The sequence below is a fragment of the Reichenbachiella carrageenanivorans genome (assembly GCF_025639805.1).
Taxonomy (GTDB): Bacteria; Bacteroidota; Bacteroidia; order Cytophagales; family Cyclobacteriaceae; genus Reichenbachiella; species Reichenbachiella carrageenanivorans.
Genome location: NZ_CP106735.1, coordinates 634387 through 749729 on the forward strand (window position 1 = coordinate 634387; position 115343 = coordinate 749729).

General features: G+C 41.3%; 101 protein-coding genes and 1 CRISPR repeat array (2 of these 102 only partly in view). Of the genes, 58 read left to right on the forward strand and 43 right to left on the reverse strand.

Annotated elements, in window-relative coordinates:
- The 5 genes from N7E81_RS02310 to N7E81_RS02330 all read left to right on the forward strand — a co-directional run.
- Positions 1–898, forward strand: the 3' portion of a protein-coding gene (locus N7E81_RS02310; protein WP_263051669.1) for a 7TM diverse intracellular signaling domain-containing protein. Its footprint begins 620 nt before the window's first position; the window shows 898 of its 1518 coding nt (coding positions 621–1518); the start codon falls outside the window, past its left edge; its stop codon occupies positions 896–898.
- Between the two features lie 222 nt (positions 899–1120).
- The gene (locus N7E81_RS02315; RefSeq protein ID WP_263051670.1) at positions 1121–3364 is read left to right on the forward strand and encodes an Ig-like domain-containing protein; all 2244 of its coding nucleotides are present in this window, start codon (positions 1121–1123) and stop codon (positions 3362–3364) included.
- A gap of 353 nt (positions 3365–3717) precedes the next feature.
- Positions 3718–5976, forward strand: a complete 2259-nt coding sequence (locus tag N7E81_RS02320) for a tetratricopeptide repeat protein (RefSeq protein ID WP_263051671.1) — start codon at positions 3718–3720, stop codon at positions 5974–5976.
- Complete coding sequence (locus tag N7E81_RS02325) at positions 5973–6710, forward strand: LytR/AlgR family response regulator transcription factor (RefSeq protein WP_263051672.1); 738 nt, start codon at positions 5973–5975, stop codon at positions 6708–6710. Before N7E81_RS02320 ends, N7E81_RS02325 begins: the two co-directional genes overlap by 4 nt.
- Before the next feature lie 236 nt (positions 6711–6946).
- Positions 6947–8980 (forward strand): T9SS type A sorting domain-containing protein, encoded by a 2034-nt coding sequence (locus N7E81_RS02330; protein WP_263051673.1) that lies wholly within the window; start codon positions 6947–6949, stop codon positions 8978–8980.
- A gap of 236 nt (positions 8981–9216) precedes the next feature.
- Here N7E81_RS02330 and N7E81_RS02335 read toward each other — a convergent pair whose 3' ends face one another.
- The gene (locus N7E81_RS02335; protein WP_263051674.1) at positions 9217–9888 is read right to left on the reverse strand and encodes a hypothetical protein; all 672 of its coding nucleotides are present in this window, start codon (positions 9886–9888) and stop codon (positions 9217–9219) included.
- Positions 9889–9998: 110 nt separating this feature from the next.
- On the opposite strand from N7E81_RS02335, the gene lysA reads away from it, so the two are divergent.
- Positions 9999–11177 (forward strand): diaminopimelate decarboxylase, encoded by a 1179-nt coding sequence (gene lysA, locus N7E81_RS02340; protein WP_263051675.1) that lies wholly within the window; start codon positions 9999–10001, stop codon positions 11175–11177.
- 278 nt (positions 11178–11455) lie between these two features.
- On the forward strand, positions 11456–12961 hold the full coding sequence (locus N7E81_RS02345; protein ID WP_263051676.1) for a sensor histidine kinase: 1506 nt from the start codon (positions 11456–11458) through the stop codon (positions 12959–12961).
- Here N7E81_RS02345 and N7E81_RS02350 read toward each other — a convergent pair whose 3' ends face one another.
- The 3 genes from N7E81_RS02350 to N7E81_RS02360 all read right to left on the reverse strand — a co-directional run bounded on the left by N7E81_RS02350 (position 12962) and on the right by N7E81_RS02360 (position 17083).
- The gene (locus N7E81_RS02350; RefSeq protein ID WP_263051677.1) at positions 12962–13723 is read right to left on the reverse strand and encodes a LytR/AlgR family response regulator transcription factor; all 762 of its coding nucleotides are present in this window, start codon (positions 13721–13723) and stop codon (positions 12962–12964) included.
- 110 nt (positions 13724–13833) lie between these two features.
- Positions 13834–14976, reverse strand: coding sequence for a LamG domain-containing protein (locus N7E81_RS02355; protein WP_263051678.1), 1143 nt, complete (start codon positions 14974–14976; stop codon positions 13834–13836).
- A 112-nt stretch (positions 14977–15088) separates the two neighbouring features.
- Positions 15089–17083: a histidine kinase gene (locus tag N7E81_RS02360; RefSeq protein ID WP_263051679.1), complete on the reverse strand. Its 1995-nt coding sequence runs from the start codon at positions 17081–17083 to the stop codon at positions 15089–15091.
- Between the two features lie 103 nt (positions 17084–17186).
- Between N7E81_RS02360 and N7E81_RS02365 the strand changes: the two genes are divergently transcribed.
- Together N7E81_RS02365 and N7E81_RS02370 are read left to right on the forward strand one after the other, a co-directional pair.
- Positions 17187–18116 (forward strand): ABC transporter ATP-binding protein, encoded by a 930-nt coding sequence (locus tag N7E81_RS02365; protein WP_263051680.1) that lies wholly within the window; start codon positions 17187–17189, stop codon positions 18114–18116.
- Positions 18117–18358: 242 nt separating this feature from the next.
- On the forward strand, positions 18359–18781 hold the full coding sequence (locus N7E81_RS02370) for an immunity 63 family protein (RefSeq protein ID WP_263051681.1): 423 nt from the start codon (positions 18359–18361) through the stop codon (positions 18779–18781).
- Positions 18782–19061: 280 nt separating this feature from the next.
- Here N7E81_RS02370 and N7E81_RS02375 read toward each other — a convergent pair whose 3' ends face one another.
- On the reverse strand, positions 19062–20081 hold the full coding sequence (locus N7E81_RS02375; protein ID WP_263049646.1) for an IS110 family RNA-guided transposase: 1020 nt from the start codon (positions 20079–20081) through the stop codon (positions 19062–19064).
- A gap of 269 nt (positions 20082–20350) precedes the next feature.
- Between N7E81_RS02375 and N7E81_RS02380 the strand changes: the two genes are divergently transcribed.
- From N7E81_RS02380 to N7E81_RS02400, 5 genes are all read left to right on the forward strand, one after another.
- Positions 20351–20599, forward strand: a complete 249-nt coding sequence (locus N7E81_RS02380; protein ID WP_263051682.1) for a type II toxin-antitoxin system ParD family antitoxin — start codon at positions 20351–20353, stop codon at positions 20597–20599.
- Entirely contained in the window at positions 20592–20888 is a 297-nt protein-coding gene (locus tag N7E81_RS02385) for a type II toxin-antitoxin system RelE/ParE family toxin (protein ID WP_263051683.1), read from the forward strand. Before N7E81_RS02380 ends, N7E81_RS02385 begins: the two co-directional genes overlap by 8 nt.
- Positions 20889–21138: 250 nt before the next feature.
- Positions 21139–22593, forward strand: a complete 1455-nt coding sequence (locus N7E81_RS02390) for a hypothetical protein (protein WP_263051684.1) — start codon at positions 21139–21141, stop codon at positions 22591–22593.
- A gap of 210 nt (positions 22594–22803) precedes the next feature.
- A complete protein-coding gene (locus N7E81_RS19455) occupies positions 22804–23073 on the forward strand; it encodes a type II toxin-antitoxin system RelE/ParE family toxin (RefSeq protein ID WP_263053117.1) in 270 nt (89 codons plus the stop codon).
- Between the two features lie 2 nt (positions 23074–23075).
- Positions 23076–23363, forward strand: a complete 288-nt coding sequence (locus tag N7E81_RS02400) for an addiction module antidote protein (RefSeq protein WP_263051685.1) — start codon at positions 23076–23078, stop codon at positions 23361–23363.
- Between the two features lie 493 nt (positions 23364–23856).
- Here the strand turns inward: N7E81_RS02400 and N7E81_RS02405 are convergent, their stop codons facing one another.
- Complete coding sequence (locus N7E81_RS02405) at positions 23857–24237, reverse strand: hypothetical protein (RefSeq protein ID WP_263051686.1); 381 nt, start codon at positions 24235–24237, stop codon at positions 23857–23859.
- Positions 24234–24761, reverse strand: a complete 528-nt coding sequence (locus N7E81_RS02410; protein ID WP_263051687.1) for a hypothetical protein — start codon at positions 24759–24761, stop codon at positions 24234–24236. The genes N7E81_RS02405 and N7E81_RS02410 overlap by 4 nt, the downstream gene beginning before the upstream one ends.
- 350 nt (positions 24762–25111) lie before the next feature.
- Here N7E81_RS02410 and N7E81_RS02415 point away from each other — a divergent pair, with 350 nt between their 5' ends.
- The 8 genes from N7E81_RS02415 to N7E81_RS02450 all read left to right on the forward strand — a co-directional run bounded on the left by N7E81_RS02415 (position 25112) and on the right by N7E81_RS02450 (position 40348).
- On the forward strand, positions 25112–25987 hold the full coding sequence (locus N7E81_RS02415; protein WP_263051688.1) for an META domain-containing protein: 876 nt from the start codon (positions 25112–25114) through the stop codon (positions 25985–25987).
- A gap of 567 nt (positions 25988–26554) precedes the next feature.
- Positions 26555–27205, forward strand: coding sequence for a peroxiredoxin-like family protein (locus N7E81_RS02420; RefSeq protein WP_263051689.1), 651 nt, complete (start codon positions 26555–26557; stop codon positions 27203–27205).
- A gap of 446 nt (positions 27206–27651) precedes the next feature.
- Positions 27652–29637: an FG-GAP-like repeat-containing protein gene (locus tag N7E81_RS02425; RefSeq protein ID WP_263051690.1), complete on the forward strand. Its 1986-nt coding sequence runs from the start codon at positions 27652–27654 to the stop codon at positions 29635–29637.
- Positions 29552–36391 carry a BspA family leucine-rich repeat surface protein gene (locus N7E81_RS02430; RefSeq protein WP_263051691.1) on the forward strand — a complete coding sequence of 2280 codons (6840 nt, stop codon included), beginning with the start codon at positions 29552–29554 and terminating at the stop codon, positions 36389–36391. Before N7E81_RS02425 ends, N7E81_RS02430 begins: the two co-directional genes overlap by 86 nt.
- 6 nt (positions 36392–36397) lie before the next feature.
- On the forward strand, positions 36398–37294 hold the full coding sequence (locus N7E81_RS02435) for a PorP/SprF family type IX secretion system membrane protein (RefSeq protein WP_263051692.1): 897 nt from the start codon (positions 36398–36400) through the stop codon (positions 37292–37294).
- 583 nt (positions 37295–37877) lie between these two features.
- Positions 37878–38675 (forward strand): hypothetical protein, encoded by a 798-nt coding sequence (locus N7E81_RS02440; RefSeq protein ID WP_263051693.1) that lies wholly within the window; start codon positions 37878–37880, stop codon positions 38673–38675.
- A gap of 30 nt (positions 38676–38705) precedes the next feature.
- Positions 38706–39509, forward strand: coding sequence for a hypothetical protein (locus N7E81_RS02445; protein ID WP_263051694.1), 804 nt, complete (start codon positions 38706–38708; stop codon positions 39507–39509).
- A 41-nt stretch (positions 39510–39550) separates the two neighbouring features.
- On the forward strand, positions 39551–40348 hold the full coding sequence (locus tag N7E81_RS02450) for a hypothetical protein (RefSeq protein WP_263051695.1): 798 nt from the start codon (positions 39551–39553) through the stop codon (positions 40346–40348).
- 193 nt (positions 40349–40541) lie between these two features.
- On the opposite strand, the gene N7E81_RS02455 is transcribed toward N7E81_RS02450, so the two are convergent.
- From N7E81_RS02455 to N7E81_RS02485, 7 genes are all read right to left on the reverse strand, one after another.
- A complete protein-coding gene (locus N7E81_RS02455; protein ID WP_263051696.1) occupies positions 40542–42230 on the reverse strand; it encodes a hypothetical protein in 1689 nt (562 codons plus the stop codon).
- A 13-nt stretch (positions 42231–42243) separates the two neighbouring features.
- Entirely contained in the window at positions 42244–43845 is a 1602-nt protein-coding gene (locus N7E81_RS02460) for a Kelch repeat-containing protein (protein WP_263051697.1), read from the reverse strand.
- A 56-nt stretch (positions 43846–43901) separates the two neighbouring features.
- Entirely contained in the window at positions 43902–44888 is a 987-nt protein-coding gene (locus tag N7E81_RS02465) for a hypothetical protein (protein ID WP_263051698.1), read from the reverse strand.
- A gap of 244 nt (positions 44889–45132) precedes the next feature.
- A complete protein-coding gene (locus N7E81_RS02470) occupies positions 45133–45876 on the reverse strand; it encodes a LytR/AlgR family response regulator transcription factor (protein WP_263051699.1) in 744 nt (247 codons plus the stop codon).
- A 296-nt stretch (positions 45877–46172) separates the two neighbouring features.
- Positions 46173–48107 carry a tetratricopeptide repeat-containing sensor histidine kinase gene (locus tag N7E81_RS02475; protein WP_263051700.1) on the reverse strand — a complete coding sequence of 645 codons (1935 nt, stop codon included), beginning with the start codon at positions 48105–48107 and terminating at the stop codon, positions 46173–46175.
- 190 nt (positions 48108–48297) lie between these two features.
- A complete protein-coding gene (locus tag N7E81_RS02480) occupies positions 48298–48477 on the reverse strand; it encodes a hypothetical protein (RefSeq protein ID WP_263051701.1) in 180 nt (59 codons plus the stop codon).
- 95 nt (positions 48478–48572) lie between these two features.
- The gene (locus N7E81_RS02485) at positions 48573–51788 is read right to left on the reverse strand and encodes a caspase family protein (RefSeq protein WP_263051702.1); all 3216 of its coding nucleotides are present in this window, start codon (positions 51786–51788) and stop codon (positions 48573–48575) included.
- Positions 51789–52103: 315 nt separating this feature from the next.
- On the opposite strand from N7E81_RS02485, the gene cas9 reads away from it, so the two are divergent.
- The 9 genes from cas9 (at position 52104) to N7E81_RS02530 (ending at position 65794) form a co-directional block, all read left to right on the forward strand.
- Entirely contained in the window at positions 52104–56225 is a 4122-nt protein-coding gene (gene cas9 / locus N7E81_RS02490; RefSeq protein WP_263051703.1) for a type II CRISPR RNA-guided endonuclease Cas9, read from the forward strand.
- A gap of 81 nt (positions 56226–56306) precedes the next feature.
- Entirely contained in the window at positions 56307–56663 is a 357-nt protein-coding gene (locus N7E81_RS02495; RefSeq protein ID WP_263051704.1) for a hypothetical protein, read from the forward strand.
- A 7-nt stretch (positions 56664–56670) separates the two neighbouring features.
- Complete coding sequence (locus N7E81_RS02500; RefSeq protein WP_263051705.1) at positions 56671–57282, forward strand: transposase; 612 nt, start codon at positions 56671–56673, stop codon at positions 57280–57282.
- Between the two features lie 11 nt (positions 57283–57293).
- The gene (gene cas1, locus N7E81_RS02505) at positions 57294–58211 is read left to right on the forward strand and encodes a type II CRISPR-associated endonuclease Cas1 (protein ID WP_263051706.1); all 918 of its coding nucleotides are present in this window, start codon (positions 57294–57296) and stop codon (positions 58209–58211) included.
- Complete coding sequence (cas2, locus tag N7E81_RS02510; RefSeq protein WP_263051707.1) at positions 58193–58531, forward strand: CRISPR-associated endonuclease Cas2; 339 nt, start codon at positions 58193–58195, stop codon at positions 58529–58531. The genes cas1 and cas2 overlap by 19 nt, the downstream gene beginning before the upstream one ends.
- 50 nt (positions 58532–58581) lie before the next feature.
- A CRISPR array of direct repeats spans positions 58582–60521; the repeat unit is 36 nt; unit sequence GCTGTTAAAAATACCAATTCGTTAGCCAATCACAAC.
- Between the two features lie 367 nt (positions 60522–60888).
- A complete protein-coding gene (locus tag N7E81_RS02515) occupies positions 60889–62010 on the forward strand; it encodes a GNAT family N-acetyltransferase (protein ID WP_263051708.1) in 1122 nt (373 codons plus the stop codon).
- 137 nt (positions 62011–62147) lie between these two features.
- Complete coding sequence (spt, locus tag N7E81_RS02520; protein ID WP_263051709.1) at positions 62148–63380, forward strand: serine palmitoyltransferase; 1233 nt, start codon at positions 62148–62150, stop codon at positions 63378–63380.
- A gap of 77 nt (positions 63381–63457) precedes the next feature.
- Positions 63458–64456, forward strand: a complete 999-nt coding sequence (locus N7E81_RS02525; protein WP_263051710.1) for an NAD-dependent epimerase/dehydratase family protein — start codon at positions 63458–63460, stop codon at positions 64454–64456.
- Positions 64457–64474: 18 nt separating this feature from the next.
- Entirely contained in the window at positions 64475–65794 is a 1320-nt protein-coding gene (locus tag N7E81_RS02530; protein ID WP_263051711.1) for an inositol-3-phosphate synthase, read from the forward strand.
- 58 nt (positions 65795–65852) lie between these two features.
- On the opposite strand, the gene N7E81_RS02535 is transcribed toward N7E81_RS02530, so the two are convergent.
- The 7 genes from N7E81_RS02535 to rsfS are packed head-to-tail and all read right to left on the reverse strand — an operon-like array spanning position 65853 to position 72188.
- The gene (locus N7E81_RS02535; protein ID WP_263051712.1) at positions 65853–66875 is read right to left on the reverse strand and encodes a potassium channel family protein; all 1023 of its coding nucleotides are present in this window, start codon (positions 66873–66875) and stop codon (positions 65853–65855) included.
- A gap of 7 nt (positions 66876–66882) precedes the next feature.
- Positions 66883–67596: a DUF6048 family protein gene (locus N7E81_RS02540; RefSeq protein ID WP_263051713.1), complete on the reverse strand. Its 714-nt coding sequence runs from the start codon at positions 67594–67596 to the stop codon at positions 66883–66885.
- Positions 67571–68026, reverse strand: coding sequence for a DUF6452 family protein (locus tag N7E81_RS02545; protein WP_263051714.1), 456 nt, complete (start codon positions 68024–68026; stop codon positions 67571–67573). The genes N7E81_RS02540 and N7E81_RS02545 overlap by 26 nt, the downstream gene beginning before the upstream one ends.
- A gap of 25 nt (positions 68027–68051) precedes the next feature.
- The gene (locus tag N7E81_RS02550) at positions 68052–68858 is read right to left on the reverse strand and encodes a hypothetical protein (RefSeq protein WP_263051715.1); all 807 of its coding nucleotides are present in this window, start codon (positions 68856–68858) and stop codon (positions 68052–68054) included.
- Positions 68855–69625, reverse strand: coding sequence for a UDP-2,3-diacylglucosamine diphosphatase (locus tag N7E81_RS02555; protein WP_263051716.1), 771 nt, complete (start codon positions 69623–69625; stop codon positions 68855–68857). The genes N7E81_RS02550 and N7E81_RS02555 overlap by 4 nt, the downstream gene beginning before the upstream one ends.
- 45 nt (positions 69626–69670) lie before the next feature.
- Positions 69671–71767: an ATP-dependent zinc metalloprotease FtsH gene (gene ftsH / locus N7E81_RS02560; RefSeq protein WP_263051717.1), complete on the reverse strand. Its 2097-nt coding sequence runs from the start codon at positions 71765–71767 to the stop codon at positions 69671–69673.
- A 43-nt stretch (positions 71768–71810) separates the two neighbouring features.
- The gene (gene rsfS, locus N7E81_RS02565; RefSeq protein ID WP_263051718.1) at positions 71811–72188 is read right to left on the reverse strand and encodes a ribosome silencing factor; all 378 of its coding nucleotides are present in this window, start codon (positions 72186–72188) and stop codon (positions 71811–71813) included.
- A gap of 40 nt (positions 72189–72228) precedes the next feature.
- On the opposite strand from rsfS, the gene N7E81_RS02570 reads away from it, so the two are divergent.
- The 6 genes from N7E81_RS02570 (at position 72229) to nadD (ending at position 76575) form a co-directional block, all read left to right on the forward strand.
- Positions 72229–72984 carry a biotin--[acetyl-CoA-carboxylase] ligase gene (locus tag N7E81_RS02570; protein WP_263051719.1) on the forward strand — a complete coding sequence of 252 codons (756 nt, stop codon included), beginning with the start codon at positions 72229–72231 and terminating at the stop codon, positions 72982–72984.
- A 71-nt stretch (positions 72985–73055) separates the two neighbouring features.
- Entirely contained in the window at positions 73056–74357 is a 1302-nt protein-coding gene (gene ahcY / locus N7E81_RS02575) for an adenosylhomocysteinase (protein ID WP_263051720.1), read from the forward strand.
- A 181-nt stretch (positions 74358–74538) separates the two neighbouring features.
- Complete coding sequence (locus N7E81_RS02580; RefSeq protein WP_263051721.1) at positions 74539–75117, forward strand: sigma-70 family RNA polymerase sigma factor; 579 nt, start codon at positions 74539–74541, stop codon at positions 75115–75117.
- A 20-nt stretch (positions 75118–75137) separates the two neighbouring features.
- The gene (locus N7E81_RS02585) at positions 75138–75413 is read left to right on the forward strand and encodes a hypothetical protein (protein ID WP_263051722.1); all 276 of its coding nucleotides are present in this window, start codon (positions 75138–75140) and stop codon (positions 75411–75413) included.
- A 3-nt stretch (positions 75414–75416) separates the two neighbouring features.
- Positions 75417–75986, forward strand: coding sequence for a guanylate kinase (gmk, locus tag N7E81_RS02590; protein WP_263051723.1), 570 nt, complete (start codon positions 75417–75419; stop codon positions 75984–75986).
- Positions 75987–76002: 16 nt separating this feature from the next.
- Positions 76003–76575: a nicotinate (nicotinamide) nucleotide adenylyltransferase gene (gene nadD / locus N7E81_RS02595; protein ID WP_263051724.1), complete on the forward strand. Its 573-nt coding sequence runs from the start codon at positions 76003–76005 to the stop codon at positions 76573–76575.
- 49 nt (positions 76576–76624) lie between these two features.
- On the opposite strand, the gene frr is transcribed toward nadD, so the two are convergent.
- The 4 genes from frr to N7E81_RS02615 all read right to left on the reverse strand — a co-directional run bounded on the left by frr (position 76625) and on the right by N7E81_RS02615 (position 79039).
- Complete coding sequence (gene frr / locus N7E81_RS02600; protein ID WP_263051725.1) at positions 76625–77185, reverse strand: ribosome recycling factor; 561 nt, start codon at positions 77183–77185, stop codon at positions 76625–76627.
- A gap of 59 nt (positions 77186–77244) precedes the next feature.
- A complete protein-coding gene (gene pyrH / locus N7E81_RS02605) occupies positions 77245–77949 on the reverse strand; it encodes a UMP kinase (RefSeq protein ID WP_263051726.1) in 705 nt (234 codons plus the stop codon).
- A gap of 68 nt (positions 77950–78017) precedes the next feature.
- Entirely contained in the window at positions 78018–78512 is a 495-nt protein-coding gene (locus tag N7E81_RS02610) for an acetyl-CoA carboxylase biotin carboxyl carrier protein subunit (RefSeq protein WP_263051727.1), read from the reverse strand.
- Between the two features lie 62 nt (positions 78513–78574).
- Positions 78575–79039: an Lrp/AsnC ligand binding domain-containing protein gene (locus N7E81_RS02615; RefSeq protein ID WP_263051728.1), complete on the reverse strand. Its 465-nt coding sequence runs from the start codon at positions 79037–79039 to the stop codon at positions 78575–78577.
- A gap of 879 nt (positions 79040–79918) precedes the next feature.
- Here N7E81_RS02615 and N7E81_RS02620 point away from each other — a divergent pair.
- Complete coding sequence (locus tag N7E81_RS02620; RefSeq protein WP_263051729.1) at positions 79919–81604, forward strand: AMP-binding protein; 1686 nt, start codon at positions 79919–79921, stop codon at positions 81602–81604.
- A 79-nt stretch (positions 81605–81683) separates the two neighbouring features.
- Positions 81684–82595, forward strand: coding sequence for a DUF3078 domain-containing protein (locus N7E81_RS02625; protein WP_263051730.1), 912 nt, complete (start codon positions 81684–81686; stop codon positions 82593–82595).
- A gap of 73 nt (positions 82596–82668) precedes the next feature.
- Here N7E81_RS02625 and N7E81_RS02630 read toward each other — a convergent pair whose 3' ends face one another.
- Positions 82669–83466: a DUF1338 domain-containing protein gene (locus N7E81_RS02630; RefSeq protein WP_263051731.1), complete on the reverse strand. Its 798-nt coding sequence runs from the start codon at positions 83464–83466 to the stop codon at positions 82669–82671.
- Between the two features lie 153 nt (positions 83467–83619).
- Here N7E81_RS02630 and N7E81_RS02635 point away from each other — a divergent pair, with 153 nt between their 5' ends.
- Entirely contained in the window at positions 83620–84078 is a 459-nt protein-coding gene (locus N7E81_RS02635) for an Lrp/AsnC family transcriptional regulator (protein ID WP_263051732.1), read from the forward strand.
- 3 nt (positions 84079–84081) lie between these two features.
- Here N7E81_RS02635 and N7E81_RS02640 read toward each other — a convergent pair whose 3' ends face one another.
- Positions 84082–86697: a DUF5686 and carboxypeptidase regulatory-like domain-containing protein gene (locus N7E81_RS02640; protein ID WP_263051733.1), complete on the reverse strand. Its 2616-nt coding sequence runs from the start codon at positions 86695–86697 to the stop codon at positions 84082–84084.
- 236 nt (positions 86698–86933) lie between these two features.
- Here N7E81_RS02640 and N7E81_RS02645 point away from each other — a divergent pair, with 236 nt between their 5' ends.
- Complete coding sequence (locus N7E81_RS02645) at positions 86934–87548, forward strand: DinB family protein (protein ID WP_263051734.1); 615 nt, start codon at positions 86934–86936, stop codon at positions 87546–87548.
- 342 nt (positions 87549–87890) lie between these two features.
- Here N7E81_RS02645 and N7E81_RS02650 read toward each other — a convergent pair whose 3' ends face one another.
- The 4 genes from N7E81_RS02650 to N7E81_RS02665 all read right to left on the reverse strand — a co-directional run bounded on the left by N7E81_RS02650 (position 87891) and on the right by N7E81_RS02665 (position 90219).
- Positions 87891–88322 (reverse strand): DUF1987 domain-containing protein, encoded by a 432-nt coding sequence (locus N7E81_RS02650; protein ID WP_263051735.1) that lies wholly within the window; start codon positions 88320–88322, stop codon positions 87891–87893.
- Between the two features lie 431 nt (positions 88323–88753).
- Positions 88754–89179: a DoxX family protein gene (locus tag N7E81_RS02655; protein WP_263051736.1), complete on the reverse strand. Its 426-nt coding sequence runs from the start codon at positions 89177–89179 to the stop codon at positions 88754–88756.
- Positions 89180–89209: 30 nt separating this feature from the next.
- Positions 89210–89746 (reverse strand): NADPH-dependent FMN reductase, encoded by a 537-nt coding sequence (locus tag N7E81_RS02660; RefSeq protein WP_263051737.1) that lies wholly within the window; start codon positions 89744–89746, stop codon positions 89210–89212.
- Between the two features lie 23 nt (positions 89747–89769).
- Entirely contained in the window at positions 89770–90219 is a 450-nt protein-coding gene (locus N7E81_RS02665) for a MarR family winged helix-turn-helix transcriptional regulator (protein WP_263051738.1), read from the reverse strand.
- A 137-nt stretch (positions 90220–90356) separates the two neighbouring features.
- Between N7E81_RS02665 and N7E81_RS02670 the strand changes: the two genes are divergently transcribed.
- The 3 genes from N7E81_RS02670 to N7E81_RS02680 all read left to right on the forward strand — a co-directional run bounded on the left by N7E81_RS02670 (position 90357) and on the right by N7E81_RS02680 (position 94363).
- On the forward strand, positions 90357–91097 hold the full coding sequence (locus tag N7E81_RS02670; RefSeq protein ID WP_263051739.1) for a TerC family protein: 741 nt from the start codon (positions 90357–90359) through the stop codon (positions 91095–91097).
- 147 nt (positions 91098–91244) lie between these two features.
- Positions 91245–93716 carry an ABC transporter permease gene (locus N7E81_RS02675; protein WP_263051740.1) on the forward strand — a complete coding sequence of 824 codons (2472 nt, stop codon included), beginning with the start codon at positions 91245–91247 and terminating at the stop codon, positions 93714–93716.
- A 77-nt stretch (positions 93717–93793) separates the two neighbouring features.
- Positions 93794–94363 (forward strand): hypothetical protein, encoded by a 570-nt coding sequence (locus N7E81_RS02680; RefSeq protein ID WP_263051741.1) that lies wholly within the window; start codon positions 93794–93796, stop codon positions 94361–94363.
- A 223-nt stretch (positions 94364–94586) separates the two neighbouring features.
- Here the strand turns inward: N7E81_RS02680 and N7E81_RS02685 are convergent, their stop codons facing one another.
- Positions 94587–95147, reverse strand: coding sequence for a DUF3109 family protein (locus N7E81_RS02685; protein ID WP_263051742.1), 561 nt, complete (start codon positions 95145–95147; stop codon positions 94587–94589).
- A 105-nt stretch (positions 95148–95252) separates the two neighbouring features.
- Here N7E81_RS02685 and N7E81_RS02690 point away from each other — a divergent pair, with 105 nt between their 5' ends.
- Both N7E81_RS02690 and hutF read left to right on the forward strand, forming a co-directional pair.
- Positions 95253–96056, forward strand: coding sequence for an N-formylglutamate amidohydrolase (locus tag N7E81_RS02690; RefSeq protein WP_263051743.1), 804 nt, complete (start codon positions 95253–95255; stop codon positions 96054–96056).
- Positions 96053–97435 carry a formimidoylglutamate deiminase gene (hutF, locus tag N7E81_RS02695; RefSeq protein ID WP_263051744.1) on the forward strand — a complete coding sequence of 461 codons (1383 nt, stop codon included), beginning with the start codon at positions 96053–96055 and terminating at the stop codon, positions 97433–97435. The genes N7E81_RS02690 and hutF overlap by 4 nt, the downstream gene beginning before the upstream one ends.
- Here the strand turns inward: hutF and N7E81_RS02700 are convergent, their stop codons facing one another.
- Positions 97436–97840 carry a response regulator gene (locus N7E81_RS02700; RefSeq protein ID WP_263051745.1) on the reverse strand — a complete coding sequence of 135 codons (405 nt, stop codon included), beginning with the start codon at positions 97838–97840 and terminating at the stop codon, positions 97436–97438.
- Positions 97841–97991: 151 nt separating this feature from the next.
- On the opposite strand from N7E81_RS02700, the gene N7E81_RS02705 reads away from it, so the two are divergent.
- Together N7E81_RS02705 and N7E81_RS02710 are read left to right on the forward strand one after the other, a co-directional pair.
- Complete coding sequence (locus N7E81_RS02705) at positions 97992–98507, forward strand: DUF2911 domain-containing protein (protein ID WP_263051746.1); 516 nt, start codon at positions 97992–97994, stop codon at positions 98505–98507.
- A 162-nt stretch (positions 98508–98669) separates the two neighbouring features.
- Positions 98670–99110 (forward strand): DUF6428 family protein, encoded by a 441-nt coding sequence (locus N7E81_RS02710; RefSeq protein WP_263051747.1) that lies wholly within the window; start codon positions 98670–98672, stop codon positions 99108–99110.
- A 72-nt stretch (positions 99111–99182) separates the two neighbouring features.
- Here N7E81_RS02710 and N7E81_RS02715 read toward each other — a convergent pair whose 3' ends face one another.
- The 3 genes from N7E81_RS02715 to N7E81_RS02725 all read right to left on the reverse strand — a co-directional run bounded on the left by N7E81_RS02715 (position 99183) and on the right by N7E81_RS02725 (position 101975).
- A complete protein-coding gene (locus N7E81_RS02715) occupies positions 99183–100439 on the reverse strand; it encodes a replication-associated recombination protein A (RefSeq protein ID WP_263051748.1) in 1257 nt (418 codons plus the stop codon).
- 57 nt (positions 100440–100496) lie between these two features.
- On the reverse strand, positions 100497–101216 hold the full coding sequence (locus N7E81_RS02720; RefSeq protein ID WP_263051749.1) for a hypothetical protein: 720 nt from the start codon (positions 101214–101216) through the stop codon (positions 100497–100499).
- Between the two features lie 156 nt (positions 101217–101372).
- The gene (locus tag N7E81_RS02725) at positions 101373–101975 is read right to left on the reverse strand and encodes an SGNH/GDSL hydrolase family protein (RefSeq protein ID WP_263051750.1); all 603 of its coding nucleotides are present in this window, start codon (positions 101973–101975) and stop codon (positions 101373–101375) included.
- 333 nt (positions 101976–102308) lie between these two features.
- On the opposite strand from N7E81_RS02725, the gene N7E81_RS02730 reads away from it, so the two are divergent.
- Both N7E81_RS02730 and N7E81_RS02735 read left to right on the forward strand, forming a co-directional pair.
- The gene (locus N7E81_RS02730) at positions 102309–102797 is read left to right on the forward strand and encodes an Lrp/AsnC family transcriptional regulator (RefSeq protein WP_323131649.1); all 489 of its coding nucleotides are present in this window, start codon (positions 102309–102311) and stop codon (positions 102795–102797) included.
- Positions 102798–102803: 6 nt separating this feature from the next.
- Positions 102804–103313: a phosphoribosyltransferase family protein gene (locus N7E81_RS02735; protein ID WP_263051751.1), complete on the forward strand. Its 510-nt coding sequence runs from the start codon at positions 102804–102806 to the stop codon at positions 103311–103313.
- 69 nt (positions 103314–103382) lie between these two features.
- Here N7E81_RS02735 and N7E81_RS02740 read toward each other — a convergent pair whose 3' ends face one another.
- Both N7E81_RS02740 and N7E81_RS02745 read right to left on the reverse strand, forming a co-directional pair.
- Positions 103383–106187 (reverse strand): M16 family metallopeptidase, encoded by a 2805-nt coding sequence (locus N7E81_RS02740; RefSeq protein ID WP_263051752.1) that lies wholly within the window; start codon positions 106185–106187, stop codon positions 103383–103385.
- A 115-nt stretch (positions 106188–106302) separates the two neighbouring features.
- Positions 106303–106845, reverse strand: a complete 543-nt coding sequence (locus N7E81_RS02745; RefSeq protein WP_263051753.1) for a DUF6134 family protein — start codon at positions 106843–106845, stop codon at positions 106303–106305.
- 162 nt (positions 106846–107007) lie between these two features.
- Here N7E81_RS02745 and N7E81_RS02750 point away from each other — a divergent pair, with 162 nt between their 5' ends.
- Positions 107008–107445, forward strand: coding sequence for a (4Fe-4S)-binding protein (locus N7E81_RS02750; protein ID WP_263051754.1), 438 nt, complete (start codon positions 107008–107010; stop codon positions 107443–107445).
- A 22-nt stretch (positions 107446–107467) separates the two neighbouring features.
- The gene (gene rlmN / locus N7E81_RS02755; RefSeq protein WP_263051755.1) at positions 107468–108514 is read left to right on the forward strand and encodes a 23S rRNA (adenine(2503)-C(2))-methyltransferase RlmN; all 1047 of its coding nucleotides are present in this window, start codon (positions 107468–107470) and stop codon (positions 108512–108514) included.
- On the opposite strand, the gene N7E81_RS02760 is transcribed toward rlmN, so the two are convergent.
- Positions 108511–109110 carry an IMPACT family protein gene (locus N7E81_RS02760; RefSeq protein WP_263051756.1) on the reverse strand — a complete coding sequence of 200 codons (600 nt, stop codon included), beginning with the start codon at positions 109108–109110 and terminating at the stop codon, positions 108511–108513. The genes rlmN and N7E81_RS02760 overlap by 4 nt on opposite strands.
- A gap of 2 nt (positions 109111–109112) precedes the next feature.
- A complete protein-coding gene (locus N7E81_RS02765; RefSeq protein ID WP_263053057.1) occupies positions 109113–110147 on the reverse strand; it encodes a tetratricopeptide repeat protein in 1035 nt (344 codons plus the stop codon).
- A gap of 192 nt (positions 110148–110339) precedes the next feature.
- Here N7E81_RS02765 and N7E81_RS02770 point away from each other — a divergent pair, with 192 nt between their 5' ends.
- The 3 genes from N7E81_RS02770 to N7E81_RS02780 all read left to right on the forward strand — a co-directional run bounded on the left by N7E81_RS02770 (position 110340) and on the right by N7E81_RS02780 (position 112055).
- Entirely contained in the window at positions 110340–110735 is a 396-nt protein-coding gene (locus N7E81_RS02770; protein ID WP_263051757.1) for a sugar 3,4-ketoisomerase, read from the forward strand.
- Between the two features lie 3 nt (positions 110736–110738).
- Positions 110739–111659 (forward strand): GNAT family N-acetyltransferase, encoded by a 921-nt coding sequence (locus N7E81_RS02775; protein WP_263051758.1) that lies wholly within the window; start codon positions 110739–110741, stop codon positions 111657–111659.
- Positions 111660–111782: 123 nt separating this feature from the next.
- Entirely contained in the window at positions 111783–112055 is a 273-nt protein-coding gene (locus tag N7E81_RS02780; protein ID WP_263051759.1) for a hypothetical protein, read from the forward strand.
- A gap of 1 nt (position 112056) precedes the next feature.
- On the opposite strand, the gene porT is transcribed toward N7E81_RS02780, so the two are convergent.
- Together porT and ubiE are read right to left on the reverse strand one after the other, a co-directional pair.
- Positions 112057–112833, reverse strand: a complete 777-nt coding sequence (gene porT / locus N7E81_RS02785; protein WP_263051760.1) for a type IX secretion/gliding motility protein PorT/SprT — start codon at positions 112831–112833, stop codon at positions 112057–112059.
- A complete protein-coding gene (gene ubiE, locus N7E81_RS02790; protein ID WP_263051761.1) occupies positions 112782–113504 on the reverse strand; it encodes a bifunctional demethylmenaquinone methyltransferase/2-methoxy-6-polyprenyl-1,4-benzoquinol methylase UbiE in 723 nt (240 codons plus the stop codon). The genes porT and ubiE overlap by 52 nt, the downstream gene beginning before the upstream one ends.
- A gap of 193 nt (positions 113505–113697) precedes the next feature.
- Between ubiE and yihA the strand changes: the two genes are divergently transcribed.
- The 3 genes from yihA to N7E81_RS02805 are packed head-to-tail and all read left to right on the forward strand — an operon-like array spanning position 113698 to position 115088.
- Positions 113698–114294, forward strand: a complete 597-nt coding sequence (gene yihA / locus N7E81_RS02795) for a ribosome biogenesis GTP-binding protein YihA/YsxC (protein ID WP_263051762.1) — start codon at positions 113698–113700, stop codon at positions 114292–114294.
- Between the two features lie 37 nt (positions 114295–114331).
- Entirely contained in the window at positions 114332–114769 is a 438-nt protein-coding gene (locus N7E81_RS02800; protein WP_263051763.1) for a DUF5606 family protein, read from the forward strand.
- A 7-nt stretch (positions 114770–114776) separates the two neighbouring features.
- On the forward strand, positions 114777–115088 hold the full coding sequence (locus N7E81_RS02805) for a hypothetical protein (protein WP_263051764.1): 312 nt from the start codon (positions 114777–114779) through the stop codon (positions 115086–115088).
- On the opposite strand, the gene fbp is transcribed toward N7E81_RS02805, so the two are convergent.
- On the reverse strand, positions 115085–115343 hold the end of the coding sequence (gene fbp / locus N7E81_RS02810) for a class 1 fructose-bisphosphatase (protein WP_263051765.1). Its footprint extends 755 nt past the window's final position; 259 of the gene's 1014 nt are visible here — the last part of the coding sequence; its start codon lies off the right edge, out of view — the gene reads right to left on this strand; the stop codon is at positions 115085–115087. The genes N7E81_RS02805 and fbp overlap by 4 nt on opposite strands.

Sequence of the window (115343 nt, forward strand, 5' to 3'; positions counted from 1 at the left end):
TTTTTATATAGTATCTACCTTGTTTGTGTACCTGGGTATTGAAGGCTATTTGTATGGTCTTCGGCTGGATCAAATGGTGCTGGACCATTTCATATTTGTATCTGTCAAATTATGGGCTCTATCACTCATCATGTACACGTCCAAGTTTTTGGAAACCCAAATAGTAGCTCCCAACTATTATAAGTTCATTAAGGTCATTTTGGTGGTTGTTTTGGGCGGAATACTATTGTATCAGTTTGTTTTTTATCATTCTTCCATTCAGTATTTACATTATTTTGAAAACATCCTATCGGTTCTTTGGCTGTTGTTGATCATTGGTATTCTACTATTTTCTGCAAAAAGTCGTTGGCTGGAATTAAAGTATTACCTCATACCTCTCGCTTGCTTTATAGTTTTTACGGTATTTGGAGTTGTTAATGTTCACCTTCAAATTTTTGCTGGCAACTCTTTTACTTACGTTAAAATAGGAGCCATCATCGAGCTGATTGGTTTTACCTATTTCATGAGGGCTTTAATTAAAAGAAAGCTCAATCAATCTGAGATTCTAGAAAAAACATTAAAACAAAAAGAAGAGCTTTTAGCATCTAAAGCCAGCCTTGTCAGTGTATTCAAATTAATTGAGAATACGTTTTCTAATGAGGCTGATTGGAAGAGCTTTAAAGAAAAGTTTGAGCGACTTAATCCTAACTTCATTTCATCTCTCACAACAAAATATGCTGATTTATCTAAATCGGAAATAAGGCTACTGACCTTAATCCGAATAGGATATTCTCAAAAGGAAATCGCGGACATATTGAATATCGCTCCAGAAAGTGTAAAGAAGTCCCGAAGTAGAGCCCGAAGAAAATTGAACCTCCCAGATTCAGTTACTCTTAAAGAGTATCTCCTCAAGCTATAATGTAGCTGATGAAGATTTAAAACTACTGACATATAGATAGTTACGATCTTGTCCCCCATTTTGTCCCCCTTGTAAATTAGGTGAAATATACCTCGTCGGATAGCTTCGCATTGTTCACTTTTTAGAAGTGAATAACATCATAAAAATGAATGTTTAAAAGACAATACACTTGACAGGCTATGGCCTGTTGGGCACTTAATTCAACAATAAAAAAGGGAAAACATGAAAAAAATACTACTTATTACAGCTGCGCTAACTATGATAAGTTTGGGGGCTATGGCTCAAAATGTAAACATTCCAGATGCTAACTTCAAAGCCTACTTGGTGGGAAACACAAACATCAACACCAATGGAGATACGGAAATACAGGTAAGTGAAGCCACTGCTTTTACTGGCGCAATTAATATCAATAACGATGGCATAAGTGACTTAACGGGAATAGAACACTTTACCAATCTTACGTATTTAATTGCCCCTTTTAACCAATTAACATCCATAGATGTAAGTCAGAATACGGCCTTATTGTCATTGAATGTTCAGGATAACATGTTGACTTCTTTAGATATAAGTCAAAATACAGCATTAACAGGGTTGAATTGTGGGCGAAACAATCTAAGCAGTTTAGATGTGAGTCAAAATGTTTTGTTGGATTTTCTGCTTTGTCATGAGAATAACCTGAGTGCACTGGATGTTTACCCACTTACAAAGCTCATAACTTTTAACTGCTCGCAAAACAGTATCACTTATTTGGACTTCAGTCAAAATACTGGTATTAATCAAAATACGAGCTTAGAAGTACCCTTTATTCATTGCCAAGAAAATAATCTAACGGTTTTGAAAATGAATGGCATTAGTCCAGGGGCTCTTCAAAATCAATATTTCAATGCTACGAATAATCCAAATCTTACCTGTATAGAGGTGAATGATGTCACTGCAGCTGAAACCAACTGGACGAATATTGATGCTACAGCAAACTTTAGCCTTCAATGTACTGTTGACATTCCAGATGCGGCTTTTAAAGCCTGTTTGGTGGGAAACACAAGCATCAACACCAATGGAGATACTGAAATTCAGGTAAGTGAAGCAACCGCCTTTACCCAAGGCATCTATTGTCCCGATCTTGGTATCTCTGATTTAACAGGAATTGAAGCGTTTGTCAATATAAATGCGATATACGGTGAGTTAAATAATCTGACGAGCATAGACATATCCAATAATACTCAAATAACCTATTTGGGTATCAATAACAACAACCTAAGCAGCATAGATGTATCTAGTAATACGCAATTAACAAATTTGACCATCAATAACAATAACCTAACCAGCTTAGATATTTCTTCCAACACCAACTTGCAGCAATTGATCGCTGCTAATAATAGCATTTCCAGTTTGGATGTCTCATCTAATACAGCTTTGGTAAATATGAATGTTACTAATAACAATCTTACCAGTTTAGATATATCGGCCAATATCGATTTACAGTATTTTTACTGTTCGTTAAACAACTTAACTGCTTTGAATGCAGCCAATGGAAATAATACAGCCATCACTGGATTTGTTGCAACCAGCAACCCAAACCTTACTTGTATAGAGGTGGATGATGTGGCTTGGAGTACCACCAACTGGACAAACATTGATGCTACGGCAGGGTTTAGTACAGATTGCAACTACCTAGTTAGTAGTATATCTGTTCAGGGTCAGAACAATACTTCAACCATTTCAACTTTTGAAGGAAGCTTACAAATAGAGGCCACTGTATTGCCTACCTATGCTGAAGACATCACTTATACATGGAGTGTATCAAACGGCACAGGCTCGGCTACCATTGATGCTAATGGATTGTTATCAGCCGTTTCTGATGGTACAGTGACCGTGACAGCCACGGCCAACGATGGCTCAGGCGTAAGTGGAGATATGGTAGTCACTATTTCAAATCAAATAGTTTTGGTCAGTGCGATTTCAGTACAAGGGCAAGCTGGCGCAACTGCCATTACTACCGATGGAGGCACGCTACAAATGGAAGCTACAGTATCTCCTGTCAATGCTACTGACGCCTCCTATGTATGGAGTGTGACCAACGGCACAGGAGCAGCTACTATTGATGCTAATGGATTACTGATGGCCGTTTCGAACGGTACAGTCACCGTGACTGCTACGGCCAACGATGGCTCTGAAATAACTGGTGATGTGACCATCACTATTTCAAATCAAGTGGTTTTAAGTATCAATGATCAGCAGAAGAATCGTGAATGGGTTATCTACCCTAACCCCGTAACCTCTGTACTAAACCTTGACTTTAATACGACAATTGAAGCCATTAGTATTGTTGACTTTACAGGAAAACCAATAAAAACTATTCCTTCACCAAAAAGGGTTTTTGACGTTTCTGATTTAGCCATAGGTATTTATTTTTTCCAGATAAAAACGGATCAAGGTCTAATGAGCAAAAAATTTGTTAAACAATAAGCACCAACAAGAAAGCTGGAGATTTTGTAAATGAATAGTTCTCAGGTAATCCAGAGAACTATTCTTTCTAATACCACAACAACAATATAACAGTACTCAATATCTCCAGCAACACCAACCTAACCTGTTTAGTTATTCTATGTATTGAACACACTGGACGTAATAGTGAATCAATCCAAGGATGAAAATTATACCGCCTCTCGATACAGGTCGATGTCTACCTTTTCCAAGAACACAAAATCCATATCACATGATTAATTGATATTTAATAATAGCGCAATAAACCGTTTCCCTCGCAACCCAAAATCAATTTTATCTCCTAATTTAGGGAAACGGTTTATAGGTCAGGTTCTATGACAAGCTTAGTTTCAATCTTCCTTAATCAATCAAAACAGATCAAAAAGTCACCAGCGAAATCAATCCACCTTATTCTTGATTTCAAACTCCTTCTGCTTTGCTTTTTCCTTTCAGCAGGAAGCCTGTATGCTCAAAGCAAGAAGGCAGATAGCTTGGCGCATGTATTGTCGGCTCATACCCAAGAAGATACCACCCGAGTCAATCTGCTGTATGATCTGGCTTATGCCAACTTTCAAACGGACATGGAATCGACCAATGCCCACTTGGAAGAAGCCTGGCACCTGAGCGAAGAACTCGATTATACTAGGGGCAAAGCAAGGGTATTGTACCTAAAGGGCATATTGGAAAACATCAAATCAAACTACACCAAGAGCCTAGAATTTTTTAAGCGCTCTCTGGAGCATTATCGCTCTATAGGAGATCAAGATGGGATTGCGGCAAACTACACGGCCTTTGGCATTACCTATTATGACCAATCTAAGTACGAGGAAGCCATACAAGTTTACGCAAAAGCGTCTGAAATTTATGAAAACCTGGGCAACAAAAGGGAGCTGATCACGATCCTGATCAATAGTGGGAATGTCTATTCGGAAACTGGAAGATTCGATGAAGCTATTTTGAATTACCAACGAGCTTTGGAAGAGAGTGAAGCAATCAACGATGAAGACGGTATCTCATTTGTGCATTCCAATTTGGGGGTGGTGTACAAAGTGCAGGGAAACTATCCTCTAGCCATAGACCACTTCAACAAAAGTCTGGTCTATGATATAAAGACCAAAGACACCCTGGGTTTGGCCTACAAGTACAATGACCTGGGAGAAGTATATCGTTCTCTGGAAAAGTACGATGCGGCCCTGGAGCACTATGAGCAATCGTTGAGATTTTCGTCAAAAAAAGGAAATAATCGACTGGTAGCTGTCATCAATGGTAATATTGGCAACCTGTACTTGCTAAAAAAGGCTTATTCAGAGGCACTCACCTACTACTATACGTCCCTAGAGACGAGTCAGAAAATCAACAACCTAAAACAGACAGCCATATGCTTTAATAGTATTGGAGAAATTAAGCTATTGCTGAATGAACCCTTAATTGCACGTGAGAATTTTCTGAACGCAGAAGAGATTAGCCGACAGACCAATAACAAGCACGTCTTGCCCATTAGTCTATTAGGTATTGCTGAAACTTATGTAAATGAAAACGACTATCAAAAGGCACTTTTTTTTACCCTGGAGGCTCAGAAGATTGCCGAAGAGCTGGCACTTCTGGAAATACAAAAAAAGACATTTGAAATTCTTTCTATCATCTACGAAAAAACTGGACGTTACAGAGAAGCACTAAACAACTACCAGCTATTCAAAAGCCTGAACGATAGCTTGTTCAACCGAGAGAATATCGAAAAAATAGCGCAGCTGAAGTATAAGTATCAATACAAACAAGCGCTGGATTCGGCAAGCATCCGGGAATTGGAGCTGACGAAAACAGTCATGACAACATCCCAAGATCTAGCACAGTCCAGGCAAAATTTCCTTTGGGCTATCATTGGCATTCTTATGGTATCCATCCTATTGGGAGCTATTGTTTTTTATCAGAAATACCATCACATCAAAGCCAAAACCGAAAACATCATAACCGAACAGAAGCTGCTGCGTTCACAGATGACCCCTCACTTTATCTTTAACTCCCTGTCCGTTTTGCAGGGCATGATCCTAAACAAGGAAGATAAAAAATCCGTCAACTACTTGTCCAAATTTTCGCGATTACTCCGTATCACGCTGGAAAACTCCAGGGAACAAATGGTTTTACTTTCGCAAGAACTAACTGCTATTGAAAACTATCTGGCACTTCAAAGTTTTGAAGATGATTCGTATGATTACACGATTACCATTAACCACAACATCGACGGATCTCTGTTCAAAATTCCTCCCATGTTGATTCAGCCATTCATTGAAAATGCCATCGAGCATGCTTTTGGCGACCAGAAAGAGAATCGAAAAATAGAGATGCACCTAGAATACTCAAAAAACGAATTGATTTGCGTGATAAAGGATAATGGTATGGGTATCACTGATGCCCATGAAAATAGGAGAGGCGGAAAAAAATCTCTGGCAACCAAGATTACCTCGGAGCGGTTGAATATATTATCTACCAATTACAAAATGAAGGGATCCGTTACCATAGAAAACAGGATGAAGTACCATGAAAAAGGTACGATAGTTACCCTGGTAATTCCTTACGAAAAACTTGAAGTCGTATGAAAGCAGTATTGGTAGAAGACAAAGCGTACATTAGAAAAGCACTGCTACATTTATTGGAATCTTTGAAGGCTGACGTAGAGGTGATTGGAGAATGCGGCTCGGTAAAAGAAGCCGTGGTGGTGACCAATGCCTGCAAACCAGATCTAATTTTTCTGGACATCAACCTGGTGGATGGTTCGGGTTTCGATTTTTTGGATAAGACCAGCCATCTGGATTTCAAAGTTATCTTTATCACTGCGTATGAAGAGTTCGCACTACGCGCACTGAAAGCAGGAGCTGTCGATTACCTCTTGAAGCCCGTGGATGCCGAAGAGCTGCGAGCAGCACTGGAAAAAGTCCGTAAGCTATCCACTGACGTACAGAGGAAGCAGATCACTACTGCAAAACAAATTTGGCACAAAAACGACTCCACCTTAGTACTTTCTTTAAGCAATAGCTTTCAGGTAATAGATGTAGGCGAGCTACTCTTCTGCGAATCTGATAAAGGATACACCTCCTTCTACCTGTCCAATGGCAAAAAATACATGGCTTCCAGGCCCATCAAAGAATATGAGGAGCAACTAGAAAAAGTCAATTTCACCAGACCACACCAATCTTTCATGGTGAATTTGAAATTCATCGACAAGTACGATAAGTCTGGCACTATCTATTTGAAAAATGGGAAGGAAATCCCCGTTTCCTCCAGAAAGAAAGAGGCATTTCTGGCTACTTTCCTCCGCTACAATAGCCTTTGACTTCAGGATAGCAACCCACTTCGCCCTAAAGCGAATATGTGCTTGAACCCCACTGATATTTACTGACCCTTCGCAGATATATATTGGCTATTTCCAGTGTATTCCATTTGCTGCACTTTTAACCTTCGGACGCCATATCAGGGCAGAAATCGGAGAACTCACTTCGTTTTTAATACTTGATTAATGGAGTACTATACACAGGATTAAAAGTGAATTCAACTATCAAACACAAGACCATGAATACTACTTTAAAAGGACAAAAAATAAAAAGAACACTATTTATCGCAGTTACGCTAACTATTGTAAGCCTAGGGGCATGGGCCCAAAATGTAAACATCCCAGATGCAAATTTTAAAGCTTACTTGGTAGGAAACTCAGCAATCAACACCAATTCAGATACAGAAATTCAAGTGAGTGAAGCAGCTGTTTTTACAGGAACAATTAATTGTTCAGGTCTAAGCATAGCCGATATGACAGGAGTTGGAGCATTTTCTTCTTTAACAGAGTTGAGGTGTTCGGCAAACGATTTTACAAGCTTAGACCTAAGTGGGAATGTAAGCTTGATCACATTATTTTGCAATCAATCCCCTTCATTACTATCTATAAACCTAAGCCAGAATGTTAATTTAGAAAGTTTGTACCTGACCGATAATACCAGTATGGGCGACATAGATGTGAGCCAGAATACAGCTTTGGTAAACTTAGATATACAAGGTAATAATGCAAACAATTTAAATGTTAGCTCAAACATTCATTTAGAAGTCCTTAATTGTCCATTCAACTTTTTAAGCACATTAGATGTAAGTCAGAACACAGCATTAACGTACCTTGGGTGTGCACAAAACCCTTCTTTAACGGCCTTAGATGTTAGTAACAATTTGAATTTGACCCACCTTTATGCCCAAGCCAATACCAACTTAAGCTCCTTAAATATGAAAAACCTGAGCACCAGCATATTGACTAATTTTAGTGCTGTATCCAACCCTAACCTTACTTGCATTGAAGTTGATGATGTGGCTGCTGCTGAAGCAAACTGGACTAACATTGATGCTACGGCAAGCTTTAGCCTTAAGTGTACTGTTGACATACCAGACGCTGCTTTTAAAGCCTACCTGGCAGGTAACTCATCCATCAACACCAATGGAGATGCTGAAATTCAAACAAGTGAAGCTACCGCTTTTACAGGGCAAATCAATTGTCAAAATCTAAACATTGCTGATTTAGCAGGTATTGAAGCCTTTACTGCCTTGACCGGGTTGCTATGTGGCAATAACCAATTGACGGCGATAGACTTGTCTCAAAACACAGCGCTAACAACCTTTCAGTGTCAAAACAACAACCTAACTTCTCTGGATCTAACACAAAATACGGCTTTGACAAACTTTGTTAGCGTCAATAATAATTTAACCTCATTAGACCTTAGTCAAAATGTGGATTTAGGCCTTTTATCCATTTCTGACAATAATATTGCTTCTATTGATTTAAGTCAAAACACAAATTTGACTATCCTGATGTGTTCAAACAATGCCTTAAGCTCATTGGACGTTAGTGCCAACACACAATTACAGAATTTTAACTGCTCAAATAATAGCTTAACAGCCTTAAATATGAGAAACATTAGTACCAGTACACTTGGGGGCTTTGATGCCACATCCAACCCGAACCTTACGTGTATTGAAGTGGATGATATTCAGGCGGCCACAGCTACCTGGACTAATATTGATGCCACAGCAAGCTTTTGTGGAGGTTTGGTTAGCACTATCGACGTACAAGGACAAGGCGGAGCTACTGCCATTACCACGAACGAAGGCACGCTACAAATGGAAGCTACAGTATCTCCTGCCAATGCTGATGACGCCACCTATGTATGGAGTGTGACCAACGGCACAGGAGCAGCTACTATTGATGCTAATGGATTACTGATGGCCGTTTCGAACGGTACAGTCACCGTGACTGCTACGGCCAACGATGGCTCTGAAATAACTGGTGATGTGACCATCACTATTTCAAATCAAGTGGTTTTAAGTATCAATGATCAGCAGAAGAATCGTGAATGGGTTATCTACCCTAACCCCGTAACCTCTGTACTAAACCTTGACTTTAATACGACAATTGAAGCCATTAGTATTGTTGACTTTACAGGAAAACCAATAAAAACTATTCCTTCACCAAAAAGGGTTTTTGACGTTTCTGATTTAGCCATAGGTATTTATTTTTTCCAGATAAAAACGGATCAAGGTCTAATGAGCAAAAAATTTGTTAAACAATAGAGATCGTGTTCTCCTACACATCTAACCTATAGATCTGCTTGGAGGAATCAATAACAACTACTCACTAAATCAATAAAGACCAACCCTAATCAACTCCACAACAACAAACCGCAGGAGGTCATCTACTAATATTAGAACGCCCCTCCTGCGGTCTTTACTTTAAACTGTGTCATGGTGCTTCTACAGCCTCTCTCCAGCACTACGGATGGGGCGTATGAATCCTTACTAGCAAACAACTATATCCCTCCCTCATCCATCTTGATTTTCATCAAAACAGAGAAAGCATCATTGATATTGCTCTGCTCTACCACGATAGAAAATTCATTGGAAGTTGAGATCACTTCTATGACGGTGATGCCATACCAGGCGATCATTTTGAAAATGTAATAATATAGACCGTAGGCTCTCACATTCGATGCCTTGAGCATGACGGTCGCTGAGCTCAGTTGGCTATTGCCTGTTACATAGGTCTCCTTTTCAAAGATTCTTTTGACACGGTCTACGATATTTTCACTTACAATCAAGGTACGCTCATACATCCCTTGGGTAAACGAACAATAGGTATCAGGTAGACTTTGCACCTCATGTAGCAAGCGCGTTTGATTCTCTGTCAATGTAGGTGAATTGGCATAAGTAAAAGTGGACAACCCAGATCGAACGAAAATATCACCAATATGCTCGCGGAAATTTTTAGGGTTCAGATTCAAGGCATTCACACCCATGGTCGATCGCCGCTTCAGTGCCATGAGTATAGAGGCCTCCGTCGCATCCTTCATCAACTCTTTAGACACATATGGCTGCAAGAGCCGAGCTAGCGAAGAGTAGTTGATCAAATTGGCGGTCATGGCCTCTTCGATAAATGGCATTTTTCGTATTCCTTCTTCTACGATATCTGATATCTTCTTCATGTCGTTAAATATTTAACAAAGTGCAAATATTATGAATAATTCTAACACTTATTTCACATACCTGCATTTAAAAAATACTTTTGGAGTTATCATTTAAAATTGAACCCAAGATGTCGGTTAAAACACCCTTTTATTACTACGATTTGACACTGCTGGAAAACACCCTAGAGGCGATGTCCAGTGCGATCAACAATCCCAATTTTAAAGTACACTACGCGATCAAAGCCAATGCAGAAGATCGCATTCTGCAAACCATAAAGAACCATGGGCTAGGTGCAGACTGTGTAAGCGGTAATGAAATAAAGAAAGCTATAGCGCTGGGTTTTAACCCTGAAAATATTGTTTTTGCTGGAATCGGAAAATCTGACGAAGAATTAGACATTGCGATCTCGAACGGCATACACAGTATCAACTGCGAATCTATCGAAGAGCTCGTAGTCATCAATGAAATAGCAGAAAAGCATGATGCCATCGCAAATATTGCTTTCAGGATCAACCCTAATGTGGATGCGCAAACACATCACAAAATCACAACGGGACTAAATGAAAATAAATTTGGAATTCCGATCACAGAACTAGATGCGGCTGTCGACGAAATATTGAAGCACAAGCACCTTGCTTTGAAAGGCGTTCATTTTCATATTGGTTCTCAGATTTTGAATCTCAATCCATTCGCCAATCTATGCCAGCAGGCTAATAACGTCATAGCAAACCTGAAAGCTAGAGGCATTGCATTGGAGCATATCAACGTAGGTGGTGGACTAGGGATCAATTACAACAATCCTGATTCTCAATTGATTCCGAACTTCGAAGAGTACTTCAAGGTATTTGAAAAATTCCTAAATCTAGACGAAGGACAGACCGTGCACTTCGAGCTGGGCCGTTCTATTGTAGGCCAATGTGGATCGCTGATTTCGAAAGTACTCTATGTGAAAAAAGGTGCTAATTCTAAATTTGCGATCATCGATGCTGGCATGACGGATTTGATTCGCCCTGCATTGTACAACGCATATCACAAAGTAGAAAACCTATCACAAACTGGTGACGAACTAGAACCCTATCACGTAGTGGGGCCGATATGCGAAAGCTCAGATACCTTTGGCAAAACGGAATTGCCTACCACTACACGTGGCGATTATATGATGATTCGATCGGCAGGTGCGTACGGGCAGGTATTGAGCTCAAACTACAACTTGCGTGAAAGAGCGGCGACTATCTATTCGGATGAGCAATCGCTTGCCTCATGTATCGGAAGCGAAAAAAAAGCACAAACGCTAGAAGTGGTATAAACTTACGTTTGACGTAAATACAGAAAACATTCAAGAGGCTACTTTTAAGGTGACTTCTTTAATACAAAGGTTTAAAAAAGCAAGCGCATGCGTTTGCTTTTTTTGTTTCTAATCCTCCTCTTCCCATTTTCTCTCCAGTCTCCAGTCTTCCACAATTCATCGATAGCGTCTGCTCAGAGTCATTAAAAAAACGTACATTTAAGACCCACATCAAATATATAGGGACTGTCCGACTTCCATGGTCGTATAAGGATTTTAAACGAAAAGTTAATTGACACGTGAAAAAAGACTTTACAAAGCGCATATCGGGAGCTAGTTTATTCCTCATTATACTACTCGTTGTCATTGGTATCTTCAGCATGATGCGTGTGTACAATAGCCACAACTCCATCGATGAAGTAGCCCGAATAGATGTTCCGCTCATCGAAATTTTGACCAACATTGAAACGCACCAACTCCAACAATCCATCAACTTCGAAAGAGCCATTCGCCATGCAGAAGAAATCGGCAAATACGATCAGGCTCAAGCACAATATACATTGGCAGACAGCCTATTCAGAACACAAGCAACTCTAGTCGATAACGAATTGATATTGGCCGAAGAGCATGTGAAAAAAGGTATCTCAGAAGCCATATCTGACAACCAGCGTATTATCATGAAAGACCTGCTGAATGCACTCAAAAAAATGGAGCGTGAGCATCTAAGCTACGAACGTGATGCGATTGCCGTATTAGAATTGTTCACAGATGGGCAAACGGCCGAGGCCATGGATCGCGTGGTGGATGTAGAAGCCAAAGAAGAAAAGCTAAACGGCGAAATAGAACATTTGCTAATCGAATTAGAAAAATATACGGAGGAGTCCGTAAACGCTATAGAAGTAGACGAACGCACCACCTTAAGACTCGTCGTTCTATTTACCTGTTTTTTCGTGATGATATCCATCGTCATCTCCTTTGTCGCAAGCAATTCCTCCACCATCCCCATCGACCAACTAACAGAAGGTGTCAAACGATTGAGCAAAGGGGAAAAAGCCATCAAAATAAGTACACCTCCTTCTGGCCTCACCTCAGAGCTCACGACCACCTTCAACGAGATGGTAATCAAACTCCAAGATGCACAAGAGGAAATAGAACGGCACATGCATTTTTCGTACAGCACAGCTCATGACCTCAAAGCACCTATTACCAATTTGATAGAACTACTGGATCTGCTCTACAAAGATGCAGATGACCATGACAAAATCTTACAGCAAGCGAAGACCTCTGCCAAACAAGTCCAATCCATTGTGCTGGCACTAAACGAGGTGCATGTACTCAGAGAGGCCCTAGATACAAAACCAGAGGTATTGTATTTCGACCAAATAGTATCCGAAGTAGAAAAAGGAATAAGTAGTAAAATAGAAACATCTAAGGTCATCGTGACCAAGTGGTTTGCCAAATGTCCCACTATAAAATATCCCTCTGCTCAGCTAAAAAGCATCTTTCAAAATCTAATCATCAATGCCATCAAATACAGCAGCCCCAACAGGCTCCTCGAGATAGAAATAGAATCTTATCGAGACAATGACCATACGGTATTAGAAATCCGTGACAACGGCATCGGATTCGACTCTAATGTGAGCGGCATGGAGATCATGGAGCCTTTCAAACAACTGGATCCTAAAAAAGAAGGAAGTGGGCTGGGATTGTATTTGATCAAGACCATCATAGATCACCACCATGGTCACATCGAAGTGAAAAGTAAACCTGGGAAAGGCTCGATTTTCACTATTTACTTAAACTAATCACGACTGACTACTCGTCATTCGGTTTTCTAATTCTACTTTGTGACTTCTTGCCACTTGGAGTGTTATATCATTTTCCAATTCCACCATACTTTCATGTCGATTGTACTTTTTCACAAAACGTAAATTGAGCAAATGTGAGCGGTGTATCCGCACAAAATCACTAGAACCAACCAGCATATCATCAAAATATTTGAGCTTTTTACTTACTAACTGCTTAGATCCATCTGCCATATAAATATACGAATAGGCTCCGTCTGCATCAATATAGACGACCTCCTCGACTGGCAAAAAAATCAAGCCATCAGATACTGGTACGGCAATTTTACTCACCCGATTGGCCTCCATGTTTCCTTTCAGCACTTCGAGCTTTGCTTGCATCGGCTGAGTTTCCGCGTTTTTCAATTTTCCCACAGCCTTTTCCAACTGGCCAATTTGTACGGGTTTCAATAGATAATCCACCGCAGATACCTCAAATGCACGAACAGCATATTGACTATATGCCGTCACAAAGATGATTTGAAAATCTACTTCTCGAAAAAAATCCAACAATTCGAAGCCCGAATAGTCTGGCATCTCAATGTCTAAAAACACCACATCAGGCCGATATTTGTTAATTTGCAAAACACCATCGGGAACTTGCCCACTCTCCGCCACAATCTCCACTTCGGGACAATACTCCGCTATCATGACGCTAAGCAGACGTCTCGCTCTGGCTTCGTCGTCTATTATGACTCCTTTGATTTTTTTAATCTCTGTCACCCCCTTTGTTTGATTTTGATAATCGAAATATAAATAAACAGGTGGCCTCAAAAAAACTACACCAGTATTTTGAGACCACCCTCACCTTATTCTCATGAACTTTATATTTTTCACATCTCGCTCAGTGCTTTGACTTCTACTGCGCTTAGCGCCTGATCAAAATAGGCTACATCATCGATACTACCTCCAAATGGACTCCAAAAATCAGGACGGCTAGACACACGAGAAGCACCTTTTACAATTTCTACACCTCCTTCTCCCTCATCTTCTTGGGGTACTCCTTGAGCCCCTATTGAAATGAGGCCATTCTCTGGTGTAAGTTCCACTTTAGAATGGGTGCCAACCGATACCCCATTTTCATATACGGTGAGTAGACCCATACCTGCTGTTTCATTGGCAGTATGGTCGTAGGTAATGGCTACATGCACCCATTTGTCCGATGGGATTGGCTGAGTGGTGCTGCCTTTCCCATTGGAGCTGTTGTTATTCATGAAAGCATACAAAGCGCCATTCTCATGCCCAGCGTCTCCGACTCTATTGAGACGTAGCGCATAGTTGATTTCCTGATTTGCGTTGGTTTTCGCTATTAGGTAGCGATAGGTATCAGTCGCCTCTCCATTGTCTTTGAACCAAAGCGACACAGAAAAGGACGCACTATTTGCCAATGTAGGCAACGTAATGGCATTTTCATCCAACTGGTTAAATACCGCTGCTCCATCCGTGTTGTTCTTTCTGTCTTTGCCAAAGGCAGCTCCGTAATTCGTGCCGTGGTTGCCATTGCCCGAGGCATCTTTCACATCGCCATCCAATGGCAGATAAGCGACCAAACCATTGTCATCCTCCAGAACCTCATCGATCAAATTGACGGTGACTTCGGCCATATCAGTAACCTCCCCACTCGATACAGCTACCTGCACCGTAATGATCGGATTTTTCTCATAATCAAAAAGAGTAGGGTCTAACACATGGATTTTGCCATCGCTAGCCAAAGACACTGCACCAGCTACTGTCTCATTGTCTATGGCATAACTCACCGTACTGCCATTGTCCGTCGTAGTAGTCACCGTACCGAGTAGCAAAGCGGCCTCAGGATTCTCTTCAATATCTACAGTAAACCCAGTGGTAGATACCTCTACAGAAGGCTCCTCATTAGAGTCATCATTAGGGTCAAATGCCTCGTCTCCTTCGTCACAGCTCATCAGAACTATGGCCGCACACAAAATGTAAATTGATTTAAAAGTCATTGTTTTCATGGTATAAGTTTTAAAAAAAAATTCCATGACAATGATCCTCCATCACGAGACCGATAGCTATAGCAAATTCATAAACGGTCGCATTGAGTTCATAAACGACCAAACAATCGTATCAGCCCAAAGTATCAGCCTCCGACTTCGAGAAAGTGAACACTACCCGTGTGCCTATAGCTTCGGCACCATCCATGAGATCCTCTACCTCGAGCGTAGTTTTGATAGGCGAAGTTTCGTTGATCAACTGTATCCGTCGGTCATTCTGCTCTGTAGCAAAAGAAAGGTGCTTTTTGGCTCGACGCTGCTTGATTTCGTGCGCTTTTTTTCGTCCCACACCATTGTCTTCTATGACACAATGCAGGACGGCTCCGTTTTCATGAAATCGCACCTGCAAATGCTTGTCGCCCTTTTTATGAAGCAAACCATGCTTGATCGCATTCTCCACGTATGGCTGGATAAGGAGCGGTGGGACCAGCCAGTCCTCGCTGCTGTTTTTGTCTAGTGCATTGACCAACACAAACGAGAAGTCTTGTCCGAATCTGAGTTTTTCTAGTTCCAAATAATGCGTCATCAATACCAATTCATCCTCCACTGCGATAGACTCCTTCCCCGAGGCCTCCAAGGTTTTACGCATCAAATCGGCAAATTTGCCCAAATACTCATTGGAAGAACGGATGTCTTTGAGCATGATCAAGTCCTGAATAGAATTGAGCGCATTAAACACAAAATGTGGATTCATCTGTGCCTTGATGGCCTTCACCTCCGATTGCTTGTATTGGCGCTCCAGTTCGAGCTGCTTTTTGGTCTGAACTAGCTCACGATCCATCGTCTCTTTCGCTTGCTTCAGCCGCTGCTGCTTCAGGTAAAAATACAAAGTAACAGCGATCACCACGATCAGCAACAAAACGACTGCAAGCTGAACCCGCTGCTGGCTTATTTTGAGCACCTGCAACTCTGACTGCTGAGATAATGCGTGTATTTCAGCCTCTTTTTTATCCGTTTCATATTTAGTTTCCATTTCGGTCAGCTGCCGTGATTTTTCTTCGTCAAACAGGTCTTCTGCCAATTCCGTATACGCCCTATAGTCATCTAAGGCCAACAGATAGTCTTGCTGCACGGAATCTATCTTATATTTCATTTTATAATAATGAATCTTGAATTTTTTGGTTTCTATACCTGCCAGCATTTGCTCGGCTTTGTTTAGATAATCGGCAGCAGCCTGTTTATCGTTGAGTATGGCCATGCAGTAGGCCATATTGACGTAGGTTTTGAGATATTCCTCAGAGTTTTTTCCGAGGCTCTTTTTGTGATCCAAGCTACGCGCATAAGCCCCTGCGGCCTCTTCATATTTTTTGAGGGTCAAAAAAACATTACCCATATGGTTTTCTATCACCGAAAGGGGAAAGAAATCCTTTTCCTCCCTGGCTATTTTTTCAGCTTTTCGCAAATAAAACAAGCTACTGTCCAGCTTGCCTTCGTGCTCGATTACAGAGGCCAGCCTCTGGTATCCATTCACCAATCGGCGGGTCAGTCCGTGCGTTTCATAGTAATGGTTGGTCTCTAGAATCAGTGGTTTGGCTTTCTCATAAGCATCGATCGAAAAATAGGCCACCGACAAATTGGCTTTGACTCCCGCAATGGCCTTGTCATAACCATGAGCCTCAAAAAAGACCAACGCTTCGTGATAATGCCGAAGTGCCTCTGGTATATCTCCCTTACTTTCCAATACATTGCCCAAGCCAAAATGCGCCTGAGCTACCGCAGAGTCTAGCACCTCTTGCTGCCCGATGGCGATGGCTCTTTCGAAAGACACGACCGCCGAATCAATCTCACCATTTACCGTATTAGACATTCCCAAAAAACACAGAAATCTAACCGTAAGCACGGGATAATGATGTATCTGAGCTTGTGAAATGGCTCGGTTTAAATACAACAATGAGCTGTCGTAATTTCGTGTGGCCAAGTAGTAGCCAGCATTTCCTGATAACACACAAGCCAGACTGTCGTTGGTTTCTACTTTTAGCCTTTGGAGGAGACTGTCTACCCGAGGGGGTTGGCCTTGCGCTATCGACATACACATGAGCAGGAGAAACCCGCTTACTATCTGTTTCATACCAAAAAGGAATGGTTGTTAAAAACACCAATTTACATCCTTTCGGGAAGCTATGTTGCGATTGCCACTATTTCGTTTGTTCTTTGCGCCTTGTCCATCGCATATGATCCAAGTTTCCAACGTCAGCAAGTCTTATACTCCCGAATCTGTAGCACTACAGCCCATTACTTTCAATATCGAAGCGGGCGAAGTCGTCTATATCATTGGCGAAAGCGGTTCTGGTAAAAGCACCTTGCTCAAAATCATAGCCGGACTAGAAGATGCCGATAGTGGGAATGTACGACTAGACGACCTGGAAATCACTGGCCCCGCCCACAATCTGGTACCTGGATACGACGAACTGGCCTATGTACCTCAAGATTTCAAACTTCAGCAGTTTTGGACTGTAGCCACCAATATCGCAAAGAAGATCTCTCACTACCCCTATGCAGATAAGATGGATCGCGTAGAAGAATTGCTCAAGCTCTGCAAACTAGAAGCCTACGCAGACCGATACCCCAGAGAATTATCAGGAGGGCAGCAGCAGCGCATTGCGATGGCGGCAGCGGTATCCGACGAGCCCGAGGTGGTGCTCCTCGATGAGCCTTTCAGTAATTTGGACCTGCCCATGAAAGCAGCTGTGAGAAAAGACATCATCGGCATGCTACGAAAACTAGGCATTACGGTGGTGCTCGTGAGCCACGACCCCGCCGAGGCCTTGGCCGTGGCCGACAAAATCATCATCCTACAAGAGGGCAAACTAGAACAAATAGGACGCCCTGTAGATTTGTACCAAAACCCAACCTCACACTATGCGGCCAAATTTTTAGGCCCAATCAACGAACTGACTCTCGAAAAAGAAGTGAAACTCATCAGACCAGAAGCCATAGCACTAGACCCCAAAGGCAAGTACGCAGGAAAGGTGATGGACTGCATTTTTATGGGGATGCATTACCACGTGATACTCCAGTCCGACTGGTCTCGCGACGAACTACTGATCTACTCTGACCAGCCATACGCTAGCGGCCAACTATTGAAGTTTTGTATTAGATAAAACCGCCTACCACTACGAGACCTGTGCTGATCCTCTCACATCTGAAGTGACACATCAGAATACGACCTACCTCCAAGGGTACTAATTAAGACTTGCGATCCTCTGCACATTGGGTTATACTTGTCTAAGACCAAGCCTAACCGCAGCCTTTCTATGAAAAAAAGAACATTTAAAAACTAAAACATAATGGATATATCAACCACTAGTGGTTGATATCCGGATGTTACAGGTAATCACTCTTCATGGCGCAGATAACGAAATCGCAAATAGAATCAGAACTTCAACGACTGGCTGAAATTATCGTAGCTCAATCGAACCAACTTCCAACTGTAGATGACAACCAAGACTTTGCTAGGCCGAATATTTCCTTTTCATCGGATGGAACTCTGTACTACGAAGCATATGAACGGGGCGAACAACTTTTCAGCATACCTGCTTTTGATCTAGAGCATTTGATGTTTATGACGTTTAAGGACACAACTTTCTCGATGGCAGTAGAACACGAACGTATGAATCGGAACACGAATGAGGATTTCAGACGTCAACTCTTTGCCAAGCAGGTCGAACTCATGCGAACACTGAACTCAGACTGGGCTGAACGAACTCAGAAGGAAATCGACGCAACACTTCGAACTGCTCCTTTTAACGACGAACTAACTGCTTAACAACAAACTAAAAAATACCTGTAACATGGCGTCATAGTGCATGTGCGAACTGAGGTTTTAGCCAGTCTCGTCGGAACGAACCCGTGCATCTGCCGCGGAAATTACTTCTCTACTTATAGTAAGGTAGTTCGCCGCATCGGAAGATCGGCGGAACGCAGCTCTCACCGATTCGCTAGTAGATTCGGCAGATTTTCACTACTTTGGCTGTATTATCAAACGACACGCACACGCACCATACGCAGGTGATATCTATGGTAAAAACAAGCGTATTGGTCTTTTTTTAATCCAATTTCTCTTGATAAGGAGTTCCTCTTTTTACTACGGCGACTACTCTATGGAGTAGTTTGTTTCTCACTGCATTGAGTGCACTCATTTTACTTTTCCCTTCTTCGGTTTTCCGAAGGTAATATCCTCGAAGTTCTTTGTGACATTTGATGGCATTCATCGCACACATGTGTAGATGAAATTTGAGTTGTTTGTTGGCAAAACTTGATGTGCCTGGACTGGCAAATATGCTGGTTCCACTACTGTATTCGAAAGGAGCTACACCGCAATAACAAGCCAGCTTTCGGTTGTCCAACATGCGAGTAAATCCTTCTGTATAAACGATCAGATCCACGGCCAAAACCTTGCCTACACTTTTCACCGAAGTGACCCATTCGTAGAGGGCCTTTAAGTGTTTATCTATCTGAATCAATTCGTCCATTTTGGCTTCAACTTTATCTAAAGATTTTTTTAACCCACTGATAGCTGACCTACTGATTCTTTCGATTTCACGTCCTGCTTTTGGGTCTACTTTGGTCAACTCATCTACAGCAATTTGCTGACTGTGTAAACTTTTTTGAAGCCTCATTCTGGTTTTCATTAGATCTTTGAGGCGGTTTAAGGTAGGATGTGAGAGTTTGACCAGTTTGGCATCACGTTGATGATCAAAAGCAAAATTGGCAATTCTTTCAGCGTCGATTTTGTCTGACTTACCCCTGATTAGTCCCATGCTTCTTTTGATGTGCAGGGAGGATTCCAGCCAAACTTTGCATCCTCTTTTGAGCAAATACTTGACAATGTTTCTGGTATAGATACCGGTATGTTCCATGCAGAAAAGGATGTCCTCACCACAGTCATTGCCATGTTGTTTAAGCCATCTTTTCATTTTCTGGAAGCCTTCGCTATCATTACTAAACAAGGCATTGTTGCACTTCATCGATGAGCTGTTAATCAAAGCCACATCAATACTCATTTTGCTGATGTCTATACCCACGATATGTGGGTAGAAGATTTGTTTAGGGGTGGTATTTTCCATAATTTCAATATTAAGTTCAAAACCTTGATGTTAGGGCATCTCGACGGATCGGGATCCCTGAATATCTATCTGAACATTTAACAATGGAAAGCAAGCCCTGAATCGCCCGATAAGTCTGGGTAACTTGGTTAGCGCGTAGTTCTGGCTTGCTTTCTTTTACTATTAAAAGTAAAACCTTTATTTCTTTGATTAATTATAGACAGGAAAGCTAAAGGTTATGTGGAATTGCCACAGTTTGAATTATTACCAATTATTGGTATCTTTGATGTATGAGCAAGAACACATCAATTTCACTCGGAAACTACTTTGACAGCTTTGTCAAACATAGTATCTCAGAAGGTCGCTTTAAGAACGCAAGCGAAGTTGTACGCGCTGGATTAAGACTTCTCGAAGAAGAGGAGAACAAAGTCATTTCACTCAAGAGAGCCATACAAGAAGGGATTGACAGTGGAATTGCCGAAGATTTTAACCCATCAACACATTTGAAGCAGTTGAAAGCAGCAAGATCGAATGGGTAAGTATAAACTAACCAATCTTGCTGTTCGGGATTTATCTAACATTTGGAACTACACCTTTGACAACTGGTCTGAAGAGCAGGCAGACACCTATCATGAACAACTTATTAGCGCCTTTGAATCAATTGCAGTGAACCAACAACTAGGACGAAATTACGAAGGGATACGGAGTGATTTATTTGGATTTAAGGTGAGCCGACATATCATATTCTATCGCTTAATTTCGGACGAACAAGTTGAAATTACCAGAATACTACATGATCGAATGGACTTGAAGAATCGACTAAAATAAATCCACATAACATGGCGTCATAGTGCATGTGCGAACTGAGGTTTTAGCCAGTCTCGTCGGAACGAACCCGTGCATCTGCCGCGGAAATTACTTCTCTACTTATAGTAAGGTAGTTCGCCGCATCGGAAGATCGGCGGAACGCAGCTCTCACCGATTCGCTAGTAGATTCGGCAGATTTTCACTACTTTGGCTGTATTATCAAACGACACGCACACGCACCATACGCAGGTGTTGTGTGTAATGATGCCGTATGAGTAGAGATTCTATTGATTTTAAATATATACGGAACAGAGTTCGAGAATACCCGAAGGACGAAATGCTGGGTTTTTGCCTTAATCTACTCGAACAGAAGAAAAATGATATTTTCCCGGTTTGGTTTGTTTTTGCCTTAATGAAGTGGACCATCATATATGGTGGTGAAAAGTACCCAAACAAGAAACTTACTCCCGAGAAATTTTCACGGCTTTTTAACAAAGTGCAAGACTTTAATACAGAGCATATATCTGGTTTTCTGAAAAGTAAACAAGTACATAAAGCATTTCAAATACTCTACAATCAGCAATTTTACCTACAGAAAACTGTCCACAAGGAAATCTTTGCGACTCAATTGAAGCTTTTTATCAGCATCAAAGGGAAGTATGACATTGACAATTCATTTAAGCAAAAGACAGGGCTTTCTATTTACGACTTTCTCTTCATTGAACAGATAATATTCTTTTATATCAATATCGAAGAACTAGGAGATAAGCAATTATACTTTGATGGAAAATTCGAGGATCACTTTTTGCAATTAGTTGCTGAAATTACTACTGTAGATAAGGTCAAGAGTTTTCTCAACTTATTAACCTTAAACCCATTAAACGCTGAAAAAAGTGTTTCAGGTTTTAAGCACAAAATACGAAATGAAGATTTGCAAACTATGGAGATGTCATTTTTTACGATGTTTCCATTCATGTTGTATCAAGGAGAGATTCGACTTGTAGATAAATCTGTATTCTACCATACAATCAATTACTACATTTATGACTTTTTAAAAGCTAATGACGAAAAGTTCACAACGGAATTTGGTGATCGACTCGAAAGATATGTTGAGCTTGGATTAAGAGAAATGCAGGTCTCATTTAAAACAGAATCCGAAATCAAGAAAATTCTCCAACCCAAATCTAAACTTGTTGACTTTTATGTCGAAGAAGAGAATGTTTTAATCGAATGTAAGGCAACAGAGCTTCAAGCCTATCCATTTGTCAACCCTACGGATGAACTCTTGTATAACTCTTTAAAATCATCAGTCCTAAAGGCCTATTTTAAACAGATTTTATCTGTAGCTAATCAATTACTTGACTCGAAAGAAAAATGGGGAATAATTATAACATACAAAGAGCTATTTTGGAGTCACTTTAAGGAACTGCATAAATTAAGCAAAGAGAACTACAGTGAAAAAGGAGAAGACTCATCTGTTCCCCCTGAGAATGTATTTATTATCGATTTACATACATGGGACAGAATAGTCGAAATTGTCAAGAATGGAATGGCGACTCTTTCTGATATTCTTGAATCCGCAAAAGAAGACAACTCGGATCCTAATTCATCAAAAATGCTATTTAAAATGCATTTGGATCAATACAAACTTGAAAAACTTAACTTGAGTTTTTTGAGGAAAGAGGTTGATGCATTTGATATCAAGAACACTACACACAACAAGTGATATAGCACATGCCTCTTCTGAGCTACTTGAAACTAAGATGTAAAGGCGTACTTTAGTAGATATTAAATGAGTCCGAAGGCACATGCCATATCTGGCCGTAGCATCGGTTTTTATTTCGGATAATTTCTAAAATTCAATTGCTAAACTGTATCCAAGTGAATACATTTACGTATGTATTCTATAGAAAAGACGGATGAATTCGATAAGTAGCTGAGGAAGCTCAAAGACAAACGAGCAAAAGCCAAAATACTTTTCAGAATTCAACGCATCGAAGAACATGGAAACTTCGGCGACTGTGAACCTGTCGGTCAAGGCATTAGCGAATTACGAATTCACTATGCGAAGGGCTATCGAGTATATCTAAAAGATGTGAACGGTAGAATTGTGTTTCTTTTGAACAGAGGAGATAAATCATCCCAACATAAGGACATTGATAAAGCGAAACAACTCTGGTTGGATTACAAAAACGAAATTGAATAATCATGGCGACTAAAAGAACAACAAAATTCGATATTGCAGAATACTTGGAAAATGACGAGATGATGGCTGAATACCTTAATTCTGTTTTAGAAGATGGAGATTCAGCAGATATATTAACCGCCATTGGACACATAGCGAAGGCCCAAGGTATGACTAAAATAGCAGCCGAAACGGGATTAAGCAGACCAAGTCTCTATAAAGCGCTATCAAAAGGTGCTAAACCACAATTTGATACAGTTTTAAAAGTTTTAAGGGCTGTTGGTAGTAACCTTCATGTAGAAACTGCTTAAAAAACGACTCACAACCTCACACTATGCGGCCAAATTTTTAGGCCCAATCAACGAACTGACTCTCGAAAAAGAAGTGAAACTCATCAGGCCAGAAGCCATAGCACTAGACCCCAAAGCAAGTACGAAGGAAAGGTGATGGACTGCATTTTTATGGGGATGCATTACCACGTGATACTCCAGTCCGACTGGTCTCGCGACGAACTACTGATCTACTCTGACCAGCCATACGCTAGCGGCCAACTATTGAAGTTTTGTATTAGATAAAACCGCCTACCACTACGAGACCTGTGCTGATCCTCTCACATCTGAGGTGACACATCAGAATACGACCTACCTCCAAGGGTACTAATTAAGACTTGCGATCCTCTGCACATTGGGTTATACTTGTCTAAGACCAAGCCTAACCGCAGCCTTTCTATGAAAAAAAAACATTTAAAAACTAAAACATAAGGAATATATCAACCACTAGTGTGTGATATCCAGATGTTATCTCTCATTTCTCACATTCAGCACATATCTCATCAAGATATTGAAGAGCTTTTTCTGCATGTACCGGTGGTACTTTATATGTCACGTAACGAGAATTTCTAGACATATCATCAAGCCACTTATATTTAACAGCTATTGGAAGACTAAGATTATCTGATACTAGTTTTTCTCTTGCTTGATGTCTCCCTGCCATTCGATAGGCCTGTTTAACGTCATTGATGGTTTTACAATGAATATTGCCAATCTTCTTAGGAAGAATTTTATCCTCAACGAAATGGATAGCAGAATAAAAAGCAGTTGTTACGACCCAATCATAGTACTTTTTACCTTCTAATAAAGACTTAGATAACTCCTTATTTCTTTCCCCGTGAGCCTTTTTCTTCATTTGGCCTTCAAAACTTCTTCATATCCAAAACCATCTTCTTTGAGTAGCTTTGGGTCAAGGTGTTCAGTTGAAACCAAACTAATATCCAACGAGGATGGCGCAAATAGTTTAGTAAAGATTCCCTTATTTTCTAGAATCTTCTCATATGCTGTTTCAACAAACTTATCGTCTAAAAGAAACTCATCACTTATTGATAAAACAACTTTTGGACAATTCGGGTACATATTGATGTACAGTGAATCTGCCTTATAACCTTGTTTTACTAAATGGGTAATTAAATTTTGAGATAGAATATATACTTGATTGGCTTTCTGAATAAACTTTTCAACTTTGCCTTTAACTATTGCTTCGACAAAATCTTTTTTACCGGAATTTTTTCCATCTGAAAAGCCTTGATTATAGGCATCGGCCACAACATTAACGTGATAGTATTCTTCCGAACTCTCTGTTTTAACCTGATCTTTGTACTTGTTAATGTATTTGCTGAATAGTTCAGTTCCTGACTTAACAGTTGTAGTACTCATAGTATTTTTGTAAAAGTGGTTGAATATTTCGAAAACGAACGCAAAGGTAATATGTTTAGCGAAAAGAACATCACTGGCAATATAATAAAAGAAATGGATTAGAACGAGAGATAACAAGCGATATGGACGAATGGCCAAACTGCCTACTTGATACTTTACTGCAAATCGCCCGTGAATCTGCCCATTCTGCCAACTTTTGTGCTTCTAGTTGCTTTTTCTGTTCTGGAGTTAAACTTGCAGAACGCAGTGCATTGTGGATGCTGTTGCGGGTGTTGGGCAGTTTTACTACTTTAGAGGTGTTTACAAAGGATGTGGCCACTCGCCATATCTGATCGTTATCTCTCATGCGCATGAAATTCACTAAATTTCTTTTCATAGTTTCGTTTGTCATCGGTTGTGACTCAACTGATGAACCTACCCCCTCTAAAGAACCCTTTTCAGTTCTCATCAACGGTGAACTATTTACCCCAGATCGAAGTGGTTCCGCTTCATACTACAATGGAAGGTTAGGATTTGGAGCAATAGATACAATCGACAGAGTTGGTAATGACGAAAAATTCCAGATTTTCTTCACCATACTTAACCCTGAACTTGGAATCAACTCAATTGATAATTTTAACAACACAAGCAGTATTCAATTGTACAGATGGATTGGAAGGCAGGGAGTTGGCCCAATTGCTACTAGTGGAGAATTTCAATTAACAGAGTTTGATACAATTAATGGTTTTTTTTCGGGATCATTCAATTGCATCTTTGACTATCCTGATCATGATATTTACTACGAGTTAACTGACGGACAATTCAATGATTTTACCTTGTCAGAATTATTCTGCGAACCAGAACTTTCCTTTGAAGAGCCTGACTCAATATCACTATTTAATAACTGGGGTCTAATCGGTTTCAAAAACTCAGACGGCTCGTATTCGTATCCGCCATGTGGAACGGAATCACGCATTAAAATAACTCAGGATTTAACAGAGAATTCCATTGCTTATTTTCAAGGAAAAGGACCAATCAATTCATTTAGTTTTAAACACCAAATCCTTGAAAACAATACATTTATTACAGACGGCATTGCAACTACGAGAGTAGGTGGGTCCGAATGGCAATTAGACTATGAAGGTGACTTTATAAGTTTTCTATCAAATGACATAATAAAGATCAACCTTGATGGCGATCGACTAATATTAACAAATAAAGCATCGGACTCTCAACTTGTATTGTAGAACAATTCAGGAGTGAAAAAACGAGAGATAACAAGCTGTGATGAAATCATGCGTGGACATTGCACGAGGAATATTCTCTGCTTTCTGGAAGCCCCGCCATATCTCAGGTTAGCACTATGAGATCAAAAATGGATAGGCTACGCGCCCCGCTGAATCCCAGATTCAGCTATATTGCATCTGAAACTTAACAAACGCACGACTGATGTACAGTAAAGTAGCATAAATTTAACTTTTAACCTGTAGCCATATTTCAGGACGTGACACGTGTATTAAATCCCTAAGTTTTGTAAGGTGGGATCTAATTCTCAACTATTAAACTAGCTAGTTCATGCAATTGAACATTGTGAATAGAACTCTTCCTCTAGTCTTTGGGTTTAAAAGGTGATAACAAGCTGTATAGGTTATGCCCATCCTGCAAAGACAATATTCTTTTCGCAAGTCAAGAGGAAATACTCATCGAGGATATTCAAATTGCTCGATCAACAAAAATTCCATTCCATAGAAATTATGGTAGTACGCAGAAGTACAGATATTTTGGATATCAATAAAATAATGAAAAGGAAAATAATGAAAAAATTAAAAGAGCAAACTGACGCTAAAATTGCAACGGGACGACAAGCAAATCCTGATTTTATGAAAGGCGTTGATGATATCATTAATCAAGCAAAAGCTTTCGAACAAGGCAGTGACGCTATTAAAATCGGCCATAAAGCTCCTCTTTTTGAGCTGCCTGACCCTGAAGGAAAAATGGTGTCGTTAGGTGCTTTACTAAACAAAGGCCCACTTGTTGTTACTTTTTATCGTGGCAGTTGGTGTCCGTACTGCAACTTACAGCTTAATGCCTTGCAAGCTCGACTAGGTGATATTCATGCCCTAGGGGCTACATTGGTTGCCATCAGTCCACAAGTACCTGACGGATCGATGACAAAAAATGAAATTAGCGAAATGGATTTCATTGTATTGTCTGACCAAAACGCCAAAGTGGCTACACAATATGGCGTAGCGTGGGAAGTACCTGATTTTTTGGTACAACACATGCGTGTAGATCGCAAGCTTGATTTAGAAAAGATCAATAATGGCAACGGCCGTGTATTACCAATTCCAGCCACGTTTGTATTAGATCGTGACGGGGTAGTTGCATGGAGCTACGTCAACGTTGATTATAGAACACGTTCGGAGCCTGATGATATTATTGAGGCCTTACAAAACCTACCATAGGCCTCTGTCGATTAATGAAAATGGGATTCGACCTCCTCCTTCTACTACAACGTCACTTTACTCCTGATTTTGGGAGGAATGTTGAATACCGCGCCTAGCTGAAATTGCTCCTGCGATTCGATCGTACTTCGCTGATCATAGAATAACCCTGAATGATCGGTAACGAATAGCTGGCCATCAGGATGAAGCGAGACGCCAAAGTCTGTAACTTACAAGTATCTAAAAGCGCATTTCCTCCCATATCGACTTGTTTGAATCCCTATATCTTAAAAACTACCTAGCGATAAGCCTATCATGAACAATCAAATACTGAAATTCAATTATTTTAGCACCAAATTCACTTAGTGAAAACTGAGTAAACCCTGAAGCAAAAAGGTAATAAAAACTCGTCGAGTGATTATATTGCCGTGCGCTTCTACTTTACCTACTTGAAAACTTGCTAATCAATGACTACCAGCAACAGAAGCCTACTTCTATTCACCTTACTTTTCATACCCTTTTCCTTCTGCTTTGGACAAGCCCCAACGATCACCAGCTTTAGTCCAACCTCAGGGCCTGTCGGCACGGCGGTCACAATCACAGGTACCAACTTTAGTACTACAGCTTCTGACAACATTGTCTATTTTGGAGCCGTACGAGCAGTCGCTTCTGCGGTCTCCTCTACCACGCTCACCGTACATGTACCTGACTACGCCTGCTCGGTCAACCCAGTGAGGGTAACTAACCTAGCCACCAATTTAAGCGCAGATTCGTGGACATCATCTACGCCCAGATTTCGAGTGACATACAGTGGTGGTACCATCAGTGCTTCATCCTTTGATCTGACCGAATTTACTAGCATTTCAGCCTATGCCTTTGATGTTGCCGATTTCAACAATGACGGAGCCTTGGATATCGTAGTGGGCAGCAACTCTGGTAATGAGTTCTTAATCTATTACAATGATTTGGCAGGTGGATTTCAAACACCCACTACATTCACCGGGCCTAATGGCATCTTCGACATCGTAGCAGTGGATGTAAACAACGACGGCCATATAGATTTGGGCATATCGTATTCCTCTAGCCTGTCCATCCAGATCAACGACGGGGTTGGTGGATTCAATGACGGCAGCACCTTTACACTCTCTGCTGGTGGCGCCATCCGCTGTTTCACTTTTGGCGACATTAACGAAGATGGCAATTGGGATATCATCAGCGGCATGACCAGCCGAGATGCAGTATGGGCAGCAGGAGACGGATCGGGCGGATTTACATACAATCAAGTAAGTACCCGAACGACCGAGAGCGTAATGGGTATAGACATAGCGGACATGGATAAAGATGGCCATGCCGACATCATCGGAGCAAATTTTACGAGTAGTGCGGCTGAATCCAACCTAAACAACGGAGCGGGCAACTTCACTAGAACCGCCCTAGATGTTGGGTTTCAACCCTCCGCTGTAGCCATTGGCGACTTCAACAATGATGGTAATTTTGACATAGCAGCCTCTCCGCCAAATACGACAAACAACATCGGTATTATTTTAGGAAATGGAGATGGTACCTATCAAACCTATAGCACACGAGCGGTAGGTTTCGAACCAAATGGGATCATAGCTGGCGATTTGAATGGGGATGGCAACGATGACCTGATCGCCATCCAAAGAACTGCCAACCCACAAATACTCATGGGATCTGGCAGCAATACTTTTACTCAAATAAACATTGCAGGAGGCGAAGGCGTTGGACAGTCTTCGAAACCAAAAATTGCAGACTTCAATGGAGATGGTAAGCCTGATTTTGTCACTTCTATTTACTTAGCAACGAAGCTCCAAATCTTCATTCAAAAGGCCATAAAGCCTATAGTGCAAGCTTCAGCCCTTACTTTTTCCAATATTGGCTCTAGCCAAATGGATGTGAACTGGGCCAACGGCAATGGCACCAAAAGAATAGTAGTAGCCAGTACCTCTGCGATCTCCTGGACGCCTACCGACGGCACCAGCTATCCTGCCAATAGTACTTTTGGTACAGGAGCCAACCTAGGCAGCAATACCTTTGTCGTCTACAACGGTGCCGCTAATGGCTTTACAGTAGATGGACTTACACAAGCTACAAACTACCATTTTCGGGTATTTGAATATGAGGGAGGGATCAGCTCCGAACTCTACTACACACCCACAGCCACAGGCAACCCAAGAAGCCAAAAGAGCTATTCCCCATTCATCACCACATGGTCTACCACAGACGGCAGCATAACCATCCCAACGATCAACACCGAAACGTATAACTACGATATCTACTGGGAAAACGAAGGTGATCCGAGCGACTTTGGATCACTCTCCAACCAAACAGGAAATGCAGTAATAAGTGGGCTCGTCAGCGGCGATACCTACCAGGCTCGAAATCTCAGGAGATTTTCCAAGAATCCATTTCGACAACGCAACGGGCAGTGACGAAATTCTCACCGTACAGCAATGGGGAGATATTGCTTGGACTTCTTTTTCTCATGCATTTTACGGATGCTCAGAACTCACAGTTCCCGCTACTGATGCACCAGATCTCACTGGAGTGACTTCGCTCTACCGCATGTTTTACAACGCAAGCAAGTTGGATAATCCTATGAATCACTGGGTGGTAAATACCATTGAAAACTTTGGGGGTATGTTCTCTGGAGCCACGCTATTCGACCAACCGCTAGACAACTGGGTAGTGACTGCAGCTGAAGACATGAGCTATATGTTTTACAATGCCGATGCCTTCGACCAAAACCTAAACACTTGGACTCCCTCCAACGTGACAGACATGAGTTACATGTTTTACAGTGCCAATGATTTCAACGGGTCAGTCGACAGTTGGGCGGTGACCAAAGTTGAGGATATGAGCCGTATGTTTTCCTTGGCAACTAGTTTTAATCAGTCACTTGCAGGGTGGGGCAGCAGTACTGGAGCAGTTACCAATATGTCTGGCATGTTTGGTAGCGCATTCGCATTCAACCAAGACTTAGGAGATTGGGATGTAAGTCAGGTCACCAATATGTCCAATATGTTCGACGCTGCCACCAGTTTCAACAATGACGGACAGCCCCTAGACTGGGATACCCAAACTGGTAATTTGCAAAACATGAATTTGATGTTTCGAGGCGCCGCTATATTCAATCAAGATTTGAGTGCTTGGGACGTATCTAAAGTCCTTTACATGGGAAACACCTTTCAAAACGCCACGGCTTTCAATCAGAGTTTAGCCAATTGGGACATCAGACTGGTCACTTCTATGAACGACATGTTCAGGCTATCTGGTCTTTCGCAGGCCAACTATGACGCTACACTCATCGGCTGGCTAGATGACAATGGGGGCCTGGAGACCATCCCTTCGGATGTTTCGTTGGGAGCCATTGGCCTTACCTATTGTGAAGCCGCCGCCGCTCATGCGGAATTGCAAAACGCCAGTACTCACAACTGGAGCATTACTGATTCTGGGCAAGATTGCCCTTTTGTCACCACATGGAAACCTACCGATACCAGCATCACTATTCCCACGACTGGATCTGGCTACAACTACGATGTCTATTGGGAAAACACAGCCAATACCACAGAAAATGGCACACAGACTGCTCGAACTACAAATACCACGATAAGTGGCTTGACTGCAGGACAAACCTACCGAGTAAAAATCAATGGAACTTTCCCTCAAATTTACTTTAATAATCAAACCGGCAGCGATGAATTACTCACCATTGAGCAATGGGGAGACATCTCCTGGGCATCCATGCACAATGCTTTCAATGGCTGTACCAATCTATCGGGTACTACCTCAGACAGTCCAGACCTGAGCAGCGTCACCAGCTTGTTGGCTATGTTTAGAGGAGCCTCACTTTTCAATCAGGACATCAGTGGATGGGATGTCAGTCAAGTCGAAGCCATGAACTCCATGTTCTACGAAGCTACCACCTTCAACAATGGCGGGCAGCCACTCGACTGGGCCAATACCGACAATTTGAAATCCATTGGTTACATGTTTTATGGTGCCACTGCATTTGACCAAGACATCAGCAGCTGGGATGTATCGAATGTCACGAGCATGGGCGGTATGTTTCAGAACGCTAGCAACTACAACAATGGAGGGCAACCGTTGGACTGGGATGCACAAACGGCAGCTATCATCGGCACAGGCTATGTCAATATGTTTAATGGGGCTAGTAAGTTCAACCAAGACGTGAGCGGATGGAACGTGAGTGGAGCCACTAATCTCTCCACCATGTTTTATAATGCTACAGCCTTCAACAATGGAGGTCAACCGCTAGACTGGGATACACAAACGGCCAGTATCACCAACATGAGTTGGACTTTTAGTGGAGCCTCTTCATTCAACCAAGACATCAGCGGATGGGATGTCAGTGCAGTCACCACCATGAACCAAATGTTCACAGCCGCCACCGCTTTTGATCAAAACCTAGGGAATTGGAACATCGAATTAGTGTCTAACATGAATCATATGCTTAGCAACTCTGGCCTATCTACAGCCAACTATGATGCGACATTGATCGGCTGGCTAGACGATAATGGCGGCACCGAAACAATCCCGACTTTCATCACTCTAGGGGCAACAGGACTAACCTACTGTGAGGCCGCTACCACGAAAACAATCCTACAAAACACCCCATATAACTGGACAATAAACGATGGCGGGCCTAACTGTGCCGAGCCCTCTACACAAGCCAGCAGCCTAAGTTTAAGCAATATTACGCTCAACACCATGACGCTAAACTGGATCAATGGCGATGGTACCCTCAGGCTAGTAGTGGTAAAAGAAGGCAGCCTGCCAACTAGCCCGTCTGATGGAACCGCCTATACGGCCAATACCACTTTTGGATCGGGAGACGACATCAATTCAGAAAGCTATGTAGTCTACAACGGCACAGGCAATAGCGTCACTGTAACTGGCCTCACTCCTGGCAGCACCTATTACTACCAAGTTTTTGAATACAATGGCTCAGGCAATGCCTCTATTTACAATGCCAATACCGACACCGAAAACCCCATCAGCCATTCTACCAACATCAATAATGGCAATGCTCCTGGTACAGCAGGTATACATTTTGATGGCGTAGATGATTATATCAATGTCGGGAACGTACCTCAACTGAAATTTGCAGGCACAAACAATTACACTATTTCCACTTGGGTGAAAATAGAGGCGCATACCGATCCACTCATCATTGGTTCTTCTTTCCAGTCTGGTAGCAATTCATCTTGGGAGTTGATAATAAATGCCTCCAACAAGTTGATTGCTTACAGGCATCACACGCCCTATTCGATGATTTCCAATGCCTCAATAAATGTAGGAGAATGGACGCACGTGGCCATGACCTACGATGGTACTAACCTATCCATTTTCATCAATGGCGTACTCGACAAATCCGCAGTCTTTGCCAATAGTCAAGTAACTGGCCCAGATGTGCTCTTTGGCGCTAGGTATGACAACACGGGACAGCCCGAACTCTTTTTCAAAGGCCAAATGGACGAAATGCAAATCTGGAATGTTGCCCGATCAGCAGCAGAGATACAAGCCGACAGGTACACCACATTTCCTAAACACCCCAACTTGATCGGTTATTGGAATTTTGATGACGATCGGACTGCAAGCAACCCTACAGTCGCAACAGACCTATCCAATGGATACGATGGAACATTGATAAACTCGCCCAAATGGACGCAGCGAGTCATCAACACCAATGATGATGGTACTGGAAGTCTTCGAGAAGCCATCACCCTCGCCAATGCAGACACAGACCAAGACTTCATAGACTTCAGTATCCCTGGCACTGCACCACACACCATACAGCCAGTCACTGATTTGCCTACGATCACCAACCCTATCGTGCTAGATGCTTCTACCCAGCCTGGCTCAGACAATTTCAATATCATCCTAGATGGGCAGGGCACACTCACCAATGGGTTTAGAATCAATGGAAATACTTCAGAGGTTTACGGATTTTATATTTCAGATTTCACCACTGGTATCTTTATGGGTAATCCAGGTGGGTCATTCATCATTGGTGCTCCAGCTAAGGGTAACACCATCGTAAACAACAGTGACAAAGGCATATTCGGGCTTGCCGCTGCAACATGTACGATTCAGTCCAACTACATCGGTACTGACGAAAGTGGAAGCGTTGGAATTGGTAATGGGGTTGGACTTGATTTTAGTACTGGAGCCAATGGACAAACTATAGGAGGAGATAACCCTTCCGAAAGAAATATCATTTCTGGCAACAATACAGCCATAGCAACAAATGCTAGTAGCAATTACCAAATCAAAGGCAATTACATAGGCACCAACCCTGCAGGCTCGACGGCCATCCCCAACGTCACAGGTATAGCCTTAGGATTAGGCTCCGGACATCTCATCCAAAACAATGTAATCTCTGGTAATTCTGGAACCGCCATTTCACTCAACCAAACTAGTAGTAATACCATACAGGGTAATTATATTGGTGTAGCAGCAGATGGCACCACGGCACTTGGCAATCAAACGGGAATTGGTTCTGTAACAACAGGAAACGTAGACAACAACATCATAGGCGGTACAGATTCAGGAGAGCCAAACATTATTGCTTATAACACCAATATGGCAGCCTTCTTTCATGGAGCTAATATGCAGGGCAACCAACTCATAGGCAACTCTACCTATTGCAATGGCAGTGGTTTATCTCTCATTGGAATAGGCAACAACAACATCCTCCCTCCTACCATCAGCACTGTAACAAGCAGTCTAGTCACAGGTACAGGTAGAGATGGCGACGAGATCCACCTCTACAGAGACAATGACTGTACTCCAGCACAAGGCAAAGAATACCTCGGCACTACTACAGTAGCCGCAGGTACTTGGAGCCTCGTACCTGCTTCTACCCTAGACCCTACTACAGATAAAATCACAGCCACAGCCACTACTGCTGCAGACGGCACGTCGGAGTTTGCCACATACCTCATCGACCAGTACACCGTCAGCAATACGCTTGACGCAGGTGCAGGCTCCTTACGATGGGCCATAAATAATGCTAACGCCAGCACGAACGAAACTATTACTTTCAATCTCGCTGGTAGTGGCCCATGGGTGATTTCTCTTGCCACAGAACTCCCCACACTCAGTACCACTACCATCATCGATGCCTCTACCCAGCCTGGCTGGTCATCTTCTAATCTGGTGCAGATAGATGGCGCCTCCATCAAGGACGAAACTGGTATGAATATAAACGCAAACGATTGCGAAATCTATGGGTTTGAAATTACAGGATTCAGCGAAAGTGGAGGAGAAGCTATCGCGACAACCAATATAGTAGTAGGCGGCCAGATCGGTGATGGCACTCGCGGCAATGTAATCGGCGACAACCATACCGGAATTGACTTGAGAGGAAGTAATGTGATGGTACAAGGCAACAAAATAGGTACAAACAACGACGGCAATACAGCCAATCCCAATCAAATAGGTATACTGATGAGTGATGGAGGAAGTGGAAATACCATAGGCGGTAGCAATACAGGCGAAGGCAACCTCATCTCTGCCAACACATCATCAGGCATCACCCTTCGAAACACCACCAACCACGAAATAAAAGGTAATCGAATTGGTGTTGGTTTGGACGACGGCCCGCTGAGCAACCTTGTAGGCATATCGCTGTCCACCTTTGGTGGTGTGACCGAAGATGTCATCATCGGAGGAGTAGCCCCAGGCGAGGCCAACATCATCGCCCACAACCAGAGAGTCAATAGCATCGCCGTAGCTGGTGGCATCTACATCGAGTCTCCCACGATAGCCTCAGGGCAACCTATAGTGACTGGCACCACCATACGTGGCAATGTGATGTATTGCAACGCCCCCGATGGAATCGTGTTTACCAACGACGCCAACAACGGCATCGAGGCTCCTATTCTTACGGGATTTACTACTACCGAGATCACGGGAACCTGTAGCACCTGTAGCACAGGCGACCTAATCGATATTTATCGAGACAATAGCACTTGCGAACCTGCACAAGGCAGCGAGTACTTGGGAACGGTAGTCTACGCTTCCGACCCTTGGACCTTTGCGACGAGTGGCCTGTCCTTGTCAGACAAAATCACAGCTACAGCTACGGACGCAGCGGGCAACACTTCTCGGTTTTTTGAAGGAGAACCTGCTTTAGAAGTCTATGAAGGCATCGACAACACAGGCACTTTGCTGGCTGCTCCATACACGATCGCCCTAGACCCTACACCAGTGGGTACTGCTCAGACCGTGTCACTGACGATCTACAACAATAGCCAGTTTAATGTTTTACACATCAGTTCCGTCAATCTGAGTAGCAGTCTTCATTTCTCCCTTATAGACGTGATACCTGGTCAAATAGAGCGTTTGTCTCAAGCGACCTTCAAAGTGCAGTTTGAAGGTACCGCTGGCGAGCATACCGGACTATTAACCATAGTCACAGACGACCCTGTGAACAATAGCATCCTTGTCACCATCGAAGCAGAAGGCGAAGAAGAGGAAATAGAAGAAGAGGAGGAAGAAGAAACTCCAGTCAACCCGCCGCCAGCAGCGGTAACCGAACTGGTCATCATCAATGGAGAGGACAATAACGGCACAACGCTACAAATCGACGACATAATCAACCTAGGGCAAACCGTACAAAATGAGGATCTGGAAAAGGTTTTCGTGATTGACAACATTGGAAGCACTGACCTTGTGATAAACACGATCACAGTAGACAATGCCATTTTCGAAGTACTAGATTTTACGAAGACCGTACCTGTAGGTAGCTATATTACATTCACCGTTCGGCTACTTGCCCAGACCGTGGGGAATCATTCCACCCAAGTGGACATATCTACTGAGCAAAATAATTTCACCTTCACGCTCACCGGTGAGGTCACCGCTCGAAACCAAGACATTCATGTCTACAACGTAGTCACGCCCAATGGCGACGGTATTCATGATTTTCTAAAAATAGACCGCATTACCGAATACCCCGACAATCAAGTATCGATCGTCGACCGATGGGGGCGAACAGTCTTTAGCGAAAACCATTATGATAACGACAAAGTCGTATTCGACGGGCACCGCAATGGCAATGGCAATGGCGAGCTGCTACCTGCAGGCACCTACTATTATGTGATTCTCACTGGATCTGACAAAAAAACAGGTTTCATCCAACTTTCGACCGACAACTAAGCCATCATGAAAAAATCAATAATAGCTCTTCTTTTATTTGTTGGCTTTGGAGCCAATGCCCAACTCGACCCGATTTATAACCAATATTTGATGAATCAATCCGCCATTAATCCGGCCTACATTGGTATGTATCATATGGGTATGGCCTCTGCACTCAGTCGAGGGCAATGGATCGGTATAGATGGCGCACCTTTCACTAATCTGGTGAACGCCTCCAGCACCATCACCGAGCATAGTGCCGTCGGCTTTTCGTTTGTCAACGAAACCTTCGGAATCAATAGCACCAACGATCTCAAGCTGTCCTATGCTTACCGGATCGATATGTATGGCAAAATACTTTCATTTGGACTTACGGGTGGTTGGTCGTTTTACAAGCAAGATTTCAACAAACTGGACACTGAAACCACCGACCCGTCGGTGGGCACTGGGACCTACACCTATGGCGCACCCAGCTTTGGGTTTGGAGTCATGTACCGTGCCGAAAATTACTACTTAGGTATTGCTGCTCCACGACTGCAAGACACCGAAATCAGCCAAGCAGGCTCCGAAGTGACCAGTTACAAACAGTCTTTTAATCTATCGGCTGGTTTTTTAATTACGCCCGTGTCCTTCTTCAAGATCAAACCTTCTACACTCATTCGCTATCAAAATGACGAATGGGCGATCGATCTCAATGGACAGGTATTGGTTCACGAAAAAATATGGCTCGGCCTCATGACCCGCAACTTCTCTTCGGCTGGGGTCAACTTTATTTATCAAGAAAGCGGGATTTATCACTTTGGCTATGCCTTTGAATTTCCTTTTGGTGACATCGGCAGAGGACACTACGGCACTCATGAGTTGTTTCTCTCCATCGATCTCAAGATCAAAAAGGATCACAAACTAGATGAACGCTTTTTTTAGCCAAAAAAAACGTGAAAGTACTGAAGACATGACTATAGCAACAACCCAAACTCGAAACTAAGAAAACACTAGCTCGCTATTTAGGTTAAACGCACTCCATTATGCCGCTAGACATTCTCTTTGGTTTCGCCTCTAATCTTGAAAATGAAGAAGGGCCGTTTTTAAGTGCTCTACATGAGTTAGACATATTTTTAAAAAAACCTATTTTTTTAGTTTTCATTTGATGATGCCCCCTTCGCAATCCATCCGGAAAATTTTATTACCTAATCGGCTCTTTCTTAAAGAAAGTGCAGCAAAGACAAATTTAAATATGAAAATAATCATATTATTTTATGGTTCATTATACAAGAACTAAAACAAACTCATACAGTGGCTAAGCTTTAGTTTAAAATAGCAAAAAAACATTGAGTGATTATGTTTCTGCCTCAGAAACTCAAACAGCTAAAAACCGCCTAAATAAATCAAAAAGCCCGATTTTATATAAAAAAATGAAGTGACTACTGGAAAAACTACGTAATTTTATCGCTACAACAATTATCAGCCCCAAAAGGGCTAATCAATATCTTAAACTTTATAAAGAATTATGAAAAGCAAATTATTATTAACCCTTGTCCTAGTCACTAGTGTACTGGCTTGGTCATGTGAAGACACTGTCCTCACATCAGACCTAGACAATCTAACACAGAGATTAGATTCGCTAGAGCTTTCGAATACCGAAGTTTTGGACTCTCTCAACAACGTCAACGAAGCACTTCTAGACTCTTTGGCGAACATTATTAACAATTCAGACTCTCTGGGAGAAGTTTCTCAGCATTTATTGGACTCCCTCAAAGCGCTAGACGGCTATGCGGGTCCACTCTTTTTGACTCTATCTGGGAGTGAAAACATTGATGAAGGTGAAGACTTGGCCTATGATGAAAGTGTTGCGTTTTCATTACAATCATATGGCGGTGCTCTAAGTACTTCCATCAGTAGACATGAGGAATCAGAGTCTCCAGAATCTCCAATAGAAACTTTTTATGAGATTGTTATATCTCTAAGAAGAGGTAACATAAATGGTAATGAAAATGGATGGTTATATGTGCTCATCGATGAAGATAGCAATATCGTTGAATTAGAAACTGGTGGTAGAATACAAGTAAGTTCGGAAACGCTTGGCTCCTCTTTTGAGGTTGACTTCTACTCAGACTCCTACCTAGATGAAACTACTGGAGAATTGGATGGAAATATCACCATCAACAGTTTCAGTATAGACCTCGAAACACTAGAACTAGACATTGACTTTAGTTTTACCTCTGATCCTGATAGTGAAAGTTTAGACACATTTACAGGAAGATATTTTTTCCATGACACCCTCGAATGGGGAAACCAAGACTCTTAATTATCAATTCAATAATATTATCAAAAAATTATGAAAAACAAAATATTAGTAACCCTTGTCCTAGTCACTAGTGCATTGGTTTGGTCATGTGAAGACACCGCACTCACCTCAGACCTAGACAAGCTAGCCCAAAGATTAGATTCTTTAGAACTTTCGAGTACTGAAGCTTTGGACTCCCTCAGCAACGTGAATGGAAAACTCCTAGACTCACTAGCAGGCATTGCTCACGGTGTAGACTCTCTAGGAGAAGTTTCTCAGCATATACTAGACTCTATCAAAGCCCTAGATGGCTATGCGGGTCCACTCTTTTTGACTCTATCTGGGAGTGAAAACATCGATGAAGATGAAGACGTGACCTATGATGTAAGTAGAGCGTTTTCATTACAAACAGATGCTGGTGCCCTAAGTACTTCCATCATTAGATATGAGGACTCAGAGTCTCCAGAATCACCAATAGAGACTTTTTATGAGGTTAATGTATATCTAAAAAGAGGTAGCGCAAATAATTACTTTGAATCTGGAGGGTTCTTTCTATATCTTGATGAAGATGGTAATATACTTGAATTAGATGCTGGTGGTGAAATACAAGTAAGTTCGGAAACACTAGGTTCCTCTTTTTATGTTCGTTTCGAAGCAGACACCTACCTAGATGAGACTACAGGAGAATTGGATGGAAATATTACCATCAACACCTTCAGTATAGACTTAGAAACATTAGAGCTTAATATTGACTTTAGTTTTGCTTCTAATTCTGACAGTGAAAGTTTAGACACCTTTGCAGGAAGGTATTCTTTTCATGACACCCTTGTCTGGGGAACCTCAGGTGAAAGATAATTATCAATTCAATAATATTTTTTAAAAAATTCTCAAGAATTATGAAAAGCAAATTATTAATAACCCTTGTCCTAGTCACTAGTGCATTGGTTTGGTCATGTGAAGACACTGCGCTCACCTCAGACCTAGACGTACTAACGCAAAAATTAGATTCATTAGAACTTTCAAATACTGAAACGTTAGATTCACTCAACAGTGCAAACGGAGCGCTTCTAGACTCATTGGCGAGTGTATCTCATAGTTTAGACTCTCTAGGAGAAGTTTCTCAGCACTTATTAGACTCTATCAAAGCCCTAGATGGCTATGCAGGCCCACTCTTTTTGACTCTATCTGGGAGTAAAAACATCGATGAAGATGAAGACGTGACCTATGATGTAAGTAGAGCATTTTCATTACAGTCATATGCTGGTACTCTAAGTACTCTAATCACCAGATATGAGAATTCGGAGTCACCAGAAGCAGCAGTAGAAATTAGCTATGAAATTTATGTAGAGCTATATAGAGGTAGCGCAGAAAGTAATGAAAGTGGGGGGTTCTATCTAGAACTAGATGAAGATGGCAATATACTTGGATTAGGTACTGGTGGTAATATCCAAGTAAGTTCGGAAACACTTGGTTCCTCTTTTAATGTTTATTTTGAAGCAGACACCTCCCTAGATGAAGCTACTGGAGAATTGGATGGAAATGTCACTATCAACACCTTCAGTATAGACTTAGAAACACTAGAGCTTAATATTGACTTTAGTTTTACTTCTGATTCTGACGGTGAAAGTTCAGACACCTTTGCAGGAAGGTATTCTTTTCATGACACCCTCGTATGGGGAGAGATCCCATTCTAATTACTTTTTTTAGATCTCACAACATTAGATATATCAAAAAGGCTCCAATTGGAGCCTTTTTTGTTTTCATCGATACCCCCAATTGTGAAATTAGGAGAAACACAAAGCCTATTTAAAACAAGCAAAAAAGTCCAGCCGTTACCGACTGGACCATATCAACCAAACTATCAAATTGGTTTCTCACAACTACCCTTTACTTATCATCATATCTCATCACCGTGGTTTTATTTATATTTTCGGCATCATCGCGGTAGACCACATAGGGGATGTCGTTGTCCACCACCAGATCGAGGTGATTCACATTGCCATTAGAAAACCCTGCCGTACCTACTGCGGACCAGACACTGCCACTATACTGCATCAGTGTGGCTTTGCCTCCCTTATTGCTATCTCTCATGGCTACCACTATTTTGTCGTCTAGGATACCCAAAGTCTGATACTGTCCGTCGGCTTGAGTGAAGCCTGCCGTGCCCACCACCGACCAAGCGCTGTTGTCGTATTTCATCACCGTGGTTTTGCCCGCTTCGTCATTGTCCGAATAGGCGATGTACGGCACCGTTCCGTCGAACAGCAGATGTACATAAGTAGTCGATCCCGAGCTGATCCCAGCCGTGCCTACGATCTCCCAAGCACCATTTACGAATTTCATCACGGTGGCTTTGGAGGCATTGGCACCATCCTCGAAGGCGATGTATGGCACGCCACTGGCAAACTTGAGCGTGACATAGTCGGTAGCCCCAGCCGTAAAACCTGCCGTACCCACTTGTACCCAATTCGTACCGTCAAACTTCATCACAGAAGCTTTTTCACTACGGCTCCAATCTTTGAAAGCGATATATGGCACACCATTGTCGAACACCAAGCTCTGACTTTCGGAGGTGAAGGAGACTGCAGTGGCACGGGCGCTTATCGTTCGGGCAAAACCCTTGGTACCCACCACCTGCCAGCTACCCGATTCGTATTTCATCACCGTGGTTTTTCTGTTGTTTACATCATCGCGATAGGCCACATAAGGCACATCTCCATTGAATGCCAAGCTTTGAAAGGTGGCATAGCCCTGCGAAAAACCAGCTGTACCTACTACCTGCCATTGGTCATCCTCGTATTTCATCACCGTGGTTTTGTTGCCATTGGCTTCGTCGCGATAGGCTACATAGGGAATACCGTTGTGTACGGCTATGCTCTGATCGTGCGCTTTGCCAGCAGAGAACCCTGCTGCGCCAATGACTTGCCAGCTTGGTGCCACATCCCTGAGCGTGATCGTGATTTCGCTTTCGCTAAACACCTCTCCCACCGAAACTTTGACCGTAGCGGTCACTTCGGTACGCGCCTCGTAGTCAAACAGCGACTTGTCTTTGACAGAAACCTCACCTGCGGCATTGATCGCCAATGCACCAGCTGGCTCTTGCGCCGAAAACGTAAATGATGCTGTACTGCCATTGGCCTTGCTCACCAGCTGACCGAGCACAAAATCATTGGCTGGGTTTTCGTCTACTATGACAACCAGATCCTCTGAGGTCACTCCCGACACCGTGATGGTGAGGTTGACCTCTTCGCTGACCTCGCCATTGATGACAGTGACCACCCCAGTGATCGATGGATTGATTTCGAAATCGAAAACCGAAGGATCACCTACGGAGAGCACACCCGAGGTTTCGTCCAGTGCAATCGCTCCAGAGATACTTTCTGATTTGATGTCAAATGTCAGCTCTCCTAAGGTCGTCGATGCCTGTATGGTACCGATCACATCCCCAGCCTTTGCGCCGCTATACACTGTGGCGGCAAAATCTTCTACAGTCACTTCGCCCATTTCCTTGAGGGCGTCTTCGCTGCACGATGCCATTCCCAGCACCATGAGCATGAGTATTATTTTAGTTTTCATCTTTTGTTCTTATTCAATCTTTTGTCCAAATGTCATTTTTATAATCACTCGCTGACATGCTGTAGCCAGCGATCACCCAGATGTTGTCGTTGAACACAACAGCTTCGTGTCTATACCTCGTTGAGAAATGAGCTCCAGTGATATTGCCCTCTTTCACCCAAGTGGTACCGTCCGTACTGTGCCAAACATCATTCTGATCGGTGCTCCCTTCTCGTCCGCCGATCAACCAAAGTTTGTCGTCGAATGAAAGCATTCTGTGCCCTGCTCTACCTGTAAAATGCGTGCCTACAGCCGTCTTTTGGGCCCAGGTGGTACCATCAGGAGAGGACCATATGTCGTCGAGGTAATCTCCATTGTCGTCGTACCCACCTACAAGCCACATTTCGTCATCGAAGACCACGAGCTCATGCTCGGTACGTTCCGAAAACACAGTAACTACACTTTCGCTGCGAACGGCAGAACCTGGCGCTTTGCCAAACCAAGAGATGCCATCGGTACTAGAATAGATGTCGTTCAAATAGTTTCCATTGCTCTCTCCTCCGATCAGCCACATGGCATCATCAAACACGACTACCTGATGGTTGGACCGTTTGGAAAACCGGAAGGATTTGGCTTGGGTTCTGCCCGCTACGAGTGCATTAGAAGTAGAAGCCAGTACTTGAGTCCAAGTGGCTCCATCGGTGCTCGACCATACGTCGTCTTGAGCACCGTCGTCGTCGCTCCCTCCGATCACCCACAGTTTGCCATCGAATACGACGACTTGATGTTGGTTTCTCGCAGAGAAATGTGTGCCTACTATTGTCTTTTGCTGCCAAGCGACCCCATCGGTGCTATACCACACTTCGTCGTATAGATTGTCTTCATCTCCACCACCGATCACCCACAATTTGTCATCAAAAACCACCGCCTGATGCAACTGTCGAGCAGAAAACTGAGTTCCGGAAACGGAAGCCTGATCAAATAGCACATTGTTGAGCGTGATAGAGACATTGGCTGTAGCCGAACTAGTACCACTAGTCACCTGCACCACAGCGGTCAATTCAGTCGTCAGCTCATAGTCGAACATAGCTGGATCGCCGATGGTCAGCTGGCCTGTAACTGCATCGATGGCCAAGGCACCCGTTTGCGACTGGCTGCTAATGGCATAACCCAATGCTCCTTCGTCGCCAGTGGCGTCGATCGTACCGAGCACGGCATCTGCTTCACCGTTTTCGTCGGTGGTGAGCGTAAAATCCTCCGCCGTGACTACCGCCTCTACGTCCAGTAGCGTGACGGTGACGGTGGCTTCGTCGCTCACCTCACCGATAGTCCCTGAGATGACTGCCGTCAGGGTAGGGTTGGTTTCGAAATCGAACAAAGTAGCGTCTGCCACTGTGAGACTGCCCGTGGCAATATCCAATGCAAAAGCTCCCTCTGGTGACTGAGAGGTAATTTCAAAATCGACGGCTCCTCCTGTGACCTCTTTTTCAATAGACCCGAGTACTTGACCAGGAGTAGGATTTTCTTCTATTGTGATCGCAAAATCTGTAAGATCGACTGTACCGTCGATGAGATCGTCCTCTTTGCAGGCCATGACACATAGGGCCAATAGCGTGATATAAATGATTGACTTCATAATTCGTTTCTTTATAAGTTTAGCCTGCATTATGCAGGTTTAAATAGCTGATTGATTTAGTCTTCGGATACGGACGCTGACGCTGCAAAATCCCTGATCGCTCTGACTTTCTTGCTGTTAGATTTTAAGATGGCAATCTGAGTGAGGTCTGAATACCCTGCATATGCCGCAGATCCTCCCGAGTCTCTACATCGCTGAGTAGACGACCAATAGCCACTCGTCTCTTGGGGTATCTTAGTAAGAAAGGCCATGAGCTCATCAATGCTCGGCAGGTACCAATCGTCGTAGTCGCCCACCACCAATGAAGTACATGCCAAAGCAGCTGGTGAAAACTCGCACAACGACAATATTTCTCTCGTGTTTGAATTTCCAGCGCCCATACTCTGTCCTGTAGCCATGCATTCATAAAAAGTAGGAATTCCTGGAATAGCTATAGTTTCTTGTAGATTATAAGAGTTGCATCCCCATGTGGTACTGCTACTATGATCATTAGGAGCAGCTACTTTGCCGTCGCCCGTATCGAGATCGAGATAGAAGATCAATCCGCCAGCGTAGGTTTTGCCATAAAGCTCGTCTAGGAGCGTATTGTCCGAAGTATAAATTTCGAAGGGTGTTTCTCCTTCATCCAATCGCTCTTGCACAGATAATAGTTCTGTAAGATCTGATACTGTAATGGTGACATCCACGGTATCCTTGGCTTCTCCACTCGTGCCAGTCACTCTAGCAGTAAGCGACGTGTTGATTTCAAAATCAAACAAAGCCGAATCGGCTACAGTTAATACCCCCGAAGTACTGTTGAGTGCCAGTGCTCCTTCTGGTGATTGAGATAGAATAGAAAAAGTGATATCCCCTTCCGATGTAGTGCCAGATAGCGTTCCCAGCACAGCTCCATTCTCAGGATTCTCAGGAATAGTCGTTGAAAAATCGGTTAACGCTATTGTGATTCCCTGTCCTTCTTGCTCCTCTACTATTTCTTTGAGTGCATCATCGCTACAGCCTACCAATACCAGCACCCATAGCCACACATAAATTTTTGTCTTCATTTCTTTCTTTTCTTTTGGTTTAAAAAAAAAGGCCTGAACACCCTTATGTCTGTGCTTTTATTCAACGCACAAGACAACAGGTATTGGCCTTTATTCTCATTATTAATACCAAAAGTAGATCGATGAAAAATGCCCTAAAGGTGTGGATGAGTATTCGAACCCATTCACCGAATATTCGTAATTATTAACTTATAATTCGCTAAATATTATGGGCAATATGTTGGAGAAATTGCTGGACGAAGGCCTAAAAATCTGCCAAAGCAGACATGAGCGCATCTTTTTTTCGTACAGCTACGGGCAGTGTACTCCCATCTTTCATGTAGATCATACCGCCTTCTTTTTTCTCATAGCGGTCGAATTGATGGAGGTTGATCAGATGCGACTGATGGGCTCTAAAAAAAGATTGTCCTTTTAAAAGCTGGTCAAATTCTTTGAGTGTTCGGGATACCATGATCATCCGCCCATCTATCAAATAAAACTTCGTGTAATTAGTCTCTGATTCGCAGCGGATGATATCCGTCACATCCACCAGATAGACCGTTTCAGCATCTTTAAGTACGATCTTTTGATTGGCACAAGAAGATTGTTGGTTTTGCACCAGATTGGCTACTCTCAAATTCTGATCTTGTGCGTCAAAAGCTTGCTGAGCCTTTGCTATAGCCTTGCTCAATTCATCTGGATCTACGGGTTTGAGCAGGTAGTCTATCGCACTGTATTTGAAGGCCTTGATTGCGTATTCGTTGTGACCCGTCACAAAGATAAGTTTGAAATCTAAGGTTCCATACATAGCGAGCAAATCGAACCCTGTTCCATCGTTCATCTCTACATCGAGTAGTACCAAGTCTGGTTTGTTCGCTCTGATACAGGCCAAGCCCTCTTGTACACCACTGGCTTCTCCCACGATTTTCAGGTCGGGAGCGTAAATGTTGATCAGGATATTTAAGTTTTCCCGAACGGTAGCATCATTATCTATCAGTACTATTCGCATAAGTTTGTTTAGGTATTTTGGAGCATCAAAAATGCACCAATCCATCTTAAAAATAAGTCAATTACTTTTAAATCACTCCACTTATATTATTACAAGCGTATCAATATAGGATGCTTTGCTGAATGACGACTAGTGCACTTAGGGGTTTGTCAGGCTGGTATAAAACGACTCTCCTGACCAAACCTTTAGTGCTTGCAGGAGCATTTCAACAGTAGAATTTTTTTGTAACTGAAACCAGATTTGCCCCATTTCAACACGCTGTATCCCAAACAATTTGAGTCTACCTAAGTGGATCATTAGACGTACCTAAAAGGAACTTTCAGATCGACCTTAGCACCCAAAACCTGTCCTTTTTCATTTTCAACATTAGCGAGTACAAGGCTTATTTTCTTTTTCAATGTTTTGTTGAATACCGCCATGCGCTCCTGTATGATGGTGGTGGAGAGCGAAACATGATCCTTAACTTCGCTACTGGATTGGGTATAGCCGCCTCCATTGTCTTTGATCACAATCGAGATATACTCTCCCTCTTTCTCAAAATACAGTTCTATTTTTCCTTTTCCTCCTGCCGGAGCAATGCCATGCTCAATCGCATTTTCTACAAAAGGCTGAACAAACATGGGTGGGATGGTGTCTACTTCTGGGTCGATCAAGTCTGAAATGTGCACTTCATAGTCAAAACTATCATTAAGACGCATTTTATGCACATCCATAAAGTTGGTCAGCATGGCCAGCTCATCCTCCAAAAGGATGAACTCTCTTCGTGAGTTTTCTAGCGTCTCGCGCATGAGTTTGGAGAATTTGGACAAATAAGTGACTGCCAGATCCGACTGATTTTTGAGCATGAAATTTTGTACGGCCAAGAGGGCATTGGAAATAAAATGCGGGTTGAGCTGCGATCTCAGGAATCGCTGTTCCAGTTCCATCTGATTCTGCTGACTCTTGAGCGTTTTCTGGCGGTTGGCAAAAAACACAAATCCAGCGATCAACAAGACCAACACACTCCCTATCAGGATCGTTAGGTTTTTTTGCTCTAGTTCCAGCGTTTGAATGATCGCCTGCTGAGAAAGAGAGGCTATTTCCGTTTCCTTTTTCTCGGTTTCGTATTTGGTTTCTAGTTCCGCAACAATCTGTTTTTTCTCTTTGCCTTCTAACTCTTCTTTAAGGGCAATAAATTTTCTTGCATTTTCATATGCACTCTTGTTCTTACCCAATTGATTCTGTATTGCTCCTAGTTTTTCATAGGCCAAACCTATTTCGTCCTTAGCTTGAATACTTTGGGCTAATTCCAAATTTGAATGAGCAATTAATTCTGCCTCTTGGTATTGCTCCAGCTGAATAAGTAAATGAACTTCCCTATTCCGAACCCTCAGGTACTCCAACTTATAACCTAATTCATTATAGTATTCACCAATCTGACGTTCCAATTCCAACGATTCTCTAAACTTCCCTTGATTCAGATAAACAGTCGCTTGAATGCTCTTGCCTTTAAAAACCCCGAATGAGGATCTCAATCTTTCCCCATATCTGATAGTAGTATCGGCATAGAGCAAAGCCAACGAATCCTTTCTAGCTTTCACATATATTTCTGCTAGTTGATAGGCACTTTGCATTTTTACTACAGGAAAATTATTTTCTAAGGCGCTTCTATAAGATTTTTCTGCGTACTCCTCGGATTTATCTGTATTACCCAAGTGCGCATAAACTCCAGCTATATTTAAGTAGGATATAGCTATTCCTCTTTGATCTTCCAACTTCTCCTCCATCTTGAGCCCATTCAATTGTGCCTCAAGTGCGAGATCATACTCGCTAAGCTTTAGATGACAGTTTCCCAAATTGTTAAAAATATTTGCCCTATCACGAGGTGAAAGGTTGTCCAATGAATCGAGTAAAACCAAATAAACATTGATGGCTTTATCTGTTTCATCCTTAATTGAGAAATGCCTAGCCTTCATCACTTGGCCATCAATAAATGCTCTCAAGTAACCTTTTTCTTTGTAAAAAGATAGCAATCTATCCGCCAATAGATCCAGTGAGTCTATATCTGTACGAGCATACTCTTTAGATTTCTCCACTATGTTTTTCACCCAAACTGAATCGGATTCCTGATCGTCTTTTATAGACTTATTTTCTGTTTGGCTGGTACATGCAGGAAATATAAAAATCAATAAAATTGTTATATGACCTAGCCAAATACCATTGATGAGGTACACGCAAAAAGATCGGAGCATAGATTTTGGTTTCAAGTAGAGAGGCCAATGATATCGCTTGTTCAATGACTATGGAAATAATTAACAAGAAAAATTGCCCCTAGATTAAATCATTGGATATAGAGATATGGTTTCAAACCACACGATTACATAAAAAAGCGAGACCAATAGGCCTCGCTTTTTATGATCTATTATGGATGTCTAGTCTGGATTAATACAAATGCCACCAATCTTTTAGATTGGCATCTGACTGCTGTTTTTCAGCCAATGGCCACTCAAAAGGGTTAACTGCATTGTCAAGAGATTTTGGTTCGATGACTTCTTCTTCCATGCAGCCAACAAGGAAGCTTAGCACCCATACCACTGCAAAGGTTTTGATTAGGTTTTTCATAATATACAATTTGGTTCAATTCAAAAATACCAAATTTATAAAACAGAGAAACCTATAGATCTGAATAAACTAAATTTCAAATTTATTGAGCCTATCTACTCCAGCACCACTGGAAAATCCTGACCACGAGAATAAGTGACCGGATACTGAGGCTTGCCCTTATACTGCGTAGAATACTCGGGCACTTGCGAATCTATATAAGCCTTGAGCTCATAGATGGTCACTTTACCATCTTTGGGCGCACCGTCGGCTTTGCCGCTCAGCGCTTCGAGTAGCACGTAGGTGAAGAGCCCATGCCCCAGCTCGGCAAACTCCGTAGCATACTGCTCGCTGCCAGAGGCCGCCAGCACATGAACCCCCGAACTGCGGGACAATTGTGCCATGGCTTTTTCTTCGCTTGCACCACGTACAGCCAGCAGCTCCGTAGACCCGCCCGACTGGCAGGCATCCAACACCACCAGCTGTTTCAGTGCGCTGATGTTGGCAAATTTCTCCTGAATGACGGCAGCATCTATCGCCTCGTTGGTAAGCAAGTCGAAATCATACAATCTGATATTTTCCGTTGGGATAAAGTAGAAATTGCCCTCCACCATGCTCCCATGCCCCGCATAGTAAAAGAAAAACACATCCTGAGGCCGAGCCTTAGCAGCTATCTCATCGAGCATAGCCAGCATGTTTGCTTTCGTAGCCTCTTCGTTGAACAAGGAGTAGACTTCGGTTTTGTTAAACAACTTCTTGCCTTTGGTTTTCACCAATTTCAAAAAAGCCTCCGCATCTTCTAGCGCATAATTTAAGTCCAAGCTTGGGTTCTTGTATTTGTTGATCCCCACGGCCATCACATGGCAAGTAATATCCTCGTGAATACCCTCTGCAAAAATTTCTCGCTGTGCCAGTTCGGACTCGATCCGCCCCTCGCTAAAAGCCGAAATAGCAATCACATTCTTGCCTGGCACCAGCTGCACTGGATAATGATGAAAGACTGACTTGCCAGGCTTGGGTTTGACAGGCGCCATTCGATCTTGCCCAGGTAGACGCTTACCGTTATGTAGTATTTTTACTTCGTCTAAACCACCGCCCTCATCGGTGATTTTCACCATCACGTCTATTTCATTTTGGGTCAAGTGCTCGCCAGAAGTAGGTGAAATAATCTCCACGCGCGGTGGCGGTGAGTTTTTTAGCATGGTCTTGATGTTTTCGTTGAGCAAGCCTCCTGGTTTCAGCGATTTCCCCAAAATACCCGGCTGATAGAAATCCTCGAAAAACTGATCAAGAGAATAACTTTCCATACCGCGTACAAAAAAGATGTTTTGCTTGGCCTGTTCTGTGGCGTCAAAATACCCGTTTCTATTCGTCACCAGCCAATCGTTTTGATTGAGTAAAACGTGCGAAATAATTTCCTTGCCAGTAGCCACTTCCCAGATCCGCGTGGTGCCGTCCAGACTATGCGTGATTAGATGCTTGTCCGCATGGATAAATTGTGCAAAAAGAATAGCATCCGTGTGTCCTTCAAACGTACGAATAAGCTCGCCCGACTGTGCGTCCCAGATCCGAGCCACACGATCCGAGCCCGCCGTGACCACATACGCACCTCCCTGCGACCAAGAGGCCACATAGAGTTGCCCACCTAGTCGACCAAATTTCTGTACACTAAGACCAGAAGCCACATCCCAAATTTTGGCTCGCCCATCCCAACTGGCAGTCAAAGCCTGCCCATCTCTCACCTTCAGGTCCGCTACGATTTCGGTATGCCCAATCATGTGCTTGGCTGGCTCTCCACTGTCCAGTTCGATGAGTTTGAGCTCCTTGCCCAGCGACCCCACCATCAAGTAAAGGTCATTTTGCGCGAAAGCGAGCGCATATGGCGAATTTTGCTCCATACGGTAGGTTTGTATTTCTTTTCCGCTAGTAATGTCCCACAGTCGAGCACTCGAATCCCAGCTACCAGAGGCCAAGTATTTTCCATTTTGGCTGAGCGCCAATGCGAATACCAACTCACGGTGCCCCTTAAAATTTTTGAGTTCCTTGCCTGTAGCTACGTCCCACATTTTGATGGTTTTGTCTCCACTAGCAGTAAAAAAATACTGACCGTCTTTGGAAAACTCGAAAGTGATCACCCCATGTGTATGTCCATCAAAAGAGCGTACCACCCGTCCCTTGTCCATGTCCCAAAGTTGGACAGACGCCCCACGAGCCTTAGCCACCAGCTGCTCATCTGGCGATACCCGAATAGCCTCACGATAGCCGACATACCTGCTGATATTGAACTGCCAATAGGACTCTGGGTCGAGCCCCAAACCATTGTCGGCCGCATCGTTCAAAAATCCTTTGAACGACTGCTCTTGTTTCCCACTTTGCACATTCCAAATGCGAGTTACACGGTCGTTTGTGGCTACGGCCACATGCTTACCGTCAGGGCTGAGTGTAGCGGAATTGATCTCCGTCTCTGCTATCAAAATTTTGCGGATGAGTTGTCCAGATTTAGTCCAGAGCTTCACTGTATCTTCATCGGATACCAAAACAGTGTTACCCTTCATACCTACCGCATTGTAATCGTCCGCTTCCTTTTCGTAGGTTTTTATGATCTTGCCTGTTTTCCAATTCCACAACGTGACTGGCCCCCTGCGGCTCGCAGTGAGTAGTTCCGAAGATTTGTCCGTGAGCTGGATAAAACTCGGACACCCCCCACAAGAGCTCGGAATGATGTTACGCAAAGTATCTTCTGGCTGTGCAGAAGCTAGGTCATTGATGATCACTCTACCGTCGTCATTGCCCGTAATGAGTTTTTTATTATCCCCTACAAAAGCAACCTGAACCCCTACGCCTACACCAGTGGCCGCATCAGCTCTTACCTCTGTGATTTTTTCTCCAGTGGCTACGTCCCAGACATAAGCCTGCCTATCCCAACCACCGGAGGCCAGCTGTGTACCATCTGTATTGAATGCCAAGGAAGATACACGATTGTTGTGCCCTTTTATTTTGATCTTCACTTGCCCCGTAGCTACGTTCCAAATGATAATCGATTCGTCGGAGGATCCGCTAGCCATCCATTGCCCAGTAGGATCAAAGGCAATCGCATTGACAGAACTCAAGTGTCCTAAAAAAGTACGAATCTCTCGTCCAGTGGCTATTTGCCAAAGTTTGATACTATTGTCTCGGCTACCCGTAGCTAAGAATTTACCATCAGGAGTATAAGCCACTGTTCGCACTGCTGCCCGATGTCCGCGCTGAACTACGGTCTCCAAAGGATAGTCTTGGGCAAATGAGATCGCTACAGCATGTAGTAGCGCAAGAAGGGCAAGTAGTTTTTTCAAGAAACTGGGGTTTTAAAAAATTTTGGATAAAGATAAGCCAGCCCCGCATGTCCGTGGATATTTCTTGGATATTCTTGGACAATACGAGTGAAATAATAAGTGCTATTGGATGGGGTATAAGATTTTTTTATCTTCCTATTCCTGGTCGACTCGTCCGAGGCGACCTACAGCAGCAGATATAGGGAAAAATGATTGTTTGGGGGTATAAAAAAAGCCCCACGGAGTACGCAGGGCTAAGAAAAATCTTCGGCTTATAGCCTTATTGTGATATGTTAACAAATTGGTATTGACTAAAGTAGAGTAAATAATTGAGATATGAAAAAAACAATTGGAATTGATTTGGGAACAAATTCTATCGGCTGGGCCATTCGGGAAGAAAACCAACGACTCGAAAATCAAATCATCAACAAAGGAGTTCTGCTTTTCGATAAGGGAGTTGCCTCTGATAAAGGAAACGAATTTCCAAAAGTTCAGAAACGAACAGAAAGCAGAGGTAAAAGACGAAACTATCAAGCAGAGAAATATCGTAAACATCAACTCCTACAATATTTGATCGAACACGATATGTGTCCTCTACCCATGGATGAATTGGATCAGTGGATAAAATACAGAAAAGGGGAGAAAAGGCAATATCCACAGTCTATCAAATTCATTAACTGGCTCAGATTTGATTTTGACGGAGATGGTAAACCTGATTTTTATCTTTTGAACAAAGACAAATACGACAGCTATTATGCATTTCGAGCTCTAGCCATCGACGAGCAGTTTAAGGGTGTTTTTGATTCAAATCCTCACATTCTTGGTCGTGTCCTATATCAACTAGTACAAAGAAGAGGATTCAAAGGAAGAGACGAAGAAGAGGCGAAAACGATGCTGACTGGTTCTAAAAAGACAGGTACAGCTGGTCGTGATGAAATCGCATCTTACATTGACACACACAAATCACTAGGTGCTGCGCTGTATTACTACCAAAAAGACAAAGGGGTCACCACACGAATTCGTCAACGTTACAACCTTAGAAAAGATTATGAAAATGAGCTAGCGGAAATATGTCGCGTTCATGGGATCAATGAATCTGACCAAAAGAAACTCTGGAAATCCATCATTTGGCAAAGACCTCTCAGGACGCAAAAAGGATCGGTAGGGTTATGTACCTATGAGAAAAACAAAAGAAGAGTCAGCTTAAGTCACCCTCTTTACCAAGAATTTAAGACTTGGGTACTCATAAACAATCTAAAAATAATTGCCCCAGCAGGATTAGACCAATCTACTTACCTCAAAAATAACATCTATCCCCTATTCATAAGAAAATCAGATTTTGAAATCACTCACATTGTAAAACAGATAGAAAAAGACGGTGGGCGCATGGATTCCAAGTATGCTTCAACCAAACAACAGAAGACTAAAGTAGTTTCCCTAAGTAACTTCTATGATTTCGAACAACTATTTGGTTCAGACTGGAAGGGTGTCTTAAAATTCGAAACGAGCATACACGATAGACCTTCACAGCAAACCAAACAAGTAAAACCTGAATATACTATTGAAGATGTTTGGCATGTACTTAACACATTTGACGATAAAGAAAAACTGATCGAATTCGCTACCTACAAACTAAACTTAGATCAAAAAAGCGCGGTTCGATTCTCTGAAATCAGGCTTAATGGTGGTCATGCCACATTGAGTCTCTCGGCTGTCAAGAGAATCCTTCCATACCTCAAGCAAGGCATCCCATACAGCAGCGCAGTATATCTCGCCAATATGCCAAAAGTTTTAGGAAGTAACTCCGTATCAGCTGACCTTATCCAATTCTTTATTGATGAGGTATCTCTTATCAATGAAAAGGTAAGCGTTACTAAAACATTGAACCAAACAATCAATGGGTTAATCAAAGAACATCTAAACGATGATAATCGTTATTTTATTGACAACAACCGCGAATTGGACTCTGAAGAACATCAATTAATTGAAGACAAACTTTCAAATAATTTTGGAGTCAAGACATGGACAGATTTAGATGAAAAAATGAAAGAGCAATACAGCAGCTATGTTGCCGATCATTTTAAGAGTTTTCTACAAAAACGCATCACAGACAAAAAAGACATATTCCTACCTACTCCACGGTTTCACCAAGAATTGTTCAATGCACTACAAGAGAAATATGACATACCGGATGAAAACATAAAGCATCTCTGGCACCCCTCAGAACAAGAAAAATACAGCAATGCCAAATTGCACCACAAATTCAGCCTACATGGCAAAATACTGTTTATTGAAGAGGATCAAATAGAAAAATTCACTTCAAATAATCCAAATGCAGAAAATGAATTGATAGCACTCAAACTTTTGGGTAACCCAGAACCCATCAGTCAAGGATTCAAAAACCCAATGGCATTAAAAACCTTGTATCGTCTCAAACAACTGATCAATTATTTACTACAAACAGATCAAATAGACGAAGACACTAAAGTAGTCATCGAAATAGCGCGAGAGCTCAACGACAACAATATGCGAGCTGCCATTCGGAGATATCAAAATCAGAGAGAACGCGAGAACAAAAAATATGCAGCACAAATCGAAGAGATCAACCAAGAATGCGGAACCACTTTTGATCCAAATGACAAAAAACTCCTCAATAAAATACGGCTCTGGAACGAACAGAATAGACAGTGTCTCTATACAGGCACCACTATTGATCTCTGTGACCTACTCGATGGAAATAAATATGACTTTGAACACACAGTCCCTGCTAGCATGAGCTTTGATTCTGAGCTTAAAAACCTAACAATTGCCAACACCACATTTAACCGAAACGTGAAGAAAAAGCGGCTCCCATCTCAACTTGAAAACCATGAAGACATTCTGCAAAGAGTTTCTTCCATGAAAGAAAAAATTGAAAAATTAGAAAGAGACCTAAAGGATAATCTGAGATATACGAAAACTCTATCTGACAAACTAAAAAAAGACTTAGCTGTTCAAAATCGCCACTTGATCAAATTTGATCTCGACTACTGGAAGAAAAAATACGAATCGTTCACCATTGAAGAGTACAAGCCACAGTGGAGAAATAGTCAGCTCAGAGATACGCAAACAATGACCAAGTACGCCCTACCCTATTTAAAGACAGTATTTAGAAACGTTACGGTTCAAAAGGGTAGTGTTGTCAATGATTTTAAATACATATACAAAGTCCTGCTAGACGAAAAGAAAGACCGAAACAAACATGCACACCACGCACAAGATGCAGCTATTTTAACCTTAATACCTAATGCTTTCCACAGAGAAAAGGTTTTAGAACAATACAATCTAGCCAAAGAAGAATACCGCACATATCATACAAGCCCAATTGGATGGAATAATTTCAAAGCATCATATATCATTGATATAGAAGATGAAGTACTCGCCAATAATCTAGTCGATGACCGCACACTCACACAGACATACAAAAGAGTGAGAAAAAGAGGCCGGATAGTTAGAGATGAGAAGGGTCGATCGAAGTGGTCAACAGGCGACACGATCAGAGGTCAATTACACTCTGAGTCATTCTATGGTGCCATCAAACAACCATTAAAGGATGAAGATGGTAAAGTCCAATTTGACAAGAATGGTCATATGAAGCTAGAGGATGAGATCAAAATGGTCATCAAGCGCAACTTAAAATACAAAGTCAACCCTGATGATGATGGTTTTAAAACTTTAGACGAACTCGGTAAAGTAATGGTTGACAAAGTTCTTTTTGAAAAAATCAAGAAGCAAATAGGTAGCACCCCTTTCAGAGAAGCACTCGAAAAAGGAATATGGATGACAGATAGACAAAGCAATCCAGTAAATAAAATTAGGCATGTGAGGTGCTTTTTTAATGCTCTGAAACACACTTCTGCTCTGCCTATTCATGAGCACACTTACGCATCAAATAAATCATATAAAAATACCACATATTCAAAGAATAAAATGAATGCTTATTGCCTTTACTACGAAGGGGAATCAAAAGGAAAAATTGATAAGTCCATAGAGATCATCAGTCTATTAGAATTATCAAAACTAAATTTAACAAATTCGCAAGAGCTATACACCCTTCCATTATACCAATCAAAAGAGACCAAAAAGGGGACTTTGCCTTTGAAAAAGATTCTTAAGTCAGGAGATAAATTCTTGCTATACAAAAATCATAAACAAGAACTTCAAGAACTTAATGTAAAACAATTGTCTCAACGATTATATACAGCCTACGAATTTGAAGCAGATGGTAGAATCAAGCTAAGACATCACTTACTCGCTGGTGATTTGACGGTAGCCAAAAAGCAATACCCTGAAGCATCTGCATTGAATTTTGGCTCCTATACTCCACTTTATAGAATAAGTAAAGGAAATTGGAATTTTGCCATAGAAGGAATTGATTTCAATATTCAAATCGATGGTCAAATCGAATTCCTATTCTAATGTACTGTTCAAATCATCAAAATCGGAGAATAAACTAACCAAGAAACCCTTGGAGGGTTAACGCATCAGAAAAACATCACCATGAAACGATCGACTTTCATCAAAAACCTCATCAGTCTCTATCGCGCTAGTGCGCTGCCGATGGATGTGATCACGCAGTATCAAAAAATATATTTGCTGCAGTGTTTTGTGCGTGGTTTTCAGCAATCCAAAATTGTATTCAAAGAAAACATCGAAGTGGCTGAAGGCTGGGTCGAGTCCTTTTCAGAAAAAATCAACGATTCGATCATCAAGATCGAGGACGCCTTTGGCAAAGACAGCTATGTAGTAGCCAATATCGACGAACTAGCCCAGTCGCCAGAGCGAATCCAACGATTCGAAGAAATTCTGGGCCAGTCTGGCAACAAATTTTATGAAGTGATTTTCAAACCGTCCTAACCCACTCATGCAAGCCGAGACCTACTATCATATCTACCATCACGCCAATGGCGTAGAAAACCTATTTTGCTCCAGCGAAAACTACCGCTACTTTCTGAGGCAATGGATCAAATACATCGAACCAGTAGCCGACTCCTATGCTTATTGTTTGATGCCGAATCACTTTCATTTTTTGATTCGAACATTAGACGAAGCCCAAGTGTTAAAGTTTTTAAAAAGCAAAGACCCAACCCTCCAAGGGTTTGAAACCCTTGGAGGGTTTTCAAATGTAATGAGCAGGCAGTTTTCTCACCTCTTCAATAGCTACTCTCAGGCTTTCAATAAAATGTACAATCGTCGAGGCAGTTTATTCATTTCTAATTTCAAACAAAAAGAGATCGCCAACGATGCTTATCTCACGACCATCATCATGTATATCCATCGCAATCCCATCCACCATCACTTTCGTAAGTGCTTCGACGATTGGCCTCACTCCTCCTATCCATCTATCCTATCAAACAAGACCAGTCGTTTACGCAAACGAGAAGTACTCGATTGGTTTGGAGGCAAAGAAGCATTCGAGGACTTTCATACCAGTCAGCTCAACCTAGCCGATCACTCACTTTTCATAGACTACTAAACACCCTAATCATGATCAAACGAACTCTATACTTTGGCAATCCAGCCTACCTAAGCACCAAAGACCAACAATTGATCATTTCCTTTCCGGAACCGGAAAAAGAAAAAGTAACCATACCTATAGAAGACATCGGCGTGACCATATTGGATCATTATGGTGTCACGATCAGCCAAGCGGTCATCCATCGGCTGATGGAAAACAACGTAGCGCTGATCACCTGCGATGACAGGCACATGCCCACTGGGCTGCACATGAATCTATCCGGACATACGCTACAGCAAGAAAGATTTTCGGCGCAGCTATCTGCCAGCGAACCACTCAAAAAACGACTGTGGCAGCAAGTAATCAAAGCCAAAATCACCAACCAAGCGGCCCTGCTCGAAGCCATATGCACGGATCATGACAACTTGCTACGCTGGGCTGGCAAGGTGAAATCTGGTGACCCCGACAACTACGAAGCCAGAGCAGCGGCCTACTATTGGAAAAACCTATTCCGTGCACATACAGACACATTTAAACGGGGCAGGTACGAAGACGAGCCCAACAACATGCTCAACTACGGCTATGCCATCCTGAGAGCCATCACAGCCCGGTCGCTCGTAGGCTCTGGCTTGCTCCCCACCTTTGGCATCCACCATCACAACCGATACAATGCCTACTGCCTGGCCGATGACATCATGGAACCCTACCGCCCCATGGTAGACGAGCTCGTGCTCTCCATCATGGACATGGAGGATATCGACATCTACGAACTGTCTCCCGAGCTCAAACAACACCTGCTCCAACTGCCCGTGGTGGACGTGATGCTGGGCAAAGAAAGACGGCCGCTTATGATAGCCCTGCAGCAAACCACGGCCAGCCTGGCCGATTGCCTCCAGGGCAAGCGCGATCAACTCAAACTCCCCAGCAGATGCAAACCCAAGGCTTAAACCAATATCGGATCATGTGGGTACTCGTATTTTTTGATTTGCCAACGGAGACTAAAATAGACAGGAAAAGAGCGGCTGGATTTAGAAAAAAGCTACTCAAGGATGGGTTTAGCATGTTTCAGTTTTCGATCTACTTGCGACACTGCCCCAGTCGAGAAAATGCCAACGTACACATCAAGCGTGTAAAACTGAATCTACCGCCCGACGGGCATGTAGGAATCATGATCGTAACGGACAAACAATTCGGTATGATGGAATTATACTTTGGAAAAAAGGCCAAAAAACTACCAGATGTACCTCAGCAACTCTCTCTTTTTTAGCGCCATACTTACCGTAAAACACAACAGCACAGATAGTTATACCCACCTGTGCTGTTAAAAATACCAATTCGTTAGCCAATCACAACTACGACTATCACACACAGACCATTACCAATGCTGTTAAAAATACCAATTCGTTAGCCAATCACAACGGAACGAAAGCGCAGCGAAAGTGACATTCGCTGTTAAAAATACCAATTCGTTAGCCAATCACAACTTTACCACCGCCTAAATATTCAGCTCTTTGCTGTTAAAAATACCAATTCGTTAGCCAATCACAACCTTAATCCTTCGTAACTCTTCTTGTCATAGCTGTTAAAAATACCAATTCGTTAGCCAATCACAACGTTCATCTCATCTAATAGCCGTTGCTTATGGCTGTTAAAAATACCAATTCGTTAGCCAATCACAACGCCGAGGTGTTAGTAAGGTTAAAACCAACCGCTGTTAAAAATACCAATTCGTTAGCCAATCACAACCAAGGCGAAATCTAAATATATTTCAAAAAGGCTGTTAAAAATACCAATTCGTTAGCCAATCACAACAGGGAAGTACGGCACGAAGGGTCAAATTAAGCTGTTAAAAATACCAATTCGTTAGCCAATCACAACTCTGGTGTTTCCGCTTTATTTAAAAATTGGCTGTTAAAAATACCAATTCGTTAGCCAATCACAACTAGCTCGCTTGCTGATAACTTGGTATTCCCGCTGTTAAAAATACCAATTCGTTAGCCAATCACAACCCAGCACTAATACTACTTGATATATTAGTGGCTGTTAAAAATACCAATTCGTTAGCCAATCACAACTTCCAGCACTAATACTACTTGATATATTAGGCTGTTAAAAATACCAATTCGTTAGCCAATCACAACTTCTGAAATCTCCGTGTACCGTGCTTTGGCTGTTAAAAATACCAATTCGTTAGCCAATCACAACTAACTAGCTTGCTGATAACTTGGTATTCCCGCTGTTAAAAATACCAATTCGTTAGCCAATCACAACAGCCTGAACAATTTAAGCAAGTATTAAGTGGCTGTTAAAAATACCAATTCGTTAGCCAATCACAACCCCTGCTGATACAATGTTTTAGGTAATACAGCTGTTAAAAATACCAATTCGTTAGCCAATCACAACTAGTAGTCTAGCTTTTCCGATCTACTAAAGGCTGTTAAAAATACCAATTCGTTAGCCAATCACAACAGCATCGGCGCAAGCCTCATCATTGTCTCAGCTGTTAAAAATACCAATTCGTTAGCCAATCACAACAGCTTAATATGGTATTAGACGCTTTAGGAGGCTGTTAAAAATACCAATTCGTTAGCCAATCACAACTATGAGTGTACTGCCAAGGACAGTTTACCGCTGTTAAAAATACCAATTCGTTAGCCAATCACAACCAGCTGCTTTTTACCAGTTGCAACATCAGTGCTGTTAAAAATACCAATTCGTTAGCCAATCACAACTACGGGGTGTGAACGAAGAGGGGTGGGAGCGCTGTTAAAAATACCAATTCGTTAGCCAATCACAACAGGAGGTATTCTCCTGCTTCCAGTAGTAACGCTGTTAAAAATACCAATTCGTTAGCCAATCACAACTTTGTACAAGGATAAGGCCGAGGGGAACAGGCTGTTAAAAATACCAATTCGTTAGCCAATCACAACTTTAATCTTATTAAGCTTACACACCTAGCGCTGTTAAAAATACCAATTCGTTAGCCAATCACAACGATAATATGGGATAAGAAAAATCCAAATTGCTGTTAAAAATACCAATTCGTTAGCCAATCACAACTGTACGCTCCCTATACGTGCCTGTAGTTCGGCTGTTAAAAATACCAATTCGTTAGCCAATCACAACAAGACTTCGTTGCGGCCTAGTATGGCCACGCTGTTAAAAATACCAATTCGTTAGCCAATCACAACAGCAATGATGTTCGTGAATCACGATCAAACGCTGTTAAAAATACCAATTCGTTAGCCAATCACAACCAAGATCTCTAAATAACTGAATTTGGTTTGTTTTCTCTTCCTCTGTTACTATCACTATCCTTTTACTTCTAAAAAAAGACCATAAAAAATCCCTTGTTTTTTTAGGTGGTCGACTGCTTTTGGTTGTCGTAATGTAAATGTAGGTGGATCGTTTTCATTTCCCTCTCTGAATATTTCAATTAATCATTACGAGAGTGCTATTGTCAAACCTTGAAACTTACATTTGATCAATTAATTTGACCCCTAATATAAGCTAGACTTCAACTGAAGAATGACTACAATATTTCAAATTAAATATGAATAGAAAACCAATAAATATATCTTTGCGCATTATTTTTTGATGGTGCACCAACCTTAATAAAATTGAATGATTGAAGTAAAAAAAGTTCAGGATAAGAAAAACCTCAAACGGTTTATCGATTTTCCTCATGCCCTATATGAGCACGATGAAAACTATGTGCCTGAGCTTTATTTGGCGCAAAAGGATCTTTTAGACAAAAAAAATCACCCCTTCTTCAAACACTCAGAGGCAGATTTTTTCTTGGCATATAAAGGGCAAGAAATAGTAGGAAGAATAGCTGCTATCAAAAACAATAACTACATCGCTTATACTGGCGAGTCTACTGGCAAGTTTGGATTCATAGATTTTATTGAAGAATATGAAGTCGCCGAAGCACTGCTCAATACGGCGGTAGATTGGGTGAAAGAAAAAGGTCTTAGCCAACTGGCTGGCCCAGAAAATTTCTCTACCAACGAGACATGCGGCACATTGATCGAAGGATTTGACATGCCTCCTACCATCATGATGCCATACAACAAACCATATTATCAGGACTACCTAGAAAAGTATGGCTTTGAAAAAGACATGGATTTGCTATCCTACAAGATATATCAAAAAGATGTACCTGATAAATTGGTTAGGCTTTCTTCTAAAATACTAGAAAGGCTAAACAACAAAGGCATTACGGTCCGAAAAATCAATGTGAAGAAATTCACTGAAGAAATTGACAAGATCATTGAAATATACAACTCCGCTTGGGAAAAAAATTGGGGTTTTGTACCCATGACCGACGAGGAATTTAAGCATGCTGCCAAAGACATGAAACAGATCGTAGATCCAGATTTCGTCTTGATCGCAGAACATAACGGTAAGCCCGTTGGCTTTACTCTGAGCATACCAGACATGAATATGCCACTCAAATATCTAAAACGTGGTCGGTTACTTCCTTTCGGACTTTTCAAACTGCTCTACCATAAAAAAGAGATTAATCGTGTTCGAATTATCACTTTAGGTATAGTGGAGAAATATCGTAAAATGGGTATCGATGCCTATTTCTACGCCAAGGCATTCGAAGAGTGCAAAAGGAAAGGGCTTCTATTTGGAGAAGCATCTTGGATCTTAGAAAATAACGAAATGATGAACAAAGCCATTGAGAATATTAACGGCAAGGTTTACAAAAAACATAGATTGTACAAAAAAGCAATCTGACGAAATAAAAAGGGATTAATTAAATTCTAAAGAATATAAATTGGTAATTTGCTCGTTTTGAGAATAACATTCTAAAAAAACTAAGTTGCTAAAACCTAATTAAGGCACCAATTGATTCTTTATAAAACTGATAATTGATGAGTATTTTACAACAACGTTTGGCGAAGTACACAGTAGCTAAAGAAGCAAGAGCTCAAGGACTATATCCTTACTTCAGGGAAATAGGTTCTAATCAAGACACTGAAGTCATTATCAATGACAAACGCGTCTTGATGTTTGGCTCTAACAGCTACCTGGGTCTCACCAATCACCCAAAGGTGAAGGAAGCCGCCAAACAAGCAGTAGACAAATATGGTACTGGGTGTGCTGGATCAAGATTTCTAAACGGTACACTAGATCTACACGTGCAATTAGAAAATGAACTGGCGGCCTATTTCAAAAAAGACGCAGCGTTGGTGTTTAGTACTGGTTTTCAATCCAACCTCGGTACAATATCATGCCTCTCTGGTCGCAATGACTATATTCTAATCGATGAATACGATCATGCTTCTATCATCGACGGTACCCGACTATCCTTTTCTAAAGTGCTCAAATTTAAGCACAACGACATGGAATCGCTTGAAAAGCAATTGAGTAGACTCCCTGACGATGCGGTAAAACTAATCGTAGTAGATGGTATCTTCAGCATGGAAGGCGACATCGTGAAACTACCAAAGATCGTAGAATTAGCTAAAAAATACGGTGGCACCATCATAGTAGATGATGCCCATTCAGTAGGTGTGATTGGTCACCAAGGATCAGGCACTGCGTCTCACTTCGGATTAGAAAATGAAGTAGACTACATCGTGGGTACTTTCAGTAAGTCACTCGCTTCGTTGGGCGGTTTTGTAGCGGCAGACCATACATCTATCGAGTACATGAAGCATCACTCTAGAGCTTTAATGTTTAGCGCCAGCATTCCTCCAGCATCAGCGGCAAGCGCATTGGCAGCTTTGCGCATCATTCAGGAAGAGCCTGAAAGAATCGAAAAGCTTTGGAACAATACAAACTACACCATCAAGTGTCTGAAAGAAAATGAATTCGACATTGGACATGCTGAGTCTCCAATCGTACCTATATATGTACGTGACAATACGAAGACCTTTCAGGTCACGCAGATGCTATTCAACGAAGGTATTTTTGTAAACCCGGTAATTTCTCCAGCTGTACCAAGCGATGCTTCGCTACTTAGGTTTTCGCTAATGGCCACGCACTCTCACGAGCAAATTGACATCGCAATAGACAAGTTTATCAAAGCTAGAAAGCTAATTGGATTTGGCGAACCAGAAGAGGCCGTATCAGCTCCTTCTCTGATTTCTAAAGAAGCCTAAAATATAAAAGCCTGAAGTTTTCAGGCTTTACTTTTTACTCATGACCGTAACTGGCACTTTCTCATCATAATCTACTCATGAACATACTAATCACAGGCGCTACTGGATTTATTGGTAAGTTTTTGGTAGACTATGCCTTGGCGGAAAACCTCAATGTCTTTGCCGCAGTCAGAAAGTCTAGCAACAGGTCTAGTCTGGCGGGCAAGCAAGTAGGTTTTGTAGAATTAGACCTCTCTTCAGCAACCAGCCTCACCACTTCGTTAAACGAATTTGTAAAAACACATGGATCGATCGACTATGTCATCCACAATGCAGGCATCACTAAAACTACAAAAAACTCAGACTACGACCTCGTCAATTACCAATACACCATTCATTTGATCAAGGCACTCGAAAGTACAGGACAGCCTATTAAGAAATTTACGCTAATTAGCAGCTTGGCAGCCTCATCGCCAGGGCAGGGAGATCAAATGATCACTATAGACCAATCAGGAGATCCAGTTTCTGCCTATGGCTGGAGCAAGAAAAAAGCGGAGGAATATATAGCACAACAATGTTCGCTACCTTATGTAATTTTGCGTCCGCCACCAGTTTTCGGGCCTGGCGACAAAGACATGTTTCCTGTTTTTGATTTAGTGAATAAAAATCTTGAATTATATGTGGGGGGAAAACTACAATTGTTGTCCTTTATATATGTGAAAGATTTGGCTAGAGGTATCGTAACCGCTACTACTTCGGATATTAAAAACAAGAAGTATTTTTTATCAGACAATGGGCAATATAACAACGAAAAGTTCAACTTGCTGATCAAAAAATGTCTAAACAAGAAAACTTTAAAAATTAAGCTACCACTGTTTGTGGTATATATCGTGGCCTTTTTCTCAGAGATCTATACTCGGATTACTGGAAATTTGTCGCAACTCAATATTGAAAAAATAAAAGAACTCAAATGTTCGAACTGGATGTGCGATTCACGAGATTTCTACAAGGATTTGGCCATAGAGCCAAAGTACACCCTTGAGCAAGGAGTCCAAGAAACCGTAGACTGGTATAAAAACGAGCATTGGTTAAAATAGCGTTAAAATAGAATATAGATGTCAGACAAAATTACAATTCAGGAGCCTAAAGGAAAACTAGGCATTCTAACCCCAGGAATGGGTGCGGTATCTACTACCTTCATGGCAGGAGTACTGAGTGTCAGAAACGGATTTTCTGATCCAATTGGGTCATTAACCCAAATGGGCACAATCAGACTGGGTAAAAGAACCGAAAAAAGAAACCCATTAATCAAAGATTTCATTCCATTGGCTCCATTAGAAGATGTAGTACTAGGTGGATGGGATGTATTTGAAGACAACGCTTACGAAGCGGCTATGCACGCTAAAGTGCTTGACAAAGACTTGCTCAATCAATTGAAAGATGAGCTAGAAAAAATCAAGCCTATGAAGGCCGTATTCGACAAAAACTATGTAAAAAGGCTAGAAGGCACGCACATCAAAACTGGCTATGCCAACAAGATGGAATTGGCAGAAGCGCTCATGGAAGACATGAGAAAATTTAAAGAAGAAAATGGTTGCGACAGACTTGTAATGGTATGGTGCGGGTCTACCGAGATCTATATCGAAGAAGGCGAAGTACATTCCTCTTTGGAAAAGCTAGAAGAAGGCATGAGAAACAACCACCCAGACATTGCACCTAGTATGCTTTATGCTTACGCTGCTGCTAAAATGGGCGTTCCTTATGCTAACGGTGCTCCAAACCTTTCTTGCGATGTAGATGCTATCGTAGAGTTGGCGAAGAAAACAGGGACACCTATCGCTGGTAAAGATTTCAAAACTGGCCAGACATTGATGAAAACGATCTTGGCTCCAGGCTTGAAAGCGAGATCTTTGGGTATCGATGGCTGGTTTTCTACCAACATCCTTGGCAACAGAGATGGTGAAGTATTGGACGATCCAGACAACTTCAAAACTAAAGAAGTATCTAAGCTTGGCGTACTCGAAGACGTACTAGAGCCAGATCTTCATCCTAAACTTTATGGTGATCTTTACCACAAAGTAAGAATCAACTACTACCCACCTAGAGGCGACGACAAAGAAGGTTGGGACAACATCGACATCAAAGGATGGTTGGGCTACAAAATGCAGATCAAAGTAGACTTTCTATGTAAAGACTCTATTCTTGCAGCTCCATTGGTACTTGACTTAGCTTTGTTCTTGGACTTGGCTGCTAGAGCAGGTATGAAAGGTGGTATCCAAGAATGGTTGTCATTCTACTTGAAGTCTCCACAAGCGGCTAAAGGATTGAAACCACAGCATGATATCTTTGTACAACTAATGAAGTTGAAAAATACTTTGAGATACTTGGCAGGTGAAGATTTGATCACCAACCTAGGACTTGATTACTACGATTGATACATTCAATCTTTAGATAAAACGAAATCCCTATTGCTCTTGAGTGATAGGGATTTTTTTATCTTAAAAAGGTGTTTTTGAAATTCTCTACTTTGACCTGCTCGCCTACAATTACCATCACCATATCAGTGTCTATCTCCATAGTGGCAGACGGATTCAACTCAAACTTCCCCTCTTTATCTTTCACCCCTACGATAGTCACTCCAGAGCGATTTCTGACATCCATAAACTCAATCGACTGGCCTTGATATTCTGATTTCAAATTGCCTGCCTGAATCTCTTCTAGAAGCAGCCCTAGGTTCTGCCGTCCAGAAAGCTGATCCAAATATTCGATCACAAAAGGCTTGGTGATGTGCTGTGCCATATGCAAGCCACCTATGGCATCTGGCAATATCACATGCGCTGCTCCTGCTTGTTTAAGCTTCTGAATAGAACGCTCCTCCGAAGCCCTCGATATGATACGCAAATTCGTATTGAGTTCTTTGGCAGTGAGCGTCAAGAATACATTTTCGGCGTCATTAGCAATAGAGGTGATCAGTGCTTTGGCTTTGTGTATCCCCGCCTCCTCCAGTACTTCGTCTTGTGTGCAATCACCCAAGATAAACTTGTATTTTTTTACATTTTGGATAAGATCCAATAACTGCTCGTCTTTGTCTATGACTACAAAATCAACTCCCTGACTTTTCAACTCTTCACAAGCTCTGTTGCCATTTCTACCAAAACCGCAAACAATGATATGGTCTTTCATTTTTTCAACTTCTTTGCCTAATACAAATTTATGATACAATCTATTCAACTCTCCTTCAAACAGGTAGGTGGACAAGATTGATACCACATAGGCAAATATCATCAAGTTGAATATGATATAGATGCTAGCAAATAATCTCCCTTGCTCAGATAGCGGATGTACCTCGTTGAACCCCACGGTGGAAAACGTAATAACCGCCATGTAAAAAGACTCTACCCAAGAAAATTTTTCTATCCAATAAAATCCAAAAGTACCTATGCTCAACGAACTCAGCAGCAAAGTCGCGCTGATGAAAAATTTTCGAATGTCTCTATAATTATCAGAACGAAACATGAGCCGCTTATCGACTGGGGTTACCTGAACTTTGAGGCTTTTCCTCGATTTTTACTGGTCGCTTTGGAATGGGTTTATCTCTAAACCTAAGCTTGTAAATCACATAATAATTGAAGCCAAACTGACCGTTCTTATCTGCCTTACCAAAGCCCGGAATCTCATATGGCATCAGTTCTCCATAACTCGATAAATCCTTCGCAAATTTAAATCTCAGCGTGTACCCCAAATACAATGGGCCTGCTATTTGCACGTTGATACCCAAGTTAGCTTCAAACCACCTGGCTTTCATATCGTCATTGGCATATGTGATTTGATCTGCTCCCCAGCCTACATCTTCTTGGCTATAATTGATCTTGTCACTAAAGGTGCTTTGGGCATACATTAATCCAAAAAATATACTACTTCGATGCTTATTGTACGGCATCAGATTGATGTGTGGCCCTACTCTGAAAAACGTACCCTCAGACGAATAATCAAAATCATCACCTATAGGGTTTATTTTATCTACTCCAAAATCGGCCGCCAAATAGTAATAATGGAAATCAATTTTAGAATGAAACTCTAATTTAGTTTCATCAGAAAATGCCGTCTTTCCTAGCCCTACTACATCTGCAGCAAAGATTATTTCAGAAGGTTTAAAGTCTTTTTCCGTTTCCTGAGCTATCACATTCCAGCCCAAAAAAAGAAAAATCAGACTAGTTATATATCTTAATATTCTCATCTATTGAAACGTCGATAAAGGTAGAAACCAATTCATAAGTATATGACGAACCCTCTACATTGAGTTCATCATAAAAGAAAGAAGGACCGCATTCCTCTGACAGCCATTCGAGTTCTTTGGTGTAGCTCAGTGTCAGCGTGTCTACCGACGTGCTACTCACAAACACGTAGGTCACTTGCTCTGCTTCAGGGTTTAGGTTCAAATCAAAACTTGCCAATGAATCTGCTGAAGTATAAAATATTTGATCCGTACTACACTCTGTGACTCCTACAAACTTCATGTAGTGAGCCGTAGAGTCATCCTCGTTATAAAAATTCACCCGGATGCTGCTTTTAGGCACACTCAAATTACAATCAGGCTCTTTGCCACAAGCCCACAACATTAAAATCCCAAAGCAAAGAATGACTGTTTCGCGCATTTTAAAATTCAAGAATATTTTCTTTTTTTTGATTGACTTATCGGGCGCTAAGATACTGATATATATTGAATCCATGCGGCGTTATAGCTACCAGACGCTCATGGGCATAAGCGATTTTTAAAAACTTCAAATCCCCTAATGGTACCGTCTTATTCTCTCCTTCGTAAAGGTGAACCATCTGAAGCTGACCGTCTTGTTGGAAATAAATATAATCCTTGTCGAACCCTACCTCTTCGGGTGCTTCTTTCATCAATTGAAACAAGTAATTCCCAATATTGTCAAACACCAAAACACCCGCCGACCTATCCACGATATACAGACGATTCTGATGAGAATGAAAGGACAGTATCTCTGCTTGGTGTTGGCTGAGTACTTGCGCCAATGATTTCTGCTCCAACAACCTATTCTGACGTGTATCGATCAGTTTCAACGAAAAATCAGAAATATCCAACACCCACAGGGCTTGCTGAAAATTAGGCGCTACGTCTTCTATATAACCCAGTCCGAAATCTGCTAAGCGGTACCTCACTGGTGATGACAAATACCTATTGAGAAACACAAACTCCTGCAAATCCTCATAAAAGAGCCCTACTTTCAATTGGGATACTGCTGTAATTTCTTGAATACGCGCTACCTGCACAGGGGCATACTCCACAAGAAATTTGCCTTCCGTCGTGTACTTCGCCACAGCTCCTTGATCATCTGCCACATAGATATTGCCCATCTGATCCAGTGCAAACTGCTCTATACCTTGACGCGCCACACTTTTTGTCAATTGCCATGGCTGGCCAGACGACAAACACGGCAGCCCCAGTCCGATCAACAGAAATAGAAAATGCCTCACTTATCGTATTTTTTTAATACTAACTCTTGTCCGTCATACACTGCATAAGAACTTCCCACTACCCACTCGCCCAAATTGACATAAGTAGCCTGCTCTCCGAGCGCATGCTTGCCTGCTATGTGCCGATGCCCATAGACATAAAAATCATGTGGTTGTTCTTTTTGAATTTCCCTACTATGAATAACAAGCCACTCCTTGTCACCAAAAAAAACCAATGGCTCCTCTTCTTGGGCTAAACGGCTGTCTTTAGACCACCACTTGGCTACGGCTATACCTATGTCTGGGTGCAACCATCTAAACATCCATTGGCACAATGGGTTAGTAAATATTCTCTTAAAGAATTTGAATTTTCGATCTCCTGGCCCTAAACCATCTCCATGTGCCAGATAGAATTTATGATTTCCTATATGAAAAGACTCAGGCTTTTTGTATAACTCGGCACCTATTTCGGCATGCAGATAATCCTGCAACCAGAGGTCGTGATTACCAGAGAAAATGATGATTTTGATTCCTCTATCAGCCAGTTCGGCCAGTTTCCCTAAAAGTCTTACAAACCCCTTAGGCACAGCCTGTTTGTATTCAAACCAAAAATCAAAAATATCTCCAAGTAGGAATATGGCTTGTGCATCTGGAGCAATCTGCCCCAACCATTGTACGATGTGCTTTTCCCTATCGAGGGATTGTTTGTGATTGGGTACACCCAAATGAAAATCACTGGCAAAGTAGATTTTCTTGTTTTTTTCTAATTCAGACAGGGCAATATTCATCTGAAAAAAATTTGGGGCTATGAATCATAGCCCCAATTTATTGTTTTATTTAGAATCTTTTGTTGTTTCCTCTAGATTCTCAGGAGCAGAAGGCAGCTTATCTTCTTCGCTCTCTACTTCTGTTTTTATCTCAGATTTCAACTCTTCGATGGCTTTCTCATTTTTGATTTCTTCTTCTCCCTTAGGTCCCAAAGCGCCATTGGTAAAAGCTTTATAGTTAGTGTCTTTTTCAAACGGGCGCTTACCGATCAACTGCTCTAGATCAGCTTGGAAAATAATTTCTTTCTCCAACAACTCTATCGCAATTTTTTCCAACTGCTCACGCTTATCACTGAGCAATTGTTTGGTTCTTGCATACGCCTCGTCCACGATTTTCTTCACTTCCTTATCGATCAGCTCAGCTGTCGCTTCAGAATACGGTTTGTTAAAATTGTATTCTGATTGCTTCGAATCATAGAATGAAATATTGCCAATGGCTGAATTCATACCATAAACAGTAACAATACTATAGGCCATTTTAGTAATTCGCTCCAAGTCGCTTAATGCGCCTGTAGAGATCTTACCAAATACTATTTCTTCGGCGACTCTACCGCCCAGCGCCATACACATCTCATCCATGAGCTGTTCTGTCTGATGCAAATGCTGCTCTCTTGGTAGATACTGTGCATATCCAAGGGCTGCATACCCTCTAGGCACAATACTGACCTTCACCAAAGGATCCGCATGTTCTAAATACCATCCAGCCACTGCATGACCTGCCTCATGATAGGCCACAATCTTCTTCTCTTCTGGAGAAATAATTTTAGTCTTTTTCTCCAATCCTCCGATCACACGGTCGATTGCGTCTTGAAAATCTTTAGAATCAACTGCTTTTTTATCTTTACGAGCAGCAATCAAAGCAGCTTCGTTACACACATTGGCGATTTCAGCACCTGCAAAGCCAGGCGTCTGAGCTGCCAATTCTCTAGAATCTACTTCCTTATCTATCTTGATAGGACCCAAATGCACTTTGAATATGGCATCTCTTCCTACAATATCTGGTTTGTCAATGCTGATTTGTCTATCGAATCTACCAGGTCTCAACAAGGCAGAATCCAACACATCTGGGCGGTTGGTAGCTGCAAGGATAATGACCCCTGTATCGGTAGAAAATCCATCCATTTCTACAAGTAAAGAGTTTAAAGTATTTTCTCTTTCATCGTTAGAACCTGGCATTTGCCCCTTGCCTCTAGATCGGCCAATCGCATCGATCTCATCGATAAACACGATACACGGTGCTTTTTCTTTGGCTTGCTTAAACAAGTCTCTTACTCTGGCAGCTCCCACTCCTACAAACATTTCTACAAAGTCCGAACCAGACAAAGTGAAAAATGGAACAGCCGCTTCGCCTGCCACGGCTTTCGCCAATAAGGTCTTTCCTGTGCCAGGAGGACCTACTAAAAGGGCTCCTTTAGGGATTTTTCCGCCTAGTTTGGTAAACTTCGAGGGGTTCTTCAAAAAGTCTACAATTTCTTTTACTTCTTCTTTGGCTTCATCCAATCCTGCTACGTTATCAAAAGTGATCTTCACTTTGTTTTCTGCATCGAATAGTGCCGCCTTAGATTTTCCAATATTGAATATCTGTCCACCAGGGCCTCCGCCCCCTGTCATTCGTCTCATCAATAACCAAAACCCAAGGATGATGATGATAAAGAAACCAGAATTCAAAAACACATGTGTGTAATCCGACCTGTCATCTACTAGATACTCATAGTCGGCATCAGATTTCAGTTGACTATCCAGTATCTCTTTCTTTTTAGCAAAGATGTCTATGCTTTCAACTTTAAAGAAATACTGAGGCCCAGTAGATTGTACACCAAATCGATTCTGCTGTTCCAACTGGACTTTATATTTGCTATTTTGTAACGCCTCGTCTTTAAGGGTCACTTCTACAATTTTCTGATTACCTATCAGCACGACCTTTTGTACGTCGTTGCTCAGCACCATTTGCTCAAACCTCTTGAAAGATATTTCTACTGCAGAATTGTTATTCGAAAAGTACGAGATGCCAAAAATGAATGCCATTAATCCAAAAATCACCCATATCTGGTAATTCGGCTTGTTAGGCTGAGTCGTACTATTCTTTCTCGGTTTATCCGCCATTATTAATAATTTATAAAATTGTGTTTAACGCCTCGTGGCTGATTTAGTTTTCTTCTTCTATAGAAGTGATGATAGCATCGCCCCACAGTTTTTCTAAGGAATAAAATTCTCTGCGGTCTTTTCTAAAGATGTGCACCACTACATTAGCATAATCCATCAAGATCCACTCTTTGCTTTCTTTTCCTTCTTTTCTCCATGGCTTATCTGAAGTGGTCTTATTTACGACGTCTTCTACAGAATCAGATATGGCGTCAATTTGTGTGTCAGAATTACCAGAGCAAATTACAAAAAAATCGGCAACAGCATTGCCTATGTTTCTCAAATCAATCAGTACAATATCAGAAGCCTTCTTTTCCAACATTCCCTTCACCACTGCGTCACTCAATGTTTTAGAATTTTGAGCTTCTTTTATTTCTGTCATGCTTTGTCTCTAAATTTACCACAAAATTAACCAATTTAAGTTGCATAAATTCTTTGCCAAAACTCAATTCCTTGGAAAAAAGGTTCTTTTTCTGTCACAATGTCATTCTACCAATGACATAGCCGCTGGGCTATTGAAAGAAAAAAAACAACTAGAGGGGACTACTGTGATCACAGCCGATCAAACCAACGGCAGAGGCCAACGTGGCAACACTTGGGAGTCTGAGCCAAATAAAAATGCGACTTTCTCTCTCATTCTGAAACCAACCATCATTCCAGCACAACATCAGTTTCAGTTGCACATCATTACTACACTAGCTATTCATGCTACTTTATTCCCTTTATTAGGAAAAGAGCTAAAAATAAAATGGCCCAACGACATCTATTATGGAGATCAAAAATTGGGAGGGATTCTGATAGAAAACACTCTTAAAGGTCAGCACATAGAGACGGCTATTATAGGCATAGGTCTGAATGTGAACCAAATTCAATTCCATACTTCATCGGCCACTTCACTGCAAGAAATTACAGGAGAAACGTACAACGTGAATGAATTGATCGAACAACTATTGATCGAATTAGAAAAAAAATATTTAGCCCTCAAAGGTAATGAGCTGAAAAACCTTGAATTTCAATACTTACGCAGGTTATACCGATTCGAAACAGACAGCTTATACGAAACCGCTGGCCGTCCATTTCATGGTAAAATCACGGGCATAAATCCCTTAGGTTTATTGCAAATTCAAGAAAACGAAATGAGGCACGAATTTGCATTCAAAGAAGTCAAGTATTTATAAACAAAGTAGCCATTTTTACGTCACCATTTTATCAATTAGTTTTGCAGTCGCAATTAGAAAAATATTAAGTAATGATAGATACAGCATCAAAATTTAAGGTTAAAGATATTAGCCTGGCCGAATGGGGTCGAAAAGAAATCAAACTAGCCGAAGCTGAAATGCCTGGTTTGATGTCTCTCAGAGAAGAGTATGGACAAAGCAAGCCTCTAGCTGGCGCTAGAATCGCAGGATGCCTTCACATGACGATCCAGACAGCAGTTTTAATCGAAACATTGTTAGAGTTAGGTGCTGAGGTGACTTGGTCCTCTTGCAATATTTTCTCTACACAGGATCATGCCGCAGCTGCAATCGCACAAGCCAACATCCCAGTATATGCTTGGAAAGGCATGAACGAAACAGAATTTGATTGGTGTATCGAACAAACATTGTTTGCCTTTGAAGGAGGTAAGCCCTTGAACATGATCTTGGATGATGGCGGTGATCTGACCAACATGGTACTAGACAGATACCCTGAATTGGTGAAAGATATCAAAGGATTGTCCGAAGAAACTACCACTGGAGTACACCGTCTCCAAGAAAGAGAAGAAAAAGGCACATTACCGATGCCTGCCATCAACGTAAATGACTCTGTAACCAAATCTAAATTTGACAACAAATATGGATGTAAAGAGTCTCTCGTAGATGCGATCCGTCGTGCAACCGACGTGATGATGGCTGGTAAAGTAGCCCTAGTAGCTGGGTACGGTGACGTAGGAAAAGGATCTGCCGCTTCGCTCAAAGGTGCTGGCGCAAGAGTCATTGTGACCGAGATCGATCCTATCTGTGCGCTACAGGCAGCTATGGACGGTTTTGAAGTGAAGAAAATGGACAACGGTGTGGCAGAGGCCGACATCATCGTAACCACTACTGGCAACAAAGACATTGTAGTAGGTCGCCATTTTGAAAAAATGAAAGACAAAGCCATCGTTTGTAACATTGGGCATTTTGACAATGAGATTGATGTTTCTTGGTTGAATTCAAATGCGAAGAAAACAGAAATCAAACCACAAGTAGACCTCTATGAGCTGAATGGCAAAGAAATTATCCTTTTAGCAGAAGGTAGATTGGTAAACTTAGGTTGCGCTACTGGCCACCCTTCGTTTGTAATGTCTAATTCGTTTACCAACCAGACGTTGGCTCAAATCGAATTATGGACCAATAATGATGCTTATGAAAACAAAGTCTATATGCTACCTAAGCATTTAGATGAGAAAGTAGCCAGACTACACTTGTCTAAAATCGGCGTAGAGCTAGACGTATTGAGTGCAGATCAGGCAGAATATATCGGCGTGACTCCAGAAGGGCCATACAAACCTGAGTATTATAGATATTAATTTTTGCAACAAGCAATCCAAAAAGCCACTTAGACTCGTAGGTTTTCAGAGTCAAGTGGCTTTTTTTATGGCCTTGTGGAGTTAAGGCTACCAATTAATTTATTTACTTAACAAAACCACATAGATTTAAGAACGTAGGATCGTATGTTCATACACGTAAAATGGACAGCATTCAAAACCAATGGAAGAATCTCCAACCAAAAACGACTACACCAATCAAGCAAAGGATAAAATCTTCAATGAAGAATTTATGCCTCACATTCGTGCAATGTACAATTTTGCGCATCGGCTGACCTATGATGAAGACGACGCCAAAGATCTGGTACAAGACACCTTCATGAAATCCTATCGTTTTATAAATTCCTTTCAGCAAGGAACTAATGCGAAAGCGTGGCTGTTCAGGATCATGAAAAATAGTTTCATCAACGATTTTCGTAAAAAAAGCAAACAACCAACAAAAGTAGATTATCAGGAAGTAGAAGGCTATTACAACTCTGAAGGCACTCAAAAAGCTGTCACTACAGACTTGAGAATAGACACGGTAAAAAACCTCATCGGCGATGAAATCACCAATGCATTAGCAGCACTGGATATCGACTTTAGGACAGTGATTATCCTGTGCGACCTCGAAGGATTCACCTATGAAGAAATGGCTAAAATATTAGACATTCCAATAGGTACAGTGAGGTCGAGACTGCATAGAGCAAGAAACCTATTGAAAGAAAAATTGCAGTCCTATGCACAGAGCATGGGATATTAATAATTAAATTTGCGGCTATTGTGAGCTTGAAAAAACTGGTAAACGAAATAAAATTCCGAACAGGAACGGCTAAATGCACCGAATACTTGGAGCTGGTTCAACGGGTGTTAGACGGCCAGGCCAGTCGGTCTCAAGAAGTCTATTTAAAAAGACATCAGAAAATGTGTCTGAAATGCCTCGAACGTTTCAATATTGACCAAGAAATAAAAAAGCTCATCCAATTGAAACTGGCAAGCAGAGAAGTTCCTGAAGGGCTTGCTGAAGCCATCAAAACGAAAATCGCAAAATCCGCTTAATTCATGCAAAAAGGCAAAGCCATTATATTTTCCGCTCCTTCTGGCTCAGGAAAAACAACCATCGTCAAACATATCCTTTCCAAATTTCCAAATATAGAATTTTCCATTTCTGCCTCTACAAGAGACAAAAGAGGAAGATCGGAAACCAACGGAAAGGATTACCATTTTTTGAGCCCCGAAGAATTCAAAACCAAGATTGATAACGACGAATTTGTCGAATGGGAAGAAGTATACGAAGGCAATTTCTACGGCACACTCAAGTCCGAGGTAGAACGCATCTGGTCCAAAGGACACCATGTGATATTCGACGTAGACGTAAAGGGAGGGATTAGTTTAAAGCAATACTTTGCGGATGATGCCCTATCCATTTTCGTAAAAGTGAAAGACATGGATGTATTGGCTGAGCGACTCAAAGATCGTGGCACGGAAGATCAAGCCAGTCTTTCAAGAAGATTGTACAAAGCGAAATTCGAAATGTCTTTTGAAAATAAATTTGACACTACATTGGTCAACGACAAGCTAGAAGAGTCATTTGCCAATGCTGAGAAGTTGATTGGAGACTTTTTGAAATAAGCGCTAGATTAGGCTTATGAAAGTTGGACTCTTTTTTGGTTCGTTCAATCCCATACATATTGGACACATGATTATCGCCCAGACGATGATAGATAGCGGACATATCGACGAACTATGGTTTGTAATTAGTCCACAAAACCCATTCAAAAAGAACAAGAACCTACTCCATGAGTTTGATCGACTAGATATGGTAGATGCTGCAATAACAGGCCACACCCAGTTTCGTACTTCAGATGTAGAATTTAACCTACCCAAGCCAAGCTACACTGCACATACACTAGCGGTACTGTGCGAAAAACATCCAGACAAAGCGTTTTCATTGATTATAGGTGGAGACAATTTGGCTTCGTTTCACAAATGGAAAAATCATGAAACTATTTTAGCGCATCATAACTTGCTTGTCTATCCTCGCCCCAACACCAAAACACCTCAAATCGCTTTAACTGATCGTATTCATTTTGTGAATGCTCCATTATTGGATATTTCAGCTACATTTATTCGCACGAAAATAAAAAATGGGCACTCGATTAAATATCTAGTGCCCACTGAAGTCGAATTATTTATCGACAGAAAGAAATTCTATCAATAGAAAGTTAATACCTCGGGGCAAGCCCACGAGGTATTAACTTTCTAATCGGTTAAATCGTCATTATATCTTTTTCTTTGACCACAACTAGTTCGTCGATCAAAACCACATGCTTGTCTGTAAGCTTCTGCACTTCTGCTTCTGCACCTTTTACTGCATCTTCCGACACCCCTTCTTTTATCAAAGCCTTGAGCGAATCGTTTGTGTCTTTTCTTACGTTTCTGACACTTATTTTACCGTTTTCGGCTTCGGCCCTCACTTGTTTCATCAAACCCAATCTTCGTTCCTCAGTCAAAGGAGGAATATTGATTCTGATTTGCTCTCCATCGTTTTGAGGATTCAAACCTAAATCACTATTGATAATGACTCTTTCGATTTCACCCAAAATACTTTTTTCGAATGGCTTGATAGAAAGCGTACGTGCATCTGGAGTAGTCACAGAAGACACCTGATTGATCGGAGTCATCGTACCGTAGTATTCTACCATTAGACCATCGAGCATATTAGGCATGGCTTTGCCTGCTCGAATTTTCAAGAGTTCTTGTTGACAATGATTCACAGATTTGTCCATTAGTTCCCTGGCCTCTTCCAAATACATTTCAATTTCTTCCATTACTATATTTTATTATTTCAATTGATTCATTCAAAGATAATGATTTCAAAAAAACTAACTTAAGAGATCAGTGTGCCTACTTCCTCACCTGCCACAATAGCTTTCAGATTTCCAGATTTGTTCATATCAAAGACTATAATTGGCAAATTGTTTTCTTGACACAGAGTGAAAGCAGTCATGTCCATCACGTTGAGCCCTTTTTCATATACTTCTTGAAAACTAATCTGAGGATATTTGGTAGCAGTAGTATCTTTCTCTGGGTCTGCAGTATATACACCATCTACCCTGGTGCCTTTTAGCACCACATCTGCTTCCATCTCAATGGCTCGCAAGCTTGCAGTAGAGTCTGTAGTAAAATATGGATTACCTATCCCTGCTCCAAAGATGACTATTCTTCCTTTTTCGAGATGACGCACAGCTCTTCTTTTAATAAAAGGCTCGCAGACTTCTTCTATTTTGATGCCCGACATTAGGCGTGTATACATGCCTGTTTTCTCTAAAGCCGACTGCAGAGCCATGGCATTGATCACTGTGGCCAGCATGCCCATATAATCGCCCTGTACTCTGTCTATGCCTGAACTTTCTGCCTGTACGCCTCTGAAAATATTGCCCCCTCCGATGACGATAGCAATTTCTACTCCTAGGTCCTTGACCTCTTTGATCTCATTCACATATTGTTCAAGTCTGACTGCGTCTATACCGTACTGCTTATCGCCCATCAAGGCTTCGCCACTCAGCTTCAACAATATTCTTTTATACTTCATCGGTGATTTGTTATTATTGATTTGGACAAAAATTTCACAAAGATAGGAGGGAATTTGAGACTTGGTATTTATAACGAAAGTAAAATTTTGCCTTTTTCCACACTTTCGCCTTTGACAGCGAAAAGTTCGCTGATCACCCCGTCAGAAGGGCATTTGATGACGTTTTCCATTTTCATGGCTTCAAGAATAAGCAGATGATCTCCCTTCTTCACTTCTTGTCCTTTAGCAACCAACACATCCAAAATAAGACCAGGCATAGGAGCTTTTACGTCTTTTTCTCCAGACTGTCCCACAGATTCCATACCCAGCTTAGCCAATAACAAATCAAGATTATCCTTTACACTTACCGTATAAGGCGTATTATTCACTTTAACGTTCACGGTCTTTTCTTCCTTGTTTACTGATAGTACTTTGGTCTGGTAGGATTTATGATTGACCAAAAAATGCAGATCTCCATCACCAGATTGGGCGAGATCGAAATTGAAGGGTTGGCCATTGAGCAGGAACTGATCCTGCTCTTGGTCTATTTCGTAGGAATTTACTCCGATTTGGGCTTTTTTCATTTTTGTGCTGTTTGAGTCAAAAATAACAGCCTTGACCCAAACCACCACAACTCGCAGGGAATTTATCCCAGCTGAATAGGACGACTCATACTTTCATCTAGTGAAATAAAGGTTTCCGTTCTATCAATACCGTCTACTTTCTGGATTTTATCATGCAAAACTTCACGAAGGTGATTAGTGTCTCTGCAATGTATTTTAATAAATATATTATAGTTACCTGTGGTGTAGTGAATCTTGACTACCTCAGGAATATCACGAAGCTTGTCTACTACTACATCATATAGGGAACTCTTTTGAAGATATATTCCTAAAAAACAGGTCACATCAAATCCCAATTTAGAATAGTCCAATTGTAACGTAGTACCTTTTACTACCCCCAATTCTTCCATTTTTTTCATTCGTACGTGTACCGTACCTCCAGACACGTAAACCTTTTTGGCTATTTCAGTATAAGGTGTCTTTGCATCCTGCATTAGATGTGAAAGGATCTTCAAATCCACATCATCAATTTCATAATTTTTCGGCATGATTCAATACTGATTTTAGTAATTATTCAACAATATTAATAATATATTAAATGATATGTAAATATTTTACTCATTTTATGTGATATTTTTAATATAACAGGCTTTTCCTTAATTTTACATCATCAAAACAAACGAAAAGACGTTCTTTTGTTTAATACTGTAGGGTGATGAAACAGGCAGCCATGCCCTCCTATCTCGGGGGTGGAGATTTTGGATAAATCGCTCCTTGCGACTAACTACTCCGTGGAGGTTCGAATCCTTCTCCTACAGCTATCATTTTTGGGTTAATGTTGTTTAATGAAAGAGTCTGGTTTACCAGACTCTTTTCATTTATACCCCTCAGAGCCCTCAAACAGCCTTTTACAAGCATCACAGCACACATCAATACATATTTCGCAATATAAACGCTCAATTTAAAGCTTGTTTTGCGAATTCATCAATATTTTTTATCAATTAGTAAAAACAATGTATTTATTGATCTGTTTTAGTGTAAAATTTTCAACATTCAGATGGTTTTACTACCTTTGAATTATCAAAACAAACGAAAAGACGTTCTTTTGTTTAATACTGTAGGGTGATGAAACAGGCAGCCATGCCCTCCTCTCTCGGGGGTGGGGAACTGGGACAAATTCCAATTAATATTGGAGCTAACTACTCCGTGAAGGTTCGAATCCTTCTCCTACAGCTATCATTTTTGGGTTAATGTTGTTTAATGAAAGAGTCTGGTTTACCAGACTTTTTTCATTTACACCCTTTCCTACTCAAAATGTGTCTTTCACATTTTTGATAATTCCACTCTCATTAAGCATCTTTAAAGGACTTTTATGTTTCACATCCGCATATTGTGAAATACGACCTTTAAGCATTAACAAAAACAACATGGCTAATCATACTTGGTTTAAACACTACCCAAAAGGAATTCCTCATACCATCAACCCAGATGAATACAGTTCTCTTGCAGAACTTTTCCAAGTCGGGTTTGAAAAATATAGCCACTTGCCCGCAATGGAAAACATGGGCAAATGTCTCTCCTACCAAGAGCTCAATAGTGCTGTAGACCTATTCGCCAGCTACTTACAAAACCACACAAGCCTGAAAAAAGGCGATCGTATTGCAATCCAGATGCCTAATCTCTTGCAATACCCCGTAGCGATGTTTGCAGCACTGAAATGTGGACTAGTGGTAGTCAACACCAACCCTCTCTATACCCCAGAAGAAATGAAGCACCAGTTTATTGACTCTGGAGCCAAAGCAATTGTCATTCTAGAAAACTTTGCCTGCAACCTAGAGCAGATACTTCCTCAAACGTCTATCGAAATCATAATCACTACCGAAATAGGCGATTTGCTTGGAGGCTTAAAGAAGCACATTACCAATTTTGTAGTAAAGCGAATCAAAGGCATGGTTCCTTCCTTTTCTTTACCTTCAGCCATTTCATTCAATCAAGCACTTAAATTAGGAGAAAGTACTTCTTTCCAAAAGATAACTCTTTCTGGTGATGAGATTGCTTTCTTACAATACACAGGTGGCACCACGGGTGTTTCCAAGGGCGCCATGCTCACACATCGAAACCTAATCGCCAATCTAGAGCAAGTCTGTGCTTGGATGAGCATCATGCTCGAAGAAGGGAAAGAAACCGTGATCACTGCTCTCCCACTGTATCACGTGTTTGCACTCACCTGCAATTGCTTGGTCATGTTTAAACTTGGCGCAAAAAATGTCCTAATTACCAATCCACGAGACATGCCAGGCTTTGTAAAGGAATTGTCGAAACATCCATTTTCCATTATTACAGGTGTAAATACACTATTCAATGGGCTGCTAAATCAAGAAAAATTTGCAGCAATCGATTTTTCCAAACTCAAAGTCGCTTTCGGTGGAGGTATGGCGGTGCAACAAATCGTTGCAGAGAAATGGCTCAAAATCACAGGGTCACCATTAGCCGAAGGTTATGGCCTAACAGAAACAGCACCAGTACTCACAACCAATCCACTAGACGGGACGGACAGAGTAGGTACAATAGGACTACCAATACCTAGTACAGAGATAAAAATGCTTGATGACGATGGCAACGAAGTAGCTCAAGGCGAACCAGGAGAATTGTGCGCAAAAGGCCCGCAGGTCATGAAAGGCTACTGGAATCGACCAGAAGACACTGCACAAGTGATGGATGGAGAATGGTTTAAAACAGGTGATATTGCGACCATCGACAGCGATGGGTTTATCAGAATCGTAGACAGAAAAAAAGAAATGATCTTAGTTTCAGGATTCAATGTCTACCCAAATGAAATAGAAGATGCCATAGCAAAACACGAAAAAGTACTGGAAGTAGGAGCCATAGGCGTACCTGACGCAAAGTCTACAGAAGCAGTAAAAATATTTATTGTCAAAAAAGACGAATCACTCACAGTGGAAGAAATAAAAGCCCATGCACATAAAATTCTTACTGGGTATAAATGCCCCAAGCATGTAGAATTCACCAAAGAATTGCCCAAATCCAACGTAGGCAAGATCCTACGAAGAGTTCTCAAAGAGCAAGATGCCAAGGTAAATGCCTATGAATAACATTCAATTAATATAGGATTTGAGTTTTTATCCTACTTTTGCGACTCAAGGAAACATTACAATCAACAAAGTAAATCTCATGAAGAAGTATCTATTAGCCATTTTACTCAGTATACCCGCTACCATTTACGCACAATCAGACACCACTTACTGGAACAAAGGAGGGTCGTTTGGTCTCAATTTCACACAATCCTCATTAACCAACTGGTCTGCTGGAGGTAGCAATACCGTCGCAGGTGCTGTATATTTCAACTACATCTTTGATTATCAGAAAGAAAGTGTACTTTGGCAAAATACCATCGACATGGGTATTGGGTGGATCAAGGAAGCCAGAAGTTCTAGCCAAAAAGCCGACGATAGATTGGTACTCACCTCTAGCTACGGTAGAAAAATAACTTCAACTAACGATAAGTGGTACTACAATGCAACCATCGACTTCAGAACACAATTCGCTAATGGATACAATGAAGACGACGTAGAACACAACAGTCCGATATCAAAATTTTTAGCCCCTGGCTACTTGATGGCTTCAATGGGTATCGACTGGAGACCAAATGAGTACTTCAACGTAACTCTAAGCCCTGTGACAGGTAAATTCACTTTCGTGAATGACGATGCACTATCTGCTGCTGGTGCTTTTGGTGTAGATCCCGGCAAAAAATCAAGAGCCGAATTTGGAGCTAGTTTAAAAGCGACCTTCAACAAAGAAATTTTCACCAATGGACATTTCACTTCCAACCTACTCCTATTCACTGATTACATTGAAAGCAATGGCAAAGTAGATGTGAACTGGGAAAACATATTGACACTAAAAGTAAACAGCTGGTTATCTGCTAACATTTACAATCAAATCATATATGATTATGATATCAAATTTTATGACGTAGATGCAAATGGCGACAATATCCTATCTACTGAAACTGATAAATGGCAGTTTAAAAATATCATCGGATTGGGGCTGTCGTTCCAATTTGGAGGCACAAGAGGTTAATCTAGTTTCAAAGCACAAAAAAGACTGCCCTTTGGAGACAGTCTTTTTTGTGCTTTGAAACTAAACAAACACATCACCCAGCATTCGTGCTCTCAAAAATTTTATCTGCAGATTTAGCTATAAATCCATTGAATAACTGGCCATTAGCTCCTTCGTACCTTCTGGCAAACTCATAATAACACGAAGGTATTTCAAACGATCCCTCTGCAAAATCTATCGCTTTTTTATCGGCCAATATACTCGACTGTTCTAGCAAGGCCTCTGGAGACCCTTTGACCTCCCCTCCCGACACATTCATCGCAAACCCATTGGCTTTCAGAAAGCTGTTCATCTCTTCCAAAGATGCCATAGATGTCAACTGATTAACATTAATCGTGAAATGATTGGCACAAAAGCCATACACATACATCCAAGCAGCATATTCCGACTCCTCTCTGAGCTTTAGATATGTCTCATGCGAGATCGTACCCCAAGGTCTCCCAGAAAAGATCGTAGCATTAGTTGCCATCAAACCTAATGGGATTTCATTGATTTTCTTCAAAATCAGGCTTTGCAATTTTTCGGAAAACTCTTCGAGGAGCAACTCACTAATAAAAATTTTCGGCGCATCCACATCGGGATGCTCATAATGCTTAGCTCTCAATTTTTTTTCTTCAAAAACATAATCGTCTTTCTCCACATAGCCACAAGCCAAAAACGGCTTCGCCAATTGCTCTACATTAATACTTGGGTGATTGAACGTACGGAATGCAATATGATCATTGCTAATCTTTTCACCTTTCGCCTCCAGTAGTTCATGAATTTTACCAGCAGAAGGAGTTGTCTTCAGATACTCTTCCCAAAAAATGTCGATGATTTCTTCGTATTGCATAGCTTTAATATTTTACACACAAAATGAAGTCATATTTATATCATATAATCATATTATAAATCATAATATCGTTTTTTAATTATATTAAAGTCATATTTAATTTTTCATTGAAAATAATATTCATTTTAACATTATCACTCTATCCATTCATACATGATTAGTCAATTTGACCCTATCGATAAAAAAATCCTTCGCCGTCTCAGCGAAAATGCTCGCGTACCATACTCGACACTAGCCAAAGAGCTAAATATATCCAACACGATGGTACACCAGCGAGTAAACAAACTTCGACAATCAGGAGTGATCAAAAATGCCACTTTTGTATTTGATCCTAAGGTGCTGGGCTACACCACCGAAGCCATGACAAGGATAGAAGTGACCAATGCTAAGTATGTGAACAGCCTCATTGCAGCACTCAAGGAAATCCCTGAGATCGTAGAGTGCTCCAATATTACTGGCAAGTATGCGCTCATTATCAAGATATTTGCCAAGGACAACAGCCACCTTCGAGATGTATTATATGGTCGTATTCACCCACTAGCGGGAGTAGAAGGCACAGACACTACCATTTCTTTTGAAACGGCTTTTCAAAAAAATATCGCTATTGATTGACCTTTATTCAAAATCAAACATCTCCTCTAGGTAAGCCGCTACTCCAAATCGTATACCCCAATCTAAGTATACTCCATCTTGAAAAGCCGCCACTCCTTCAATTCTAAATAAGCGAAAGATATTGTCGATACTATAGCCAGCTTCTGCATAATTGAGCGAAGATTCTGTACCTAGATAATTAACAAAGACACTCTCCTTTACCCCTCTTTTTCTAGCAAATTTGAACCTGGAAAGGAATAATTTTCTAAACTGATAGTGGGTGAGCAGGTTAAAGTAAGACCTGCTCGTACTAAAATTATAATAGGGCAGTAGTCGAAAGCTCTTCACTACATCAATATCTTGTACAGGCGTACGATTACCCATAAAGTGATTGTAATCCAAAAAACTAATGCTGTCTTTAGCCAGCAATCCACCTCCTCCAGCCCGATAATTCAATCGCCCTCTAATACCTACATCCAAGCTCTGCTCTACTTCTATAGACCATCTATGAAAGGAAATTTCGGCATCAGCTAGTGGTATTGCATTGTCGTAGGCTACAGTGATCTCTGGCGAAGTATGGTTAATGGCTTGCTGTTCATTGTTTTTTATGTAGTATTTCTGCCAAGGTTTCATCGAGAATTTTACTCCAGTAAGAAAGGCCTGATGAACAACAAAATTTGTTTGACCTAATTCCACATTTATGGGTGCATTAGGAGTGTACATTTTGTCACTTTGGTTGAACCAGGTATGATTGGTCTGGTTTTCTAAAGGGATGCGGTTGGCATATTCAGCAGAGATCCCAACCCTATACTTATCCGATATTTGATGTTTATAATTCAACGCCACAAATTCCTTCTGGTAGATTTTCATGTAGTTGCTCTCTAGCATGAGTGTGGTAAGCGAATTGATAATGGGATAAATAGGTACTTTTGAATTGATCTGATACATATACCTACCCCCTTCTAAGGCCAAGCTTTGGTCTCCAAACTTATAGGTCGTTTTGAGTTTGCTCTGCAACTGATGAATAGAAAAACCGTACCGTATCAGCGGCGTCACTTCTAGCCAAGTTTTGTTTTCAAACGTCTTGGTATAAGCCAGCTCATAGATGAAATTATAACCTTCTACCGTATTGAAATTGAGACTGAGCAATGACGGTTTTAATTCTAAATGAGACTTATCCCCAAGCTTATAAGTATTGCCCAACAGCAAGTCGTAAGCCCTAAAACCTTCTTTTCCTTGCTTAGTTTTCACAGTATCTCCTTCTGCTTCCTTTTGATTTACCAATGCTATACTATCCATTTTTTGATAGCCTTTGATTTCATACTTAGACAATGGGACAGGTCGAACAGCCTGCCAGAATGTAGAATCCATTTTGTACGCAGAAGAGTCTATGGTCACATTAGTGATGTACTGCACGTCAGAAATAGTATCCCTTTTCATCTCCAGCTTTTCATAATCGCGCAGGACTTTTCTCAACTCCTTTCGAGTCAGCTCTTTTCCTGATTGTAGTTTTTGAGTCGTCTCTGGCTCCATATTTTTGTTTTGCGCTTCTAGCTTAGTTGCCAATTCCTTATCCACCTTTTCATCGATAATTACCAGGTCTACCTCCAAGTCTTTGTTCATTTTTATTTGATAATTTTTGACCGTAGCGAGGTAATTATACTCGAATTCGAAACCGAAAAACGTTCCATTCACATCAAATTGGTGACTGATCGGCAGCCAAACTTTATTTTCAATCGGGTTATAGATTTGATGAATGATAAAATTGATCCCCATATAACTAGTCGCCAAATGTAAACTATGAATACTCCAATAATCCTCCACAATGGACAGCTCACCTACAAAAAGGTCGTCGCCCTTGGATCGAGGTATCACTCGAATTTTGCTAACCTCATAGTCTCGGTCTTTGAAAGTCCCTAGATATTCAAACCGATAATAACCAAATGCTTTTGGGGACAAAGGAGAAACCGCCTGACCTACCATCGGGTCATAAAAACTTCCTCTAAGGTATTCTAGTGGACTGGTATTGTTGTCCTGACCGTCGCTACGAATAGAAAGCACTTTTTCTTCATAAGTATTGGGCCTAGTATATTTCACCTTTGAAATAGATTCTGTCACAAAGGCCGTAGTAGAATCCAACCCTTCCTTGGCCATTTCTTTTCTCAAAAAGAAGGGAGAGTCGATGAGTCGCCCCGAACCTTTGATGTACACCTCGGCCTCATAGCCATCTAGTTGTTGCTGATGAAATTTGGCCTTGGCAATTGCTTTTCGCATAATGGTGTAGGCAGGATCTTCTTTACCTGCTCTCACTTCCACATCTTTGAGTACGATCGTTTGTGGCTCTAGTCGGATGTTCACTTCCGCGAAGCCTTTTGTCACTTCCACATACTGGACCACTGACTGGTACCCCAAATATTGAAAAACTAAATCATATTTGCCTGTAGGCAAAGGATATTCGAAATACCCCTGATCGTTGGAGGTCGTGCCAGTCTCCAGATTTCTCACATATATCGTAGCATAGGGTAGCGATTCTCCATTAGCGGATCGAATGGTGCCTTTGATTCCTTGGGATCGAGAGGCATAAGAAGACAAAAGCAGTAACAACAGGGTACTAGCCCTTGCGGCAAATGAGTTTAGCATAAGTGGTTTTTACTTTGAGTTTTTTGAGTTGATCTAAGATCAGGATGCAAAAAATACGCTTGGGGTTGCTTGATGGTTTTGATATTGACGATAATAACACTGAAGAAATACAATAGAAGTAAAACGAAAAAGTCTATCTATTTCAATGTTCTCATTAACTTCATTAAAAATATTTCGTTGACAATGTCCATATGAGACAAAATCAATCGTCTTCCTACTAAACAAATAAAATAATCATGAAGAATATTAAGAACCTTTTATTGACTCAGGCACTGATCCTATGTGGGCTCTCGGCTTTTGCCCAACAGGCCTTGACAAAAGAAGAAAAAAGCACAGCTATCAACTACCTAAAGCAATCTCAAAGCGAGCTACTAATTGCTGTAAAAGACCTGTCAGATGCCCAACTAAACTACAAACCGAGTGATGAGGTATGGTCGATTGCCGAAACGATGGAGCACATTGCTATTTCTGAAAAGAATATTTTTGGCATTGTAGAGATGACACTAAAAACTGACCCTGACCCATCGAAGAGAGATGAAGTATCCATGTCTGATGAGCAATTGCTAGCAATAATCACAAGCAGAGATCAAAAGGTAAAAACACGTCCAGAATTTGAACCAAGCAACAGTTTCGGGTCTTTTCAAGGGTCGCTAGATGCATTCAACGCAAAGAGAAAATCCAATATTCAATTTGTAAAAAAGACTAAAGAAGATTTGAGAGACAGGTATTTTGATCTTCCTTTTGGCAAAGCAGATGCGTATCAGGTGATCCTATTTATGAGTGGGCATACGCAGCGTCATATGAAGCAAATCGTAGAACTCATCAAAAGCGAAGATTTCCCACAAAGCTAATCAGGGAGAAATAAATCTATGGCATAAAAAAAGGTTACGCTCCCGCGTAACCTTAACCACCTTAATAAATTACTTTAGAGCCTTCGCTACATACCTTTAATTCCCATAGCTGGTAAATACCGAACCCATTCTCACATACAATTGCGGCAAAAATGCTTTCGTTGTATATCCTTATCTTTCTACTGCTGGCTCCTTAGCAACTATATCATTACGCTCAGCATCGTGCAGGCCATCACAAACCCGAAGGTCAAAAGGGTACCTACTACTACTTGCTTCACTGCTTTTTCTGCTGATTTAAATTTTGGTTTCATAACTGTATCGTTTAAGTCTTAATTAATTTTTTTACGCCGCGCTTAACTGTGGCTCTTTTTCTGTTTCTTCTCCTAAAGTATTGATCACTGGCACTGAAACAAAATTGAATCTGTATCCGAAAAACGAACTAAAATCCTCTCCTGCTTCCAACATATCCTCATCTCCGTCTTCGTAATACCAGTTCACAATAACTCTTTTTCCTAGCTGATTAATAGTATCTAGTTTTCTTAGCAAGTTAAAAATGCACTTTGAAGAACTGGTGTTAAAATATTCAAACGCTAAATTCACAGTAATATTACCTGCTGAGCTTTTTACATATCGATCCATGTTCAACAAAAGCGAACCATAAAAGCTCAAAGGATTTTCAGGACTCGACTTCCCTCTAAGATCTAGTAGTTCCTTCTTTGGATTGAAGTACACCGATGGCGTTACTCTTGATGATCTGATGAAATATCCTTTCATAGCTTTAATTTTTTGATTCAATTCAACTTTCTGTTGCGAATACTTAAATTCTATGTTTCAAAGATGATTCACTCAAACGACAAATAAAATACAGGATATTCGTAAATGTTTTTTTACGCAAACAGGAAACTAAATGAGCGATTATTTTCAATAAAAATGCAAGAGTGCCCATACATCACCCAAATGGCTTTTTTTCAATATTAAAAGACCTGATTTTATAAGTGATTTACCTACTTCTTAGGAAAATCCCGCAAAACGAAGAGTCGATATGACTTCATTTTAAATCAAAACACCTAACTCACATCCAGCCTATCAGCTGATTTAGAGTAATAATGCCTAAAAAAATAGCCTCAAACATCTGCGTATTTGAGGCTATGGATTGAGGACTTGCCTCTAAATATTAGACTATCTCTTTTGTTGATCATATACGATCAATCCCATTGCCCTTTAGACACGCTGTACTTGCCAGCGCCCAGCAATGCTATGGCAAGCCCACCCACCAAATAGATGGCAGGCAACTCTATCGCCCACGAGCCATGATCGTTCACACTAAATATCTCACCTGCGTGGGCCATCAGTATAGCCACTACCATAGTGAAAGACATAGCCAGCCCTCCAAGTCTAGACTTGAAGCCAACTAATATCATAAGCGGAGCCACAAACTCTCCGATAATCACACCATAACCAATAAAACCAGGAATGCCTGCCTCTTGAAGCATACCTGCGATGTGCCCTGCGCCTCCCATGAGTTTGCCATAGCCATGAAAGAGCATACCAAATGCGAGTATGACTCTTAGTAACAGTTTTCCTTGGTCTTGAGCATTTTGGCCATTCAATAGTTGTGCTAACTTTTTCATTATACTTTTAAAATAAAATTTAGTTGATAATTATAATAATGACTTTTCAAACTGAGCAACAGCTGCTGCCAGTTCTTTTTGTCTTTTTTCATCTGTGATTTGACCTTGTTTGCGGTCGAAGGTTTCATTGAACAAACCCAAACTATACGTGGCAGCCACTTCTCCTGCAAAATATTTCATTTTGACATTCAGGTCTTCTAAGCTGCCAGCGGCTCCACGCTTTCCTGCAGATGTACTGAGTAGCAATACAGGCTTCCCTCCCAAAAACTTAGCTTCTACTCGCGAGGCCCAGTCTATCGTATTTTTCAAAAAAGCTGTCAGGCTACCATTGTGCTCGGGAGTACCTATGATATAGGCATCTGCTTCTTTCAATTTGGCCACTAAATCCTGAATGGGCTGTGGAATACCCACTTTTTCAATGTCTGCACTATATATAGGAGCATCATACCCTCTAAGGTCTACAAACTCCACCTCCGCAGCTTCCACAAGTGAGGAAGCGTATTTTACCAATTGTACATTGATGGACGTAGAACTATTACTGCCTGCAAAGGCGATTACTTTTTTCATTTTGGTAAGTTTTATTTTGATGATTACCCTCGGAGCTTGTCCAAAAGATCACTTAGCAGGTTAGATTCTTCTTCAGTCAGCGCATTATACGTTTGGCTTTGTTCTTCCATTACGCTGTCTAGCTTGGCTAACAAACCCAATCCTTTATCGGTGATTTTTAAGTTTATCATTCTACGGTTATCGGGATTAATGTCACGTTCCACCATTCCATTGGCCACTAGCTTGTCTAAGAGCCGTGTCAAATCCCCACGCTTATTGATCAACACTTCTTTGATCTCCCCTGGGCATATGGTGAGCGGGTGTCTACCTCTCAGTATCCTTAGAATATTGAAATGTTGCTCATTGATACCATTAGGCTTCAATACCTTTTCACTATGATCCCGAAGCCAGTTGCCTGTATATAATATATTGATAACGGCTTTTTCTCTAGCGTTTTTAAATGACGACTGTTTGATTTCTTCTTCGAATTTCATACTGACGATACTAACGTAGTTACATTATTTGTAGTTACGAATATCTGAAAGTTTTTTCAATTATTAAAATCTCCTTCCACATTCTGGATATTTAGACACAGATGTTTAATATTGAACAATAGACGTTACACCACATTATGGATACACTACTGACCGCCGAATCTCTGATTGCCTTACTCACCCTTACCTTTTTAGAAATTGTGTTAGGCGTGGACAATATCATTTTTATCTCGATCGTCTCCAATAAGCTTCCTCAAGAGCAGCAAGCCAAAGCTAGAAACATAGGGTTACTATGTGCGTTGGTTTTCCGAATCGGGTTACTATTTGGGATTACTTGGATCATCAGTTTTTCAGAGCCACTATTTACTATTTTAGGACACGCTTTTAGTGGTCGCGATTTAATTCTAGCAGGAGGAGGACTGTTCCTCATCGCAAAGAGCACCGTAGAAATCAACCACAAAATGGAGGTCATGGAACACAAAGAAGCGGCGGGCAAAGTTACTGCTACCATCGGCGGGGTGATTGCCCAAATCATCATGCTCGACATCATCTTCTCCTTCGACTCGATCCTCACCGCTGTGGGTCTGACCAGTCAGCTCACGATCATGATTATAGCTGTAGTCATTGCCATGTTTATCATGATGACCTTTGCAGGAAAAATCAGTGCTTTCATTGCCAAAAATCCATCTTTAGAAGTCTTGGCACTTTCCTTTTTGATTCTGATCGGATTTATGCTAACCGTAGAGGCTATGGGGCACCATGTACCCAAAGGATATATCTATTTTGCGGTATTCTTCTCACTAATAGTAGAAATGCTCAACATCAGAATTAGAAAAGGCCGACAAAAAATTAAACTCAACAAAAGAATAGAAAATTAAAAAACCGTCCATCTAAGACAATATTCTTACATTTTGTCCGAATACGAACGGGAAAATTGCAAGAAAAATATTGTAAAACGCTGATTATAAGCAGGTTGAAATCATGGCATAGAATTAGTCAAAGTCTGTTTGACTATATTTAAGATTATGCTCAAACACTACTTTGCTCAGTTTTTCAGAAACCTAAAGCGAAATAAACTTTTTTCGCTCATCAACATTCTTGGCCTATCTGCCGGCATCTGTACCTCTCTACTCATCTATCTATATGTAGACTACCATACTAGTTTTGACCAGTTTCATGACAATGGAAAAAACATCTACCGGGTCAATCAGACCTTTATCTGGAGTGATCAGGTCGACGAGCAGTTTGGCTCTACAGGCCCAGGGGTTATGTTTGCGATGAGTGAAGCACTACCCGAAGTGAAGCGAGCCACCCGCCTACTCAAACTCAATGAATATCTAGTAACTTATAAAAATGAACTCGGCCAGCAAGTTTCTTTCATGGAGCCCAATGTACTAGCTGCCGATTCCAACTTCCTAGATATGTTTTCCTTTGAATTGCTAAAAGGAAACATCAAGGACTTGCTGACCAACCCTAAACACATTGTCCTAACCGAAACGGCGAGCCAGAAGTACTTTGGCCAACAAGATCCTATCAATAAAATACTAACAGTCGAATATGCGGGAAAAAACCACACTTATCAAGTAGCTGGCATAATGGCCGACATACCCGACAACTCGCACCTTACTTTTGACATGCTAATGCCCATGAATAGCATTCCTAGGGTAAAGGCCGCTAACTGGTCTTGGGTATGGACAGGGTTTGTGACTTTCGTCGAATTGTTTCCTAACTCCGACATCGATCAGGTCAAAGAAAAACTCAAAGATGTCCCCCGCCAATATGCCGAGCAGACCTTACAGCAAGTCATGAATATGTCGTACGAAGACTACCTGAATGAAGGCAAACAATGGAACTTATATATCCAACCACTATCCGATATTCACATGAATACAAATGTGATCAACCGTATCAATCAGCCGATTAGCGCCAGCATTGTCTATGCTTATGGGCTTTCGGCAGCTTTCATCATTCTATTGTCTTGTATCAACTTCACTAATCTAACTACTACCCAACACTTGAAAAGAGCCAAGTCTACAGGCATCAAAAAAATACTGGGATCCACAAGATGGCAGCTTAGCTTAGGGTATATGATCGAATCACTGATCTACTGCACTATCTCTTCACTGATAGGCATAGTAGCTCTATGGTATATTTTACCTCTATTTAGTCAGCTAACTGGTGCTCCACTAACCTATGTCGGCCTCCTAGACAGTAAAATATTTGGATTATTAATCGCATTAGTGCTTGGTATGACATTAATCGCTGGCGGCTATCCTGCTCTATTTTTAAGTGCTTTCAAACCACTAGACGCTATGAAAGGCAAAGTAAAGACAGGCAAGGAAAGTGCCTCTTTGCGCAATGGTTTAATCATTATCCAATTCACAGTTTCTATTATCCTGATTTCCTCCACACTCATTGCATTCAAGCAACTGGCCTATACCCAAAGCAAAGACGTGGGTTTCGACAAGAAAAACTTACTCTCCGTAAGCCATTTGGAATGGTTAGAACCAGCTCAGCGCGAAAGTTTGACCCATGAATTTTCACAAATACTAGGTGTAAAAGCTACTTCGATTTGTACTTCTATTCCTCCCAACCTGTGGGCTGGGGATCAATTCGAACCTGTAAATGCACCCATAAAATCTACTCCTCTCAACTATACGACGGCAGACGAAAACTATTTGCCCACTCTTGGGCTGAGGCTAAAATATGGTCGTAATTTTTCAAAAGAATTTCCAGACGACGTTCACTCCGTAATTGTAAACGAAGAGGCCATCCGAATCATCGGTTGGGACTTAGATGAAAATGTACTCGGTAAAAAAATCGCTTTCGGTAATGACCACAATCAATTCAAAATTATAGGTGTCGTCGAAAATTTTCACTTTTGGGATTTATGGTCGAGCATGGACAGTTTTGCATTGTTTCACCTCAACTCTGGCATGTTCGACAGTGGTAGAAATTTTGCAGCTCTATCTCTCCACCCTAACGAAAGCAAGGAAACCTCCGCTCTTCTCGATCAGCTTATAATCAAATGGAAAACATTCGTGCCTGATCGCCCTTTTGAATACCAATTTGTAGACGAGGCCTTTGCAGCAAGCTTTCAAGAGCAACAAAATTTTCTCAAGGTATTGTCTCTATTTTCTAGCTTGGCTATTCTAATTGCTTGCCTAGGATTAATAGGCATCATTATTTATGCCATCGAACAACGAACCAAAGAAATAGGCATCAGAAAAATCGTTGGTGCCAGCACGTGGCAACTTGCTTTACTCCTCTCTAAACAACATGCCCAACTCATTTTAGCATCTATCATACTGAGTATCCCCCTTACCATCTATATGATGCAACAATGGCTTCAAGACTTTGAATATCGCACCGAAATTTCAGCCTCTGTATTTATGATATCTGGACTAGCTATACTCGGTCTTACCTTATCTATCTCTGCTTATCATTCTGTAAAAGCCGCTATGGCCAACCCTGTAGACGTACTCAGAGACGAATAATGATTAACTCAATATTTAGCAAAGAGCTAAGGGTTTTCAATGTTTCATTAGATATCCATTATAAAAAATTTAAAATCATGAAAACGCCTTTGATAACCACACTACTTGTACTGACCCATTCCATTTGCTTAGCTCAATATGAATATGAACCCAGCTCTACCTATCCTTTTGGTCAACCCAACCCTAATGCCCCTGAGCAGATCAAGGATTTTGCCCCAATGATAGGCATGTGCCACTGCAAATCAGAAAACCGCACGTCTGATGGCTCATGGGCTGCCCCAGTAGATATGACATGGACATTTGCATACCTCATGAATGGCATGGCTGTACAAGATCAAACACTAAAAACCGATGGCAAACACTCAGGTAGTATTCGCCAATATGATGCAGATAGTTCACGCTGGTATGTACACTACTATAGCTCCTCTGCGCCAGCCACAGCCCCACTATCCTACTGGACAGGCAATCATGAATCGGGCAAAATCACACTCTACAAACCACAACAATCGCCACAAGGAATCGATGGGTTTTCAAAACTTACTTTTTATGATTTTAATGAAAATGGTTACAGATGGATAGGAGAGTGGGTCAATATTGACGAATCAATAGTCTATCCATTTTGGAAAATTACTTGCAAAAGAGAATGAAAAACAAGCTGAAAGAGTGATTGATTCCAATTGGATCAACTACTCCTCAGCCCATCATTATACAGGTGAAAAAAGCAGGTTGAACCAAGATCTTGTGCTTTTCAGATGGGCTTGCACATTTGGTTCGTTCATTATAATTAATCTCTCCCAACTGAGCCGCCAAAATAAATAAATAAGACCTCTATTGCAAATAACGCTTTAGGCAAAAAAACAGATCATACAACTATTCTTCGATTTCTTTGACCAACTGACTGTACCATTTTTCTCCATATTTTCTGGTCAGTGGATCCTTCAAAAACTTGTATATAGGCACTTTGAGTTCATCTCCAAGCTTACAAGCTGGGTCACAAATATCCCATTGATCATAATTGAGAGCATCGTAGTGATCATATTTTGTGATCCGTATGGGGTAGAGATGACATGATATTGGTTTTTTCCATTTGGTCTTTCCATCTAGGTAAGCCTGCTCGATGGCACATTTTAAGATGTTTTTCTCATCATAGATGGCAAAAGTGCATTCTTTCCCTGCTATAGTAGTAGTAGAGTAGTCCCCTTCTTCATCCAAGATATAGCTGCCTTCTCTTTCAAGTGCTGCTAGCCCTTCTTGAGACATATACGGCTTCACGGCTTCGAGTACTTCTTCGAGCAAGGGCAGTTCATTCTCTTCTAATGGAGCTCCTAAATCGCCCTCTACGCAGCAAGCGCCATGGCATTTATTGAGGTCGCAAACGAAATGTCTTTCTTTGATATCATCGGAGAGTACGGCATTGTCGAGAATGATCATAATGGCTTATTTAAGCAGCAAAGTTATAAGATCAAAAAGTATTAAGCGATAAGTAAACTGAAATTGACTCGTATTATATGCCCGACAAAACTTTTAAATTCGCCTATGGCATTCGAAATCATTGACCCCAAAACAAATCAAGTCCCCATTCTGATAAGTGTACCTCATTGTGGTACAGGCATTCCCAGTGCTATTCGCGATCAATACGATACCGAAATGATCCAATCCATAGACGATACTGATTGGTTTGTAGATCAGCTATACGACTTTGTAGATATGCTAGGCATCAAAATGGTGAAAGCCAAATACAGTCGTTGGGTCATAGACCTAAACAGAGCCACAGATAATACGCCACTCTACCAAGACGGTCGTGTGATCACTGCTCTATGTCCCACAACCAATTTCAACAATAAGCGCATTTACAAAAATAGTAGTCCTACCCAAGAAGAAATCAACCAACGAATCAGCAGCTATTATTATCCTTACTATGACCAAGTTCGCTTAGAGCTGACCAAACTTCAACGGCAGTACAAGCACGTCTTGTTTTTCGACGCACATTCTATTCGACAATATGTACCAGGTATCCAAAAAGATATTTTCCCAGATCTAATTCTAGGTGACGTAGATGGAAAATCGGCCGATACTCGTCTCACAAGTGCAGCAACCGACATATTGGTTAACTCGGGCTATACCTTTAAACACAACCATCCCTTCAAAGGCGGCAATCTCACACGTACCTTTGGTCAGCCACAAAATCGCGTCCATGGACTACAACTGGAAATGGCAAAAACCGTCTACATGAACGACCGTGAAACCATGTATGACACCAAGCGAGCCAGCCGTATCCGAACCGTCTTACACAATCTTTTTGAAACCTTGATCATCACTCTAAATGACATGAACCGATGAGCAAAATTTGGAAATTTGACGGGCTATTACTAAACGAAGGATGGATGTGCCCCTGCTATGTAACGACTAACGAACAAGGCATCATTGAAGAAATAGCAGATAAAAACACATCCTCCTCTGCGGTCATAGAAGTAGTCTCTGGCTATGCCATTCCTGGCTTTCAGAATGCTCATTCACACGCCTTTCAATACGCCATGTCAGGACTCGCAGAGATCCATCCTGACCCTACTTCAGCAGACGACTTTTGGAGCTGGCGAGAAACCATGTACAACATTGCCCTATCGATGGATCCTGACCAGTTTGAACACATCGCCACTATGCTGTATGCTGAAATGCTCTCGCACGGCTACACCCATGTGGCAGAATTTCACTATGTACATCACAACAAAGATGGCCTTCGCTATGATCACTTAGCTGAAATGGGCACTCGACTAATCGCTGCAGCTCAAACAGCTGGTATTGGCATTACACTCATCCCAATTTTTTATCAAAAAGGAGGCTTTGGACAAGCGCCAGGATTCAAACAAAAAAGATTTATTTCCGCGACAGCCAAAGACTATTTAGAGCTACTCTCTGCCTCTGAAGAGGCTACAAAAAACTATAGTAGATCAAACGTAGGCATAGGCATCCACTCGCTACGCGCAGTAGATCAGTATGCAATCCAAGCGACATTGGCAGAAACCAAACGTCTTCCCATACATATTCATATCGCAGAGCAGCTCAAGGAAGTCGAAGATTGTCTGGCTCATTACCAACAAAGGCCTGTGGAGTGGCTACTCAATACCTTCGATGTTCATTCTCATTTTCATTTGGTTCATGCCACACATTTAAACAAAAAGGAGATCAGCGGTATAGCACAATCTGGCGCACACGTCGTCTTGTGCCCGTCTACAGAGGGCAATCTGGGGGATGGTATATTTCCACTGAGTACTTTTCAACAGCAGGGCGGCCAATGGTCGATTGGTACAGATAGCCACATCGGGCTCAATCCTTTGGAAGAACTGCGTATGCTCGACTATGGACAACGGCTAACTACACATCGTCGCAATCAGTTCGTCTCCTATGCGAATGGAGATTCTGGGCTATTTGGCTTAGATATGGCATGGAAAGCAGGTCGCAAAGCCATGGGCAATCAAGAAGAAGCTTATTTTGCAATAGGCCAATCATTCGATGCGGTGGTCATCGATAGCCAAACTCCTCATATAGCTACTTCCTCTCCCCAACATATACTCGCCACGCTAATATATAGTGGAGACAGAAGTTCATTTAAAGGTACATTAGTCCGTGGAATTTGGAAAGCAAAAGATGGCAAACACGTGTCTTTCGATAGTATTTTGTCTCAATACAAAAAAACCATAGCCAAACTAAAAATCAGATAACTATAGATAGGAGTCTATCTCTTTGAGGATATCCGAGGTCAACGGTTTGGTAAATAACTTCTGTACCTCTCGATACTGATCAGCCAGTTCCGCATCCTGATAATACTGAGAAGAAGTAAGTACAAAAAGCTTGATCTTCTCGCTCTCTACTGCCGTCATCATCTTGCGATACTCACGTATAAAATCCCAACCACTAATGGTAGGCATATTGATATCCAACAAAATTACATCAGGCAATTCTTCTGGACTATTCCTTACCAAATCTCCCAAATAGGTAAGCCCTTTGGTAGAACTGGTAAGCGATTCTACTGACATTTCAGGATTATAATCTTTGATAACTTTGGTGCAGATTAGGTTATTTATTTCGTCATCATCAATTATTAGGACCTTAATTTTTTTTGTCATTATACTTATTAGAGGTGGTGGATAATCAGACCGTCAATTTAAATTAAAAATCCGAGAATACGGAAAATAAGCCAACACATCCCTTTAAAATTAAATATGAACCCAAGCTTGATTATATTCGTTTTGAAACTATACTAAAGACTAAAAAAATATGAAGAAGAACTTAATCATCGCAGCCACTGGTATTATGATTGCTTGTCTAGCTACAAGTATCAGTCTATATGCACAGCAAAAAGCTAGTCCTCCTAAAGTGACACAAGCCTCAGTAAACGACAACAAAGTCGTTATTAACTACAGTAGTCCTTCCAAAAAAGGAAGAGAAATCTACGGGGGATTAGTGCCCTATGACAAGATCTGGAGAACTGGCGCCAACGAAGCCACTACCATCGAGCTATCCAAAGATGCTAATATCGGTGGAGTAGATGTAAAAGCTGGTAAGTACGCCCTATTCACTATTCCTGGTGAAAAAGAGTGGACCATCATCATCAACTCCAACGCTAAACAATGGGGCACTAACTCCTATGACAAAGGCAAAGATGTTGGCCGATTTACAGTGGCTCCTTCTGCTCTCAGAAATGAGCAGGAAAGCTTCACCATTGATCTAAATGATTCTGGTACAACTACAATCTCATGGGACAAAACCATGGTGCAGTTCACTATCAAGTAAGAAATTTAAATTCATTAAAAGCCGTTTTGAATCTAGCACCTTGCTCAAAAGGAGGCTAAATTCAAAACGGTTTTTTTATTTATTTCATAAAGAGTGAAACATTAATCGTATTTTTGCGATAATAAGATTAAATCGAAAATTAATCGTAATTTTACAATCAATATGAAAACATCAGAATTATTAACTCTCCTTAAGGGAAATCCCGAAATGGGATTGGTATTCGAAATAGAAAGTGGTCAATTCGTAAAACCCACTTTTCATATCACAGAAGTGAAAAATGTAACCGTAGAATCTGTAGACTGCGGTGGTAATCCAGATACTTATAAAGAGACCATCATCCAGCTCATGGTAAACCCATTAGAAAAGATGAGAAAGCCATGGACTGCTCAAAAAGCACTTGATATTTTCGAAAAAGTAGGACAGCTCAAACCTATGGATGACGACGCAGAAGTGTTTTTTGAATATGGGGATCTGACCATGCGCACTTCCAACTTTAGTGTAGAAAATGTAATATTCAATGAAGACAATATTCACTTCGAACTATTCGCTAAACCTACAGTATGTAAGCCGAGCCTAAACCCTAATGCAAAGCAGTGCTGCTAAAAAAACGCTAAGTAGTTCATTCCTACATGGACTACTTAGATTCTTTTGAGCTCCATTGGTTCGAATACGTCATCAATATCCATACTTATCCTTCCATTGTGCTCTGAGTTTTTTGCGCATATCTTCTTCTCGAGCATTTTTCCCTGGTTCAAAAAGCACTTGCCCCCTGAGCTCATTGGGCATAAATTCATACTCCACAAAATTGCCCGAATGATCGTGCGCATATTGATAGCCCTGCCCGTAACCAATCTCTTTCATAAGTTTGGTAGGTGCATTTCTAATACCTAGAGGTATAGACAAATCGCCCGTTTCTCGCACAAGTTGCTGTGCACGGTTGATGGCCATATAAGATGCATTGCTTTTGGCCGAACAGGCCAAATACACCACACACTGACTGAGAATAATTCGAGCCTCTGGATAACCGATCACATTCACTGCCTGAAAGGCATTGTTGGCAATGACGAGTGCGGTTGGATTGGCGTTGCCAATATCTTCTGAGGCTAAAATTAACAGCCGACGAGCGATGAATTTCACATCCTCTCCTCCTTCGATCATTCTGGCAAGATAATAGACGGCGGCATTAGGATCGCTGCCTCTAATAGATTTGATAAAAGCAGAGATAATATCATAATGCATCTCACCACTTTTGTCATAGATCGCAGCTTTCTTTTGTGCAATTTCAGTCACCGTATCATTGGTCACCATTGCATTTTTACCCAAAGAGTCCACAACCAACTCCAGCAGATTTAGCAACTTGCGCCCATCACCGCCAGACAGTCGCATCAAGGCTTGATCTTCTTTGATTTTTACTTTTTTATCTTTGAATATACTTGGGTGATTCACAGCCTTATTGATCAGCTCAGTCAAGTTTTCTTTCGACAGTGCATTAAGCGTGTATACCTGACACCGAGACAGAAGTGCGGCATTGACTTCGAAGCTTGGGTTTTCGGTAGTGGCACCTATCAAAGACACTTGCCCTTTTTCTACCGCTCCTAGCAATGCATCCTGCTGACCTTTATTGAATCGGTGAATCTCGTCTATAAACAAGATGGCTTTCGATCCCAATCTTGATTTTTGTATGACTTCGCGAATGTCTTTGACTCCTGCACTGATAGCGCTCAGGGTATAAAAAGGCATCTTTGCAGAATTGGCAATGATATTGGCGATTGTGGTTTTTCCTACTCCAGGAGGCCCCCATAGGATCATAGATGGAACAGCGCCAGAGCTGATCGCTCGCTTCAGAATGTTCTTCAGGTGATCCTGACCTACTAATTCATCAAGGGTGTTGGGCCTCAGTTTTTCCGCTAAGGGCATGGGATTGTCAAGCATAATATACGCTACAAAAAAAATATAAAAAGAGTGGAAAATTAATGAAAATAGCGCGGACTATTGCTCTTCTTCTGTAGGCTCTACAGGAGCCTCTTCAATAGGTACTTCGGCCTCTTGTTCGGCAGCTTCTTCTCCTTTTTCATCTAAGACAGGGGCTTCTTCTACCTCTTCCTTGTTTCTTTTGAATAGACCACCTAATCCTTTTCTTTTCACCTGAGTGGTGTCCGACTCATCTAACTGCTCGTCTTCAGGTGTTTTCTCAGATGGCAAAGGTCGCTTGTCGATAAATAGCTCTCCATAATATTTGTTGTAATACACCTGCTCTTGGTTGTGACTGGCATCTGGGTCGTATCGGTATTTATACCTTGGCCCTTGTGGCACTTCTTCCTCTGCTTTGGCAAGCAAAGGCGCAACAGATACCGAATCTGGTCCTATCGAATCGATATCTACAAAATCTTCGGCTACAAACTCTCCTTGGTCGATAATCAATTCACTGGTATCTTCTGGTACTGGCGCCAATACATTCTTCTTTGGTGCAGTCATAAGTTCATAATTCTTGCGAAACAGACTCATCTGCTTGTTCATACCGTATTTGGTACGCTTAGAAACAGAAGCAAATTTAGGGGTGCTATCATTGGCAAAGTAGGAATACTTGGCCAGACGCATAGAATCATCCAGAATATAAGTACTCTGAAAAGCGGGGCATACCACGTTGTCTTTACAAGCGTAAAAAACAAGGCACAACACAAACAATATAGGAAAACTAGTTCTCCTCACAAATTTTATTCGATTAGGGACAAGGTGGACACTATCTCTAACCGCCAAAAATGGGTAATATTTCCTGATTTATATAATTATTCCAACCAATTCTTGGTAGCCCATTCCCCCATCAAGTCAAATATGAATAATCAATCCTTAAATAGTACAAGTTAACTACTTGAGTATGGGTTTTACCACAGGGTATATGGCCTCGACCCATTTTTTATACATTTTTTCTGAAGGGTGCAGCCCATCTTCGGCGATCAAAGCAGGATCGCTAGAAGCCCTTCTACTATCAGCGGTAATATCCACAAAAGCTACTTGGTATTTAGAGCAAAATACTTGTGCGATTCTATTGTACTCTTCTATTTCTCTAGCAATTTTAACCGTGTTTTTCGCTGCCGCAAATGGAGTCACTCCATAATCAGGAATCGACACCACGAAAGTTTGGGCTGGCTTACCTTGAGCAAATCCAATGGCTTGAACTAGCAAGGCCTCAAATTCTACCTTATATTGGCGAATCGGATAGCCACGATATTGGTTGTTGACCCCGATGAGCAATGATACTAAATCGTAATGCTTGGCAGGCTTTGCCATTTCTATCGCAGCCTGTAGTTCGTCGGTAGTCCAGCCAGTGGCGGCTATGATTTCAGGCTTTTCTATTTTAATGCCATCCCCTACCAACCTGCCTTGCAAGACATGTGGCCACCGCTGGTCTGCCGTCACGGCTTCTCCTATCGTATAGGAGTCGCCAAGGGCTAAATATTTATACGTCATTTTTAAGGTTTCAAATGTTGTAACCCTAATTTAATATATTGCGAGCAAGCGCACCAAATTGACACCCCTAGCAATAGACAGATTCCATATAAATCTAGGAACTATTGCAAATCATCACTCCCTGTTTAAAAAAACATATAAATGACCATGCAGGACATTTATATGATAAGAATAGCCTGTCCATAAGGTAGCCAAGCCCTAGGCTTGTTTTCATAAGTCAACCAACTACTCGTTAACTCAAATTAAAAACATTCTATCGAAATAATATTAATTCATTATAAAGAGAGAATAAATACTAATCTTACTAATTTTGAACCGAATAATATTTTGCAAATGCTAATGATCGGCAACACGAAAATTGATAAAACGGATAGGAAAATCCTAAAGATTTTACAAAAAAACGGTAAAATCACCAACGCCAAGCTTTCCGAAGAAATCGGACTGTCTCCAGCTCCCACACTCGAACGGGTCAAAAAACTTGAGAACTCAGGAATCATCAAAAGCTACCATGCAGAGCTCGACTCTGCCATGCTTGGACTGGGTGTCAATACCTTTGTACAGGTTTCCCTAAAGGGGCATAACAAACCCAATATCGAAACTTTTTTGGCACGAATCAGAGACATCGAAGAAATCATCGAGTGCCATCACATTACAGGCTCGGGAGATTTTATCTTGCGCATCGTAGCCAAAGATATTGCGTCTTATCAGCAGCTCATGCTAGAGAAAGTAAGCGACATAGAAATAGTGGATAGCTTGCAGTCTATGGTGATACTTTCTACCTTTAAAAACAGCAAGGAAATACCAATACCAGCGGATAATTAAGTCTGTATGACAAAAGAAAAAAACCTGATTTTGAGTGACCTTCAGATCGATCAGCGCATCGTAAGAATGGCCTACGAAATCTATGAAAACAATCTCGACGAGAAGCACCTCGTCATGGCAGGAGTATCTGACAATGGGTTTGTGTTTGCCTCTATGATGAGTCAAGCATTAGAAAAAATAGCTCCTATCAAGTGCTCTGTAGTACGTGTAGACATCAACAAAGCAGCGCCATTTAAAGAAGAAGTGCAACTGGACAACTTAGAAGAAAAAGAGCTGAACAAAAAGTCTATCGTCCTCTTCGATGATGTGCTCAACTCTGGCAAAACAGCAGCCTTTGCACTCAAAGCATTCCTCAATACCAACATAAAAAAGATTGAGGTCTGTGTGATGGTAAACCGCAGCCACAAATCCTTCCCGATCTACCCCAAGTACAAGGGGTATGAACTGGCCACCAGCATCAACGAACACGTGCAGGTAATCTTACAAGGCAAAGAAAAGGGCGTTTATTTATTTTAAAATGCGCATAAAAGCCGCCAAGGTTTAAAAAATCTTGGCGGCTTCTATTGTCATTTTCCCTCTGGCAGATTATTCTTCAGGGTATAAAACCACCTGTATATAAGATTTCGTATCGAGATATTTCTTTGCTACACGCTGCAAATCCTCGGCTGTCAGATCTTCTATCCGCTGATCCAACCATGTCACCTCCTTATAATCATAATCATTCACATGATAAGTCTTTAGCACGTTCATCCAGTAGTTATTGGTTTTCCAATGTAGCTCTTGGTCTCTACGTTGCGCTTCTTTTATCTTGTTGAGGTTTTCTTCAGACACTCCCTGCTCTTGTATCTCGGTCACCGCACCTAATGCAGACGCTACCAGATCTTCCACATTGTCTGGGCCGCAAGGAAAGCTAATTGTGAATTCGAAATTTTCATAAGGCACCTTACTTGCAGACCCTGAAGCCCCTACGCCATAGACACCACCTTTTTCCTCACGTAAGATTTCGATCAATCGAATGTCAAGGATTTCGCTCAAGCATCTGAGGTAATAAGACTCCTCACGACTATAGTCCATCTCACCAGTAAATACCATATTCACTGAGCTCTTTGGCTCTGAGCCCTTATACACTTTTTCGCTCACCATGCCGCTAGGCGGTCTGACTCCCCGATCTATCCATGCCTCCTCTTTGGTAGGAGCACCTGTACCTAGGTATTTTTCTACGAGCGGCACGAGCACTGCCTCGTCTACATTGCCCACAAACCAAAAAGTAAAGTCTGCTGGGCTAGAAAACCTCCCTTGGTAGAAAGCCAATGCTTGATCCATATCTACACGCTCCAAATCAGCTATCGTAGGTATACCTCCCCCTCTCATATTGCCCTGTGCTAATATCTTGGCCATTTTGTCTTGATAGTAATAATTGGGATCGGACATCACATTTGCAAGGAATGCACGATTTCGCTGCATCAGCGACTGAAATGCTGACTCGTCTTTTCTAATTTCAGTAAAATACAAATAAGTAAGCTGTAGCATCGTCTCCAGGTCCTTAGGTGCTGCACTACCTCTAAAACCCTCTTCGTAGTCACCAATATATGGCTGCAAGCCTACAGACTTGCCCGCTAATACCTTTTGCAAATCCGTATAAGAAAAAGCACCTACACCACTCAACCCAACAATATTTGTAGCAAAAGAAGCTGACCAATACTCCTCATCTTCGGCTAGTGAAATCCCTCCTTTGCGATAAGCCAAAAATTGAACTTCGTCATTTTTGTAATCTGTAGACTTGATAAAAACCTGCGCACCATTCGATAGTTTGATGGAGGTCACCCCTATATCATCAATAGTAGATTTTTCAACCACACGACCTGGAGCAGGTTCGTCCTCAATCAGTTGATCACTCAGATTCGTTTCAACCAATGCCTCAGGTGTACTTTCGTCAGAGGCTTTTACCCATGCCAAAAGATCTGTTGTCGTTGGCATTTTGACTTCCTCTTTTTCAGGAGCTGTCAGATACACCACACGATTTTCTTCTGTGATCTGCTGACCAATGATTGCATTGACTTCTTCTACAGTAATACCTTCGAGATATTTTTTGGTAAACTCATACTCGTATTCTATACCTGGCACTGGCTCTTTTTCTAAAAAATGACGCACCAATTCTCCCACAAGCGATTCCGACTCCGTTTTGTCGCGCTCCTTATAGGCTCTTTCGTAGCCCTCCATCAGATTGAGTTTTTCGGTTTTCAATTCAGAAGCTGTAAACCCATGCAATTCTACTCGTTTGATTTCATTCATCAATGTACGAACACCTCCTTCTATATCGTCTGGCTTTGGCACAACTACACATGAAAACGCATTTTTACTCCTGGCAATAAAAGGACCAATGGAAGTTGAAGCATAGAGATATGGTGGATTAGCCTCTTGCAATAAGTCTCTCAATCTTTGATTGACCATAGAAGAGAACAACATTTGAATCAATCCTTTGCGATAATCATTGCCAGTTACCACTTCCTCCACATCAGATTTGTACATGATGTTGAAAATAATATTGGTTGCTTCTTTATCTGAAGCCACCGCTACCAAAGGTTCCTTATTGTCAGGCACTCCCACATCCACTCTTGGCCGTTCATTTTTAGGATTTTTAAACTTCGTGAAATGCTTCTTAATCATAGACTCCATTTTATCTACATCTATATCACCCACAGCAATCACAGCCATCAAATCTGGCCTGTACCAATCATGATAAAATCTTTTAATTGTCTCGGGCTGGAAAGTCTCCAACGTTTCTTTGGTACCAATAGGAAGACGTTCTGCATACTTTGACCCTTTAAAAATGATCGGCAGATAGTCTTGAATCATTCGCATCTGAGCCCCTTGTCCGAGTCTCCATTCTTCGATCACTACCCCTCTTTCCTTTTCTATTTCTTCTGGTTCGAATAGCAAATGTCTACCCCAATCTTCCAAAATAGTCAAGCCTTTATCCATGATTTCGTCGTCCGACGGAATAGGCAATATGTACACGGTCTCATCAAACGAGGTATAGGCATTGAGGTGAGCGCCAAATTTCACTCCTACAGATTGTAGATAATTCACCAGTTCGTTTTTTGCAAAATGTGCCGAACCATTAAAAGCCATATGCTCCGTAAAATGTGCCAACCCACGCTGGTCATCATCTTCCAATACCGACCCTGCATTGACCACCAGACGCAACTCTACTCGTTCCTCTGGCTTACTGTTTTTCTTGATAAAATACTTCAAACCATTTTTGAGTGTCCCTGTCCGTATAGACGGATCAAAAGGGATCTTTTCATCTAAAGAAAGGTCTTGCGTATGCCCCTGCAGAGCAACAAAAAACACAATCACAAGGAGCAGATGCTTTTGTACAATTTTCATAAAATACTATTAATTAAAAAGGTGATATAATCTATTCGGTTGATACAAAGACGAGGACAGCAAACAAAGGATGGTATACTTTGATCAAAGGCTACAACGCCTTATCAGCTGTCATTTATTGTTTCAATTGGAAATAAAATGAAGCATAAGTTCTATTGAGTTTCACGTGTGTACAAATTCCCTTTGCATAGGTATGCGTGTTTCGGCCATCTTCTGAATACAGTGTAAATACATGAGGCTCATCTTTTTTGATAATCAAATTTTCGGCAAACTGCTGAGAAAAAGTATCCTCCTTTGTACCTGGCTCCGAAAAGTATAACTCTGGTACTGAATAGGTAATCGGATTAGTCCCCAAATGCTCTTCAAACCCGTTGACTTCCACTATATACTCTCCGTTTTCAATCCACACTTTTGACTTGGTTCGAGAGCTTCCATTCAATTTGCTCTCAGCATGACCGCTCACTAAACGCCCGTCTACATAGACCTCATAGAGCTGATAATGTACTGTAAATGTGAGTAGCATCTTGATCGAGGTCTCGCTGTCTATGGCATAGGTCGTAGTATCTCCTTTTACTTTCTTTTCGGCAATCATATAGCCTACATTCTTATCTCCTTTGATCACTTCGTATTCCAGACGCTGTGCGAAACTGAAACTCACAAAGCCACAGAACAAGATCACGAAAATGAAACTAGATGATAAAAAATGACTAAGAGGAGAACGACTCGTCATGAAGTAAAAATGCGTTTTTGTATGAATTTGAAATCGTAAGGGAAGATAAATCAGATTTGGTAAATGGGAATCTTAAAATCATTAAATTTATTGACACACGAACTATACCTCTCTATCATGGCTATCAAAACCTATTCGAACAACGACGTTATTGTGAAATGGCAATCTGACCTATGCATTCATTCTGAAAAATGCTTTCATGGGCTACCCAAAGTTTTTAACCCTAACCAGAAACCATGGGTGAACATAACGGGTGCTTCGACCGAAGACATTGTGGCACAAGTACAAAAATGTCCGTCTGGCGCCCTATCCATCGTAAACGAACCCAGCCAAATCACTCCCTCTCAAGAAACCATCGTAGAAACAATGCCCAATGGACCACTTATGGTGTATGGACAAATGAAAATCAAACACAACGGACAAGAGGTTCTCAAAGACAATAAAGCCACGGCTTTTTGTAGATGTGGGGCTTCCAGAAACAAACCTTACTGCGATGGTACGCATAAAAAAATTGATTTCATAGGCTAAAATTTAGCCGTATCTTTGCACCATGAATGAGGTAGCAACTTTAGTAGATTTAAGAAAATCATCGAAGAAAGAAATCTCTAATTTCCTAGTGGAAATCGGAGAAAAGCCCTTTCGCGCCAAGCAAATCCAAGAATGGATCTGGAAAAAATCTGCCACTTCCATAGATGAGATGACTAATCTATCACTAACTACCCGCGATAAACTTAAGGCTCATTTCACCATTAGACCAGCCGTCGTAGACAAAGAGCAAAAAAGCAATGATGGCACGATCAAATCTGCGCTCAAACTACACGATCAGCATTTAATCGAAAGCGTGCTAATCCCACAAGACGAAAGAATGACAGCCTGTGTGTCTTCGCAAGTGGGCTGTTCTCTAAGTTGCAAATTTTGCGCTACTGGCTATATGGATCGAGCAAGAAACCTAGACGCCTCAGAGATCTACGATCAAGTAGTGACAGTAGCCAGGCAAGCCAAGGAAAACTTTGATAAGCCGCTATCCAACATCGTATATATGGGCATGGGCGAGCCTTTGCTCAACTACAAAAATGTACTCGAATCTATCGACCGCATCACCTCTCCCGATGGTCTCCATATGTCGCCTAAACGGATCACAGTATCCACAGCAGGCATAGCCAAGATGATCAAAAAATTAGCCGACGACGACGTAAAATTCAACTTGGCACTCTCGCTCCATGCAGCCAACGATGAAAAGCGAAACAAGATCATGCCGATCAACGAAACGAATACACTAGAGGCCCTGCGAGAAGCACTGAATTACTTCTACAAAAAGACTGGCAATAAGATCACCTTTGAGTACATTCTTTTTTATGATTTCAATGACTCATTACAAGACGCTCAAGAGTTGTTTGAATTTTGGAAGCGTGTACCTGCCAGAATCAACATCATAGAATACAACCCTATCGCTGAAGCCAAATACAAAAACGCCGATGCGGATACATTAGATACTTTCACTAAGTTTTTGACGGACAAAGGGGTAAATGTACACGTACGTAGAAGCCGTGGCAAGGACATTGATGCGGCCTGTGGACAACTGGCAAACAAAAATTAAAGCTTTCTGACAATCACCTCTGCAAGTGCTAGCTTATCCTTGAGGGCTTCAAATAATTCTGGCTCTATACGTCCAAACAAAGTGCAAATTTCTAAAAATTCTTGACTAGTGATTTCAACGCCAAAATCATTGACGATACGCATGACATCACTCGTTTTTTCGTAGCCATATTCTACTTTGAAAGCCTGTTTGATTTCTATTACTTCAATTTCGGCCATGCGCAATGCTTCTTCTGCGGCAGTTTTATAAGCATGAACTAACCCACTCACTCCCAGCTTAGTCCCACCAAAATAGCGAACCACAACCACCAGCGTATTAACCAATTCGAATGATCTGATTTGCCCCAGTATAGGATCGCCAGCCGAATGATTAGGCTCTCCGTCATCATTGGCACGAATAAGCTGTTGATGGCCATCGTTGATCAAATGAGCATAACAGTGATGCCGAGCATCGTAGTATTCTTTTTTGAGAACTTCCAGTTTCTCCTTCACTTCATCCAAAGAATTAACTTGGTAAGCAAAAGCCAAAAACTTACTCCCCTTTTCTTTATAAAACCCTTCTGTTGGTGATTTGATGATACGATAGGATTCCGCCATCTTTAATCCATTTTTTCTAGTCTGGTTTCACTCTCATCAGTCAGCCAATCTGTCTCATCCAGATCAATCGTTTTCTTGTAATATTCAGCCGCCAAATCTTTTTCACCATTGGCTTCGGCAACACGCCCAAGCCCCAAATATGCGATGCTGCGATAATACTCACCACGGTCGGGATTCTTGCTCCCTGTAGACAAGCAGCGCTGATAGTACCATTTCGCATCCGAAAAAGACTTGCCCACTTTTTCCATATATACCCCCTGAAACACTTCTCCACACATTTTGTAATAAGGCTTTTCGTTCCTCTGCAACTGGTGTATGAGAGGAATAGCATTTCTATAATCTTTTTGCCTCATCAGACATTCTAGGTATTTAGCTTTGAAATAGTCGTTTGCAGGATACATCTTATAAAGCCTTTCTAAATAATACCGAGCCTTATCTGGACGATTTTCGTATCTCAACCAGATATATGACAAGTATAAACTGGCTTCTATTTTCACTATTTTGCTATGATGCACCGCACTGTCCAGCTGAATCAGCCCTCGATCGATATCTCCACTCTTAAACACCCAAACAAATGATTTGTATACTGGATGACGCTCAGGATATTTTTCACGAAAGTAGTTATACAACCCTGCTAAAAAAAACAACTCCGAACTTTCGGAAGTATGCTCCATGGTCTTTTTGATCAAGTTGTAGGTTTGCTTGGCCTGAGTCATGGCCTTGAAGCTACTCCCTTCTTGGGCATAATATTCTGCCAACAAACCATGAGCCGACATTTCAAAAAACATAGCTTCAAGGTTGTTCGAATCTTTTCGACTGATCTGCTCAGACAATGAGATGGTTTTGAGCAGGTACTTTTCGTGTTCAGGATATACAGGACTAGACGTTCGTAATGGCTGATCTGTCCATGCCAGACTCATCGCCCGCATCATCGGAACAATAGGATGGTCAGGTAGTTTTTCGGAAAGAGAGTCTATGACGCGCTCAGCCGCTTCAAATTCCTGATTATAAATATAGTCACCCCCACGATCTACCATTTTCAGCAAATCCTCATTTCCAAAAAGGGGAAGTTTTTGTGCCTGCGTTGTCGTATAAAAACAACTCCAAAAGGCAATGACTAGACATAGTTTTTTAAATAATGGACGAATAATCGTAGGCTTTGGGTGGAAAGAAGTATTTCGATTTTTTTTAAGCGTAATAATCGGCAAATTTGATATTAAATTAATGATATGACAATTCCTAAATTATATAATCTTCCGACAGTGAATCAAAGTGCCCTCATGACTATAGCTGAAGGTGATTTTATTCCATTTGACATTCAACGAGTCTATTGGATTACGTCCAATATCCAAGATCAAATACGCGGAGAGCATGCGCACAAGTCGTGCCAACAATTGCTTTCGTGTCTAAGTGGAAAACTTAAAATCACTATGGAAGATATTCAAGGTAAAAAGTACCATTTTGAATTGTCTCAGCCCAATGAAATGGTACTCATTCCATCACAATATTGGTGCAAAATCGAATATAATAAAGATGCTATTGTGTTGGTGATGGCTTCTCAAGGTTATGATGCAAAAGACTATATCAGAGAATACAACACATTCAAATCACAAACGACAAGTTAAAGAATGGTAGCAGATAGGCTAATTTTTTTGGAAGGGATACCTGATACTTCTACACTCAAAGATCTCCCCATATATTATAAGCCTCAATACTTAAGGCTAATCCAACCCAATGTAAAAGGCTTTTACGCTTTGCTCCCAAACAGGAGAGACATTGTTATGCTCCTCTATTTTCAATGTATTGAAAATGAAGCCATCAGTCTCCAAGAAGCCCCTTTTGGAGGCATTTATTTCACACAACTGGCAGAAAACCGTCAAATCAATGACTTTCTTCAGTTCATCTCTCTACAGCTCTCAACAATAGGCATCACCCGACTCTCAATCAAAATCGCTCCTCGTTGCTACGGCCCATCAGCACTTCCGCTCGATACTATCGGCATGTCCTCCACAAAAAGAGAAATCAATCACCACTTGCCTATCACTTCAAAATCGCTCACAGATCAGATGACTCAGATGCAACGCAGGCGTTTGAAAAAAGGCATGGCAGCCAATTTTGTTTTTGTACAAGAGGCGCCTGATCAACTTAATAAAATATATACATTCATTCAGGCATGTAGAGCTCAGAAAAAACACGCCATTTCTGTCTCATTAACCAAACTGAAAGCTCTCTCAGATGCACTCCCCTCACGCTACCTTATGTTTAGCTGTTATCATCAAGGGCAACTTATAGCAGCTACGATATGTGTCATGGTGAATGATAGAGTGCTCTACAATTTTTTACCTGCAAGCCTCAAAACCTACAATACCTACAGTCCGATGGTCTTTCTGCTAAACAAAATTTACGAATATGGACAACAGCATTATTTTGAAGTATTAGACTTGGGCACGTCTATGCTTGATGATAAACCCAACGAAAAGCTCATTACTTTTAAAAATAGAATGGGAGGAGTACAAACCGAAAGATCTATCTATTCACGGGAAATTTGAGTCTTCTATCTAAGTAAATCACCTAAATACGCTCCAGAATCAATAGAAAATTTGCCTCACGCTTATATCGTAACATTATTATCTGTAAATTCGTCTCTTTCATTAACATCATCCCAAAAATTGTTGAAGAAAACCTTTCCCATATTGTTCTGTCTGTTTTTCAGTATTCAGGTATTTGCAAATACCGAAAAAACGAATGCTGAGAAAAATGATGAATCCAAGTCCGTAGACGCAAAGAAAGAGGCCGAATCTGTAGAAAATTCTGAGCAAAGCGAGACGAATGCTGAACCCGATTCTAGCTACTACTCCGTCAACAAGTTCAACTTCTTATTCTACTTTGTGTATAAAATGAAATACATGGAAGACGAAACCGAAGTAGAAGCCCCTAAAAAATAATTTAATATTTTCTAGCCTTTTTTCGGAATGAAGATGGCCCTCCCTCGAAGGTCACATAAATCGTGAAACTATGAATATTTAGACTTTCGATTCCCGCACTAAAGTCATTTTGCTCACTGTCCAATACATTTAACAAACCAAACGAATACCTGACTTCTGGAGAGAATTTGAATAACTCCTGAAATAAATCAAGACCCACACCCACATCCAAAGACAAATTAAACTTATCGATCAGCAAACGTTCTGACGCGTCTTCATCTTTCTTATTACCAGACACTTTTACCGCTGGTGTTATCCCCGCTAAAAGGTAAATGGCTCTATTTTCTCTTCGTACAGATTTGTATTTAAATAAAACTGGAAGTTCAAAATAGGTAGGATCTCTCAATTCATTATAGACTTCTCCGTTGTCGTACCTATAGTCTAGCCCGAGTTGATAGAAACTAAAAGTAGGTGCCACTCGAATATCCATGTACTGAAAGACATGAAAATTAACGATAAACCCAATTTTGAACCCAAACTTATCCGTTGGCAAAATGGAATGTACAGAATCTAACGCAGGGGTAATGTACTCATCCGAATACTTCAATCTAAACCTAGACTTATGCCCACCGATCATAAACCCGTAGTGTACACTTTGTTCATCAAAATTCGGCAAATTGATCGCACCTGAAATCTGAGCATGAGACTCAGTAGCAACCAGACAGCAGCCAACGACAAAAGCCAGTACTATTTTATGGCAGTGTATATGGAGCTTATGCCGAAAGTTAAAGGTTTGCATTTAGTGTCTTTGTATCCTGTTTTTTCTAAAATATTGAGAAAGTCTTGACCGTAAGGAAATTCTGCAACTGATTCTGGCAAGTAGGTGTAGGCGGCATTATCACTCGATACTATCTTGCCGATCAGTGGCAATATAGCCTTAAAATAAAAACCGTAAAGCTGTTTCATTGGAAATTTGGTAGGTTTAGAAAACTCCAAAACAACCAACTTGCCTCCATCCTTCAGCACACGCCTCATATCAGAGAGACCTTTTTCCAAATGTTCGAAATTCCTTACGCCAAAGGCAACGATCACAGCGTCAAACTTATTGTCTTCGAAAAGCAACTGCTCTGAATCACCAAGGCGCATTTCGATAATATCTTCCACTCCTAGTTCAATCATTTTCTTCTTGCCTACTTCGAGCATACCTTCAGAGATATCCACTCCGATGATTTTTTCTGGTTTTAGCTTCAGAGCCTCTATAGCCAAATCACCTGTGCCAGTTGCAATATCAAGGATGATTTTAGGTTGATGCGATTTCAACTGACGGATGGCTTTTTTCCTCCAAAGGATATCAATACCCATGCTAAGAAAGTGATTGAGGAAATCATAGCGTTTACTGATATTATTAAACATATCAGCTACTTGTTGCTTCTTCGATTGCTCTTGATTTTTATAAGGTAGTACCGCCAATTGCTTCTTATTTTTATGAGGTTGCAATATTACACGGAATCCTTGAATTAATTATCAATCAAACCCTCCAACCCACCCTATTCCACATTTTTAAGCGCAGATATTAGATTCACAGAGCGAAGACATATAAATTAAATGTGTGATCGATGGAGTTCCAAATTGGTTTTAAGCATTTTTGCAAAAAATTACTCCTATGAAAATCACAAGTTCCGAATTCGTCATCAGCAATACCGACTACAAATTATGTCCTGCCGCCGACAAGCCAGAATATGCTTTTATAGGAAGATCCAATGTGGGCAAATCGTCGCTTATCAATATGCTCACAGACAAAAACAAACTAGCCAAAACCTCTGGAAAACCCGGAAAAACCCAGTTGATCAATCACTTTTTGATTAATAAAACGTGGTACTTGGTAGATTTACCAGGCTACGGCTGGGCTCAGGTGAGCAAAGAAATGAAGCAAAAATGGGAGGTCATGACCAAAAATTATTTGGGTCAACGAGAAAACCTACACAACGTATTTGTATTGATCGATTCTCGGATTCCTCCACAGAAGATTGATATCGATTTTTTGAATTGGCTCGGAGAATATCAAATTCCGTTCTCTATTATTTTCACCAAAGCCGACAAGCCTAACAATTCAAAAATCCAATCTAATATTGCGAACTTTAAAACAGAATTAAAAAAACACTGGGAAGAGATCCCGCCTACTTTTGTGACCTCATCTGCACAAAAAGTAGGTCAGAAGGAAATATTAGAATACATCGGTCAAATTAATGAGAGTGTATAAGATTATATTAATTTTACGGCCGGTTTAACAACAAACTATGGATTTCAACGAAATAGCAACGGTATCAGGCAAAGGAGGACTATTCAGCGTAGTGGCTCCTACACGTGGAGGTATGATCCTCGAATCAATGGACGAACAGAAAAAGAAGTTGGTAGTTAATGTCAACTCTAAAGTTTCTGTTCTTGGTGAAATATCGATTTATACCACTGACAAAGAGGGCTCTCGCCCATTGTCACAAGTGATGCAAAAAATTCACAAAGAATTTGATGGAGACACTGGCTTGACTACCAATTCGGACAACGAAGAATTGAAAGCTTTCTTAAGGTTTATCCTTCCAGAGTACGACGAGGATCGCGTGTACACCTCAGACATCAAAAAAGTAGTGAAGTGGTACGACCTACTCAGCAAAAACTACCCAGAGCTGTTCGAGGAAAAAGAGGAGAAAGAAGAAAAAGCCGCAGAAAAGAAAAAATAAGCTTCTGATGAGCTTACCTCTCAACACTTGCGCAGCACTTATTACCAAGCATTTCCAACTCCCAGATGAGGAGTTGGAACATTGCCAGTCATCGGAAAAAGAACTCGAGCAAGCCCTCTCCGCTATCATAAATAACTTGCTGAATCAGGATCTTGCACGCCTGATGAATGCCTTTTATAAAATTGATTTGAACGAAATTGTATTCAAACGAATCATTACTTCCGAAGCTCCCGACCAAATAGGTCTGGCACTAGCCAAAGAAGTAATCAAACGAGAATGGCAAAAGGTAAAAACCAGAGAAAGACACAGAAGCAATTAGTTCTTCTGTACGATGGACGCTTCTCCTCTAAAAGCATGTGCTTTGTTCACCATATCAGGCGACCCAATAAATAGTGGCACACGCTGATGCAGTTCTGTAGGTTCGATTTCCATTACACGACGCTGACCATCCGTAGCCATGCCACCTGCCTGCTCTATAATGAAAGCCAGACAGTTGCATTCGTACATGAGCCTGAGCTTACCATCAGGTGCCTTTTCCGTACTAGGATAGATGTAGATACCTCCCTTCAACAAA

Coding starts and splice junctions, on each gene's coding strand:
- N7E81_RS02315 (WP_263051670.1), top strand. CDS start 1,121: ATGAAAAAAATACTACTTATTACAGCTGCGCTAACTATGATAAGTTTG.
- N7E81_RS02320 (WP_263051671.1), top strand. CDS start 3,718: ATGACAAGCTTAGTTTCAATCTTCCTTAATCAATCAAAACAGATCAAA.
- N7E81_RS02325 (WP_263051672.1), top strand. CDS start 5,973: ATGAAAGCAGTATTGGTAGAAGACAAAGCGTACATTAGAAAAGCACTG.
- N7E81_RS02330 (WP_263051673.1), top strand. CDS start 6,947: ATGAATACTACTTTAAAAGGACAAAAAATAAAAAGAACACTATTTATC.
- N7E81_RS02335 (WP_263051674.1), bottom strand. CDS start 9,888: ATGAAGAAGATATCAGATATCGTAGAAGAAGGAATACGAAAAATGCCA.
- lysA (WP_263051675.1), top strand. CDS start 9,999: ATGTCGGTTAAAACACCCTTTTATTACTACGATTTGACACTGCTGGAA.
- N7E81_RS02355 (WP_263051678.1), bottom strand. CDS start 14,976: ATGAAAACAATGACTTTTAAATCAATTTACATTTTGTGTGCGGCCATA.
- N7E81_RS02360 (WP_263051679.1), bottom strand. CDS start 17,083: ATGAAACAGATAGTAAGCGGGTTTCTCCTGCTCATGTGTATGTCGATA.
- N7E81_RS02365 (WP_263051680.1), top strand. CDS start 17,187: ATGATCCAAGTTTCCAACGTCAGCAAGTCTTATACTCCCGAATCTGTA.
- N7E81_RS02370 (WP_263051681.1), top strand. CDS start 18,359: ATGGCGCAGATAACGAAATCGCAAATAGAATCAGAACTTCAACGACTG.
- N7E81_RS02375 (WP_263049646.1), bottom strand. CDS start 20,081: ATGGAAAATACCACCCCTAAACAAATCTTCTACCCACATATCGTGGGT.
- N7E81_RS02380 (WP_263051682.1), top strand. CDS start 20,351: ATGAGCAAGAACACATCAATTTCACTCGGAAACTACTTTGACAGCTTT.
- N7E81_RS02385 (WP_263051683.1), top strand. CDS start 20,592: ATGGGTAAGTATAAACTAACCAATCTTGCTGTTCGGGATTTATCTAAC.
- N7E81_RS02390 (WP_263051684.1), top strand. CDS start 21,139: ATGAGTAGAGATTCTATTGATTTTAAATATATACGGAACAGAGTTCGA.
- N7E81_RS02400 (WP_263051685.1), top strand. CDS start 23,076: ATGGCGACTAAAAGAACAACAAAATTCGATATTGCAGAATACTTGGAA.
- N7E81_RS02405 (WP_263051686.1), bottom strand. CDS start 24,237: ATGAAGAAAAAGGCTCACGGGGAAAGAAATAAGGAGTTATCTAAGTCT.
- N7E81_RS02410 (WP_263051687.1), bottom strand. CDS start 24,761: ATGAGTACTACAACTGTTAAGTCAGGAACTGAACTATTCAGCAAATAC.
- N7E81_RS02415 (WP_263051688.1), top strand. CDS start 25,112: ATGAAATTCACTAAATTTCTTTTCATAGTTTCGTTTGTCATCGGTTGT.
- N7E81_RS02420 (WP_263051689.1), top strand. CDS start 26,555: ATGAAAAAATTAAAAGAGCAAACTGACGCTAAAATTGCAACGGGACGA.
- N7E81_RS02425 (WP_263051690.1), top strand. CDS start 27,652: ATGACTACCAGCAACAGAAGCCTACTTCTATTCACCTTACTTTTCATA.
- N7E81_RS02435 (WP_263051692.1), top strand. CDS start 36,398: ATGAAAAAATCAATAATAGCTCTTCTTTTATTTGTTGGCTTTGGAGCC.
- N7E81_RS02440 (WP_263051693.1), top strand. CDS start 37,878: ATGAAAAGCAAATTATTATTAACCCTTGTCCTAGTCACTAGTGTACTG.
- N7E81_RS02445 (WP_263051694.1), top strand. CDS start 38,706: ATGAAAAACAAAATATTAGTAACCCTTGTCCTAGTCACTAGTGCATTG.
- N7E81_RS02450 (WP_263051695.1), top strand. CDS start 39,551: ATGAAAAGCAAATTATTAATAACCCTTGTCCTAGTCACTAGTGCATTG.
- N7E81_RS02455 (WP_263051696.1), bottom strand. CDS start 42,230: ATGAAAACTAAAATAATACTCATGCTCATGGTGCTGGGAATGGCATCG.
- N7E81_RS02460 (WP_263051697.1), bottom strand. CDS start 43,845: ATGAAGTCAATCATTTATATCACGCTATTGGCCCTATGTGTCATGGCC.
- N7E81_RS02465 (WP_263051698.1), bottom strand. CDS start 44,888: ATGAAGACAAAAATTTATGTGTGGCTATGGGTGCTGGTATTGGTAGGC.
- N7E81_RS02470 (WP_263051699.1), bottom strand. CDS start 45,876: ATGCGAATAGTACTGATAGATAATGATGCTACCGTTCGGGAAAACTTA.
- N7E81_RS02475 (WP_263051700.1), bottom strand. CDS start 48,107: ATGCTCCGATCTTTTTGCGTGTACCTCATCAATGGTATTTGGCTAGGT.
- N7E81_RS02480 (WP_263051701.1), bottom strand. CDS start 48,477: ATGAAAAACCTAATCAAAACCTTTGCAGTGGTATGGGTGCTAAGCTTC.
- cas9 (WP_263051703.1), top strand. CDS start 52,104: ATGAAAAAAACAATTGGAATTGATTTGGGAACAAATTCTATCGGCTGG.
- N7E81_RS02495 (WP_263051704.1), top strand. CDS start 56,307: ATGAAACGATCGACTTTCATCAAAAACCTCATCAGTCTCTATCGCGCT.
- N7E81_RS02500 (WP_263051705.1), top strand. CDS start 56,671: ATGCAAGCCGAGACCTACTATCATATCTACCATCACGCCAATGGCGTA.
- cas1 (WP_263051706.1), top strand. CDS start 57,294: ATGATCAAACGAACTCTATACTTTGGCAATCCAGCCTACCTAAGCACC.
- cas2 (WP_263051707.1), top strand. CDS start 58,193: ATGCAAACCCAAGGCTTAAACCAATATCGGATCATGTGGGTACTCGTA.
- N7E81_RS02515 (WP_263051708.1), top strand. CDS start 60,889: ATGATTGAAGTAAAAAAAGTTCAGGATAAGAAAAACCTCAAACGGTTT.
- spt (WP_263051709.1), top strand. CDS start 62,148: ATGAGTATTTTACAACAACGTTTGGCGAAGTACACAGTAGCTAAAGAA.
- N7E81_RS02525 (WP_263051710.1), top strand. CDS start 63,458: ATGAACATACTAATCACAGGCGCTACTGGATTTATTGGTAAGTTTTTG.
- N7E81_RS02530 (WP_263051711.1), top strand. CDS start 64,475: ATGTCAGACAAAATTACAATTCAGGAGCCTAAAGGAAAACTAGGCATT.
- N7E81_RS02535 (WP_263051712.1), bottom strand. CDS start 66,875: ATGTTTCGTTCTGATAATTATAGAGACATTCGAAAATTTTTCATCAGC.
- N7E81_RS02540 (WP_263051713.1), bottom strand. CDS start 67,596: ATGAGAATATTAAGATATATAACTAGTCTGATTTTTCTTTTTTTGGGC.
- N7E81_RS02555 (WP_263051716.1), bottom strand. CDS start 69,625: ATGAATATTGCCCTGTCTGAATTAGAAAAAAACAAGAAAATCTACTTT.
- ftsH (WP_263051717.1), bottom strand. CDS start 71,767: ATGGCGGATAAACCGAGAAAGAATAGTACGACTCAGCCTAACAAGCCG.
- rsfS (WP_263051718.1), bottom strand. CDS start 72,188: ATGACAGAAATAAAAGAAGCTCAAAATTCTAAAACATTGAGTGACGCA.
- ahcY (WP_263051720.1), top strand. CDS start 73,056: ATGATAGATACAGCATCAAAATTTAAGGTTAAAGATATTAGCCTGGCC.
- N7E81_RS02580 (WP_263051721.1), top strand. CDS start 74,539: ATGGAAGAATCTCCAACCAAAAACGACTACACCAATCAAGCAAAGGAT.
- gmk (WP_263051723.1), top strand. CDS start 75,417: ATGCAAAAAGGCAAAGCCATTATATTTTCCGCTCCTTCTGGCTCAGGA.
- nadD (WP_263051724.1), top strand. CDS start 76,003: ATGAAAGTTGGACTCTTTTTTGGTTCGTTCAATCCCATACATATTGGA.
- frr (WP_263051725.1), bottom strand. CDS start 77,185: ATGGAAGAAATTGAAATGTATTTGGAAGAGGCCAGGGAACTAATGGAC.
- pyrH (WP_263051726.1), bottom strand. CDS start 77,949: ATGAAGTATAAAAGAATATTGTTGAAGCTGAGTGGCGAAGCCTTGATG.
- N7E81_RS02610 (WP_263051727.1), bottom strand. CDS start 78,512: ATGAAAAAAGCCCAAATCGGAGTAAATTCCTACGAAATAGACCAAGAG.
- N7E81_RS02615 (WP_263051728.1), bottom strand. CDS start 79,039: ATGCCGAAAAATTATGAAATTGATGATGTGGATTTGAAGATCCTTTCA.
- N7E81_RS02620 (WP_263051729.1), top strand. CDS start 79,919: ATGGCTAATCATACTTGGTTTAAACACTACCCAAAAGGAATTCCTCAT.
- N7E81_RS02625 (WP_263051730.1), top strand. CDS start 81,684: ATGAAGAAGTATCTATTAGCCATTTTACTCAGTATACCCGCTACCATT.
- N7E81_RS02630 (WP_263051731.1), bottom strand. CDS start 83,466: ATGCAATACGAAGAAATCATCGACATTTTTTGGGAAGAGTATCTGAAG.
- N7E81_RS02635 (WP_263051732.1), top strand. CDS start 83,620: ATGATTAGTCAATTTGACCCTATCGATAAAAAAATCCTTCGCCGTCTC.
- N7E81_RS02640 (WP_263051733.1), bottom strand. CDS start 86,697: ATGCTAAACTCATTTGCCGCAAGGGCTAGTACCCTGTTGTTACTGCTT.
- N7E81_RS02645 (WP_263051734.1), top strand. CDS start 86,934: ATGAAGAATATTAAGAACCTTTTATTGACTCAGGCACTGATCCTATGT.
- N7E81_RS02650 (WP_263051735.1), bottom strand. CDS start 88,322: ATGAAAGGATATTTCATCAGATCATCAAGAGTAACGCCATCGGTGTAC.
- N7E81_RS02655 (WP_263051736.1), bottom strand. CDS start 89,179: ATGAAAAAGTTAGCACAACTATTGAATGGCCAAAATGCTCAAGACCAA.
- N7E81_RS02660 (WP_263051737.1), bottom strand. CDS start 89,746: ATGAAAAAAGTAATCGCCTTTGCAGGCAGTAATAGTTCTACGTCCATC.
- N7E81_RS02665 (WP_263051738.1), bottom strand. CDS start 90,219: ATGAAATTCGAAGAAGAAATCAAACAGTCGTCATTTAAAAACGCTAGA.
- N7E81_RS02670 (WP_263051739.1), top strand. CDS start 90,357: ATGGATACACTACTGACCGCCGAATCTCTGATTGCCTTACTCACCCTT.
- N7E81_RS02675 (WP_263051740.1), top strand. CDS start 91,245: ATGCTCAAACACTACTTTGCTCAGTTTTTCAGAAACCTAAAGCGAAAT.
- N7E81_RS02680 (WP_263051741.1), top strand. CDS start 93,794: ATGAAAACGCCTTTGATAACCACACTACTTGTACTGACCCATTCCATT.
- N7E81_RS02685 (WP_263051742.1), bottom strand. CDS start 95,147: ATGATCATTCTCGACAATGCCGTACTCTCCGATGATATCAAAGAAAGA.
- N7E81_RS02690 (WP_263051743.1), top strand. CDS start 95,253: ATGGCATTCGAAATCATTGACCCCAAAACAAATCAAGTCCCCATTCTG.
- hutF (WP_263051744.1), top strand. CDS start 96,053: ATGAGCAAAATTTGGAAATTTGACGGGCTATTACTAAACGAAGGATGG.
- N7E81_RS02700 (WP_263051745.1), bottom strand. CDS start 97,840: ATGACAAAAAAAATTAAGGTCCTAATAATTGATGATGACGAAATAAAT.
- N7E81_RS02705 (WP_263051746.1), top strand. CDS start 97,992: ATGAAGAAGAACTTAATCATCGCAGCCACTGGTATTATGATTGCTTGT.
- N7E81_RS02710 (WP_263051747.1), top strand. CDS start 98,670: ATGAAAACATCAGAATTATTAACTCTCCTTAAGGGAAATCCCGAAATG.
- N7E81_RS02715 (WP_263051748.1), bottom strand. CDS start 100,439: ATGCTTGACAATCCCATGCCCTTAGCGGAAAAACTGAGGCCCAACACC.
- N7E81_RS02725 (WP_263051750.1), bottom strand. CDS start 101,975: ATGACGTATAAATATTTAGCCCTTGGCGACTCCTATACGATAGGAGAA.
- N7E81_RS02730 (WP_323131649.1), top strand. CDS start 102,309: ATGCTAATGATCGGCAACACGAAAATTGATAAAACGGATAGGAAAATC.
- N7E81_RS02735 (WP_263051751.1), top strand. CDS start 102,804: ATGACAAAAGAAAAAAACCTGATTTTGAGTGACCTTCAGATCGATCAG.
- N7E81_RS02740 (WP_263051752.1), bottom strand. CDS start 106,187: ATGAAAATTGTACAAAAGCATCTGCTCCTTGTGATTGTGTTTTTTGTT.
- rlmN (WP_263051755.1), top strand. CDS start 107,468: ATGAATGAGGTAGCAACTTTAGTAGATTTAAGAAAATCATCGAAGAAA.
- N7E81_RS02760 (WP_263051756.1), bottom strand. CDS start 109,110: ATGGCGGAATCCTATCGTATCATCAAATCACCAACAGAAGGGTTTTAT.
- N7E81_RS02765 (WP_263053057.1), bottom strand. CDS start 110,147: ATGGTAGATCGTGGGGGTGACTATATTTATAATCAGGAATTTGAAGCG.
- N7E81_RS02770 (WP_263051757.1), top strand. CDS start 110,340: ATGACAATTCCTAAATTATATAATCTTCCGACAGTGAATCAAAGTGCC.
- N7E81_RS02775 (WP_263051758.1), top strand. CDS start 110,739: ATGGTAGCAGATAGGCTAATTTTTTTGGAAGGGATACCTGATACTTCT.
- porT (WP_263051760.1), bottom strand. CDS start 112,833: ATGCAAACCTTTAACTTTCGGCATAAGCTCCATATACACTGCCATAAA.
- yihA (WP_263051762.1), top strand. CDS start 113,698: ATGAAAATCACAAGTTCCGAATTCGTCATCAGCAATACCGACTACAAA.
- N7E81_RS02800 (WP_263051763.1), top strand. CDS start 114,332: ATGGATTTCAACGAAATAGCAACGGTATCAGGCAAAGGAGGACTATTC.
- N7E81_RS02805 (WP_263051764.1), top strand. CDS start 114,777: ATGAGCTTACCTCTCAACACTTGCGCAGCACTTATTACCAAGCATTTC.